This window comes from Pseudomonas sp. AC211, from assembly GCF_979258055.1.
In genome coordinates, this window is record NZ_OZ409830.1 from 4,698,187 (window position 1) to 4,813,529 (window position 115,343).

82 protein-coding genes and 27 pseudogenes (2 of these 109 only partly in view) are annotated in these 115,343 nt (G+C 60.9%); 38 read left to right on the forward strand and 71 right to left on the reverse strand.

Annotated elements, in window-relative coordinates:
• Positions 1-928: pseudogene (locus ACZZZP_RS22055) on the forward strand (TonB-dependent siderophore receptor) (it extends 1,488 nt beyond the left edge of the window).
• 198 nt (positions 929-1,126) lie between these two features.
• On the forward strand, positions 1,127-1,756 hold the full coding sequence (locus ACZZZP_RS22060; RefSeq protein ID WP_463384132.1) for a glutathione S-transferase: 630 nt from the start codon (positions 1,127-1,129) through the stop codon (positions 1,754-1,756).
• A gap of 185 nt (positions 1,757-1,941) precedes the next feature.
• On the opposite strand, the gene ACZZZP_RS22065 is transcribed toward ACZZZP_RS22060, so the two are convergent.
• From ACZZZP_RS22065 to rloA2, 6 genes and pseudogenes are all read right to left on the reverse strand, one after another.
• Positions 1,942-2,244, reverse strand: a complete 303-nt coding sequence (locus tag ACZZZP_RS22065; protein WP_463384133.1) for a hypothetical protein — start codon at positions 2,242-2,244, stop codon at positions 1,942-1,944.
• A 4-nt stretch (positions 2,245-2,248) separates the two neighbouring features.
• A complete protein-coding gene (gene creD / locus ACZZZP_RS22070; protein ID WP_463536848.1) occupies positions 2,249-3,628 on the reverse strand; it encodes a cell envelope integrity protein CreD in 1,380 nt (459 codons plus the stop codon).
• A gap of 356 nt (positions 3,629-3,984) precedes the next feature.
• A pseudogene (locus ACZZZP_RS22075) lies at positions 3,985-4,417 on the reverse strand (CBS domain-containing protein).
• Between the two features lie 141 nt (positions 4,418-4,558).
• Positions 4,559-5,987: pseudogene (creC, locus tag ACZZZP_RS22080) on the reverse strand (two-component system sensor histidine kinase CreC).
• Entirely contained in the window at positions 5,987-6,664 is a 678-nt protein-coding gene (creB, locus tag ACZZZP_RS22085; RefSeq protein WP_463384137.1) for a two-component system response regulator CreB, read from the reverse strand. The pseudogene creC and the gene creB overlap by 1 nt, the downstream one beginning before the upstream one ends.
• Positions 6,665-6,795: 131 nt before the next feature.
• Positions 6,796-7,296 (reverse strand): retropepsin-like aspartic peptidase RloA2, encoded by a 501-nt coding sequence (gene rloA2, locus ACZZZP_RS22090; RefSeq protein WP_463536849.1) that lies wholly within the window; start codon positions 7,294-7,296, stop codon positions 6,796-6,798.
• 190 nt (positions 7,297-7,486) lie between these two features.
• Here rloA2 and ACZZZP_RS22095 point away from each other — a divergent pair.
• Positions 7,487-8,382: pseudogene (locus ACZZZP_RS22095) on the forward strand (acyltransferase).
• On the opposite strand, the gene ACZZZP_RS22100 reads toward ACZZZP_RS22095, so the two are convergent.
• The 8 genes and pseudogenes from ACZZZP_RS22100 to glyA form a co-directional block, all read right to left on the reverse strand.
• Complete coding sequence (locus tag ACZZZP_RS22100) at positions 8,383-8,955, reverse strand: DUF2780 domain-containing protein (RefSeq protein WP_463384139.1); 573 nt, start codon at positions 8,953-8,955, stop codon at positions 8,383-8,385. It abuts the pseudogene before it with no gap.
• A gap of 669 nt (positions 8,956-9,624) precedes the next feature.
• Positions 9,625-10,825: pseudogene (gene fdhA, locus ACZZZP_RS22105) on the reverse strand (formaldehyde dehydrogenase, glutathione-independent).
• Positions 10,826-11,056: 231 nt separating this feature from the next.
• Positions 11,057-11,913, reverse strand: a pseudogene (locus tag ACZZZP_RS22110) (formyltetrahydrofolate deformylase).
• 93 nt (positions 11,914-12,006) lie between these two features.
• Entirely contained in the window at positions 12,007-12,639 is a 633-nt protein-coding gene (locus ACZZZP_RS22115) for a sarcosine oxidase subunit gamma (protein WP_463384141.1), read from the reverse strand.
• 54 nt (positions 12,640-12,693) lie between these two features.
• A pseudogene (locus ACZZZP_RS22120) lies at positions 12,694-15,712 on the reverse strand (sarcosine oxidase subunit alpha).
• A complete protein-coding gene (locus ACZZZP_RS22125; RefSeq protein WP_463536850.1) occupies positions 15,687-16,022 on the reverse strand; it encodes a sarcosine oxidase subunit delta in 336 nt (111 codons plus the stop codon). The pseudogene ACZZZP_RS22120 and the gene ACZZZP_RS22125 overlap by 26 nt, the downstream one beginning before the upstream one ends.
• A gap of 582 nt (positions 16,023-16,604) precedes the next feature.
• A complete protein-coding gene (locus ACZZZP_RS22130) occupies positions 16,605-17,855 on the reverse strand; it encodes a sarcosine oxidase subunit beta family protein (protein WP_122451680.1) in 1,251 nt (416 codons plus the stop codon).
• A 66-nt stretch (positions 17,856-17,921) separates the two neighbouring features.
• Complete coding sequence (gene glyA / locus ACZZZP_RS22135) at positions 17,922-19,175, reverse strand: serine hydroxymethyltransferase (protein WP_122492053.1); 1,254 nt, start codon at positions 19,173-19,175, stop codon at positions 17,922-17,924.
• Positions 19,176-19,469: 294 nt separating this feature from the next.
• Between glyA and ACZZZP_RS22140 the strand changes: the two genes are divergently transcribed.
• Positions 19,470-20,510, forward strand: coding sequence for a threonine aldolase family protein (locus tag ACZZZP_RS22140; RefSeq protein WP_122492054.1), 1,041 nt, complete (start codon positions 19,470-19,472; stop codon positions 20,508-20,510).
• Positions 20,511-20,767: 257 nt separating this feature from the next.
• Here ACZZZP_RS22140 and ACZZZP_RS22145 read toward each other — a convergent pair whose 3' ends face one another.
• Positions 20,768-20,992 (reverse strand): hypothetical protein, encoded by a 225-nt coding sequence (locus ACZZZP_RS22145; RefSeq protein ID WP_463536851.1) that lies wholly within the window; start codon positions 20,990-20,992, stop codon positions 20,768-20,770.
• 121 nt (positions 20,993-21,113) lie between these two features.
• On the opposite strand from ACZZZP_RS22145, the gene ACZZZP_RS22150 reads away from it, so the two are divergent.
• Positions 21,114-22,547, forward strand: a complete 1,434-nt coding sequence (locus ACZZZP_RS22150) for a hypothetical protein (protein ID WP_463536852.1) — start codon at positions 21,114-21,116, stop codon at positions 22,545-22,547.
• 929 nt (positions 22,548-23,476) lie between these two features.
• Here ACZZZP_RS22150 and gbcB read toward each other — a convergent pair.
• Positions 23,477-24,577, reverse strand: a complete 1,101-nt coding sequence (gene gbcB, locus ACZZZP_RS22155) for a glycine-betaine demethylase subunit GbcB (RefSeq protein WP_463384145.1) — start codon at positions 24,575-24,577, stop codon at positions 23,477-23,479.
• 307 nt (positions 24,578-24,884) lie between these two features.
• Here gbcB and gbcA point away from each other — a divergent pair, with 307 nt between their 5' ends.
• Entirely contained in the window at positions 24,885-26,195 is a 1,311-nt protein-coding gene (gene gbcA, locus ACZZZP_RS22160) for a glycine-betaine demethylase subunit GbcA (RefSeq protein ID WP_463536853.1), read from the forward strand.
• Between the two features lie 209 nt (positions 26,196-26,404).
• Here gbcA and ACZZZP_RS22165 read toward each other — a convergent pair whose 3' ends face one another.
• The 13 genes and pseudogenes from ACZZZP_RS22165 to ACZZZP_RS22225 all read right to left on the reverse strand — a co-directional run bounded on the left by ACZZZP_RS22165 (position 26,405) and on the right by ACZZZP_RS22225 (position 43,494).
• Positions 26,405-28,030, reverse strand: a complete 1,626-nt coding sequence (locus ACZZZP_RS22165) for a methyl-accepting chemotaxis protein (protein ID WP_463384147.1) — start codon at positions 28,028-28,030, stop codon at positions 26,405-26,407.
• A gap of 176 nt (positions 28,031-28,206) precedes the next feature.
• Positions 28,207-28,988 (reverse strand): annotated as a pseudogene (gene etfB, locus ACZZZP_RS22170) (electron transfer flavoprotein subunit beta).
• A complete protein-coding gene (etfA, locus tag ACZZZP_RS22175) occupies positions 28,978-30,201 on the reverse strand; it encodes an electron transfer flavoprotein subunit alpha (protein ID WP_463384149.1) in 1,224 nt (407 codons plus the stop codon). The pseudogene etfB and the gene etfA overlap by 11 nt, the downstream one beginning before the upstream one ends.
• Positions 30,202-30,357: 156 nt before the next feature.
• On the reverse strand, positions 30,358-32,292 hold the full coding sequence (gene dgcB / locus ACZZZP_RS22180; RefSeq protein ID WP_463384150.1) for a dimethylglycine demethylation protein DgcB: 1,935 nt from the start codon (positions 32,290-32,292) through the stop codon (positions 30,358-30,360).
• Positions 32,293-32,444: 152 nt separating this feature from the next.
• The gene (dgcA, locus tag ACZZZP_RS22185) at positions 32,445-34,505 is read right to left on the reverse strand and encodes a dimethylglycine demethylation protein DgcA (protein WP_122492061.1); all 2,061 of its coding nucleotides are present in this window, start codon (positions 34,503-34,505) and stop codon (positions 32,445-32,447) included.
• 131 nt (positions 34,506-34,636) lie between these two features.
• On the reverse strand, positions 34,637-35,167 hold the full coding sequence (locus ACZZZP_RS22190) for a DUF5943 domain-containing protein (RefSeq protein WP_122492062.1): 531 nt from the start codon (positions 35,165-35,167) through the stop codon (positions 34,637-34,639).
• Between the two features lie 141 nt (positions 35,168-35,308).
• Positions 35,309-36,286 (reverse strand): dipeptidase, encoded by a 978-nt coding sequence (locus ACZZZP_RS22195; protein ID WP_463384151.1) that lies wholly within the window; start codon positions 36,284-36,286, stop codon positions 35,309-35,311.
• A 277-nt stretch (positions 36,287-36,563) separates the two neighbouring features.
• On the reverse strand, positions 36,564-36,749 hold the full coding sequence (locus ACZZZP_RS22200) for a PA3371 family protein (protein WP_163016479.1): 186 nt from the start codon (positions 36,747-36,749) through the stop codon (positions 36,564-36,566).
• Between the two features lie 94 nt (positions 36,750-36,843).
• Positions 36,844-37,152: a hypothetical protein gene (locus ACZZZP_RS22205; protein ID WP_122492065.1), complete on the reverse strand. Its 309-nt coding sequence runs from the start codon at positions 37,150-37,152 to the stop codon at positions 36,844-36,846.
• Positions 37,153-37,366: 214 nt separating this feature from the next.
• The gene (locus ACZZZP_RS22210) at positions 37,367-38,578 is read right to left on the reverse strand and encodes a hybrid sensor histidine kinase/response regulator (protein WP_463384152.1); all 1,212 of its coding nucleotides are present in this window, start codon (positions 38,576-38,578) and stop codon (positions 37,367-37,369) included.
• Positions 38,572-39,185 (reverse strand): annotated as a pseudogene (locus ACZZZP_RS22215) (chemotaxis protein CheB). The gene ACZZZP_RS22210 and the pseudogene ACZZZP_RS22215 overlap by 7 nt, the downstream one beginning before the upstream one ends.
• Positions 39,182-40,003 carry a CheR family methyltransferase gene (locus ACZZZP_RS22220; RefSeq protein ID WP_122492068.1) on the reverse strand — a complete coding sequence of 274 codons (822 nt, stop codon included), beginning with the start codon at positions 40,001-40,003 and terminating at the stop codon, positions 39,182-39,184. The pseudogene ACZZZP_RS22215 and the gene ACZZZP_RS22220 overlap by 4 nt, the downstream one beginning before the upstream one ends.
• The gene (locus ACZZZP_RS22225) at positions 40,003-43,494 is read right to left on the reverse strand and encodes a response regulator (protein ID WP_463384154.1); all 3,492 of its coding nucleotides are present in this window, start codon (positions 43,492-43,494) and stop codon (positions 40,003-40,005) included. The genes ACZZZP_RS22220 and ACZZZP_RS22225 overlap by 1 nt, the downstream gene beginning before the upstream one ends.
• A gap of 241 nt (positions 43,495-43,735) precedes the next feature.
• Here ACZZZP_RS22225 and ACZZZP_RS22230 point away from each other — a divergent pair, with 241 nt between their 5' ends.
• A complete protein-coding gene (locus tag ACZZZP_RS22230; protein ID WP_463384155.1) occupies positions 43,736-44,119 on the forward strand; it encodes a response regulator in 384 nt (127 codons plus the stop codon).
• 39 nt (positions 44,120-44,158) lie between these two features.
• Entirely contained in the window at positions 44,159-44,575 is a 417-nt protein-coding gene (locus ACZZZP_RS22235; protein WP_463384156.1) for a DUF1330 domain-containing protein, read from the forward strand.
• Between the two features lie 9 nt (positions 44,576-44,584).
• Here ACZZZP_RS22235 and ACZZZP_RS22240 read toward each other — a convergent pair whose 3' ends face one another.
• Positions 44,585-45,370: an N-acetylmuramoyl-L-alanine amidase gene (locus ACZZZP_RS22240; protein WP_463384157.1), complete on the reverse strand. Its 786-nt coding sequence runs from the start codon at positions 45,368-45,370 to the stop codon at positions 44,585-44,587.
• 288 nt (positions 45,371-45,658) lie between these two features.
• Between ACZZZP_RS22240 and ACZZZP_RS22245 the strand changes: the two genes are divergently transcribed.
• Entirely contained in the window at positions 45,659-47,083 is a 1,425-nt protein-coding gene (locus ACZZZP_RS22245) for a DASH family cryptochrome (protein WP_463384158.1), read from the forward strand.
• A gap of 67 nt (positions 47,084-47,150) precedes the next feature.
• On the opposite strand, the gene ACZZZP_RS22250 is transcribed toward ACZZZP_RS22245, so the two are convergent.
• The 3 genes and pseudogenes from ACZZZP_RS22250 to ACZZZP_RS22260 form a co-directional block, all read right to left on the reverse strand.
• Positions 47,151-47,945 carry a thymidylate synthase gene (locus ACZZZP_RS22250; RefSeq protein WP_463384159.1) on the reverse strand — a complete coding sequence of 265 codons (795 nt, stop codon included), beginning with the start codon at positions 47,943-47,945 and terminating at the stop codon, positions 47,151-47,153.
• Positions 47,942-48,751, reverse strand: a complete 810-nt coding sequence (gene lgt, locus ACZZZP_RS22255) for a prolipoprotein diacylglyceryl transferase (protein WP_122492074.1) — start codon at positions 48,749-48,751, stop codon at positions 47,942-47,944. Before lgt ends, ACZZZP_RS22250 begins: the two co-directional genes overlap by 4 nt.
• A 9-nt stretch (positions 48,752-48,760) precedes the next feature.
• Positions 48,761-49,544, reverse strand: a pseudogene (locus ACZZZP_RS22260) (sulfite exporter TauE/SafE family protein).
• A 196-nt stretch (positions 49,545-49,740) separates the two neighbouring features.
• Here ACZZZP_RS22260 and ACZZZP_RS22265 point away from each other — a divergent pair.
• Positions 49,741-50,488 (forward strand): annotated as a pseudogene (locus tag ACZZZP_RS22265) (NRDE family protein).
• Positions 50,489-50,520: 32 nt separating this feature from the next.
• Here ACZZZP_RS22265 and ptsP read toward each other — a convergent pair.
• Both ptsP and ACZZZP_RS22275 read right to left on the reverse strand, forming a co-directional pair.
• Positions 50,521-52,800, reverse strand: a complete 2,280-nt coding sequence (ptsP, locus tag ACZZZP_RS22270; protein ID WP_122492077.1) for a phosphoenolpyruvate--protein phosphotransferase — start codon at positions 52,798-52,800, stop codon at positions 50,521-50,523.
• 42 nt (positions 52,801-52,842) lie between these two features.
• Positions 52,843-53,322 carry an RNA pyrophosphohydrolase gene (locus ACZZZP_RS22275; RefSeq protein WP_122492078.1) on the reverse strand — a complete coding sequence of 160 codons (480 nt, stop codon included), beginning with the start codon at positions 53,320-53,322 and terminating at the stop codon, positions 52,843-52,845.
• 277 nt (positions 53,323-53,599) lie between these two features.
• Between ACZZZP_RS22275 and ACZZZP_RS22280 the strand changes: the two genes are divergently transcribed.
• Entirely contained in the window at positions 53,600-54,256 is a 657-nt protein-coding gene (locus tag ACZZZP_RS22280) for a histidinol-phosphatase (RefSeq protein ID WP_463384161.1), read from the forward strand.
• Positions 54,257-54,340: 84 nt separating this feature from the next.
• Here the strand turns inward: ACZZZP_RS22280 and ACZZZP_RS22285 are convergent, their stop codons facing one another.
• Complete coding sequence (locus tag ACZZZP_RS22285) at positions 54,341-54,781, reverse strand: DUF2269 family protein (RefSeq protein WP_463384162.1); 441 nt, start codon at positions 54,779-54,781, stop codon at positions 54,341-54,343.
• Positions 54,782-54,841: 60 nt separating this feature from the next.
• Positions 54,842-56,356 (reverse strand): threonine ammonia-lyase, biosynthetic, encoded by a 1,515-nt coding sequence (ilvA, locus tag ACZZZP_RS22290; RefSeq protein ID WP_463384163.1) that lies wholly within the window; start codon positions 56,354-56,356, stop codon positions 54,842-54,844.
• 162 nt (positions 56,357-56,518) lie between these two features.
• Here ilvA and rpiA point away from each other — a divergent pair, with 162 nt between their 5' ends.
• Positions 56,519-57,193, forward strand: a complete 675-nt coding sequence (gene rpiA / locus ACZZZP_RS22295; RefSeq protein ID WP_463536854.1) for a ribose-5-phosphate isomerase RpiA — start codon at positions 56,519-56,521, stop codon at positions 57,191-57,193.
• 17 nt (positions 57,194-57,210) lie between these two features.
• Here the strand turns inward: rpiA and ACZZZP_RS22300 are convergent, their stop codons facing one another.
• Positions 57,211-58,161 carry an SDR family oxidoreductase gene (locus ACZZZP_RS22300; RefSeq protein WP_463384164.1) on the reverse strand — a complete coding sequence of 317 codons (951 nt, stop codon included), beginning with the start codon at positions 58,159-58,161 and terminating at the stop codon, positions 57,211-57,213.
• The gene (locus ACZZZP_RS22305; RefSeq protein ID WP_463384165.1) at positions 58,149-59,075 is read right to left on the reverse strand and encodes a bile acid:sodium symporter family protein; all 927 of its coding nucleotides are present in this window, start codon (positions 59,073-59,075) and stop codon (positions 58,149-58,151) included. Before ACZZZP_RS22305 ends, ACZZZP_RS22300 begins: the two co-directional genes overlap by 13 nt.
• Before the next feature lie 233 nt (positions 59,076-59,308).
• On the opposite strand from ACZZZP_RS22305, the gene ACZZZP_RS22310 reads away from it, so the two are divergent.
• Both ACZZZP_RS22310 and ACZZZP_RS22315 read left to right on the forward strand, forming a co-directional pair.
• On the forward strand, positions 59,309-60,322 hold the full coding sequence (locus ACZZZP_RS22310; RefSeq protein WP_463384768.1) for a DUF5924 family protein: 1,014 nt from the start codon (positions 59,309-59,311) through the stop codon (positions 60,320-60,322).
• Positions 60,323-60,654: 332 nt separating this feature from the next.
• A complete protein-coding gene (locus ACZZZP_RS22315) occupies positions 60,655-60,948 on the forward strand; it encodes a GIY-YIG nuclease family protein (protein WP_463384166.1) in 294 nt (97 codons plus the stop codon).
• Here ACZZZP_RS22315 and ACZZZP_RS22320 read toward each other — a convergent pair.
• Positions 60,949-62,560, reverse strand: a pseudogene (locus tag ACZZZP_RS22320) (methyl-accepting chemotaxis protein). It abuts the gene before it with no gap.
• An 81-nt stretch (positions 62,561-62,641) separates the two neighbouring features.
• Positions 62,642-63,874: pseudogene (locus tag ACZZZP_RS22325) on the reverse strand (nucleoside recognition domain-containing protein).
• A 157-nt stretch (positions 63,875-64,031) separates the two neighbouring features.
• On the opposite strand from ACZZZP_RS22325, the gene ACZZZP_RS22330 reads away from it, so the two are divergent.
• Positions 64,032-64,688, forward strand: coding sequence for a DUF3313 domain-containing protein (locus ACZZZP_RS22330; protein ID WP_463384169.1), 657 nt, complete (start codon positions 64,032-64,034; stop codon positions 64,686-64,688).
• A gap of 77 nt (positions 64,689-64,765) precedes the next feature.
• On the opposite strand, the pseudogene ACZZZP_RS22335 reads toward ACZZZP_RS22330, so the two are convergent.
• Positions 64,766-64,932: pseudogene (locus ACZZZP_RS22335) on the reverse strand (DUF1328 domain-containing protein).
• A gap of 255 nt (positions 64,933-65,187) precedes the next feature.
• Complete coding sequence (locus ACZZZP_RS22340) at positions 65,188-65,622, reverse strand: PA2169 family four-helix-bundle protein (RefSeq protein WP_463384170.1); 435 nt, start codon at positions 65,620-65,622, stop codon at positions 65,188-65,190.
• Between the two features lie 232 nt (positions 65,623-65,854).
• Here ACZZZP_RS22340 and ACZZZP_RS22345 point away from each other — a divergent pair.
• The 3 pseudogenes from ACZZZP_RS22345 to ACZZZP_RS22355 all read left to right on the forward strand — a co-directional run.
• Positions 65,855-66,961 (forward strand): annotated as a pseudogene (locus ACZZZP_RS22345) (sigma-54-dependent transcriptional regulator); the annotation flags it as partial.
• A gap of 43 nt (positions 66,962-67,004) precedes the next feature.
• Positions 67,005-67,136 (forward strand): annotated as a pseudogene (locus ACZZZP_RS22350) (hypothetical protein); the annotation flags it as partial.
• A 61-nt stretch (positions 67,137-67,197) separates the two neighbouring features.
• Positions 67,198-68,983, forward strand: a pseudogene (locus ACZZZP_RS22355) (KinB sensor domain-containing domain).
• Positions 68,984-69,076: 93 nt separating this feature from the next.
• On the opposite strand, the gene ACZZZP_RS22360 reads toward ACZZZP_RS22355, so the two are convergent.
• Complete coding sequence (locus ACZZZP_RS22360) at positions 69,077-70,381, reverse strand: OprD family porin (protein WP_463384173.1); 1,305 nt, start codon at positions 70,379-70,381, stop codon at positions 69,077-69,079.
• A gap of 581 nt (positions 70,382-70,962) precedes the next feature.
• Between ACZZZP_RS22360 and ACZZZP_RS22365 the strand changes: the two genes are divergently transcribed.
• Positions 70,963-71,682: a 16S rRNA (uracil(1498)-N(3))-methyltransferase gene (locus tag ACZZZP_RS22365; protein WP_463536974.1), complete on the forward strand. Its 720-nt coding sequence runs from the start codon at positions 70,963-70,965 to the stop codon at positions 71,680-71,682.
• A 135-nt stretch (positions 71,683-71,817) separates the two neighbouring features.
• Here ACZZZP_RS22365 and ACZZZP_RS22370 read toward each other — a convergent pair.
• From ACZZZP_RS22370 to pilG, 9 genes and pseudogenes are all read right to left on the reverse strand, one after another.
• A pseudogene (locus ACZZZP_RS22370) lies at positions 71,818-72,349 on the reverse strand (ferritin-like domain-containing protein).
• Positions 72,350-72,501: 152 nt separating this feature from the next.
• Positions 72,502-72,933: a chemotaxis protein CheW gene (locus ACZZZP_RS22375; protein WP_463536975.1), complete on the reverse strand. Its 432-nt coding sequence runs from the start codon at positions 72,931-72,933 to the stop codon at positions 72,502-72,504.
• A 67-nt stretch (positions 72,934-73,000) separates the two neighbouring features.
• Positions 73,001-73,998 (reverse strand): annotated as a pseudogene (locus tag ACZZZP_RS22380) (chemotaxis protein CheB).
• Positions 73,944-81,775 (reverse strand): annotated as a pseudogene (locus ACZZZP_RS22385) (Hpt domain-containing protein). The pseudogenes ACZZZP_RS22380 and ACZZZP_RS22385 overlap by 55 nt, the downstream one beginning before the upstream one ends.
• A 25-nt stretch (positions 81,776-81,800) precedes the next feature.
• Entirely contained in the window at positions 81,801-82,709 is a 909-nt protein-coding gene (locus ACZZZP_RS22390) for a CheR family methyltransferase (RefSeq protein ID WP_463384174.1), read from the reverse strand.
• 45 nt (positions 82,710-82,754) lie between these two features.
• A complete protein-coding gene (locus tag ACZZZP_RS22395; RefSeq protein ID WP_122452945.1) occupies positions 82,755-84,803 on the reverse strand; it encodes a methyl-accepting chemotaxis protein in 2,049 nt (682 codons plus the stop codon).
• An 85-nt stretch (positions 84,804-84,888) separates the two neighbouring features.
• Positions 84,889-85,425, reverse strand: a complete 537-nt coding sequence (locus ACZZZP_RS22400; RefSeq protein ID WP_122492097.1) for a chemotaxis protein CheW — start codon at positions 85,423-85,425, stop codon at positions 84,889-84,891.
• Positions 85,426-85,467: 42 nt separating this feature from the next.
• Positions 85,468-85,833 carry a twitching motility response regulator PilH gene (pilH, locus tag ACZZZP_RS22405; protein WP_108094980.1) on the reverse strand — a complete coding sequence of 122 codons (366 nt, stop codon included), beginning with the start codon at positions 85,831-85,833 and terminating at the stop codon, positions 85,468-85,470.
• 46 nt (positions 85,834-85,879) lie between these two features.
• Positions 85,880-86,287, reverse strand: coding sequence for a twitching motility response regulator PilG (pilG, locus tag ACZZZP_RS22410; RefSeq protein WP_108094981.1), 408 nt, complete (start codon positions 86,285-86,287; stop codon positions 85,880-85,882).
• Positions 86,288-86,532: 245 nt separating this feature from the next.
• On the opposite strand from pilG, the gene gshB reads away from it, so the two are divergent.
• From gshB to ACZZZP_RS22445, 7 genes are all read left to right on the forward strand, one after another.
• Entirely contained in the window at positions 86,533-87,486 is a 954-nt protein-coding gene (gshB, locus tag ACZZZP_RS22415) for a glutathione synthase (RefSeq protein ID WP_463384175.1), read from the forward strand.
• Positions 87,487-87,681: 195 nt separating this feature from the next.
• Positions 87,682-88,575 (forward strand): energy transducer TonB, encoded by an 894-nt coding sequence (locus tag ACZZZP_RS22420; protein ID WP_463384176.1) that lies wholly within the window; start codon positions 87,682-87,684, stop codon positions 88,573-88,575.
• Positions 88,576-88,661: 86 nt separating this feature from the next.
• Positions 88,662-89,231 (forward strand): YqgE/AlgH family protein, encoded by a 570-nt coding sequence (locus tag ACZZZP_RS22425; protein WP_122492100.1) that lies wholly within the window; start codon positions 88,662-88,664, stop codon positions 89,229-89,231.
• Entirely contained in the window at positions 89,228-89,665 is a 438-nt protein-coding gene (gene ruvX / locus ACZZZP_RS22430) for a Holliday junction resolvase RuvX (RefSeq protein ID WP_122492101.1), read from the forward strand. Before ACZZZP_RS22425 ends, ruvX begins: the two co-directional genes overlap by 4 nt.
• Before the next feature lie 33 nt (positions 89,666-89,698).
• On the forward strand, positions 89,699-90,214 hold the full coding sequence (pyrR, locus tag ACZZZP_RS22435; RefSeq protein WP_463384177.1) for a bifunctional pyr operon transcriptional regulator/uracil phosphoribosyltransferase PyrR: 516 nt from the start codon (positions 89,699-89,701) through the stop codon (positions 90,212-90,214).
• 11 nt (positions 90,215-90,225) lie between these two features.
• Positions 90,226-91,254: an aspartate carbamoyltransferase catalytic subunit gene (locus tag ACZZZP_RS22440; protein ID WP_463384178.1), complete on the forward strand. Its 1,029-nt coding sequence runs from the start codon at positions 90,226-90,228 to the stop codon at positions 91,252-91,254.
• Positions 91,254-92,525 carry a dihydroorotase gene (locus tag ACZZZP_RS22445; RefSeq protein ID WP_463384179.1) on the forward strand — a complete coding sequence of 424 codons (1,272 nt, stop codon included), beginning with the start codon at positions 91,254-91,256 and terminating at the stop codon, positions 92,523-92,525. Before ACZZZP_RS22440 ends, ACZZZP_RS22445 begins: the two co-directional genes overlap by 1 nt.
• A gap of 62 nt (positions 92,526-92,587) precedes the next feature.
• On the opposite strand, the gene ACZZZP_RS22450 is transcribed toward ACZZZP_RS22445, so the two are convergent.
• Positions 92,588-92,992 (reverse strand): NINE protein, encoded by a 405-nt coding sequence (locus ACZZZP_RS22450; protein ID WP_463536855.1) that lies wholly within the window; start codon positions 92,990-92,992, stop codon positions 92,588-92,590.
• A 331-nt stretch (positions 92,993-93,323) separates the two neighbouring features.
• Between ACZZZP_RS22450 and ACZZZP_RS22455 the strand changes: the two genes are divergently transcribed.
• A complete protein-coding gene (locus ACZZZP_RS22455) occupies positions 93,324-93,923 on the forward strand; it encodes a C40 family peptidase (RefSeq protein ID WP_463384180.1) in 600 nt (199 codons plus the stop codon).
• A gap of 39 nt (positions 93,924-93,962) precedes the next feature.
• Here the strand turns inward: ACZZZP_RS22455 and ACZZZP_RS22460 are convergent, their stop codons facing one another.
• Both ACZZZP_RS22460 and ACZZZP_RS22465 read right to left on the reverse strand, forming a co-directional pair.
• A complete protein-coding gene (locus tag ACZZZP_RS22460; RefSeq protein ID WP_122492107.1) occupies positions 93,963-95,108 on the reverse strand; it encodes a PilT/PilU family type 4a pilus ATPase in 1,146 nt (381 codons plus the stop codon).
• 164 nt (positions 95,109-95,272) lie between these two features.
• Positions 95,273-96,307, reverse strand: coding sequence for a type IV pilus twitching motility protein PilT (locus ACZZZP_RS22465; protein ID WP_110615318.1), 1,035 nt, complete (start codon positions 96,305-96,307; stop codon positions 95,273-95,275).
• 92 nt (positions 96,308-96,399) lie between these two features.
• Here ACZZZP_RS22465 and ACZZZP_RS22470 point away from each other — a divergent pair, with 92 nt between their 5' ends.
• The 11 genes and pseudogenes from ACZZZP_RS22470 (at position 96,400) to ACZZZP_RS22520 (ending at position 105,654) form a co-directional block, all read left to right on the forward strand.
• Positions 96,400-97,107, forward strand: coding sequence for a YggS family pyridoxal phosphate-dependent enzyme (locus ACZZZP_RS22470; RefSeq protein WP_463384181.1), 708 nt, complete (start codon positions 96,400-96,402; stop codon positions 97,105-97,107).
• A gap of 52 nt (positions 97,108-97,159) precedes the next feature.
• A complete protein-coding gene (proC, locus tag ACZZZP_RS22475) occupies positions 97,160-97,993 on the forward strand; it encodes a pyrroline-5-carboxylate reductase (protein WP_463384182.1) in 834 nt (277 codons plus the stop codon).
• Positions 97,994-98,003: 10 nt separating this feature from the next.
• Entirely contained in the window at positions 98,004-98,594 is a 591-nt protein-coding gene (locus ACZZZP_RS22480) for a YggT family protein (RefSeq protein WP_463384183.1), read from the forward strand.
• A gap of 268 nt (positions 98,595-98,862) precedes the next feature.
• Positions 98,863-100,846 (forward strand): annotated as a pseudogene (locus ACZZZP_RS22485) (dynamin family protein).
• Between the two features lie 122 nt (positions 100,847-100,968).
• Positions 100,969-102,108 carry a homoserine O-succinyltransferase MetX gene (gene metX / locus ACZZZP_RS22490; protein ID WP_122492113.1) on the forward strand — a complete coding sequence of 380 codons (1,140 nt, stop codon included), beginning with the start codon at positions 100,969-100,971 and terminating at the stop codon, positions 102,106-102,108.
• 8 nt (positions 102,109-102,116) lie between these two features.
• Positions 102,117-102,737 carry a methionine biosynthesis protein MetW gene (gene metW, locus ACZZZP_RS22495; protein WP_122492114.1) on the forward strand — a complete coding sequence of 207 codons (621 nt, stop codon included), beginning with the start codon at positions 102,117-102,119 and terminating at the stop codon, positions 102,735-102,737.
• A 26-nt stretch (positions 102,738-102,763) separates the two neighbouring features.
• Positions 102,764-103,108, forward strand: a pseudogene (locus ACZZZP_RS22500) (DUF4426 domain-containing protein); the annotation flags it as partial.
• A 72-nt stretch (positions 103,109-103,180) separates the two neighbouring features.
• The gene (gene rdgB, locus ACZZZP_RS22505; protein ID WP_463384186.1) at positions 103,181-103,789 is read left to right on the forward strand and encodes an RdgB/HAM1 family non-canonical purine NTP pyrophosphatase; all 609 of its coding nucleotides are present in this window, start codon (positions 103,181-103,183) and stop codon (positions 103,787-103,789) included.
• Positions 103,786-104,994: a radical SAM family heme chaperone HemW gene (gene hemW, locus ACZZZP_RS22510; protein ID WP_463536856.1), complete on the forward strand. Its 1,209-nt coding sequence runs from the start codon at positions 103,786-103,788 to the stop codon at positions 104,992-104,994. Before rdgB ends, hemW begins: the two co-directional genes overlap by 4 nt.
• 31 nt (positions 104,995-105,025) lie before the next feature.
• Positions 105,026-105,349, forward strand: a complete 324-nt coding sequence (locus ACZZZP_RS22515; RefSeq protein WP_122492118.1) for a DUF3392 domain-containing protein — start codon at positions 105,026-105,028, stop codon at positions 105,347-105,349.
• A 51-nt stretch (positions 105,350-105,400) separates the two neighbouring features.
• Positions 105,401-105,654: pseudogene (locus ACZZZP_RS22520) on the forward strand (hypothetical protein).
• 125 nt (positions 105,655-105,779) lie between these two features.
• Here the strand turns inward: ACZZZP_RS22520 and ACZZZP_RS22525 are convergent.
• The 15 genes and pseudogenes from ACZZZP_RS22525 to ACZZZP_RS22595 all read right to left on the reverse strand — a co-directional run.
• Positions 105,780-107,102: a DUF1329 domain-containing protein gene (locus ACZZZP_RS22525; protein ID WP_463536976.1), complete on the reverse strand. Its 1,323-nt coding sequence runs from the start codon at positions 107,100-107,102 to the stop codon at positions 105,780-105,782.
• A 205-nt stretch (positions 107,103-107,307) separates the two neighbouring features.
• The gene (gene trmB, locus ACZZZP_RS22530; protein ID WP_241000495.1) at positions 107,308-107,955 is read right to left on the reverse strand and encodes a tRNA (guanosine(46)-N7)-methyltransferase TrmB; all 648 of its coding nucleotides are present in this window, start codon (positions 107,953-107,955) and stop codon (positions 107,308-107,310) included.
• Between the two features lie 95 nt (positions 107,956-108,050).
• Complete coding sequence (locus ACZZZP_RS22535; RefSeq protein WP_122452972.1) at positions 108,051-108,845, reverse strand: thiazole synthase; 795 nt, start codon at positions 108,843-108,845, stop codon at positions 108,051-108,053.
• 56 nt (positions 108,846-108,901) lie between these two features.
• Complete coding sequence (gene thiS, locus ACZZZP_RS22540) at positions 108,902-109,072, reverse strand: sulfur carrier protein ThiS (protein WP_463536977.1); 171 nt, start codon at positions 109,070-109,072, stop codon at positions 108,902-108,904.
• 154 nt (positions 109,073-109,226) lie between these two features.
• Entirely contained in the window at positions 109,227-109,601 is a 375-nt protein-coding gene (locus ACZZZP_RS22545; RefSeq protein WP_241000487.1) for a DUF423 domain-containing protein, read from the reverse strand.
• A gap of 74 nt (positions 109,602-109,675) precedes the next feature.
• Entirely contained in the window at positions 109,676-110,578 is a 903-nt protein-coding gene (locus ACZZZP_RS22550) for a hypothetical protein (RefSeq protein ID WP_463536857.1), read from the reverse strand.
• A gap of 444 nt (positions 110,579-111,022) precedes the next feature.
• Positions 111,023-111,361 (reverse strand): hypothetical protein, encoded by a 339-nt coding sequence (locus ACZZZP_RS22555; protein ID WP_463536858.1) that lies wholly within the window; start codon positions 111,359-111,361, stop codon positions 111,023-111,025.
• Between the two features lie 172 nt (positions 111,362-111,533).
• Positions 111,534-111,980 (reverse strand): hypothetical protein, encoded by a 447-nt coding sequence (locus ACZZZP_RS22560; protein WP_463536859.1) that lies wholly within the window; start codon positions 111,978-111,980, stop codon positions 111,534-111,536.
• Positions 111,981-112,301: 321 nt separating this feature from the next.
• The gene (locus ACZZZP_RS22565; protein WP_463384771.1) at positions 112,302-112,556 is read right to left on the reverse strand and encodes a FimD/PapC C-terminal domain-containing protein; all 255 of its coding nucleotides are present in this window, start codon (positions 112,554-112,556) and stop codon (positions 112,302-112,304) included.
• A gap of 48 nt (positions 112,557-112,604) precedes the next feature.
• A pseudogene (locus ACZZZP_RS22570) lies at positions 112,605-113,927 on the reverse strand (fimbria/pilus outer membrane usher protein); the annotation flags it as partial.
• Positions 113,924-114,337 (reverse strand): fimbria/pilus outer membrane usher protein, encoded by a 414-nt coding sequence (locus ACZZZP_RS22575; RefSeq protein WP_463536978.1) that lies wholly within the window; start codon positions 114,335-114,337, stop codon positions 113,924-113,926. The gene ACZZZP_RS22575 and the pseudogene ACZZZP_RS22570, both read right to left, overlap by 4 nt.
• Before the next feature lie 45 nt (positions 114,338-114,382).
• Positions 114,383-114,618 (reverse strand): annotated as a pseudogene (locus ACZZZP_RS22580) (FimD/PapC N-terminal domain-containing protein); the annotation flags it as partial.
• Positions 114,554-114,766 (reverse strand): annotated as a pseudogene (locus ACZZZP_RS22585) (FimD/PapC N-terminal domain-containing protein); the annotation flags it as partial. The pseudogenes ACZZZP_RS22585 and ACZZZP_RS22580, both read right to left, overlap by 65 nt.
• 138 nt (positions 114,767-114,904) lie before the next feature.
• Positions 114,905-115,132 (reverse strand): fimbrial biogenesis chaperone, encoded by a 228-nt coding sequence (locus ACZZZP_RS22590; RefSeq protein ID WP_463536860.1) that lies wholly within the window; start codon positions 115,130-115,132, stop codon positions 114,905-114,907.
• 40 nt (positions 115,133-115,172) lie between these two features.
• A pseudogene (locus ACZZZP_RS22595) lies at positions 115,173-115,343 on the reverse strand (fimbria/pilus periplasmic chaperone) (it continues 189 nt past the right edge of the window).

Below are 115,343 nucleotides of genomic sequence, written 5' to 3' on the forward strand. Positions count from 1 at the left end.
CACACCGCCACTGAGTCAAACACCCCAGGTTTCCAAACCGGGCTACAGCATCGGCAATGGCGATCAGCGCCTGGCTTCCACCAGTGAAACCAACAGCGTGCTGATCGGCGACGTAATTACCCTGAACCCGCAATGGTCGACTGTTCTGGGCGTTACTCATTCCAGCATTGAGACCTTTGCCAACGACTTCATTTATGGCGGCGGAATTACCGAATACGACAAGAGCAAGACCTCACCGAACGTCTCCCTTATCTACAAACCGGCGCCGTGGTTGACCACGTACGCGACCTACATTGAAGGTCTCGAAGGCGGTGGCATGGCGCCGAACGGTTCCCAAGGCGTTACGCCGGGCACAGCCCTGCCGCCCGAGGTCAGCGAGCAATATGAAATCGGCGCCAAAGCAACGTGGGGCGACACGTTGTTTACCTTGGCGCTGTTCGATATCGACAAGCCGAACTACATCACCAACTTCGTCTACACGCCAAACGGGCGCCAAAAGAATCGCGGTGTCGAATTTGGTATCACCGGCAAGGTGCTGCCTGAACTGACAGTGGTGGGCGGCGTTACCGTGCTGGACGCTGAGTTAGCCAAGACCAATAACGCCGCCAATGACGGCAACAAACCTACCAACGTCGCTTCCCGCCTTGCGAAGGTGTACGCCGAGTACGATGTCAACGCCATTCCCGGCGTAGCCGTGACTGGCGGTGCTTACTACACCGGCAAGCAATACACCGATGAAGCCAACCGCCACGACATTCCGTCCTTCACCACCTTCGACCTCGGCGCCCGCTACGCCATGCCGGTGGCCGACAACAAGCTGACCCTGCGCGCCAACGTCAGCAACCTGGCCAACAAGGAATACTGGCTGAACAGCTACTACCTGGGCGACCCGCGCACCCTGACGTTCTCGGCTCAGTTGGAGTTCTAAGCCGCTCGCTCAGCCTGCGTACCATTCGCTACCGCTATCGAGGCTAAAGCCTCTCCTACAGGTTTCTCGTTTCCTGTGGGAGAGGCTTTAGCCTCGATGCGTTTGCGGCCAGAACCGACAACTGTCGTGCCTGCGCTTGGCGCCTGGCGGCGTGGCGCTGTAGGGTTAGCGCCTTGCCTTTAACTTGAGAATCGCGCCATGTCCGCTGCCACCATGAAGCTGTTCCACAACCCCGCCTCGCCGTTCGTGCGCAAGGTGCTGGTGGTTCTCCACGAGACCGGCCAGCAGGAGCGTGTCGAGCTGGAAACCGTGTTGCTCACCCCGACCAACCCCAACGCCGCCGTTATCGCCCATAACCCGGCGGGCAAGATTCCGGCGTTGCGTCTGGACGATGGTTCGCTGCTGCACGACAGCCGCGTGATCGTCGATTACCTCGACCATCAGCACGTCGGCGAACCGCTGATTCCCCAAGACGGCGCCAGCCGCTGGCGGCGTCTGACCCTGGCTTCGCTGGCCGATGCGGTAATGGATGCCGCCGTGCTCATTCGCTACGAACTCGCCACCCGCCCGCAAGACAAACACTGGGCTGAATGGCTCGACGCTCAGCAGGCAAAAATCGTCCGCGCCTTGGGTGAGTTCGAGGAAGCGGCAGGCGCCGAGCTGCCGAGTCGTTTCGACGTGGCCGCCATCGGCATCGCCTGCGCCCTCGGTTACCTCGACTTCCGCCAGGCGGAGTTCGACTGGCGCAAGCAATTCCCAACCCTGGCCACCTGGTACGCCGACGTCAGCCAGCGCCCCTCGATGCTGGCGACTCAGCCGCCGGTTTGATCGGCACTATCGCCGTACACAACCGTAGGTTGGGTCGGTCCGCGTTCGGTGAGCGAAGCGAAGCCCAACATCGCGCGGATCGTTGGGCTTCGCCTGCGGCTCAACCCAACCTACGAAAAGCATCGCGATTCTCCGGGCCAACTGGTGCCCAACCTGCGCATCTTCACGCAACCCCACATGCCCGCTCACTTGCTCATGCTCACGCGGTACAACCCGGCGCCGACCAGCAGGGCGACTTGCCCCAGCGCGGCGCACATTTGCAGGAATGAGCGCACGGAGGCGTTTTCGACGGCGTCCGGGGCGCCGGTCAGGCTGATCCAGAAGCCTTCCGGCAACACCACCAGCGCGAGGTGCGCCAGGGGTTTGCCGGTGAGCACGATAAGGCTGATCAGGTCGAAGCGCTGAGCAAACATCAGGCCCACCAGTATCAGCAGAGCTACAAACATACCCAGGGCCAGACAGGCGCCAAATTGCAGGACGATGCGCATGGCGTTATTCCCCCAGCAGGCCAGGTTCAAGGGTCAGGGTCGGCTCGGCCTCGGGCGTTTTGCCCACGCCGTACCAGTCGAGTTTGCGGGTCAGCAGCATCACGCAAGCCAGCAGGCCGAACACCAGCAGTGAGCCCATCAACAGCGCGTAATCCTCGGCGCTGAGCAACACATACAGCACGCCGTAGAGCAGGCCCAACCCCGCCGTAAACCCGGCGCCGCGCAACCAGCTGTGCAGCACGTGGCACACGTAGAAGCCCACCAGCGCCACACAAGCCGCCGCCGATACGGCGTACGCCAAGGCAAAGTCGAGGTGTTCGGACAGCGACAGCAGCAGCAGGTAAAACATCGCCAGGGCCAAGCCCACCAGACCGTACTGCACTGGGTGCACGGCCAGGCGTTTGAGCACCTCCATCAGGAAGAAGCCAGCAAACGTCAGGGCGATAAACAGCATGGCGTATTTGATGGCGCGGTCGGTTTTCAGGTACTGGTCGACCGGGTCGACAAAGCTCACGCCAAAGGTGCGCGGATCAAAGCTGCTGCAATTGGTGGTGGACACACAATCGCGCAGCACTTGCTCCATGTTGGTGGCGAAGAAACTGGTCTGCCAGGTGGCGTTGAAACCCTGCGCGGTGATCTCGCGTTCCACCGGCAGAAACTCGCCCATAAAGCTTGGGTGCGGCCAGTCGGAATGTAGCTGCACCTGGCTGTCGCGGCCGACCGGCACCACGCTGAAGCTGGAGGTGCCTTGCAGTTTCAGGTTGAAGGCGAAGGCCAGGTTCATGTCGACGGTGGTGTCGACTTTGCCCAGCGGCGCATGCACGCCGTTGGCCAGCATGTCGTCGCCGAAGCCCGGTTCGAAGTCGAGCTTCTTGCCGTTGAGGTCGAGCTTCAGTGCGTTGCTGATGCCACGGATGTCGCTGATGCCTACGGCCAGAAAAGGCTCGTCAAACTGATAGTCGGCGAGGTCTTCGGTGATGCCGTAGTTGGCCGGCACTTCAAAATGGCCGCTGATCTGGTTGTCACTTTTGAACAGCCGCGCCTGGTAAATGCCACGCGCGCGCAGCTCGGTGCCGATGTCGCCGTTGAGGCTGAAGGTTTCGGGCAGCACGTACAGACGGCTCGAAATCGTGCGTTCTTCCTGATAGCGCACGCCGGTTTTTTCAGCGGTTTTCCATTCGCGGATTTTCTGCCGATACGGCACTACCAGAATGGGGCCGGTGATTTGCTGGCTGTAGCTGGAGCTGCGGGCAATGTTGTCGAGCACGCCATTGCGCGCCGACTGCCGCTCGCCGATCAGGCCGTCGATCATTAACAGGGGAATTAACAACAACAGAATCAAAAGGCCGATGGCCCCGAGTTTGATGCCCAGGCTGCGGTTCATCGCGGTGCTCTCCATGTGGTTGGGATGGAGAGAGTGTGGGGAGGCGCGGTGGTGGGGTTATGGGGGAATGTGGAGAGTGTGTGGAGAAGCGAGAAGCGGCCCTCTCCCGCCCTTCGGGCACCCTCTCCCCGCGCGCGGGCGAGGGAATTGGGCGACTACCGCGATTAAGCTCCCCTCGCCCGAAAACAAACTCAACTGCTCTGCTCCCCTCGCCCGCCTGCGGAAACAAACTCAACTGCTCTGCTCCCCTCGCCCGCCTGCGGAAACAAACTCAACTGCCCTGCTCCCCTCTTCCCGCCTGCGGGAGAGGGGCCGGGGGTGAGGGCCGGCCGCCCCACTATTCCCGGCTATTCCCCCTATTCCCCGCGAATGTACTGCTCCAAATGATTAATCAAACTCTCCTGCTCGGAGATGATGTCTTTCACCAAGTCACCAATGGACAGCAGCCCGATCAACTTGCCCTCATCCATCACCGGCAGGTGACGCAGGTGGCCGTCGGTCATCAGTTGCATGCAGTGGCGGTTGCCTTCTTTGGGGCTTCACGGTAATGACCTTGGAGGTCATGATTTCGCTGACCGTGGCCGGGGAGGCGCGTTCGAGCATGGCGATTTTGCGTACGTAGTCGCGCTCACTGACGATGCCGACCAATTGCTCGCCTTGCATCACCACCAACGCCCCGATGCCCTTCTCGCCCATGAGCTTCACGGCGTCGAGCACCGAGGTGTCAGGCGTGACACTGAAAATGGTGTTCCGCGTTTTTGACTTGAGGATTTCCGCAACCGTTTTCATACCCTGACTCCTGTGGCGTTCTTGTTGTCGCAGTGGCTTTCACATTTAGTGCCACCTGCAAGGCCGCCGGGCCTTGCGCGCTTGTTTGGACACTATTGAACAGGCTTTGCAGAGCCGTTACAGCGCTGAAAACGGCTTCTGCTAGTGCACCAGCGGCAGGCTCAAGCGAACCTCCACGCCTTCGTCGACGTTGCCAATTGTTATAGCACCACCATGCAGGCTGGCCACTTCCTGCACAAAGTCGAGGCTCCAGGCCGGTGCTCTTGCGCCCGCTCGTTGGGCGCGGCAAGGAATAGAAGCGCTCGGTCAAACGGGCCAGGGCGTAGTCGGGAATCGGCGCGCATTGGTTGAAAACGATCAGGGTCAGGGTGTCGTCGTGCGGCTCGGCGGCGAAGCGCAGCTGGCCGCCGGCTGGGGTGAAGTCCAGGGCGTTGTCGAGCAGATTGGCCAGCGCCTGCTGCAACAGGAAACGCTCGCCGCGCACCTGCACTTCGTCAGGCACCTGGTTTTCCACCTGCAAGCGGGCGCTGACGATGCGCGCCGCCTGCGCCTGTAATTGCTCCTCCACCAGCGCACGTAGCGGCAGCGGCACGCGCTCGTCCAGGCCCTGACGTTGCTCGACCAGTGCCAGGTTGAGCAGCCGTTCGATCAACTGCTGCAAGCGCGCGCTTTCGGTTTGAATGTTGGTGACGAAACGCTCGCGCTGCTGCGCCGGCATGTCACTTTCCAGCAATTCGGCGGCGCCGCGAATCGCCGCCAGCGGGCTTTTCAATTCGTGGGTCAGGGTGTGCACGTAGCGCTCGACGTAGGCCTTGCCCTCCAGCTCGCTGCGCATGTGCTCCAGCGCCTCGGCAAGCTGCTTCAGCTCGCCGCCTTGCAAGGCCGGCAACGGGCTGCGCTCGCCGGCCGACACCGCTTGGGCGTAGTCGGTAAGCCGGCGCAGCGACGCGCTCAGCCACCACGACAGCAGCCCGCCCACCAGCAAGCCCAGCAGAATCAGCCCGGCGCCAAACCAGGCCAGGCGCTTCTGCGACCGCTCGATATACGGCTGCAAGGTGCGGCTCGGTTTGCTCACCGAGACCACGCCAATAATCTTGCCGTCGTCCTTGATCGGCGCGGCCACGTACATCACCGAGGTTTCCGGGTCGCCTTCGACCTCGCGCGTAGAGCGTGCGCCGTACTCGCCGCGCAGGGTGAGGAACACGTCGTTCCAGCGCGAATAATCCTGGCCCACGGCCACGCCCGTGGAGTCGACCAGCACCTTGCCGGTGGCGTCGGTGACGTAGATGCGGTGGCTGACTTCGCGTTTGGTCAGGCCCCAGATCTGCGCGTGCGGTTGGCGCTGCCCGTAGGCCTGAAATTGCGCCTGCCAATATTGTTGATCGAGGCGGCCGTTGTGCAGGTCATCGCGCAATAACTCGGCGAGCAGGTTGGCCGTGTCCACCAGGGTTTCTTCGGTGGTCTGGCGCACGCCGGGGCGAATTTCGTCCATCACCGTGCTCAGCACAAACCAGCCAGACAAGCCGACGAACACGAAGTAGACGAGGAATATCCGGATCCCGAGCGGCATCAGTCCACCTTGATGCTGTAGCCCAGGCCGCGATGGGTCTGGATCGGTTCGGCATCTGCCGTTACCTGGCGCAACTTGGCGCGCAGGCTTTTGATGTGGCTGTCGATATTGCGCTCGTAGCCGGCTTCGGCCGGTACGCCGGCGGCGTCCAGCAACTGCTCGCGGCTGAACACCCGCAGCGGCTGGGCAACCAGCGTCTGCAGCAGGCGAAATTCGTGGCGGGTCAGGCCTAGCAGGTGGCCGTGGTAGTGAATCTGAAAGCGCTCGGCATCGACCGAAAACACGCAGGCGCTGACGGGCGCGGCCGGCGCGCGCGGTTGCACGCGCTTGAGAATGGCCTTGACCCGCGCCGCCACTTCACGGGGGCTGAAAGGTTTGGTGACGTAGTCATCGGCACCGATTTCCAGGCCCACCACGCGATCGATTTCAGCGTTGCGCGCGGTGAGGAAAATCACCGGCACCTCGGAAAAACGGCGCAGCTGTTTGCAGGCTTCGAAGCCCGTCATGTCGGGCAGGCCGACGTCGAGAATTAGCAGGTCGGCGGGGTTAGTTTGCTGATACGCCAACGCTTCGCCGGCCAGGGTCAGCCAATGGGTGCTGTAGCCCTCACTTTGCAAGGCGTATATCAGGGTGTCGGCGATCGAGGCTTCGTCTTCGACCAACAGAATGGTGGGCATGTGCGTCCTGCAGCGGGGAAGGCAAGGCGCTCAATTTAGCATTGAGGGATAGGCGTGACACAGGGCCGCGATGCTTTGGAGCGTCAAAAGCATCGCGGCTAAAGCCCCTCCTACAGATCTCGGTCAGGCCATCAGCATTTCGGTTGGCCCGCCGTAAACCGCTTCGCCGGGTTCACGGCGGCGTCGAATTCACGCAGGGCCTTGGCGCCGATCAGCAGCGGGTAGTTGAAGCTGCTGCGGTCGGTGAGGCTGACCTCGATGATGCGGCTGGTGCCGTCCAGGCACATGCGCATGGCCACCACCGGGCGCTTGACCACTTCGGCGCTTTCTTCGCCTTCGTCTTCGTCGGCGCGGCTTTTGATTTTGCTGATGCGCGCCAGTTTGTGTTCGTACACCTTGTCGCTGGCGTCTTTGGTGGCCAGGCGGAAACGCACCCAGTCGTCACCGTCTTTTTTGAAGGTTTCGATGTCCTTGGCCGACAGCGAGGCGGTCAGCGCGCCGGTGTCCATTTTGGCTTTAAAGGTTTGGTCGATTTCCGGCAGCTTGATGTATTCGTAGCGGCCATACACGGTTGGCTCGGCGGCCATAACCGGCAGCGCCATCAGCGCTAACAGGGCGAGAACAGGTTTCACAGATCAGGTCACTCCAGGCGGTTAATGGGGGCTGCATCAGGGCAGACAACGGCCCTTCATACACCGGTTCAGGTGAAGAAACTGTAGCGGGCGCAGCAAAAAGCACGACGATCCAAACTTCCAATCGGCGTATTGGACGGCGCGCCAGGCCTGATTATCATGGCCCGCTCGCGCTAAGTTAGGAGCCTTCATGCGCCGTTTGCTCACCGGTATGACCGTCGCCTTGCTGCTTTTGCTCAACACGTTGGTGTTGATCGGTCCGTTGACCGTACTTGCCCTGCTCAAACTCATCCTGCCTGGAAAACTGCGCGCCGCCTGCTCGGCCGGGGTGGTTTGGATTGCCGAAACCTGGTCCGACATCGACAAATTCATCTTCGCCCTGTGCCTGCCCACGGTCTGGGACATTCGCGGCGACACCGAGCTGCGCATGGACCGCCTCGTACCTGATGATCAGCAACCACCAGTCCTGGGTCGACATTCCTGCACTGATGCAGGCCTTCAACCGCAAGGCGCCGTTCTTCAAGTTTTTCCTGAAAAAAGGAACTGGTCTGGGTGCCCTTGTTGGGCCTGGCGTGGTGGGCGTTGGACTACCCGTTTATGAAGCGCTACTCCAAGGCCTACCTGGCCAAACACCCGGAGATGGCCGGCAAGGATTTGCTCATCACCCAGCAAGCCTGCGAGAAATTTCGCGACTTGCCGGTGAGCGTGGTGAATTACCTGGAAGGCACGCGCTGCACCCCGGCCAAGCAGGCCGAGCAGCAATCACCTTATCGGCACTTGCTGAAACCCAAAGCGGGTGGCGTCGCCTTCGTGCTGGCGAGCCTGGGTGAGCAACTGGACGCCATTCTCGACATCACCGTGTTCTACCCCGGCGAGCGCATTCCAGGCTTCTGGGACTTGCTGTGCGGGCGTGTGCCCAAGGTGGTGGTCGACATCCAGACCCTGCCCATGGACCCGGCGCTGTGGCAAGGCGACTACCAGAACGACCCGAAATTTCGCGTGTACATGCAGACCTGGATTTCAGAACGCTGGGCCGAAAAAGACGCTCGGCTCAGCGCCATGAAAGCAGAACAGGCCGCCGCGTAATCAGCCAGCCGGTTTCCACAGGTTGCCGAGATTACCCAACAGCGAATTGCCCACGCCCTGCTGGCCGAGGTACTGCAACAACAGCGGCGCGAATTGGCCGATCATGCCGCTGTCCATGCCCAAGGCACCGAATGCGGCGCTGAGGTCTTGCGGGTTATTCACATTGGCCACCGCGGCGGCGGCCTCCGGGCTTACCGGCTTGCTGGCGGATTTACCCAGCAAACTGCTCAACGAACCCAACTGCGCCAGGCCGTTGGCGCCCTCGAACTTTTGCAGGCCCGGCACGGTTTGCGTCAGCTCACCGTACTGATTGCCCGGCAACTGATGCTTGGCCAAACCCAACATCGCCCCGGTGCCACCCACCGCCTGTTCCGGCGAGACCTTCAACTGCTTGAGTGCCGCCAGCAGTTGCAAGTTCTCTGGATTACTCAACAACGACGCCGAGGCATCACCGCCCTTGCCACCCTGACTGGCCGAATACAGCGCCGCCGCGTCATTCAAATTGAACGCAAGCGCCTGGCAACTCAGCACAGACAACGCAGCCAGCAATACCAAACGACGGGGAGCAGACATCGGCAAAACCTCAGCGGGGAATAGAAAGCGGTTGGACTGGAGGGAACCAGTGATGTTCCCGGGGGGGCCGGATTATGCAGCAAAAGCATCGCGGCTAAAGCCGCTCCAACAGACAGCCCACCACCACCACCACCACCACCGCCCCCTGTAGGAGCGGCTTCAGCCGCGAGATTTTGATCTACCGCTTGTGATCTGGCTTGTGATCTACCCGCCCCGTTCATCGCAGGCCGAGTGGAGTCGTCGCGTAGGGGTTGAGCGGCCGGGAGCCGCGAAAGGCGTGTCGGGCCATGGATGGCCCGTCTCGCCGTGCCCCCGGAGTGGCGACGGGAGGGAGGGGACCTGGAGCGCAGCGGAAGGCCAAGGTAGGGGCAGACCTTTTGGTTTCTTTTGTGTCGACTGACAAAAGAAACTCGCGCGTAAGGCGCGAAACAAAACGTTCAGCACCCGCAGTAATGAATGCTGCTGCAAAAATTGAGGCTCGACACAAAACTCTGGATTCCGAATCGTCGGACCGCCGCCTGCGCGGGAATGACGGAGGTTTGCGCCACCACCGCGTTCGACTGGAAACTCTGATCCCCGCGTGCGCGAGGATGACGGAGGTGTGGGCAGATTCACGCGATCTGTAAGCGCCCGAAAACAAAAAAGGCAGCCCTTAGGCTGCCTCATCCTTCACGCCGCACTAAACGTCTTATGCGGATCAATCACAAACTTCTTCGGCACCCCGGCATCGAACTCGCCATACCCACGCGGCGCGTCATCCAGGCTGATTACCTGCACCCCCACCACCTCAGCAATATTGATGCGGTCCCACATAATCGCCTGCATCAACTGCCGGTTGTACTTCATCGTCGGCGTCTGCCCAGTATGGAAACTGTGCGACTTGGCCCAGCCCAGACCAAACCGAATACTCAGGCTGCCCATCTTCGCCGCCTGGTCGATCGCACCCGGATCTTCGGTGACGTACAAGCCAGGAATACCAATCTTGCCCGCCACCCGCACCACCCCCATCAGCGAGTTGAGCACCGTGGCCGGGGCTTCATGTTGTGCACCGGCATGACCATGACCGCGCGCTTCAAAGCCCACGGCATCAACGGCGCAGTCCACTTCCGGCTCGCCCAGCAACGCGGCGATCTGTTCGTGCAGCGGTGTGTCGGTCGACAGGTCGGCAATCTCGAAACCCTGAGCCTTGGCGTGAGCCAGGCGCACCGGGTTGACGTCGCCAATGATGACCACCGCCGCACCCAACAAGCGCGCCGAGGTAGCCGCCGCCAGGCCGACAGGACCGGCACCGGCTACATACACGGTGCTGCCCGGGCCAACGCCGGCGGTGACGGCGCCGTGGTAGCCGGTGGGCAAAATGTCGGAGAGACAGGTCAGGTCGCGGATTTTTTCCATGGCCTTGTCGCGGTCCGGCAGTTTCAACAGGTTGAAGTCGGCATACGGCACCAGCACGTATTCGGCCTGACCACCGACCCAGTCGCCCATGTCCACGTAACCGTAAGCACCGCCGGGGCGCGCCGGGTTCACGGTCAGGCACACGCCGGTGTGCTGTTCTTTGCATGAGCGGCAACGACCGCACGCTACGTTGAACGGCACCGACACCAGATCACCGATTTTCAGGTGCTCGACGTCGCTGCCTTTCTCGATCACTTCGCCGGTAATTTCATGGCCCAGCACCAGGCCGACCTGCGCGGTAGTACGGCCACGGACCATGTGCTGGTCGGAGCCGCAAATGTTGGTGGACACCACTTTGAGAATGACCCCGTGCTCGATCTTGGCGACCACGCGGGTCCTGCATTTTCGGGTAGTCGATTTTCTGCACTTCGACCTTGCCCGCGCCGAGATAAACGACGCCACGATTACCAGACATAGGTGATTCTCCGTTTGTTGTTGTGGTTACAAAGGCGCAGCCAAAACGCACTGCGCGGCCCTGCACTGGAGGTTGTTGGGTGAAGCCAAAGAGGCCGCTATAGGCAGCGCGGAATGCCCCTTCGAGATAACGCGGTCATGTAGGCGAGGCTGGGCGGCACTCCGATTAGCCTCGAGTTTTTGATCGTTAAAAGCATCGCGGCTAAAGCCGCTCCTACAGGTGTTGAGTGGGTTACAAAACCACTGTCCGGCTCGCGTTCAAGAACACGCGCCGTTCGATGTGAAAACCCACGGCCTTGGCCAAGGTCAGGCACTCGATGTCACGGCCCTTGGCGATCAGGTCTTCGGGGTAGTGGCTGTGGTCTACCGGCTCGACGCCCTGGGCGATGATCGGGCCTTCGTCGAGGTCGTTGTTGATGTAGTGCGCCGTTGCGCCGACCAGTTTCACGCCCTTTTCGTAGGCCTGGTGATACGGCTTGGCGCCTTTGAAACCGGGCAGCAATGAGTGGTGAATGTTGATGGCCCAGCCGTCCAGCTTGCGGCACAGTTCGGGCGAAAGCACTTGCATGTAGCGGGCAAGAATCACCAGCTCGGCGCCGGTGTCGGCGATCACTTGCATCACCTTGCGCTCTTGCGCCGGCTTGTCGGCCGGGTCGAGGGGGAAGTGGTGGTAGGGAATGCGTGCCAGCGGGCGAGCGGTTCGAGGTCGGGGTGGTTGGACACCACGGCCACCACGTCCATTGGCAACTGGCCGATGCGTTGGCGATAGAGCAGGTCGTTCAGGCAGTGGTCTGCCTTGGACACCATGATCACCACCTTGCTGCGGTAGTTGGGCGGCGTCAGTTCGAAGTCCATGCCGAAACTACCCACGCGCGCGGCCAGGCCGTCGCGGAAATCCAGCTCGGCGAACACGTCCGGCTGGCGGAATTCAACGCGAATGAAAAACCGCGACGACAGACGATCATCAAAGCTGTGGTGCTCGGTGACGTAGCAGCCCTGCTCGAACAGATAACGCGTCACCGCATCCACCGTGCCGAGAATGCTCGGGCAGGAGGCGGTGAGAATCCAGGTATCGGGGGTGCGGCTCATGCTGTTCTCCGGGAGATACCGACAATCGCGTAGGAGCGGCTTCAGCCGCGATGCTCTTGAAAAGCATCGCGGCTGAAGCCGCTCCTACAGGGACTACGATGCGTTTACCGCTAAGCCAAACTCCTGGCTCGCATCCTGCAACCACAGCCAGAAGTAGTCGCTGAAGCTGCGACGTACCAGCAGCTCCCAGGTGTTTTCGGCGGTGTGGCGGATCACCAGTTGCGACTTGGCGAAGGTGGTGCCCACGGCCTTGCCCACCGGGAAGTTGTTGAGGTGCACGTCGTAGCTGGTGGACTTTTTCAGCAGCTCGCGCACGTGGGTGCCGGTCAGTTCCAGCACGGTCTGGCCGCCGCTGACGTTGACGATTTGGATGTGCTGGCCGTCCAGCGCTTCACGCAGTTTTTTCTCGGCATCGAACTCGGTGCCGCCTGGCACGATGAGTAGCCATTCATCCGGGCCCATCCACTGCAACGAGGTTTCGCCAGCGGTGATCACCGCCAGCGCGCCGGGCAATTCCAGGCCGGTGGCTTTGTGTACGGCGCCAGCAAACGCGGCGTCGTGGCCGTCGCCGCGAAGGGTCAGGTGGCCGAGCAGTTTGCGCTCGCGCAGCTGAATGCCGGCGCTGGCTTTGCCTTTGCCGGCGGCGTCGGCCAGGCCGGCGTGGTGCAGCGGCGACTCGGCTTTGCCAGCTTCGGGGCGCTGCTGGTACACGTTGATAGCTGTCATACAGACCTCGCGAGTAAAACGTCCGGCATTGCGGTAAGGGTGTGATTCAGGGAGTCAAACATTCTGTTGCTCCCCTTTCGGATCGAAGAACACCGAGCTGCAAATTTCCGCTTCCACGAAACGGCCATCGGCCAACGGCGCCCACACCTTCTCGCCCATGCGTTTCAGGCCGCCTTTGACCATCGCCAGGGCAAAGCTGTAGCCGAGGCTGGCGCTGTAGTAGCTGGAGGTGACGTGGCCGACCATGGCCATGGGAATCTCGCTGTTTGGTGTCGAACACCAGTTGCGCGCCTTCGGGCAGCACGAACTTGGGGTCTACCGGTTTCAGGCCAACCAGCTGTTTGCGGTTTTCGCGCACGCAGTCTTCGCGGTTCATGCCACGCCAGCCGATCCAGGAGAACGGTTTGGTACGGCCCACGCACCAGCCCATGTTGAGGTCGTCCGGGGTGACCGAGCCGTCGGTGTCCTGGCCGACGATGATGAAGCCCTTCTCGGCCCGCAGTACGTGCATGGTTTCGGTGCCGTACGGGGTCAGGTTGTACTGCTTGCCGGCGGCGACGATTTTTTCCAGCACGCCCATGGCGTAGTCGGCCTGCACGTTGATTTCGTACGACAGCTCACCGGTAAACGAGATACGGAACACCCGCGCCGGCACACCGCCAACCAGACCTTCTTTCCAGGTCATGAACGGGAAGCCGTCGCGGTCCAGGTCGATGTCCGTCACTTCGCTGAGCAGCTTGCGGCTGTTGGGGCCGGACAAGGTCATGGTGGCCCAGTGGTCGGTCACGGAGGTGAAGTACACCTTGAGGTCCGGCCACTCGGTTTGGTGGTAAATCTCCAGCCACTGCATCACGCGGGCAGCGCCGCCGGTAGTGGTGGTCATCAGGAAATGGTTGTCGGCCAGGCACGCAGTCACGCCGTCGTCGAAGACCATGCCGTCTTCTTTGCACATCAGGCCGTAGCGGGCTTTGCCCACGTCGAGCTTGGTCCAGGCGTTGGTGTACACGCGATTGAGAAATTCGCGGGCATCCGGGCCTTGAATGTCGATTTTGCCGAGGGTGGAGGCGTCCAGCAGGCCGACGCTGTCGCGCACGGCTTTGCATTCACGGGCGACGGCGGCGTGCAGGTCTTCACCGTTTTTCGGGAAATACCACGGGCGTTTCCATTGGCCGACGTCTTCAAACTCGGCACCCTGCGCCAGGTGCCAGGCGTGCAGTGCGGTGTAGCGCACCGGATCGAACAGCGCGCCGCAGTTGCGCCCGGCTACCGAACCGAAGGTCACCGGCGTGTAGTTGGGGCGGAACATCGTGGTGCCCATCTGGGTAATGCTGATGCCCAGCGAACGCGCGGCAATCGCCAGCCCGTTGATGTTGCCGAGCTTGCCCTGATCGGTACCGAAACCCAGGGCGGTGTAGCGCTTAACGTGCTCGACCGACTCGAAGCCTTCACGGGTGGCCAGTTCGATACCGGCGCTGGTGACGTCGTTTTGCAGGTCGACGAATTGTTTCGGGCCACGGGCGGTGGATTTTTCGTGGGGCACTTGGAACAACGCGATGCTCGGCTCTTCACTGCGCGCGGCCACGTCTGGCACTTCGCCGCTGATCGGTGCAAAACCGATTTCGCCAGCCGCTTTTACGCCCGCCTCGAAACCATCGGCCAGCACATCGCCGAGCTGGAACACGCCGTTAACGGCACCGGCACACACGCGCTTTTGGAAGCCTTCGCCAGGCACGAATGCCAGTAGGTCTTCGCGCCAGGTCGGCTTGCCGCCCAAGTGCGAGGCCAGGTGAACGACTGGGCTGTAGCCGCCCGAGGTGGCCACGGTGTCGCAGTCCAGCCACTCGCCGGGGCTGGTGACTTTATGGGCAACCGGGTCGATGGCGGCGATACGTGCCGCACTCACGCGCTTGCTGCCACGGGTTTCGATCACGGCGCTGCCAGTGAGCACGCGCACGCCTTTGGCGCGGGCTTCTTCGACCCAGGCGCCGCGTGGGTTCGGGCGGGCGTCGGCGATGGCGACCACTTTCAGGCCGGCTTCGAGCCAGTCCAGCGCAACGCGGTAGGCGAAGTCGTTGGTGGTCGACAGCACCAGCTGCTTGCCCGGCGCCACGCCGTAACGGCGTACATACGTCGAGATGGCGCCTGCGAGCATGTTGCCGGGCACATCGTTATTGCCATACACCAGCGGCCGCTCGTGGGCGCCGGTGGCCAGCACCACACGTTTGGCGCGCACGCGGTGCATGCGTTGACGCGTCTCACCCATCGGGGCGGTTTCGCCCAAGTGGTCGAAACGGCGCTCGTGAATGGTGAGAAAGTTATGGTCGTGGTAGCCGTTCACAGTGGCGCGCGGCAACAGCAGCACTTCGGGCATGGCTTTCAATTCGGCCACGGCTTTGGCCACCCAGTCGGCAGCCGGACGGCCGTCGAGGCTTTCGCGGCTGTCGAGCAACTGCCCGCCGAACTCTTCCTGCTCATCGGCCAGAATCACCCGCGCACCGGCACGACCAGCCGCCAGCGCAGCGGCCAGACCGGCAGCGCCGCCGCCCACCACCAGCACGTCGCAGTGCTGGTTCATGTGGTCGTAGCGATCGGGATCATTTTCCTTCGGCGCACGGCCCAGGCCAGCGGCTTTGCGGATGTACTTCTCGTAGGTCATCCACATCGACTGCGGGTACATAAAGGTTTTGTAGTAAAAGCCGGGCGCCATCATGTCGCCGCCGACCTTGCCAAGAATGCCCATTACGTCGTTGTTCACGCTCGGCCAGCCGTTGGTGCTGGTGGCGACGAGGCCGCTGTACAGCGCCTGTTGTGTGGCACGCACGTTGGGGATTTGCGTGGCTTCGCGAGAGCCGATTTGCAGCACGGCGTTGGGCTCTTCAGCACCAGCGGCGACGATGCCGCGAGGGCGCGAATATTTGAAGCTGCGGCCGATGATGTCGACGCCATTGGCCAGCAACGCAGCGGCCAGGGTGTCGCCGGCAAAGCCTTGGTAGGTGGTGCCGTTGAAGGTGAAGGTCAGCGGCTGGTTACGGTTGATCCGGCCACCGTTACTCAGGCGGTTGATCTGGCTCATGCCTTTCTCCTGCGGCGCTGGCTTTCGGTTTGGCGGTCACCGAGGGCTTCTCGCCAATTTTGTAGGTTTCGAAAATTTCGTAGCTGATGGTGTCGCGCGTCGCGTTGAAGTACTGGCGGCAACCGGCGGCGTGAATCCACAGCTCGTGGTGAATGCCACGGGGGTTGTCGCGGAAGAACAGGTAATCGCCCCACTCCTGGTCGGTGCAGGCGTTGGGGTCGAGCGGGCGAGGAATGTGCGCCTGGCCGGCCGCGTGAAATTCCTCTTCAGCGCGTAGCTCGCCACAGTGAGGGCAGAAAATTTGCAGCATGGCCGTACCTCCAGAATTCGTGTTTTTCGCTCCCCTCTGCCCGCCTGCGGGAGAGGGGCCGGGGGAGAGGGTTTTTGCGTTCGCCGCTAAAAGCCCCTCTCCCGCCCTTTCGGGCACCCCTCTCCCCGTAAACGGGCGAGGGGATTGTTCTGCTACCGCGTTCCCGCTTGGCTCCCCTCTGCCCGCCTGCGGGAGAGGGGCTGGGGGTGAGGGTTTTTGCGTTCGCCGCTAACAGCCCCTCTCCCGCCCTTTGGGCACCCTCTCCCGTAAACGGGCGAGGGGATTGTTCTGCTACCGCGTTCCGCTTGGCTCCCCTCTGCCCGCTTGCGGGAGAGGGGCTGGGGGTGAGGGGTTTTGCGTCGCCGCTAAAAGCCCCTCTCCCGCCCTTCGGGCACCCTCTCCCCGCAAGCGGGAGAGGGGATTGTTCTGCTACCGCGTTCCCGCTTGGCTCCCCTCTGCCCGCTTGCGGGAGAGGGGCTGGGGGAGAGGGTTTTGCGTTCGTCGCTAAAAGCCCTCTCCCGCCCTTTGGGCACCCTCTCCCGCATGCGGGAGAGGGGCATCAGCCGTCGCTATCGCGACCTTTTAATGGGCTACCGCCGCTGCGCCGTGCTCGTCGATCAAGGCGCCGTTGTGGAAGCGGTCCATCGAGAACGGTTTGGCCAGCGGGTGCATCTCGCCAGTGGCCAGGCTGGCGGCAAATACGTGGCCTGAGCCCGGCGTGGCTTTGAAGCCGCCGGTGCCCCAACCGCAGTTGAAGAACAGGTTGGGCACGGGGGTTTTGCTGATGATTGGGCAGGCGTCCGGCGAGGTATCCACAATGCCGCCCCACTGGCGGTTCATGCGCACGCGGCTGAGCACCGGGAACATCTCGACGATGGCTTGCAGGGTGTGTTCGATGGTCGGGTACGAGCCGCGTTGGCCATAGCCGACGTAGCCGTCGATGCCGGCACCGATCACCAGGTCGCCTTTGTCGGACTGGCTGATGTAGCCGTGCACGGCGTTGGACATGATCACGCTGTCGATAATCGGCTTGATCGGCTCCGACACCAGCGCTTGCAGCGGGTGAGATTCCAGCGGCAGACGAAAGCCGGCGAGTTTGGCCATGTGTCCGGAGTTACCCGCCGTGACCACGCCTACGCGCTTGCCGCCGATAAAGCCTTTGCTGGTTTCAACGCCGATGACCACGCCGTTTTCCTTACGGAAACCGATCACTTCGGTTTGCTGAATCAGGTCCACGCCCAAGGCGTCGGCGGCACGGGCGTAGCCCCAGGCCACGGCGTCGTGACGGGCAACGCCGCCGCGCCGTTGCACGGTGGCGCCCATGACCGGGTAGCGGGTGTTTTTCGAGCAATCGAGGTACGGAATTTCGGCGGCGGTTTGCTTGGCGTCGAGCAATTCACCGTCGATACCGTTAAGGCGGTTGGCGCTCACGCGGCGCTCGGAGTCGCGCATGTCTTGCAGGGTGTGGCACAGGTTGTAAACGCCACGGGGCGAGAACATCACGTTGTAGTTGATGTCTTGCGACAGGCCTTCCCACAGCTTCATGGCGTGTTCGTACAGGTGCGCTGACTCATCCCACAGGTAGTTGGAGCGCACGATGGTGGTGTTGCGCGCGGTGTTGCCGCCGCCCAGCCAACCCTTTTCGACCACCGCGACATTGGTGATGCCATGCACTTTGGCCAGGTAGTAAGCCGTGGCCAGACCGTGGCCGCCACCGCCGACGATGATCACGTCGTACACCGGTTTCGGTGTCGGGTTGCGCCACATGCGCTGCCAGTTTTCGTTGTGGCTGAGCGAGTGCTTGAACAGGCCGAAGCCGGAATAACGTTGCATCAGAGGTGCTCCTCGCTGCGTCCCTCGCCGACCGCTGGCGAGGGCTGGTAAATCAGTCGGGTGAAATCACTTGTAGACCGGGAAATCCGCGCACAGGGCGGCGGCTTGCTTGGCCACCTGCGCCTCGACATCGGCATCGCCGAGGTGGTCGAGGATGTCGCAAATCCAGCCGGCCAGTTCCACGCTCTGCGCCACTTTGAAACCGCGTGTGGTGATCGCTGGCGTGCCGATGCGCAAGCCCGAGGTCACGAACGGCGACTGCGGGTCATTCGGCACGGCGTTCTTGTTCACGGTGATGCCGGCACGGCCGAGGGCGGCGTCGGCGTCTTTGCCGGTGAGGCCCTGGCGAATCAGGCTGACGAGGAACAAGTGGTTGTCTGTGCCGCCGGACACCACGTCGTAGCCGCGTTCGATAAACACCTTGGCCATGGCCTGAGCGTTATCGATCACTTGCTGCTGATACGCCTTGAAGCCGGGCTCCAGCGCTTCCTTGAAGCACACGGCCTTGGCGGCGATCACGTGCATCAGCGGGCCGCCCTGGCCACCGGGGAATACGGCAGCCTGGAATTTCTTCTCCAGGTCCGGGTTGGCCTTGGCCAGAATCAGACCACCACGCGGGCCGCGCAGGGTTTTGTGGGTGGTGGTGGTGACCACGTCGGCATAGGGCAGCGGGTTGGGGTACAAACCAGCGGCCACCAGACCGGCAACGTGGGCCATGTCGACAAAAAAGTAGGCGCCCACTTTGTCGGCGATTTCGCGGAAGCGCGGGAAGTCGAGGGTTTTCGAATAGGCCGAGAAGCCGGCAATGATCATCTTCGGCTTGTGCTCGACGGCCAGGCGCTCGACTTCGTCGTAATCAATCAGGCCGGTGTCGGTGTTGATGCCGTACTGCACCGCGTTATAGAGCTTGCCGGAGAAACTCACCTTGGCGCCGTGGGTCAGGTGGCCGCCGTGGGCCAGGCTCATGCCCAACACGGTGTCGCCGGCTTGCAGCAGCGCGAGGTACACGGCGGCGTTGGCCTGACTGCCCGAGTGCGGTTGCACGTTGGCGTAGTCGGCGCCGAACAGCTCTTTGGCGCGGTCGATGGCCAGTTGCTCGACCTTGTCCACATGCTCGCAGCCGCCGTAGTAACGCTTGCCCGGATAACCTTCGGCGTACTTGTTGGTCAGGCCGCTGCCCTGAGCTTGCATCACGCGTTTGCTGGTGTAGTTCTCCGAGGCGATCAGCTCGATGTGGTGCTCCTGACGGGCTTCTTCGGCATCCATGGCTGCCAGCAGTGCATCGTCATAGCCTTTGATCTGGTCGTTTTTGCTGAACATCTCGGGTCTCCAGCGACAGCGGCTGCCGCATCATTGTTATGGGCGCCCACTCCGGCAGGCGGAGCGGTAGTGCGTGTAGCGATTCTGCGAAATCGCCAGCGACGCCATATGCCTGTTTGCGACGTCAAAATGCTCAAACTGACCAAGCCGGCAAACGACTCCATCGCGGCTAAAGCCGCTCCCACAATGAAATACGTTCCACTGTAGGAGAGGCTTCAGCCTCGATGCTCTTTGAACGACACAAAGACCGGACCCGCGCTAAAGTGTTGCCATCGCCGTCCCAGGAAATCCTCCATGACCGACACCACCCAACAGTTCGCCAGCGACAACTATTCCGGCATTTGCCCCGAAGCCTGGGCCGCCATGGCGCAGGCCAACCACGGCCACGACCGTGCCTATGGCGATGACCAATGGACGGCCCGCGCCTCTGATCACTTTCGCCGGCTGTTCGAAACCGACTGCGAGGTGTACTTCGCCTTCAACGGCACCGCCGCCAACTCGCTGGCGTTGTCGCAGCTGTGCCAGAGCTACCACAGCGTGATTTGCTCGGAGACCGCCCACGTTGAAACCGACGAATGCGGCGCGCCGGAGTTTTTCTCCAACGGCTCGAAACTGCTCACCGCGCGCACTGAAAACGGCAAGCTGACGCCCGCGACCATTCGCGAAATCGCCCTCAAGCGCCAAGACATTCACTACCCCAAACCGCGCGTGGTCACCCTCACCCAAGCCACTGAAATTGGCAGCGTGTACCGCCCCGAAGAACTCAAAGCCATTAGCGCCACCTGCCGCGAGCTGGGCCTGAACCTGCACATGGACGGCGCCCGTTTCGCCAACGCCTGCGCCTTTCTCGACTGCTCGCCTGCCGAGCTGACCTGGAAAGCCGGCATCGACGTGCTGTGCTTTGGCGGCACCAAAAACGGCATGGCCGTAGGCGAGGCGATTCTGTTCTTCAACAAACAACTGGCCGAAGACTTCGACTACCGCTGCAAACAGGCCGGCCAGTTGGCCTCGAAAATGCGCTTTCTTTCCGCGCCGTGGGTCGGCTTGCTGGAAAACGACGCCTGGATGAAATACGCCCGCCACGCCAACAGCTGCGCGCGCCTGCTGGCCGAGCTGGTCAGCGACATTCCGGGCGTAAGCCTGATGTTCCCGGTGGAAGCCAACGGCGTGTTCCTGCAACTCTCGGAACCGGCCATCGAAGCCCTGCGCGCGCGGGACTGGCGCTTCTACACCTTCATCGGTGCCGGCGGCGCGCGGTTTATGTGCTCGTGGGACACCGAAGAAGAACGCGTGCGCGAATTGGCGGCGGATATTCGCCTGGTGATGCAGGCCTAAAGGCCAGCCGCAGACTTACTACGCCACGCGCGCAACCCACGCGCGCAACAAAAACCTCCGTCATCCCCGCGCAGGCGGGGATCCAGAATCTCGAGCCGAACACGTTCATGGACGACCGATCCCTAAAGTCCCTCCCCCGCCTGTTCCTCGAACTGCTCCTCGAACTCGGCTGGATCGCCGTCATCATCGTCATCCCCGTGTTCGCCCCACTCGCCCTGGGGCTTCTCGGCTGGATGGCCTATCTACCCATCGCCTGGCTAACCAACCGCATCCGCGGCGGCGTGCCCTACCGCCTCCAGCAATTCAACTTCTTCTGGACCCTTGGCCTGGCCATCGGCATCGGCCGCGCCATCCCCACGTTCTGGATAGCCTTTTGCGCCGGCGTGCTGGTGATCTTCGGCGGCCTTCTGCTCATCAGCCACCTGGAAAAACGCCTCGCCCTGAACCTGGAAAAACAGGTCGAGCGCCAGAACGACACCCACCCCATGCCGCTGCCCACCCCCTACAGCGCCCGCGGCGCTAGCGCCTGGGGTGGCGGCGAACCGCGCCTGACGCCCGAAGGCGAACCCGTGCGGCTACTGGGCGAAAGCGAAATCGCCATGGGTGGACCTGGTGGTGTGCGACTACCTGCTGCCCGACGGCAGCGTGATCTTCAACGCCAGCCCCTCGGCGCAATTCTCCAGCGACGGCCGCTACTTCGTGTCGCCGGCACCGAGCCGCAACGAATGGAGCCTGCTGATCTACGACCGCCAACAGCGCGTGCTGCACCACTGCGCCATCAGCCACTTCTGGGAACTGGACCACGTCAGCAGCACCGAGGTGATCGGCCGCGTCAGCCCACTGACCTCCGACGCGCCCTACCGCGCCAACATCGACGAGCTGATAGCCGGCGCGAAACGGGTCGAAACCTTCGTCAGCATCCAGGACCTGTGGCTGCCCGACAGCTACTGGCAGTACCTGCAAACCGACCACCAGAACCGCACACTGCCCTCGCCGCCTCAGGCGCCGACGCTTGAACTGCGCACCTGTTTGCCCGAGCGCCTGATGGACCTGGGCGACCCCTTGGAAGCGCTGCGCAACCCGCTGGGCGAACTGATACTCGACGGCCAGGCCACCGGCCTGATGCTGATGCAACCCGACCCGAGCATAGTCTTCAGCCAAGACGGCCACACCTTCGTCTGCGCCGCCAGCCGCGACGACATTAGCGGTTTCTGGCTATGGCAACGCAGCAGCGGCTGGCGCCTGATGAGCAACACCTGGCAGCCCAAAGAACGTGAACCGCTGTGCAGCTCACCGAACTTCATCGGCCTGGAAGCCGACCACCTGCGCCTGCGCATGAACTGGGCGCAACCGTGCCTGGAATACCGCGACCATGGCCCCGTAACCTCGTACACCCACGGCCAAATCGAACTGGTGACCGGCCAAACCCGTCGCGGCAAACCGACACTGGGCTACGCCGAGATGCCGGAAGTGGACCTGCTACTGCCCCTCAACGACGCCCCGTTACTCCTGCAAAGCGCCCCGCTTAAAAGCGGTGAACGCCTAACCTGGCAAGCCCTGCGCGACAGCCGCGATGGCGACTTGCGCGCTTACCGATGCAGCATCGGTGACTGGCAGTTGCCGGGCGAATGGGCGCTGGACCATCGGGTGTCCGACTGCGGCCACTTTATCGCCCTGATCGCCTTCGCCGAAGCGCCCGCCGTGCTCCACCGCGTCGCCATCGCCGAACCGCGCAGCGAGACGCTGCACTGGCTGGAAGACAATGTGCTCGACGTGCACTTCCAAGGCTTTATCGACGGCCAACTGCACCTGCTGCGCTTGCTCGGGCGTAATCGGTACGTGCCGATTACCGGGCCTGGGCAGGGAAACCCCGAGCGCGAAAGCCGGTTTACCGAGGCGGCGCCAGCGGCGGACAAAGCGCATGACTTTTCCCAGCGGGACGGTAAGTGGCGATTGTTTTACCGGCAGCAGGTTGCGGTGGTTGAGGCAGGGGTTTGGCGATTGCAGGCGTTGCCGGAAGTGAAGGTTCAAGAATGAGCAAACCGTACTCCTGCCGCGGCATTTTCGTTTGCAGGAATCGCGGCTAAAGCCGCTCCCACAGAGGACGCACAACCTGTAGGAGCGGCTTCAGCCGCGATGCTTTTGATCTTGCGCTTCCGCTCTTGATCTCCCGCCCTTGATCTACCCCGCCCCGTTTATCGCAGGCCGAGTGGAGTCGTTGCGTAGGGGGATGAGCGGCCGGGAGCCGCGAAAGGCGTGTCGGGCCAAGGATGGCCCGTCTCGCCGGCCCCCGGAGCGGCGACGGAGCGAGGGAAGTCGGAGCGCAGCGTAGACCCAAGGTAGGGGCTAGCGTTTTTGGTTACTTTTGTCGCAATGACAAAAGTGACTCGCGCGTAAGGCGCGAAACAAAAACGTTCAGCACACGCGGTAATGAATACCTACGCCGATCTATCGTGTAAGGCTTGAAATTCTGGATCCCCGCGTTCGCGAGGATGACGGAGGTTTTGATAACGGGCGCGGTAGAGAAGCTCGCGCGTAAGGCGCGAAATAGATCTCTCAGCGGACGCGGTAACGAATAACTGCGCCGTTCTTCAAGCAAGCTCGGATTTGCTCGGTGGTATTCATTACCGCATGCGTTGAACGTTTTGTTTCGCGCCTTACGCGCGAGTTTCTTTTGTCAGTCGACACAAAAGAAACCAAAAAGTCTTGCCCCGACCTTGGGTTTTCACTGCGTGAAAACTACCCTCGCTCCGTCGCCGCTCCGGGGGCCGGCAAGACGGGCCATCCATGGCCCGACATGCCTTTCGCGGCTCCCGGCCGCTCAACCCCCTACACGTCGACTCCACTCGGCCAGCGCTAACGGGGCGGGTAAATCACAAGCAAGATCAAAATCACAAACCAGAGCAACTGTCCGGGACTGCACCTTGCTGCTGTTGACCTAACAGCGAAGCCCCACCGGGCTTCGCTTAATAATCAATCACCACATCCCCCTTCGGCACACTGCAGCACGACAGAATGTACCCCTCCGCCACATCCTCATCCGTAATCCCCCCGTTGTGCTCCATCTCCACCTCACCGGAAGTCTTCATCACCTTGCACGTCCCACAAATCCCCATCCCGCAAGCCTTGGGAATGTGCAGCCCCAGCTTCGCCGCCGCAGCATGCACGGTCTCACCAGGCGCCACGCGGATGCTCTTGCCCGTGGTAGTGAATTCCACCTGATTGAGATCAGCCGCATCCGGCGCCGGCGCTTCGGCGGCTTGTTCGGCGTTTACGATGGCTTCGGCTTTGTCTTCGGCCGGCGTCGCGCCGAACGATTCTTCGTGATAGCGCGTCATGTCGAAACCGTTAGCTTCGAGCAGGCGTTTCACGGCGTTCATGTACGGCGTCGGCCCGCAGCAGAAAATTTCACGCTCACGAAAATCCGGGGCAATCAGTTCCAGCATCGGCTGGTTGAGGTAGCCGCGATAGCCAGCCCACGGCTCACCTTCGCCATGCTTTTCACAAATGATGTGCAAACCGAAATTACGCACACGCGAGGCCATGTGGTCGAGCTCGCGGCGGTAGATCACGTCGCGCGGCGAACGGGCGCTGTGGACGAAGACCATGTCGACATTGGCGTTGGTGTCGAAGAACCAGCGCGCCATCGACATCACTGGCGTAATGCCCACGCCGCCGCTGAGGTAGAGCACTTTGTCGTTGGGGTAATCCATGGCGTTGAACAGGCCGACCGGGCCATGCACGGGGAGTTCGTCGCCTTCTTTCAGGTTGTCGTGCAGCCAGTTCGACACCTTGCCGCCCGGCACGCGCTTGATGGTCAGCGAGAAGCTGTACGGCACCGATGGCGAGCTGGAGATGGTGTACGAACGCATGATCGGCTGGCCGTCGATTTCAAGTTCCAGGGTGACGAACTGCCCCGGCTTGAAGAAGAACATGATCGGCTGGTCGGCCATAAAGCAGAAGGTGCGCACGTCCCAGGTTTCCTGGATCACTTTGACGCAACGCACCAGGTGACGGCCGTTGGCCCAGGTCTGGGTGTTGACCGGATTGAGGAAAGTGTTGGACATGTTCGCTCCCGCTGACGCTTAGGGTTGCCTGGGTCTTGTGCCCGGGACTATGGCGCCGATTGTGGGCATGCGCCTAGTGGCTCACTTACCTATCTGCGACATCGGCATGCTCACCGCGACCAGCCCCCAACCATCGGGGCTGGCGCGTCGGAAACGGATTCGGCCGTGTCGTCCATGGATAAGGCCATCAACGCGCCCGACTCCACACTCCACCTCAATCTAGAGCGCGTCACACAAGCGCCTTGCGTGAACACCAACCGCCAATTTTCGCTGCGCGCACACCGCGATCAGCCATGAGGACAGAGCCATGGATACCACCACCCTGAGTTTGGGCGACCCGCTGGAGCCGGCACGCAAGGCCACCGCCGAAATGCTGCAAAACCGCGAGCGCACCTATTCGCTGCCGCAGCCGTTTTACAGCGACGAGCGCCTGTTCGATATCGATATGCAGGAGATTTTCCACAAGGAATGGTTGATCGCCGGCATGACCTGCGAGATCCCGGCCAAGGGCAATTACCTGACTTTCCAATTGGGCAAAAACCCGATCGTGGTGATTCGCGGCGCCGACGGCGTGGTCAATGCGTTCCACAACGTATGCCGCCACCGTGGCTCGCGCCTGTGTACCGGCGAGAAAGGCAAAGTCGCCAAGCTGGTGTGCCCGTACCACCAGTGGACCTACGAACTCGACGGCCGCCTGCTGTATGCGGGCACCGAAATGGGCGACGACTTCGACATGAAGAAATTCGGCCTCAAGCCGGTGCATGTGAAAGTCGCGGGCGGCTACATCTTCGTGTCGCTGGCCGAGAACCCGCCGGCCATTGATGAATTCCTTTCCACCCTGGCTCATTACATGGAGCCCTACGACATGGAGAACACCAAGGTGGCGGTGCAAACCACCTTGATGGAAAAAGCCAACTGGAAGCTGGTGATCGAAAACAACCGCGAGTGCTACCACTGCAACGGCTCGCACCCTGAGCTGCTGAAAACCTTGCTGGAATGGGACGACGTCACCGACCCGCGCGCCGACCAGGCCTTCAAAGACCACGTCGCCGCTTCCGCTGCCGCCTGGGACGCCGAAAAAATTCCATACGCCCACGCCAGCTTCGGCCTGCGTAACCGCATCGTGCGGATGCCGCTGCTCAAGGGCACCGTGTCGATGACCCTGGACGGCAAACAAGGCTGCAACAAATTGATGGGCCGCATCAAAAACCCCGACCTGGGCTCCATGCGCATCCTGCATTTGCCGCACTCGTGGAACCACTGCATGGGCGACCACATCATCGTGTTTACCGTGTGGCCGATCAGCGCCCAGGAAACCATGGTCACCACCAAGTGGATCGTGCACAAAGACGCCGTTGAAGGCGTGGACTACGACCCGGTGCGCATGCGCCAAGTGTGGGACGCCACCAACGACCAGGACCGTCGCCTGGCCGAAGAAAACCAGCGCGGCATCAACTCCACCGCTTATCAGCCGGGGCCGTATTCGAAGACGTATGAATTTGGCGTGGTGAATTTTATCGACTGGTATAGCGAGCGGTTGCTGAGCAATTTGGGGCTGCGCCGGCGCCGTATTTGTATGGGATCAAGACCCAGTGATGGCCCCAGCCCTCACCCCTAGCTCCTAGCCCCTCTCCCCGTAAACGGGCGAGGGGAACCGATCACCTAACTCGCGGCCTGCTCGGTCAGTCCCCCTCTCCCGTCTGCGGGGAGAGGGCGGGGGTGAGGGCCGGCGCAACGGCTCGAGGATCGCGGCTAAAGCCGCTCCCACAGGTTTTGCAATTTCTGTGGAGCGGCTTTAGCCGCGATGCTTGTCGCCTTAACGCCGATTCACACCCTGAACTTCGCCACCATCCCATTCAACCCCACCGCCAGCCGCGACAACTCCTGGCTGGCCGCCGCCGTTTGATTCGCCCCCGCTGAGGACTGCAACGACAAATCGCGAATGTTGGTCAGGTTGCGGTCAACTTCCCGCGCCACCTGCGCTTGTTCTTCCGAGGCGCTGGCGATTACCAGGTTGCGTTCGTTGATGGCCGAAATGGCCACGGCGATTTCGTCCAACGCGCTACCGGCTCCGCGCGCTACATCGAGCGTGCTGCGCGCGCGCTGGTTGCTGTTCTGCATGGCATTAACGGCCTGATCGGCGCCGTTGCGAATGCCGCCAACCATTTGTTCGATTTCCTGGGTGGACTGTTGCGTGCGGTGCGCCAAGGCGCGCACTTCATCGGCCACCACGGCAAAGCCACGCCCGGCTTCACCGGCGCGCGCGGCTTCAATGGCGGCGTTCAGGGCCAGCAGGTTGGTCTGCTCGGCAATAGAGCGGATCACGTCGAGCACCTGGCTGATGTCGCGCACCTTGCCTGCCAATTGCAGTACCTGGTCGGCGGAGGTGGTGACATCGTCGGCCAGGCTGGAAATCGAGTTCACCGTTTCCAGCACCTGCTCGCGACCACGCTGGGTGGTGCGGTCGGATTCGCGCGAGGCTTCGGAGGTAATAACGGCGTTGCGCGCGACTTCTTCCACGGCCGTGGTCATCTCGTTGACGGCAGTGGCGGCTTGTTCAATTTCGTCGTTTTGCTGATGCAGGCCGCGCGTGGAATTCTCAGTCACAGCGCTCAGCTCTTCGGAAGCAGAAGCCAGCTGGCTGGATGAGTCGGCGATGCCCTGAATGGTGTTGCGCAGGTTTTGCTGCATGGTGCGCAAGGCGCCGAGCAGGCGGGCGGGTTCGTCCGAACCTTCTACCTCGATGCGCTCGGTGAGGTCGCCACCCGCCACCGTTTCCGCCACGCCCAAGGCGCGGGTCAACGGTTGAACGATGCTGCGCGTCAGAAGTATGGCCAGCACGACGGTGGCCAGAGCGGCAAAGACCAAAGTGATAACGACCCACGTGCGCGCGCTGGAAAATGTGGCGCTGGCTTCGTCCGCGGCTTTGTTGGCGCCTTGGGTGTTGTATTCGCCAAGGGCGCGCAGGGCTTTGGCCATGGCGTCGCCTTGCACGCTCATTTCGCCGCTGACGATGCGCACCGCGTCGTCAATATTGTTCTGCCGCGACAATTCCACCACCCGGCCTTGCTCACGCAAATAACCGCTCTGCGCCGTTTTGAACGTTTCATACAAACCCTGCTCATCGCCGCCATCGAGCAAGGCTTCATAGCGCGCCTGCGCGGCGAGCATGTCGGTTTTCATCTGCTCGGCACGGGCTTCGTTGTCTTTGATTGCCTGAGGATCGCGCACCAGCAGCATCCGCAAGGTCAGGGTTCGCAAGCGCAAGGCGCTTTCGCTCATGGTGTTCAGCGCCAGCACGCTCGGCAGCCAGGACTGGTCCACTTCCGCAGACTGCTCACGCATGCTGCTCATTTGCAGCAAGGCAAACCCGCCAAGAAAGAACATCACCAGAGCGATGAGGCCAAAGGAGAGTGAAGCGCGGGGGGTTATGTTCATCGAGCGAAGCGTCATAAAAAGCATCCTTCAGGTACCAGAAACAAAAGCGATAAGCCCTGCTTACCAACTAGCCGAGTATCGGCAGCGCATCTAATAGCCTTAAGCGGAGCGGCCCAAAAAAAAAGCCCAAGTCATTGAAGAACTTGGGCTTTTTCTGATCCTTCCAACCGTAACCATTTGTAAAATCGAACTCAGCGGATAACGCCTTCCTCCAGCAGCAGCTTGAATATGGCTTCGGCGCCTTCCTCTGGACTGACATCCTTGATGACCTGGCCTCCCCCGCCTGCTGCCTTGGCCGTTGCCGCTTTCATGCGCTCGGCACCGGTTTTGGCTTTGATCACTTTCAGCCGTTTGGGCCGCGGCCGTGCCGGTTGAAAGGTGGCGCTGGCGAGCAAGTCATCATCGAGCACTTCCACTTCATCGGCGCTCAAGGTGCCGCGACGGGCTGGGCCGAAGGCGCTTTGCCGGGCGACCGGGGCGGCGTTGTCGACGCTGGCAAGAAACGGCAGGCGCACTTGCAGGCGCCGGCGTTGACCGCGAGGCAGCGCTTGCAGCACCTGCGCTACACCGTTTTCAACCTTCTCCACTTCGGCCAGGCCCACCACCAAGGGCCAGCCCAATTGCTCGGCCAGCAGGTACGGCAACATGCCCGAACCTTCGCCGGTTTCGGCCTGGCTGCCTGTGAGTACCAGTTGCGCCTTGCTGCCTTTGAGGAAGTCGAGCAGCACGGGCAGCGCGTCGGCGCCGTCCGGCTGTTGCAGCACGCTGAGTTCGTTCAGGCCCATGCCCAAGTAGGCGCGCAAGGCGTCTTGCTGGGCGTCGCCGGCGTGCAGCACGCGCAGCTGTTCGCCGGCCAAGCGCAAGCCAAGCTCGACGGCACGGGAATCCTGCTCGGCGCGCGGCGGGCGCGGCCGGAGGTGGGGTGGGCGCCGATGGACACCAGGCACAACACTGAGAGTGGCTTAGGCTGCATCGCGATTGCCTCCGGCGCGGTGCGCGGCCATGCGTTCGATTAGGGCGGCAAGAATGGCCGCCGAGTCGCCGATGACGGACAGGTCGGCGCGTTTGATCATGTCGCAGCCAGCGTCCAGGTTGACCGCCACCACTTTGTCGCAGGCGCCGATGCCTTGCAGGTGTTGGATGGCGCCGGAAATACCGACAGCCAGGTACACCCGCGCCGTCACCCAGGTGCCGGTCGCGCCGACTTGGCGGTTGCGTGCCATATGGCCGTCGTCGACCGCCACGCGTGAAGCGCCTTCGGTGGCGCCGAGGGCGACGGCGGTGCGGTGGAACAGGTCCCAGTCTTTAACGCCGTTGCCGCCGGACAGAATGAATTCCGCCTCGGCCATCGGCGTGGCGGCGGGGTCGACTGCCACGGCGCCGAGGTCTTCGATACGCGGCAGGCAACGGGCGACGTCGTGCTCAAGCGTAATGACCTGCGCTTCGTGACGGGTTTCGCTGACCGGCTCGGCGCATTCGCTGGCGGCCAGAATCAGTCGGGCGAGCGGGCGTTGCAGGTCTTGCTGGCCGGCACCGGCGCGGCCGATGCACTGCGCGTCAGTCACTTGCCACACGCGCGTAGCCGGACGTTCGCCCAACTGCGCCGCCAGGCGACGCCCCAGCTCGCCGCCGCCGGTACGGCTGTCGGGCAGCAGCCAATGACGCGGCTGGAATTGCCGCTCAATGGCGGTGAGGGCTTGCACCTGTTGTTCGGGGGCGTAGCCGCTGTAAAGCGAGCCGTCGAGGTGCAGCAGGCGATCGACGCCAGCGGTGTCGAAACTGTTTTCTTTGTGCTCGCCAAATACCACGGCCAACACGGCGCCTGCGCTGCCGGCGAGCTTGTGGGCCAGGCCTAGAAGGTCGCGGTCGTGGGCGGTCAGGCGGCCGCCGACCATGTCGGGCACCACGACGATGTAAAAGCTCGGCGCCGGCACCGTGTGCAACGGCAGTTGCACCACGGCGCTCTGGCTGGAGCGCTTGGTGGTGCCGCCCTGCTGCACGCCGCTGCGGTCGATGCGCTTGATGCCGTTGGGGCCGATAAAGCCGACCGCATGCGGGTTCTTGCGGATGACGCCGTTGGGGCCCATCCAACTGGTTTCGCTGCGCTGCAAGGTGGCGTGCAACGGGTGCAGGCGGTTGCGTGCGATGCGCTCGGCGTGGGGGTTGCGGCGGATGAGGTCAGACATGGGCGGTGCTCCGGCGGGCGGGAAAGAGCCCAAGGCCCCTCACCCCCAGCCCCTCTCCCGCAAGCGGGCGAGGGGAGTTAATTCGCGCGCGATTCGTCCCCTCGCCCCCCTGGGGGAGAGGGCTAGGGTGAGGGGGTAGCAGCAAACAAAGATCCATCATTCCACTCCCTCCGCCACGCGCTTAACCGCCACCACGGGCGCCTCCACCAACACCTCCGCCACCAGCTCGGCGATGTCTTTGATCTGCGGCCGGGGCTCGACCACACCTTCCAGCATCGCGGTGCATTGCGGGCAACCCACGGCTACCAATTCGGCGCCGGTTTCTTTGATGTCGACCATGCGCATGTCCGGAATCCGCTGCTTGCCCGGAATGTCGGTAATCGGCGCGCCGCCACCGCCGCCGCAGCAGCGTGAGCGAAAACCCGAGCGTTGCATTTCTTTCACTTCAATACCCAGGGCGCGCAGCACGTCGCGTGGCGCTTCATATTCGCCGTTGTAGCGGCCGAGGTAGCACGGGTCGTGATAGGTCACGGAGCCGCCTTTGTGCTGGCCAAGGTTGAGTTTTTTCGCGGCGATCAGTTCGGCGATAAAGGTGCTGTGGTGCAGCACTTGGTAGTGGCCGCCGAGCGCGCCGTATTCGTTTTTCAGCACATGGAAACTGTGCGGGTCGCAGCTGACGATGCGTTTGAAGCTGTATTTCTCCAGGGTGGCGATGTTGCGTTTGGCCAGGCTCTGGAAGGTGGCTTCGTCGCCCAGGCGCCGGGCCACGTCGCCGCTGTCGCGCTCTTCCAGGCCGAGCACGGCGAAGTCGACATTGGCGGCCTTCAGCACTTTCACGAACGCGCGCAGGGTGCGTTGGTTGCGCATATCGAAGGCGCCGTCGCCGACCCAGAACAGCACGTCGGCGGTGTGTTTTTCGCTGAGCAGGTTGAGGTTCAAATCCGCCGCCCAGTTCAGCCGGCCGCCGGGGTTGAAGCCGCCGGGGTTGTCGGTGGCGATCAGGTTGTCGAGCACTTCGGCGCCCTTGTTCGGCGTGGCGCCTTTTTCCAGCGTGAGGTGGCGGCGCATGTCGACGATGGCATCGACGTGCTCGATCATCATCGGGCATTCCTCCACGCACGCGCGGCAGGTAGTGCACGACCACAACGTTTCGGCATCGACCAGGCCGTTGACGATGGGTTGATGCGGGCCGCCTGCATGTTCGCCCACCGGTTTGCCTGGGTATGGGCTGCCCGCAAACTTGGCATCGGTGCCGCCGGCCAGGCCGACGACCATGTCTTGAATAAGTTTTTTCGGATTCAGCGGTTGCCCCGCCGCAAAGGCTGGGCACGCCGCTTCGCATTTACCGCACTGCACGCAGGCGTCGAAACCGAGGAGTTGGTTCCAGGTGAAGTCGGTGGGTTTTTCCACGCCCAAAAGCGCGTTGGGATTGGACAGGTCGAGGGCTTTCAGCCCAGTGGAACGGCCACCGCCAAAACGCTCGGCGCGACGGTGCCAGGCCAGGTGCAGGGCACCGGCGAAGGCGTGCTTCATCGGCCCGCCCCAGGTCATGCCGAAGAACAATTCCGACACGCCCCACGCCACGCCAATCGCCAGCACCATCGCAAGCACCCAGCCGCCAAAGGCCGCAGGCAGAATGCCGGCCACCGGCAAGGTGGCGATAAAGAAGCTGGCAGCAAACATCAGCAGGCTTTTCGGCAGGCGCATCCACGGGCCTTTCGACAGGCGCGAAGGCGGGTTCAGCCGACGCTTGGTCACGAACAGCGCGCCGACAAACATCAGCACGCAGGCGCCGAGCAAGGCGAAACCGAGAACGCGGTTATGCAGGCCGAAACCATGCACCAGCACCGCCAGCACGGCGGCCAGAATAAAGCCGCCGGCGGTGGCTACGTGAGTGTTGGCGATGTATTTGTCGCGGGCCACCACATGGTGCAAATCGACCATGTAGCGCTTGGGCATGGCCAGCAAACCGCCAAGCCAATCGACCTCGGCCGCACGGCCACGGCGCCACATGAAAAAGCGCTTGGCCGCGCCGATCACCGCCAATAGCAGGGCTGCGAACAGGAGGATGGGCAGAAGGGTGTTTAACATCATTGGTCTCCTTCGCGGGACCGGGAAACAGTGCGATTCAATCCCCTCTCCCTCTGGGAGAGGGCTAGGGTGAGGGTTGCAGGCGACATTGATTTCTCGCCCAACAGCCCCTCACCCCCGTCCCTCTCCCAGAGGGAGAGGGGAGACAAACATCAGAAGTCCTTACACAACCGCAACGCGTCATAAATCGCCGCGTGGGTGTTGCGTTGGGCTACGCAGTCGCCGATGCGGAACAGCAAGTAGCCCTCGCCCGCCTCGCTCAGGCACGGTTGCGGCTTGATGGCGAACAGCGCTTCGACGTCGATCTGGCCTTTGTTGCGCGAGCCTTCTTTCAGGGCGTAGTACAAGGTTTCGTCCGGCCGTACGCCGTTTTCCACCACCACCTGATCGACCACGCGCTCTTCCTTGGCGCCGGTGTATTCGTTCTCCAGCACGGCCACCAGCTTGTCGCCTTCGCGGTAGACCTTTTCCAGCATCATGTCGCCGGTCATGACCACGTCTTTGGGGTACATGCTGCGGTAGTAGGTGGGGAACGAGGTGCCGCCCATGGCCACACCGGGTTTGGTGTCGTCGGTAACGATCTCAACCTGCGAGCCTTTGTCGGCCATAAAGTCGGCCACCGACATGCCGGTAAATTCGCAAATGGTGTCGTACACCAGCACGTTTTTGGCCGGCGCCACTTTGCCGTCGAGCACGTCCCAGCTGCTGACCACCAGGCCTTCGGCCGAGCCCCAATGTTCGTTTTGTTCCAGGTACGGATGGCCGCCGTTGGCGAGCACGATCACGTCCGGGCGCAGGTCTTGAATGGTTGCCACGTCGGCGCCGGTGCCTAGGCGCAGGTCGATTTTCAGGCGCGCCAGTTCCAGCTGATACCAGCGGGTGATGCCGGCAATCTGGTCGCGCTGCGGTGCTTTCGAGGCGGTGGTGATCTGCCCGCCCAGTGCGTCTTTCTTCTCGAACAGGGTCACGTCGTGGCCGCGTTCAGCCGCCACGCGAGCCGCTTCCATACCCGCAGGGCCACCACCGACCACCACCACTTTGCGTTTCACGCCGGTGGTTTTTTCGATGATGTGCGGCACGCCCATGTATTCGCGGGACGTGGCGGCGTTCTGGATGCACAGCACGTCCAGGCCTTGGTATTGGCGGTCGATGCAGTAGTTGGCGCCGACGCACTGTTTGATCTGGTCGACCTGGCCCATTTTGATTTTGGCGATGAAGTGCGGGTCGGCGATGTGCGCGCGGGTCATGCCGACCATATCGACGTAACCGCCGTCGAGAATGCGCGTGGCCTGGTTCGGGTCTTTGATGTTCTGCGCGTGCAGCACCGGCACCTTGACCACTTCTTTGATGCCCGCCGCCAGGTGCAGGAATGGCTCCGGCGGGTAGCTCATGTTGGGGATCACGTTGGCCAGGGTGTTGTGGGTGTCGCAGCCCGAGCCGACCACGCCGATGAAGTCGATCATGCCGGTGTCGTCGTAGTATTTGGCGATCTGCTTCATGTCCTCATGGCTGAGGCCGTCGGGGTGGAATTCGTCGCCGCAGATGCGCATGCCGACGCAGAAGTCCGGGCCCACTTCCTGGCGAATGGCCTTGAGCACTTCGAGGCCGAATTTCATCCGCCCTTCGAAGTCGCCGCCCCATTCATCGGTGCGCTTGTTAACGCGCGGGCTCCAGAATTGGTCGACCATGTGTTGGTGCACGGCAGACAGTTCGATGCCGTCGAGGCCGCCTTCCTTCGCCCGGCGGGCCGCTTGTGCGTAGTTGCCGATCACCCGCCAGATTTCTTCCACTTCAATGGTTTTGCAGGTGGCGCGGTGCACCGGTTCACGGATGCCCGACGGCGACATCAGGGTCGGCCAGTTGAAGCCATCCCAACGCGAGCGGCGGCCCATGTGGGTAATCTGGATCATGATCTTGGCGCCGTGCTTGTGCATGGCGTCGGCCAGATTCTGGAAGTGCGGAATGATGCGGTCGGTAGACAGGTTTACCGAACTCCACCACTCCTGTGGGCTGTCGATCGCCACCACCGAAGAACCACCACAAATCGCCAGACCGATACCGCCCTTGGCCTTCTCTTCGTAGTACTTGATATAGCGCTCGGTGGTCATGCCGCCGTCGGTGGCATACACCTCGGCGTGCGCAGTGCTGAGCACGCGGTTGCGGATGGTCAGTTTGCCAATTTGAATTGGCTGGAACATCGATTCAAAAGCCATTACGGCAACCTCACGGAAGGGCGACCAAATATTTTTCTTCTAACTGTGGGAGAGGCTTCAGCCTCGATGGCCTTTACTCGGTGCTTGAGATCAAAAGCATCGAGGCTAAAGCCTCTCCCACAAGGGCAAGCTCAGAGCGGCTTTACGACAAACAACCCATCGTCATGCCCTTCCTCCGACCCGCCATACACCTGCTCGGCGACGGTGCGCAGGCTGCTGCCGCTGGCGGCAAGAATCTGGTCCATGGCACCGGCAAACCAGCCGGTGAACATGTAGTCCACCTTGCGCCCGACCTTGCCGTACACGTAGACAAAAGCAGAGTGTTCGAGCTTGACGCTGGCAGTGCCTTTTTCCAGGTCGATGTCTTGAATTTTGAACAGGCCCCAGCCGCGTTGGCTCAGGCGATTCATGTAGTGCTCGAACACCGCCACGCCTTCAATGCCGTGGCATTCGGCTTCTTTCTCGCACCAGTGCCAGGCCGATTTGTAGCCGGCTTTGTAGAGGATCTCGGCGTAGGCGTCGGCGCCCAGGACCTCTTCGATGCCCATGTGGTTGTTGACGAAAAAGTGCCGTGGCACATACAGCATCGGCAGCGCATCGCTGGTCCAGACACCGGTTTCGCTGTCGACTTCGATGGGCAGTTGCGGGGCGATTTTGGCCATGGGTGGAGCTCCAGAAATTCGGTAAGGTTTTTACCCTCACCCCAGCCCTCTCCCGAAACGGGAGAGGGAGCCGATCGCGATTAAGCTCCCCTCTCCCGCTTGCGGGAGAGGGGCTGGGGGTGAGGGTCGAAGGAAACGGCGTTATTCGCCCCAGACGTCTGCGAGTACATTCACCCAGTTCTCGCCCATCACTTTGCGCACCACACGTTCGCTATGGCCGCGCTTGAGCAGGGTTTCGGTGAGGTTGGGGAATTCGCCCACGGTGCGGATGCCCAGCGGGTTGATGATCTTGCCGAAGCTGGTCAGGCGGCGGGCGTAGCCCTTGTCGTGGGTCAGGTATTCGAAGAAGTCCTGGCCGTGCCCCTGGGTGAAGTCGGTGCCAATGCCGATGGCGTCTTCGCCGACGATGTTCATCACGTATTCGATGGCTTCGGCGTAGTCGTCAATGGTGGAGTCGATGCCCTTGGCCAGGAACGGCGCGAACATGGTCACGCCAACAAAGCCGCCGTGGTCGGCGATGAATTTCAGTTCTTCATCGGATTTGTTGCGCGGGTGTTCTTTAAGGCCCGACGGCAGGCAGTGCGAGTAGCACACCGGCTTTTTCGATTCGAGGATGACTTCTTCAGACGTCTTGGAGCCCACGTGGGAGAGGTCGCACATGATGCCGACGCGGTTCATTTCCGCGACGATTTCGCGACCGAAACCCGAGAGCCCGCCGTCACGCTCGTAGCAGCCGGTGCCCACCAGGTTCTGGGTGTTGTAGCACATCTGCACAATGCCAACGCCGAGCTGTTTGAACACCTCGACGTAGCCAATCTGATCTTCAAATGCGTGGGCATTCTGGAAGCCGAAGAGGATGCCGGTTTTGCCTTGTTCCTTGGCTTTGCGGATGTCGGCGGTGGTGCGCACGGGCATCACCAGGTCGGCGTTTTCGCGCATCAGCTTCTGGCTGGCGGCAATGCTGTTGACGGTTGCCTGGAAACCTTCCCATACCGAGACGGTGCAGTTGGCCATGGTCAGGCCGCCTTTGCGCATGTCTTCGAACAGCTCACGGTTCCATTTGGCGATGATCAGACCGTCGATAACGATGCTGTCGGCGTGTAACTCGGCTGGGCTCATCAGGCTGTCCCCTCTCTAATAACCGGCGCCGAATCGTTTGCCGGCGCTTTGGGGGTCAGCATATTCCTTGGGCATTGGCCGCTATCGCGCAAAAACGACAAGGGAATTGTCGAAAGCGTCAAAGTTGGGCGGGGGAGTGCAACGGACTGTAGGAGCGAGCTTGCTCGCGAAGGGTGTTGAACAGGCGGGAATTACGGCGGCGCGAATACCGCTTCGCGAGCAAGCTCGCTCCTACAAGGTACGCGGGGGTCGGCGGGGGGTGGCGAGGAATCGGTGCTTAACGCAGCACCGGGTCGAACTTGATACGGCGGCCAAATACCAGGGCCAGTACAAACATACCCACCAGCAAGCCGGTTGCCAGTTTCAATACACCGACCAGCATCGCATTGCTCAACGGCGCGTAAAGCACCACAGCGCAGCAAACTAAGGCCAGTACCAGCAAGACCATCGCGGCTTTAGACATGGCCGTCATCCTCAAGCTCATACACACATAACTAACCCGACATTCATGACAACCAGGCGCGTGGCCGGCCGGTCATTTGTCGGCTTTCAGGGAATCAGAATACAAAGCGCTGGTTAGCGGCTTGCGGGGTGTGGCCGGTTTCAACGTCGTCGCTAACGGTCAGCCACTGGGCGCCGCGCAGAACGTCACCTTGCGGTGCGGTCTGGGCCATTTGCGGCTCAGGCTGCATGAACGGGCTTTCAGCCCATTGCGGCTCGGTCAGCGGTTTGTTCAGCAGTTGGGAATGGTTGACCTTGGCAGTCGCCTGAACGGCAACGGTGTCAGGGGCGGAGGTCGTGGCGGAAGCATATGCACCAGTGACAACCACGGCAGCGGCACTCAGCAGGTTCAGTACGGTATTCATGGCGGCGACTCCATCGCAGATCAAGTTTTCTTGAATCTGAAAGTGCAGCCGTCGTGCCAACTAAAAGTGAATTTTTTTCCCTTTAAAATCAATCAGTTAGAAATCAAACTCGTAAGGGCCGGTTGCACATTGCACGACGGCCGTTTTTGCCGGGTTGCAAATTGCACGACCGCTTATCACCGTTTCGCAGGGGCTTAAGCGAAACGGCGTTTTTTCACGCGGCGGGGTCTGGTTCGGTGCGAGATTCCAGCGGCAGGTAAACGCGAAACAGCGAACCCTGGCCCAAGTGGCTTTCCACTTCGATGGTGCCCTGGTGCGAGGCAATGATCTGCTCAGTGATAAACAGGCCCAAGCCCAGCCCCTGGCTCACGCCGTTGGACGACACACGCTCGAATTGCTGGAAGATGCGCGCCAAGTCCGGAGCAGAAATGCCGATGCCGTGGTCTTCCACTTCCAGGCAGGCGCCTTCTGGCGTGGCCAGTACGCGCAGGTCTACCGGCTTCTTGTTGCCGTAGCGCAGCGCGTTGGTGAGCAGGTTAACCACCACCTGCTCGATACGAAATTCATCCCACAGGCCAACCACCGGTTCCGCCGCGCTCAGGGTGACTTCGCAGCCCGCTGCGGCGATTTGCGCGCCGTAGTTTTCCAGCACGCGGCCAACCAGGGCGGAAAGGTCGAAATGGGCCGGGCGGATGGAGAGCTTGCCGGTTCGAATGCGCGACACGTCGAGCATGTCTTCAATCAAGCGCACCAAGCTGTTGATCTGACGTTCGTCGCGCTCGGTCATGGTCTTGAGCTTGTCGGGGGTGAACGCGCTCAGGTCGCCCTTGCTCAGGCGCAGCTTACGCAGCTGGGTTTCCAGCACCAGGCCGTTGAGCGGCGTTCGCAGCTCATGGGAGACGATGGACATAAAGTCGTCGCGCATGCGCACCGCACGTTCGAGGTCGTCCTGGGCGGCACGCAGTTCGCAGAGCAGCACCTCCTGCTCCTTGCGGCTTTTCTCCAGGGCATTCACTTGCTCGTTAATGGCCTGACGCTGGCGGAACAGTTCGACGAACACGGTGACTTTGCTTTGCACCGCCTGGATATCCAGCGGCTTTTGCAGAAAGTCGACGGCACCGCTTTCGTAGCCGGTGAACGCGTAGTTCATCTCGCGCCCGGCGGCGCTGACGAACACGATGGGAATGTGTTTGGTCTTTTCCGTGCCACGCATCAGCTCGGCCAGCTCGAAGCCGTTCATGTCCGGCATCTGCACATCGAGAATGGCCAGGGCGAAGTCGTGTTGCAGCAGCAGCCCCAACGCCTCCTCGCCCGAGGTGGCTTGAAATACCTGACGGCCTTCACCGCGGATCAACGCGTCGAGGGCCAGCAGGTTCTCCGGCAGGTCATCGACGATCAGCAGTTTGGTTTCGATGGTTGTCAGCATGGGCTTCTATTCAACTCTGCGAGCAGCGCCTGTATGCCGGGAACCGGCAGGACGAAATCGGCTGGGTGCAACGCCAGCGCCGCTAGGGCATGGTGGCAACCTGAGCGTCTGCGGGGTCTTGGACCACGGTCAGACCGCCACAGTGTTTTATGGTTGCCATTCCTTTTGCGCCGTCCTCGTTGGCGCCTGTCAGTAATACGCCCATCAATGCCGGGCCGTAGGCATCGGCGGCCGATTCGAACAGCACGTCGATGGAGGGCCGGGAGAAATGCTGCGGTTCTTCGCGGCTGAGGGAAAAGCTGCGGTCGTTTTCAATCAGCAAGTGATACCCGGCCCCGGCGAAATACAGCGTGCCGCCGTGTATGGGCTCTTTGTCTTCGGCTTCTTTTACGCGAATGCCCAGGCGCGCCTGGAACACGTCGGCCAACTGGCTGCGACGGTCGTCGGGCAAATGCAGCACGGTGATGATGGGCAGGCGGTAGTCGGCGCCCAGACCGCTGAAGATGGCCAGCAGCGCTTGTACGCCGCCTGCCGACGCGCCGACCACCACCGCTTCCAGCGCGCGAGCGCGGGTCAGCAGCAAGTCGTCGAGGGCGGCGGTGTTCATGATTTGCGGAAAATCCGTTCGGGCTTCACCAAGGGTTCAAAGCGTTTGGCGTAGCTGGAGAAGTCTAGGCTCTCCTTGCTGCCCAGGCCGAGGAAGCCGCGGTGGCAGAGCGATTCATGGAACAGGCCGAACGCGCGGTCTTGCAGGGTTTTGTTGAAGTAGATGAGCACATTGCGGCAGGAAATGAACTGGGTTTCCGAAAACACGCTGTCGGTGGCCAGGCTGTGGTCGGCGAAGGTCACGTTTTCGCACAGCGACCTGTCGAACAAAGCGCCTTCGTAGGCCGCCGTGTAGTAGTCGGAAAACGAGCGTTGGCCGCCGGCTTTTTGGTAGTTCTCGGTGTAGGTGCGAATGTTGTCGAGGGAAAAGATGCCGCGCTCGGCTTTTTCCAACGAGCGTGGATTGATGTCCGTCGCGTAGATGATCGAGCGTTCCAGCAAGCCTTCTTCTTTGAGCAGAATCGCCAGCGAATAGACTTCTTCGCCCGTGCTGCAACCGGCCACCCACACTTTCACCGATGGGTAGGTTTTCAGCAGCGGCACCACTTGCTGACGCAACGCCAGGTAGTAGGTCGGGTCGCGGAACATTTCGCTGACGGGAATCGTCAGGTACTGCAACAACTGCATGAACGCGCCGGGGTCGTGCAGGATGCGCTCCTGCAACGCCGTGATGGTGTTGCAGTTGAATTGCTGCAACGCATGGCGCACGCGGCGCTTGAACGAAGCGCCGCTGTAGTCACGGAAGTCGTAGTTGTACTTGAGGTAGATGGCCTCGATCAGCAGGCGCAGCTCGATCTCAAGATCACGGTCGGGCGACATCAAATGCGTTCCAGTTTGGGCAGCCATACGCGGATTAAGGAAAACAACCGATCCAGGTCGATGGGCTTGGCCAGGTAGTCATTGGCGCCCGCTTGCAGGCAGCGGTCCTGGTCATCTTTCATCGCCTTGGCGGTCACGGCAATCACCGGCAACTTGCGCCAGCGCGGGTTTTTGCGGATTTCGGCGGTGGCTTCGTAGCCGTCCATTTCCGGCATCATCACGTCCATCAGCACCAGGTCGATGTCTTCGACCTCTTCCAGCTTAGTCAGTGCTTCACGCCCGTTGCGCGCCACTTCGACGATGGCGCCTTTATGTTCCAGGGCGCTGGTGAGGGCGAAGATGTTGCGCACGTCGTCGTCGACCACCAACACGCGCCGACCTTCAAATACCTTGTCGCGGTTGCGCGCGGTTTTCAGCATGTTCTGCCGCTCGCTGGACAGCTTCGACTCGACCTTGTGCAGGAACAGCGTCACTTCATCCAGCAAGCGTTCCGGCGAGCGCGCGCCTTTGATGATGATCGAGCGCGAATACTTCATCAGCTCGATTTCTTCATCGCGGGTCAGATTGCGGCCGGTGTAGACGATCACGGGCGGGAACGAGCAGATGTCTTCTTCAGACATGCGTTTGAGCAGCTCGTTGCCACGCATGTCGGGCAGCTTGAGGTCGATGATCATGCAGTCGAACACCGTGCTGCGCAGCAATTCAAGCGCCTCGCGGCCGAACTCGACGGCGGTGATTTCGATGTCTTCATCGCCGATCAGGCGCGAAATACTGTCGCGCTGCAGGGCATCGTCTTCCACCAGCAATACGCGCTTCACTTGCTGGGCGAGCTTGGCTTCGAGCTTGGCGAATACGTCTTTGAGGTGCTCACGCGTGGTCGGTTTTACCGCATAACCGATGGCGCCCAATTGCAGCGCGGCTTCCATGCGGTCTTCGACGGAAATCACGTGCACCGGAATGTGCCGGGTGCGCGGGTTGTCTTTCAGGCGCTGCAGGGCGGCCAGGCCGGAGATGTCGGGCAGGCGCATATCCAGCAGCACGGCGTCCGGCAGGAACTGCGCGGCCAACTGCAGGCCTTCGTCCGCGCCGTGCGCCACCAGGCAGTCGTATTTCAGCTCGTGAGCAAGGTCGTAGAGGATCCGCGCGAAGTTCGGCTCGTCTTCGATCACCAGAATGCGCCGGCTGCCTTCTTTGAGCTGCTCGCGGTCATCGTTGAAGCGGGGAATGGCCGGTGGCTCGGTGGCTGCTGGCACAGGCGCAGACGGCACTACCAGCGGTGCGGGCGGCGGTGGCGGAACGTCGGCGACCGACTGAATCACCAGCCCTTCTTCGTACGACTGCGGCAACACCAAGGTAAACGTGCTGCCCTTGCCTGGCGCGCTGACCACGCTGATGGCGCCGCCCAGCAAGGTCGCCAGGTCGCGGGAAATCGACAGGCCCAACCCGGTGCCACCGTAGCGGCGGTTGGTGGTGCCATCGGCCTGGCGGAAGGCTTCGAAAATATAGGTTTGCTGGTCTTCGCGAATGCCGATGCCCGAATCTTTCACGGCGAACGCTACGCGGCCGTCTGGCTGGCCGCTGATGCTCAGCGTCACCTGGCCTTTCTCGGTGAACTTCATGGCATTGGAGAGCAGGTTTTTCAAAATCTGCTCCACGCGCTGCTGGTCGGTAAACAACGCCGTCGGCAGGTCCGGGCCCATCTCAATGTCAAAGGCCAGCTGTTTATCCAGCGCAATCGGCTGGAACAAGGTGCGCAGGCTGTCGACCAGGCGGGTCAGCGGCATTTTTTGCGGGCGCACTTCCAGCTTGCCGGCTTCGACTTTGGAAATGTCGAGGATGTCGTTGATCAACAGCAGCAGGTCATTGCCGGCGGCGTAGATCGATTCGGCAAACTTCACCTGCTCGGGCGTCAAGTTGCCGTGCGGGTTGTCGCCCAGCAGCTTGGCCAGAATCAAGGAGCTGTTGAGCGGCGTGCGCAGCTCGTGGCTCATGTTGGCGAGGAATTCGGATTTGTACAGGCTGGCGCGTTGCAGCTCTTGGGCGCGTTCTTCCAGCTCGCGCTGGGCCACGCCAAGGGCGTTGTTCTTTTCGTCCAGCGAGTCGCGCTGGTCTTCCAGGCGCTGCGCCTGGTCGGCCAGTTGCTCGTTGGTTTGCTCAAGCTCGGCTTGCTGGCTTTCCAGGTGCGCCTGGGATTCTTTGAGCACCCGCGACTGCTCTTCAAGCTCTTCGTTGGCGGTGCGCAATTCTTCCTGCTGCACTTGCAACTCTTCGTTGAGCTGCTGGGTTTCGGCCAGAGCCTGCTGCAGGCGCACACGGTAGTTAGCGGCATCGATGGAGGTGCCGATGTTGCCGGCGATGGTTTCCAGAAACTCGATGTCGGTGTCGGTGATCGGGCGCAGAAACGCCAGTTCGAGCACGCCGTTGACGACGTTGTCGCTGATGATCGGCAGCACCACGATATTGAGCTGCGAGGTGGCGCCCAGGCCCGACGCCACGCTGAGGTACGCATGGGGCAGGTTGTCCAGGCGGATCATGCGGCGCTCTTGCAGCGCTTGGCCGACCATCGATTCGTTGCCGGCCACTACTTGCTCCGAGCCATCGTGGTCGACACTGAAACCGTAGGTGGCCACGCGCTTCAACGCGCCGCCCAGCTCGCGCACATAAAACGCGCCCACGGTGGTGCCGATATAACTGGCCAGCTCGCTCAACACGCCCTGCCCCAATTGCGCCAGGGTTTGCTGGCCCAGCGCCCGCTCCGCCAGCAGGCTCTGGCCGTTGCGCAGCCAGGCTTTCTGCTCGATGACTTCGGCGCTGCGCTGTTGCTGCTGCAAGGTTTTGGCGTAACTGTTGGACAAGCCGAGCAATTCGCGACGGCCCATGAACGCCAGAATGCCGCTGACCACCAGACTGAACAGCAGGTACAGCGCGATGGTCAGCACCACCGTGTTGTTGGCTTCTTTGTTGCGCTGGAAGCGCAGCTGCTGCTCGGTGGCGATAACTTCGTCGAAACCTTTGCGGATTTCGTCAGTCAGTTCTTTGCCACGGCCGCTTGAGATGATGAGTTGGTAGTTTTCACCGGCACGGCGGCTATCGATCACCGCATCGGCAAACTTGGCCCACTGCTGCTGTAACGCCTCCAGGCGACGCAGCCGGTCAACCTGAGCCGGGTTGTCTGCCACCAGTTCTTTGAGCGATTGCAGTTCGGAAATAATGCGCGGCCGGGCGATATCGAACGGCGCCAAAAATGATTCATTGCCGGTGATCAAAAACCCGCGCATGCCGGTTTCCTGGTCAACGGTCAGGCGGAACGCCTCGTTGGTATTACCGATGACGCGGTCGGTGTGTTCCACCCACTGCAAGACGTTAAGCAGGTAATACACCAGGCCAATAAAGAAGACCGCACTGAGAACGCCCACGCCCAACGGCAACGCGACGTTGCGGCTGAGAATGCGGCGAAAGCTGTTTTCGTCAATTGCAGTGGTGTCGCTCATTTGCCGTCCCTGCGTAAAAATTCCGGATTCTGCCGTAAAGCCCAGGAAATGTGCATGCTTATTCCTACATACGCTAGAGAAATGACCGGCTGACCGTAGCCGGTTTGTCGACCCTTCGGTAGTCTTGCGCCGCACGGAGGCCGATCGACAAACGCAAGGCCAGAGACTTGGTCAGCAGCACGTTCAAGCAGTTGCACATTTATTTTCGTTGTTTATTTGCCCCCCAATTCGAGACCGTTTCATGCCCGACAGCCTTAGTGAAAACAGCCATAAAACCATTCTGCTGGTCGAGGATGACGACGTGGTGCGCATGCTCACCGTCGAGGTGCTTGAGGAGCTCGGCTACCAGCTGCTGGAAGCCGAGAACGGCCCCGATGCGCTGGCCTTCATTAACAGCGAACAGCCCATCGACCTGCTGATGACTGACATCGGCCTGCCCGGCATGACCGGCCAGCAGCTGATGGCCGCCGCCCATGAACGCCGGCCGAACCTGCCGGTGTTGTTCGCCAGCGGTTACGCCGCGCAGGATTACCAGACGGGCGTGACCACCGCCAAAGTCGCCACCATCACCAAGCCGTTCAGCCTCGACCTGCTGCGCACCACGGTTGCCGACATGCTGGCGTAACGGCTCAAGGCTTCAACCACAACAATAAGAGAGTCCGCCATGAACCCCCTCAGCGCTATCAATCCGACCCGCGAACAACTGGCAGCCTTTGCCGAAAAGCTGCCAGTCGATACGCCGATTCTGATGCTCAACCTGCTGCGCTATAACCCCGAGGCGCAGTACCCCGCCGACAGCGAGCACAGCCCATGCAGCGGCCGCGAAGCGTATGCACGCTACAGCCGCACGGCACTGACCAAAGTGCGCGGCGTGGGCGGTGAAGTGCAGGTAGTGGCGAGCATTGAAGTGGCGTTGATTGCGCCAGCGGGCGAGCAGTGGGACGAACTGCTGCTGGTGCGTTACCCGTCCAAGGACGCGTTTCTGAGCATGATCGGCGACCCCGAGTACAAGGCGGCGACGGTACACCGCACGGCGGCCCTGGCAGATTCGCGGTTGTTGGCGAGTTTGCCCAAGCGTTGAAGCCGGCGATTATTTCGGCCGATTCATCCGATTAAGCACCACCAACAGCGCCGCTGTTTGCGCATCCGGCTGCCCGTCGAAACGGTGCGGCCGGTAGTGCATCTGGAACGCGGCGATCACGTGCCGCGTGGCCACGTCTAACTCACCGTTCTGCGGCGTGGCGTAGCCCAGATGGGCCAGTTGCTGTTGATACCAACCAATTGAAGGCAGGTTTTGCTCGAACGCGGGCAACGCCTCGGCCACCGCGTTGGCATCGGGCCACAAACCAAAACCGGCCTCGGCCAGGCGCTGCCAGGGGAATAGCGGCCCTGGGTCGAGTTTGCGCAGCGGCGCGATGTCGCTGTGGCCGATCACGTGGCGCGGCTCAATGTGGTTGCGCGCGGTGATGTCCTTGAGCAGCGCGATCAGCGCAGTAATTTGCTGCTCGCTGAACGGATACCAGACGCGACCTTGCGGCGTGTCGTCGTAGCCGGCGTTCACCAGCTCAATGCCGATGGAGGTGGAATTGAGCCACGTGCGCCCTTCCCACTCGCTTTCGCCGGCGTGCCAGGCGCGTTTGTCTTCGTCCACAAGCCGGTAGATGGTCGCCGGGCCCGCGCCTATCAAGTAATGGCTGCTCACTTCGCCGCGGGTCAGCAATTGCAGCGAGCGCTCAAGGCTGGCCGAGGTGTAATGCAGGATGACGTACTGAACACGCTCATCCTGATTTTGCGAGGGATGGCGCGTGTCGATGGTCAGGCCGTTGCTGCAGCCAACGAGGGCGATAAGGAAGATGGCTAAAAACAGATTTTTCATCGGATACCGCAAAAGACTCGGGAAAAGCGGCCGGGTTGATCCCGTTCGGCGCTTGGACAAGGCTGACTAGTTGCCACTCACGCGCGGCCCTAGGTATAACGAGCGGTAGTTTAGTGCTTTACGCGCGCCACCGCTGCGCGGATGGACAAAGCGTCAGTTTCCCGGCGAAAAAAGCGCCAGACAAGCGGCGCAATGGAACGCAAACGCCCACCTAAACGCCCACCTATAGTTGCTGAACCCCGCTCCAGCTCTCGATCACCGCTGCCTAGCACTGAAAGGAAATCATGCATGCGCCGCTCACTTCTGTGGTTCAAACACGACCTGCGTCTGGATGACCATCCCGCTTTGCACGCGGCTGCCCGCGCCGAGCGGATGCTGCCGGTGTTTGTGCTCGATCCCAAACTATTGCAACCCGGCCCGCTGGGCGCTCGCCGCCTCGGTGTGCACCGCGCGCGGTTTCTGCTGGAAAGCTTGCTGGCCCTGGACGGCGCCCTGCGCGCGCGCGGCTCGCATTTATTAGTGGTGCAGGGCCAACCCGAACATATTCTGCCGCTGCTGGCCGAGCGCCTGGCCATAGATGAAGTGATTACCCACGAGGAAATCGCCCCCGAGGCGCGCGAAGAACTGGCCCGGGTGCGCGCCAAACTCGGCGCTACGTCGCTGCTGGAAGTCGCGGGCCATGGCCTGCTGCAAGCCAACGAATTGCCCTGCGCCATTGAGCAACTGCCCGCGGTGTACCGCGACTTCTGCGCGTTGATGGAAGAACGCCTGGTGGTGTTTCAACCGCTGGCGGCGCCGGAGCGTTTGCCGGCGATTCCTGAAGCGGCGAATGAATTGCTGATGCCACCGCCGACCTTGTCGCACCTGGGTTTGGGCGAGCCGGTTTACATAGCCGACAGTGCCTTCCCGTTTTCCGGCGGCGAAGTCGCTGCCCAAGCGCGGTTGCGCGATTACCTGTGGGAGAGCCAGGACGTACGGCACTACGCAGCGGCGCGGGACAGCCTGATCGGCAGCGAATTTTCCTCGAAGCTTTCGCCGTGGCTGGCCAATGGCTGCTTGTCGGTTCGCCGTGTGGTCGCCGACCTGCGCCGCCATGAAGCGCAGTACGGGCGCAACGACTCCACACAGGAACTGTGGCGCGCCGTGCTCTGGCGTGAATTCTTTCGCTGGACCCTGGTGCGTCGCGGCGACGCGTTGTTCCAGGCTGGCGGCTTGAAGGCCACGCAACAAGCACCGACCGCCGTGGACGAACGTTTTCTGCAATGGACCCAGGGCCGTACCGGCATGCCGCTGGTGGACGCCTGCATGCGCGAGCTGGCCGCCACCGGTTTTATCAGCAAGCGCGGGCGGCAAGTGGTGGCCAGTTACCTGGTCAACGAACTGCGCCAAGACTGGCGCCACGGCGCCGCCTGGTTCGAAGAGCATTTGCTGGATTACGAAGCGGCGAGCAACTGGGGCAACTGGGCCTATCTCACCGGTATCGCCTGCGACCCGGTGCGCAGCCAGGCGCTAAACCCGCTGCTGCAAGCGCGGCGCTTCGACCCGCAAGCGGCGTATGTCAGCCTTTGGCTGAGCGAGCTTCGCGCCTTGCCCGTGAACATGCGCCACACGCCGTTTGTGTTGTCGCACCTGCAACTGGATGCGTTGAACTACCCGCGGTTGGAGCACGTGCCGGAGAGCTGGCAGCCGTATTTGCCCGGCGTGGCGGCGTAGAAAAACAATCGCGGCTAAAGCCGCTCCCACAGTGAATGTGTGGGAGCGGCTTTAGCCGCGATGCTGTTTACACCGCAACCGGCGCCGAAATATGCGGGTGGGCCTGGTAGTTCTGCAGTTCGAAGTCTTCAAACTTGAAGGCGAACAAGTCTTTCACGTCCGGGTTCAGCTTCATGGTCGGCAGCGGCAGCGGCTCGCGGGTGAGCTGCAGGTCGGCCTGTTCCAGGTGGTTGGCGTACAGGTGGCAGTCGCCGCCAGTCCAGATGAATTCACCCGGCTCCAGGTTGCACACCTGCGCCACCATTAATGTCAGCAACGCGTAGCTGGCGATATTGAATGGCACGCCGAGGAAGATATCCGCCGAGCGCTGGTACAGCTGGCAACTGAGCTTGCCGTCGGCGACATAGAACTGGAACAGCGCGTGGCACGGCGGCAACGCCATCTGGTCGACCAGCGCCGGGTTCCAGGCCGAGACCATCAGACGGCGCGAGTCGGGGTTCTTTTTGATCATCTCGATCAGCTTGCTGATCTGGTCCACCGACTCACCGTTGGGCGCCGGCCAGTTGCGCCATTGGTAGCCGTACACCGGGCCGAGGTCGCCGTTTTCGTCGGCCCATTCGTCCCAGATTCGCACGCCGTTCTCTTTCAGGTACTTGATGTTGGTGTCGCCCTGAAGGAACCACAGCAGCTCGTGAATGATGGATTTGAGGTGGCACTTTTTAGTGGTCACCAACGGAAAACCATCGGCCAGGTTGAAGCGCATCTGGTGAGCAAACAGGCTGTACGTGCCGGTGCCGGTGCGGTCGGCCTTGAAGGTGCCGGTCTCGCGCACCAGGCGCATCATGTCGAGGTATTGCTTCATTGCACGACTCCTTTGGCGACCACGGGCGCGCGGCGGTGGGCCCAAACGACCAGGGCCAAGCCGGCGACAATCATCGGCACGCACAGCACTTGACCCATGGTCAGCCAGCCCCAGGCGAGGTAGCCCAGTTGCGCGTCCGGCACGCGGACGAATTCAACGATGAAACGGAAAATGCCATAGAACAACGCGAACATCCCGGAGATGGCCATGGTTGGCCGTGGCTTGCGCGAGTAGAACCAGAGAATGGCGAACAACGCGACGCCTTCCAGGGCGAACTGGTAAAGCTGCGAGGGGTGACGCGGCAGTTGCGCCGGGTCGGTGGGGAAAATCATGGCCCACGGTACGTCGGTGGCCTTGCCCCAGAGTTCGGCGTTGATGAAGTTGCCGATACGCCCGGCGCCCAGGCCGATCGGCACCAGCGGCGCGATAAAGTCCATCAGTTCAAAGAAGCTTTTGCCGTTGCGCCGACCAAACCAGAGCATCGCCAGCATCACGCCGATAAAGCCGCCATGGAACGACATGCCGCCGCGCCACACTTCCAAAATCAGCAGCGGGTTGGCGATGTAGGCCGGCAAATCGTAGAACAGCACGTAACCCAAACGCCCACCGACGATTACGCCCATCGACGCCCAGAACACCAGGTCGGAGAGTTTTTCTTTGGTCCAGGTGGCGTCGAAACGCTCCAGCCGGCGCGAAGCCAGCCACCAGGCACCGCCGATGCCCACCAGGTACATCAAACCGTACCAGTGGATTTTCAGCGGGCCGATGGCCAGGGCCACCGGGTCGATATTCGGGTAAGCCAGCATGTGGACTCCTTAAATCAAGAAACTCAAACCCACGCTGACAAGCAGCAGGGCGAACAGGCGCTTGAGCAACACCGGCGACAGCCGATGGGCCAGGCGCACGCCGTAACGGGCGAAAAACATACTGGTCAGGGCGATGCCCAACAAAGCCGGCAAAGTAGACGAAGCCCAGGCTCCAACTTGGCAACCGTGGGTCATGCCAGCCCAATAGGATAAAACTCAGCGCGCTGGCCAGGGCGATGGGAAAGCCGCACGCCGACGAAGTGGCCACCGCCTGCTGCATCGGCACGCTGCGCCAGCTCAGGAACGGCACGGTCATGGAGCCGCCGCCCACGCCAAAAATCGCCGACGCCCAACCGATCACCGCACCGGCTGCACCGAGGCCGGCCTTGCCGGGCACGCCACGGGTGGCTTTGGGTTTGAGCGAGAACGCCATTTGAATGGCCACGGCGATGGCAAACACGCCGATGATTTTTTGCAGGTATTCACCGTGAATCGACTTGGCTGTCAGGGCGCCAAGGCCGGCGCCGACGACGATGCCCAGGCCCATCCACCGCACAATCGTCCAGTTCACCGCGCCTTTGCGGTGGTGCTCACGAACGGCGTTGATGGAGGTGAAAATGATGGTCGCCAACGAGGTGCCAACCGCCATCTGCGTGAGGATGGCCGGGTCGAAGCCTTGCGCGGTGAAGCTGAAAACCAGCACGGGAACAATGATGATGCCGCCGCCCACGCCGAACAGCCCGGCCAGCACACCGGCCCCGGCACCCAGCAGCAAATAGAGCAGGAATTCCATCGGCACCCCGAAAACAATGCGGCATGGTAACGGAAGCCACCTTGGCTCTCCAGAGATGCCGCCGGGCTGTAGATTTTTCACCGGCCCGCAATGGAAGCGTCCTACCGGCTTGGGTAAAGTGAGCTAGCCTCCCGGCACGGGAAGTACCTGTACGCAGAGCCACTGCGCCAGTTGTCTGCCGATTAAGGAATGGGTGATGTGCCTGATTGTTTTCGCGTGGCGCCCTGGCCACGACCAGCCGTTGGTGCTGGCTGCCAACCGTGATGAATTCTATGACCGACCTGCCCTGCCGCTAGCCCCCCTGGGAAGATGCACCACACGTACTCGCCGGACGCGACTCGGAAGCGGGCGGCAGTTGGCTGGGCATCGGCAGTGCCGGTCGCTTTGCCGCGCTGACCAATATTCGCGACCCCCGCCAGCCCCCGCTCGGCCGTTCACGCGGCGAATTGGTCGCGGAGTTCTTACGCAGCGACCTGCCGCCGGCTGCGTATCTGGACGACCTGGCGGAACGCGCGGGCAATTATTCGGGCTTCAATCTGCTGCTGGGCGACCGCGACGGCGTGTGGTTTTTCAACTCCCGCGAAGGCCAACCGCGCTTGCTGCCGCCGGGTGTGTACGGCCTGTCAAACGACAGCCTGGACACGCCGTGGCCGAAGCTCGATAGAGCCAAAGCCGCGCTGAACGAGCTACTCGATGCGCCTGAGCCCGAGGCGCTGTTTTCCATTCTCACCGACTCGCAACGCCCACCCGACACGGCACTGCCCGACACCGGGATTGGCCTGGCCACCGAGCAATTGCTGTCGACCGTGTTTATCGCCAGCCGCACCTACGGCACACGCGCCTGCACGGTCCTGATCACGCAAGCAGACGGCAAACGCGTGCTGATCGAGCGCAGCTTTGGGCCCTACGGCGGGCATTTGGGTGAGGTGCGGCTGGAAGACTGAAGACGCTCTCCCGGTTTTCGCCGGGAGAGGCTTTAAGACTGAATGACCGACGCCGGGTTAAGCACGCGGCTCAAGCCAAGATTGCGCAGCGCCAGGTGCAAGGTGCTGTGGATAACCTGTGGATTGTCGATGGTCATGATCTGCGCCAGCAGCTCTTTGGCCTTACCCAGGCTGATCTGACGCAGCAGCCATTTCACCTTCGGCAGGTTGGTGGCGTTCATCGACAGGCCGTCAAAACCCATGGCCATCAGCAACACGGCGGACGACGGGTCGCCGGCCATCTCGCCACAAATGCTCACAGGCTTGCCTTCGGCGTGAGCGCCGTCGACGACCAGCTTCAGCGCCTGCAATACGGCGGGATGGAGGAAATCGTAGAGATCGGCGACCCGCGGGTTGTTGCGGTCGACGGCGAGCAGATATTGGGTCAGGTCGTTGGAGCCCACGGAGAGGAAATCCACCTGCCGCGCCAACTCGCGCACTTGGTAAACGGCGGCCGGCACTTCAATCATCACGCCGACTGGCGGCAGCGGTACGTCGGTGCCTTCGTCGCGCACCTCGCCCCACGCCCTGTGGATAAGGTGCAGCGCTTCTTCCAGTTCGTGGGTGCCGGAAATCATCGGCAGCAGAATGCGCAGGTTATCCAGGCCTTCGCTCGCCTTGAGCATGGCGCGGGTCTGCACCAGGAAAATTTCCGGGTGGTCGAGGGTGACGCGAATGCCGCGCCAGCCCAGGAACGGGTTGTCTTCTTTGATCGGAAAGTACGACAGCGCCTTGTCGCCGCCGATGTCCAGGCTGCGCATGGTCACCGGCAGCGGATGGAAGGCGGCCAACTGCTCGCGGTAGATGGCCAGCTGTTCTTTTTCGCTGGGGAAGCGCTCTTTCATGATGAAAGGCACTTCGGTGCGGTACAGGCCAACGCCTTCGGCGCCGCGCTCCTGCGCGCGCACCACGTCGGCCAGCAGACCGGTGTTCACCCACAGCGGCATGCGGTGGCCGTCGAGGGTCTCGCACGGCAATTCGCGCAGCGCCGCCAAACCCTGGGTGAGCTGGCGTTCTTCTTCCACCACTTCAACGTATTGCTTGCGCAGCACGTCGCTAGGGTTGGTGAACACTTCACCGTGGTAGCCGTCGACGATCAGCTGAATGCCGTCGATTTTCGAATACGGCAGATCGACCGCACCCATCACCGTGGGAATACCCATGGCGCGGGCGAAAATAGCAACGTGAGAGTTACCCGAACCGAGTACCGAGACCAGGCCCACCAGCTTGCCTTCCGGCACTTCGCCGAGCATGGCCGGGGTCAGCTCTTCGCTGACCAGAATGGTGTTGTCGGGGTAAACCAGGTTCTGCTGACGCGCTTGTTGCAGGTAGCTGAGCAGGCGGCGGCCGAGGTCTTTGACGTCGGAGGCGCGCTCGCGCAGGTAGGCGTCGTCCATCAAACCGAAGCGGTTGACGTGCTCGCCCACCACTTGGCGCAACGCGCCCTGCGCCCACTGCCCGGTTTTGATCACGGTGGTTACTTCGCCGCCGAGGGCCGCGTCGTCGAGCATCATCAGGTACACGTCGAACAGCGCGCGCTCTTCCGGCCGCAGTTGCGTGGCGAGCTTGGCAGACAGCGCACGCATGTCGGCGCGCACACGCTCCAGGGCCTGATTGAACAGCAGCAGTTCGGCGGCGATATCGGAAACGGTTTTGTCGGGCACCACCTCAAGGTCAGCAGGCGGCAACACCACCACCGCCGTACCCACGGCAGCGCCCGGCGAGCCCGGCACGCCAGTGAATTTTGCCTCTTGAATGCCTTTGCCCTGACGGCCCAGACCCCGGATGGAACCGGTGGCCTCAGCGTGGGCGATAACGCCGGCGAGCTGGGCGCTCATGGTCACCAGGAAGGCTTCTTCGCCCTCGTCGAACTGGCGACGCTCCTTTTGTTGGATAACCAGAACGCCCATCACCCGACGGTGGTGGATGATCGGCGCGCCGAGAAAGGAGGCGTAACGCTCTTCACCGGTTTCCGCGAAGTAGCGGTAGCGCGGGTGGTCGGCAGCGTTTTCGAGATTCAGCGGTTCTTCGCGCGTGCCCACCAGGCCGACCAGACCTTCGCTGGGCGACATGCTGACTTTGCCGATGGAGCGCTTGTTCAAGCCCTCGGTGGCCATCAGCACGAAGCGATTGGTTTCGGGGTCCAGCAAGTACACCGAGCAGACCTGGCTGCCCATGGCGTCTTTTACCCGCTGCACAATGATCGTCAACGCCGACTTGAGGTCTTTGGCGCTGTTCACTTCCTGGACGATCTTGCGCAGCGTGTTGAGCATGGCTCGAGGTGAACTCCTAGGTCGGTCTTATAGCTTGCATCGTCAATCTCGCGCGAGAAGGCGCGGCGCCAATTCCTTCAATGCGCGGCGGTACACCTCACGCTTGAATGTCACAACCTGGCCCAGCGGGTACCAATAACTTACCCACTTCCAGCCATCGAATTCAGGTTTGTTGGTCAGGTCCATGCGCACCCGCTCTTCGGCGGATTTCAGGCGCAGCAGAAACCACTTCTGCTTTTGCCCGATGCACAACGGCTGACTGTGAGTACGGACCAAGCGCTGCGGCAGACGATACCGCAACCAACCGCGGGTGCAGGCAAGAATCTGCACATCTTCCTGCTCCAACCCGACTTCTTCGTTCAATTCGCGATACAGCGCTTCTTCGGGGGACTCGTTGTCATTGATGCCGCCTTGCGGAAACTGCCAGGCGTCCTGATTGATACGACGAGCCCAGAGCACTTGCCCAACATCATTGGTGAGAATGATGCCGACATTCGGGCGAAAACCATCAGAATCGATCACGGCACAACCTCGTAAACGCATGTTTTTGCATTCTTTCACAAAGGTCGTGATGCCAGCAACGCGCCTGCCAACCTTATGGGCAGGTGCCTTCAAACCCCGTATTCTTCCGACTCGAAGAAAAACTACTGCGCTCGGTTAGGCGGCGTTAAAAACGGATCGCAATGCTCATTGGCTACAGCCAACTGCGCTTGCTCATCCGTTTTTGCCTTGCCTACCCTTCGCTCGCTACGTTTTTTTTCGGTCGGTTTTTCTATTTATATGTAAAGCGAGATTACGTATGCGCCTGGCCTTGTTCGACCTCGATAACACCCTTCTGGCTGGCGACAGCGACCACGCCTGGGGCGATTACCTGTGCGAGCGCGGCATCCTCGATGGTGCCACCTACAAGGCGCGCAACGACGAGTTTTATCAGGATTACCTGGCCGGCAAGCTGAACATCACCGACTACCTGAACTTCAGCCTGGAAATTCTCGGCCGAACCGACATGGCCCAATTGGACCAATGGCACCGCGAGTTCATGCGCGATTGCGTTGAGCCAATCATCCTCGCGCCCGCGTTGGCGTTGCTTGAAAAGCACCGCGCGGCGGGCGACAAGCTGGTGATCATCACCGCCACCAATCGTTTCGTCACCGGCCCGATTGCCGCGCGCCTGGGCGTCGACACGCTGCTGGCCACCGAATGCGAGATGGTCGACGGCCGCTACAGCGGCCGCACCACAGACATACCGTGCTTTAAAGAAGGGAAAGTGACGCGGCTGAATCGCTGGCTGGAAGAAACAGGTTTCAACCTGGACGACAGCTACTTCTACAGCGACTCGATGAACGATTTGCCGCTGCTGGAGAAAGTAGCCCACCCGTTCGCCGTTGACCCGGACCCCACGCTGCGCGCCGAAGCTGAGCGTCGGGGTTGGCCGGTGATTAGTTTGCGCGGCTGATCTCAACGGCATCGAGGCTAAAGCCTCTCCTACAGGGACCAGTCCCATGTGGGAGAGGCTTTAGCCTCGAGTTTTTGCTTTTTCTTACGCCGGCTTAGCGCCCATCAGGCCAAGAATCGCTACCAGCAACACCAGAATCAGCACGCCGTACACCAGCGCAAAGCGCTGCAACCGTTGCGGTGCGGCCACCGGGCCCAGCGCTTCCCACGCGGCCAGTCGCCCCGACAGCAGCAGGCCAACAATAAACAGCACGATAAACAGCACCGAACTGACCAGCAGCCACAACTGGCTCAGCGGCCAGCCGGCGATGTGCACCAGGTAAAAACCACTCACCGGCAGCGTGGCGGCCAGCACGGCGAACACCGGCAGGCTCATCACGCGGGTGCGCCGCACTTTGCGTTGCAGCACGGCCAGGTCGCCCCGCCGCTGGGCTTTCCACAGCATAAAGATATGGGCGATCACGCCCAGCGGCAGCAGCACGGCCACGGCGCTGTGGAGAATTTTGAAGAGCAGATAATGTTCCATGTTGCGTCCCTGTCAGGCGTGCCCATGCCGCCGAATGGCGGCTGCGCATCTGATCATTAATTAACCAAGAAACAGCTTGTAGGCCGGATTGGCGCTTTCATCCCAGTACGGATAGCCAATCTCCTCCAACGCGGCCGGCAGCAGATGACGCTCGTCTTCTGGCACTTGCAGCGCGGCTAACACACGGCCATCGGCAGCGCCGTGGTTGCGGTAGTGGAACATGGTGATGTTCCAACGCCCGCCCAGCTTGGTGAGGAAGTTGAACAGCGCGCCTGGCCGTTCCGGGAATTCGAAACGGAACACGCTTTCGTCTGGCACCGCCGCCGCATGGCCGCCCACAGCGTGGCGAATGTGCAGCTTGGCCAGTTCGTTGTCGGTCAGGTCGAGCACCGGGAAGCCTTGGGCGCGCAGCCCTTCCACCAGCGCCGAACGCGGATCGGTATCCGGGTGCGTCTGCACGCCGACGAAAATGTGCGCTTCTTTGTCGGTGTGGTAGCGGTAGTTGAATTCGGTGATCTGGCGCTTACCGATGGCTTCGCAGAACGCTTTGAAGCTGCCCGGCTTTTCCGGAATGGTCACGGCAATGATCGCCTCGCGGCCCTCGCCCAGTTCGGCGCGCTCGGCCACATGGCGCAGGCGGTCGAAGTTCACGTTGGCGCCAGAGTCGATGCCCACCAGCACCTTGCCAGTCACGCCTTCGCGCTCGACGTACTTCTTGATGCCCGCCACGGCCAAGGCGCCAGACGGCTCGGTGATCGAGCGGGTGTCGTCGTAGATGTCTTTGATCGCCGCGCAGATTTCATCGGTGCTGACGGTGATGACCTCATCGACGTGCTCGCGGCAGATGTCGAAGTTCAGCTTGCCGATCTGCGCCACCGCCACGCCGTCGGCGAACAGGCCCACCTGGCTCAGCACCACCCGCTCGCCCGCCGCCAGAGCGGCTTGCAGGCAGTTGGAGTCGTCCGGCTCGACGCCGATGATTTTGATCTCCGGACGCAGGTATTTCACGTACGCCGCCATACCAGCAATCAGCCCGCCGCCGCCGACCGGGATAAAAATGGCGTCGAGCGCGCCGGGCTGCTGACGAAGAATCTCCATCGCCACCGTGCCCTGGCCAGCGATGACGTACTCGTCGTCGTACGGATGGATATAGACGTAGCCCTTCTCCTCGACCAACTTGAGCGAATGGGCCAGCGCCTCGGGGAATACGTCGCCATGCAGCACCACGCGGCCTCCGCGGCTGCGCACGCCGTTAACCTTCAGCTCGGGCGTGGTGCGCGGCATCACGATGGTGGCTTTGACGCCCAGGTGCTTGGCGGCCAGTGCCAGGCCTTGCGCATGGTTGCCGGCCGAGGCGGTGACCACGCCTCGGGCAAGTTCTTCGGCGCTGAGCTGCGCCAGCTTGTTGTACGCGCCGCGAATTTTGAATGAGTAAACCGGCTGCAAATCTTCGCGCTTGAGCAGAATCTGATTGCCCAAGCGGTCCGACAACTGGCGCGCGGGCTGCAACGGGGTTTCCACCGCGACGTCATACACGCGCGAGGTCAGGGTTTTCTTCACGTACTGTTCAAGCATGGCGGCATCTTTGGCTTACAGGGCGGGTCGGCCAGTCTACTCCAGCGCTCTGGCCTGCGGCCACCGGGGGCTTGTTGTTGGGCGCCTATGTTGGCGCCACCCGACCCGGCGCCAAGGCTATAATCCGCGCCTCCCCGTTTACCTTCAGGCGCAGAACCCGCGATGACTCAGGATCAACTCAAGCAAGCCGTGGCCCAGGCGGCCGTTGACTTCATTCTTCCGAAGCTCAATGACAAGAGCATCGTCGGCGTCGGCACCGGCTCGACGGCTAACTGTTTTATCGACGCGCTGGCCAAGCACAAAGGCGCTTTCGATGGCGCCGTCGCCAGCCTCGAAGCCACCGCCGCGCGCCTCAAAGGCCATGGCATCGCGGTGTATGAACTCAACAGCGTGAGCGACCTGGAGTTCTACATCGACGGCGCCGACGAAAGCGACGAGCACCTGAACCTGATCAAAGGCGGTGGCGCTGCCCTGACCCGCGAGAAAATCGTCGCCGCCGTGGCGCAAACATTTATCTGCATTGCCGACGGCAGCAAGCTGGTGCCGGTGCTGGGCAATTTCCCCTTGCCGGTAGAGGTCATTCCCATGGCCCGCAGCCATGTCGCCCGCGAATTGGTGAAACTGGGCGGCGACCCGGTGTACCGCGAGGGCGTGATTACCGACAACGGCAACATCATTCTGGATGTGATGAACATGCAGATCACCAACCCGGCGGAGCTGGAAACCCAGATAAACGCCATCGTCGGCGTGGTCACCAACGGTTTGTTCGCTGCGCGCGGCGCCGATTTGTTGCTGCTGGGCACCGCCGAAGGCGTCAAAACCCTGAAGCGAGCCTAAGCAAGCGCCGCGAAGCCTTAGCCGTTGCGTGCAGCCAAAAACGCCATAAAGGCTTCGCGGCTGCTGTAACGCGGTTGATAGCCGAACTCTTCTTTCAAACGGCGATTGCTCAGCACCGGCCGGTAGCGCAGAAAATCGAGTTGCTCCGGGCCGTACTGGCTCAGCCCCAACGGTTTAAGAATGCGCAAGGCGTTGCGGATCAGGCCGGCCGGCAACGGCCGATACGGCTTGCCCAGCAGCGCGGCAATCTCGCGCAGGCTCAGGGCGCCGTCGCCGGCCAGGTTAAAAATGCCTTGCGCGTTGGTTTCCAAACCTTTGCGAATGATGCTGACCACGTCCTGATCCCAGATAAAAACAAAGCGGCTGTCACTGCCTTTAATACCGAGCACAGCGCGCTTGCTGAACATGTCGGTGATCTGGTTGTTGACCCGCTTACCCAAGATCGTGCCCGGCCGCAGCACCAGCTGGTGCAGCTGCGGATGATGGCGGCGGGCATTGGCCAGCAACACCTCCACTTCCTGTTTGTGCTTGGCGTAAGCGAAATGCGGGTGGCCGCGCAGCGGATCGTTTTCGTCGATCCACTCGGCGTTTTCCGGGAAATAGCCATACGCCGCGCCGGAGCTGGTGACGATCAACTGCTTCACGCTGTTGGCCACCGCCGCTTCAACAATCGAACGTGTACCGCCGACATCAATGGCGTGCAGCTGCGCGTCGCTCATGCCGCGCGGCGGCGTGACCACCGACGCCAAATGAACAATCGCCTCGGGCTTCCACGCCGCCACGCATTCGCGCACTTGGTTCGGCTGGCTGATGTCGAGCAGCACCGGCTCGACATTCATCTTCAAACCTTGCGTGGTTTGTGAGCGGATGTCCGCGGCGATCAGCGTCCATTTGGGATGCTGCGCCGCCAGGTCGTTAAGCAGTTGCTGGCCGATAAAACCTGCCGCGCCGGTAATCAGGACGCGCATGTCAGCGGCTCCTTGTCTTGGTCAGCTGCCGCCAGCGGACGATTGCGCCAGAACAGCACCAGCAGCAACCCGCTGACCAGATGCCAGGTGCCCCACAGCGCCGCCACGAGGGCCATGTTCGCCTCGCCGCCAAATTGGGAAAAAATCAGCCCCAGGGCAAGCCCGGAGTTGTGCATGGAAATTTCGATCACCATCGCCCGCAAATTGGCGCCGCGTTGGCGCGCCAATTTCGCCATCAACCAACCCAGCACGATGGCGCTGGCGTTGTGCACCACCACCAACACCAGCACCAAGCCGAGCGAGGCAGTGAACATTTTCCAGTTACTCGCCAGCGCGCCAATCACAAAAAACGCGAATGCCAGCAAGGCGAAGCGCTTGAACCACGGCATGATGCGCTCGGCCACGTGGGGCCACAGGTTGCCCACCAACATGCCCAGCGCCAGCGGCAGACCGAGCAGCCACAGCAGGTTGAGGATGATGCTCAGGTGATCGACGTGCAGGCTGCTCAGGCGCTCGGCCAGATAGGCAGACGCTTCGGGATTGCAGGCGCTGGTCAAGGCGAAATTGAGCGGCAACAGCACCAGCGCCAGCAGGCTGGACAGCGCCGTCATGCTCATCGACAGCGCCGTATTGCCGCGCGCCAGGTGGGTCATCACATTCGAGAGATTGCCGCCGGGGCAGCAGGCCACTAACAGCAGGCCGAGTTCCAGCCCAGGGTGCAAGTCGACCAGCAAGGTCACCAGCAGCGTGAGCCAGGGCAGCAGCAGGCATTGACCCAACATGCCGGCGAGCACCGGTTGCGGGTGCCGCACGATGGCGCGAAATTGTGCCACGCCAAGTTCCAGCGACACGCCGAAAATCAGCGCCGCCAGCACCAGGCCGAGGATGAGTTGGGAACTCGCGTCGTAATTCATAAACAGGCCTTTTATTTTTGTTTTAGCCCGCCGCACTGTACGGGCGCAAACGGGCGGGCAACAGTGGCAACGGCGGCCAGCGGCGGTGGCCAATTGCGCCAGCGCCGCCGATGAACAAACAAGCGCAACGTAATTGGCGCGCCACACTCCTACTTAAAGCGCCACCATGGACCCCCGCTGTGTCCGCCCGTATTCTGCGCTCCTGCTTTTCAACCTGCCGGCCTGCCTCCGTGATAGACACCTGGAAAACCCGCGCACTCGCCGTTATTGCCCTGCTGCAACGCTACCCCGGCGTGGTGGCGGCATTCGGTTTTATCTCGGGTGTGTTGAGCTTCGTGCTCGTCGACCGGCAGGCGCGGCTGGCCACGCCCATTGCGGTAATGCTGCTAATCAGCTGGCTATGGCTGACCCTGGAAAGCGTCGTGACCCGCGTGTTTGCCAGGCTCTTTGGCCGCGAACTGCCGCAACCTCTGGTGCGTTACCTGACGCAGATGATTCACCAGGAAAGCCTGTTCTTCGTGCTGCCGTTTTTCATCATCACCACCACCTGGAACAGCGGGCAATTGATGTTCACCGGGTTGCTGGCCTGCGCCGGCCTGGTGAGCATCATCGACCCCATCTACAACAAATGGCTGGCCCCGCGCCGCTGGCTATACCTGGCCATGCACACGCTGACCCTGTTCGCCGCGCTGCTGACGGCGCTGCCCATCATCCTGCACCTGACCACCGCGCAGAGTTATAAGCTGGCGCTGGGCATTGCGGTTGCGCTGTCTTTTCCAAGTTTGCTGGTGACCTTCCCTATTCAACGCTGGTGGCGTGGCTTGGCGCTGATCGGCCTGACGCTGGCACTGGGCGGCGCGGGTTGGTTGCTGCGCTCATGGGTGCCGCCGGCCACGCTGTGGCTGACCGAAGTGGCCGTGACCACCGAATTGGACGACTTCAACCGCGCGCCAGGGGAAAGCCTGAGCACCATGACCGCCAACGACCTGCGCACCAAAGGTCTTTACGCCTATACCGCCATCAATGCGCCGCGTGGTTTGGCTGAACGCATCTACCATGTATGGCGCCACAACGGCGAAGAGATGGACCGCATCGCCCTGGACATCAGCGGCGGGCGGGCGAAGGGGTATCGGTCGTGGACGCACAAACAGAACTTTCCGCAGGAAGTGGAAGGGGATTGGGAGGTGCGGGTGTTGACCGAGGACGGGCAGGTGATTGGGGTGTTGCGGTTTGAGGTGACGCCTTAGGGGTTGGGTTGTCACTTTTTTCTTGCGATGGCACTTCGGTTCAATAGCCTGGATCCCCGCGTTCGCGAGGATGACGGTGGGTTAAAGAAGCCTTGCGCTCATGCCCTTCGCAAACTACCGCGAGCCGGACGCCGCACCCTCCTTCCAAAGACTGGATCCCCGCGTTCGCGAGGATGACGGAGGTGTTTGCCCCTTCACCGTCATCCTCCGCGAAGGCGGCGGTCCGACGATTCGGGATCCAGAATCTTCCGTCGGACAAAGGGACCCAGCCGCTTACCCCCTTCAGCGCCGAGCGACAAACCTAAGCGCCCCCTCAAACACGAACAAACCTCATGGAACGGATTCCGACGGTCTACATACTCGCCAGCCAGAAAAACGGCACGCTTTACATCGGCGTCTCCTCAGATCCAGTCAAACGCATATGGCAGCATCGAACCGCAGCCATTCCCGGTTTCAGCAGCGCCTACAATGCTCACCGTCTGGTGTACTTCGAAGTATATGAAGACATGCTCACTGCCATAGCCCGCGAAAAGCAGCTCAAAAAATGGCGACGCGAGTGGAAAATTGACCTCATCGAATCCACCAACCCAACCTGGTCCGACCTCTGGCCCACCCTCCTCCCTTAGCTACAACCGAAACCGCTGCACCATCCCATTCAAATCACTCGCCAACTTAGCCAACTGATCACTGGCCACCGACGTCTCATGCGCACCCGTGGCGTTCTGCTCGGCGATATCGCGGATGGCCACCAGGTTGCGGTCCACTTCCCGCGCCACGCTCGCTTGCTCCTCAGCCGCGCTGGCGATCACTAGGTTCATGTCGTTGATCTGGTTGACGCGCTCGGCGATCAGTTGCAAAGCGCTATCGGCCTGGCTGGCCATGATCTGGCTGCGGCTGGCGTATTCGCTGCTTTGTTCCATCGCACTCACCGACTGCTGGCTGGCGGTTTGGATGGCGCTGATCATCCGCTCAATTTCCTGCGTACTGGTTTGGGTGCGCTGGGCCAGCGCGCGCACTTCGTCTGCCACCACCGCAAACCCACGGCCCTGATCACCGGCGCGCGCGGCTTCGATGGCAGCGTTCAGGGCCAGCAGGTTGGTTTGTTCGGCAATTGTGCGGATCACTTCCAGCACACGGCCGATGGCTATGGCCTCGTCGGCGAGCGTGGCGATGGTGGTCGAGGTGATGTTCAAGCGGTCTGTCAGTTGCTCGATGGTGTTTCGCGTACTGCTTGACCTGCTCGCGCCCGGCCTGGGCGGTTTCCTGGGCTTCGCGGGAGGAGTCGGAGGTGTGGTTGGCGTTGCGCGCCACTTCGTCGACGGCCGCAGACATCTCGGTCACCGCCGTGGCAGCCATCTGAATTTCGTCGTTTTGCCGGGTGATGCCGCGCGAAGAATCGTCGGTTACTGCATGCAGCTGCTCGGCCGCCGAGGCGAGTTGGGTGGCGGAGTTCTGGATGTTCAGCAGGGTTTCCCGCAGCGTGCCTTGCATGCCGCCGAGCGAGCGCTGCACCTGGGTCACCTCATCGGCGCCTTCAGCCGGCACCGGCTGGCTGAGGTCGCCGGCGGCAATGCGTTCGGCCGACGCCGCCAGAACCGCCAGCGGCCGGGTGATGCTGCGGCTGAGCAGCACGGCGGCAATCACGGTGAAAATAACGCTGGCCAGCAGAATCAGGCTGAAGGTGACGGTGGCGTTGTTGGCACTGGCTTCGGCACGCGACCCCGCTTCCGCCGCGCCCCGGTTGTTCAGGGCGATCAGTGCGTCAAGCGAGGCAATCAAGGCATCGAAGGCTTGCTCGGATTGAGCTGCCACCGCTGGCGTCGCACCGCCACTGGCCATGCCTGCCAGCACGGCGTCGAGGGCGTTTTCGTACGCGTCGCTTTTGGCTTCGTAGACGCCGAACAGGCGCCGGTCTTCATCAAGGATGATCGTGCCTTCGTACTCTTTGTCGTAGCCGTGCACGCGGTCGGTGATAGTGCGGATTTCCGCGCCGAGTGACGTCAACTCGTTGGGCTGAGCGACGATTTCGTTTTCATCCAGGCGCATCAGTTGGCGGTCGGATTTGATCTTGGCCATCAAGTCCAGACCGCCCATCCAGACGTCTTTCACTTCCATCAAGTCGGTACGCAGGCTCGACAACTCGGTGAGCGCGACGCCACCTGTGACCAACAAGCACAGCGTCAACACGCCAAAGCCGATGAAGTTACGCAGACCCACACTGACCGAACGTAGAGACATAACCCACTCCGAAGCGCGTTGGCGATGGGCTGAGTTTAGTCAGCGTGCCGTCGCCTGCATGGCGTCTCGTCGTGCGGCCCGTTAGCCGCCGAAAAACCAGTAGCACACCGAAATGGCCGCCACCACGCCGGCAAATTCCGCCAGCAGCGCACAGCCCACGGCGTGCCGCGCACGCTGGATGCCGACGGCGCCGAAATACACGGCCAGCACATAGAAGGTGGTTTCGGTACTCGCCTTGAACGGTCGCTGCCACCAACGCCGGGAAGCTGTCGACGCCCTGGCTTTGCATGATTTCGATGAGCATGGCGCGCGCCGCGCTGCCGGAGAACGGTTTCACCAGCGCCGTGGGCAGGGCGTCGACAAAGCGGTTGTCCCAGCCCAGCTGTTCGACCACCCAGCGAATGCCGTCGAGGCCGAAATCCAACGCACCCGAGGCGCGCAAAACGCCGACGGCGCAGAGCATGGCGACCAGATACGGCAGCAAACTCCTGGCTACGTCGAAGCCTTCTTTGGCGCCTTCGACGAAGGTTTCGTACACCGGCACTTTGCGCAGCGCGCCGACCAGCACGAACAGCAGAATCAAACCGAACAGGGTCAGGTTGCCCAGCAACGACGACAAGCCGGCCAGCGCCGTGGCCGACAACCCGGCCAACAGCGCCATAAAGCCGCCGAGCAACAAGGCGCCCGGAATCAGGTACGCGAGCACTACAGGGTCCCAGAGGCGCAGGCGTTGCATCACCGCCACCGAGAGCAAACCGACCAGCGTCGAGGCGCTGGTGGCCAACAGAATCGGCAGGAACACCAGGGTCGGGTCGGCGCGCCCTGCTGGGCGCGGTACATAAAAATGGTCACGGGCAGCAGGGTCAGCGACGAGGCGTTGAGTACCAGAAACAGAATCTGCGCATTGCTCGCCGTGGTGCTGCTGGGGTTGAGTTCCTGCAGGGCACGCATGGCTTTAAGGCCAATGGGCGTGGCGGCGTTGTCCAGGCCCAGGGCGTTGGCGGCGAAGTTCATGGTGATCAGCCCGAGTGCCGGATGGCCCGGCGGCACTTCGGGCATCAGGCGGCGGAACAATGGGCCCAGCATGCGGGCCAGCCAATCGACGATGCCGGCCTTCTCAGCGATGCGCAAAAAGCCGAGCCACAGGGTCAGGGTGCCGAACAGCAACACCATCACGTCGACCGAGAGCTTGGCCATGGCGAACAGGCCTTCGACCATGGCCGCAAACACGCCGGCGTTGCCGCCCACCAACCACTGCGATAACGCCGCAATGGCGGCAACAATGAAAAAGCTCAGCCACAAGCCGTTGAGCATGGTTCGTCCTCTTGATGTGCCGCGGATGATAGCGGCGCCCTTTGCTGCATTGCCACCGACACCCGCACCAGCACGGTCATTTTTCTCAGCTAGGCTCACTTCGCCAGCAGCGTCCGCCGGTGCGCACCGGTTCACGTTTCGCTTAGGAGTTTCAAGGATGACTAAACGATTGATCGCCAGTTTTGCCCTGAGCAGCGCTTTGCTCATGGCGGGTTGCTCCAGCTCCACCACCCAGCCTGAGCAGTACTCGGGCTTTTTGTCGGACTATTCCATTCTTAAACCGGCCACGTCGGCCAGTGGCGCGCCCGTGCTGCGCTGGATCAAGCCGGGCCTGGACCTCAACCACTACAGCTCCGTGCTGGTGGAAAAGCCGCAGTTCTACCCGGCGCCCAAGCCCAATGAGCAGGTCAGTCAGAAAGCGCTCAATGACATTGCCAGCTACCTGCAACAGGCCATGAAACGCGAACTGGCAGGCCGTTTGCGCATCGTCAACCAGGCCGACGCCGACACCTTGGTGCTGCGTTCAGCCATCACCGCCGTCGACACCTCGGCCAAAGGTTTGCAGTTCTATGAAGTCATCCCGATCGCGCTCGCAGTCGCGGCGGCCACGGCGGCAGCGGGCACGCGCGATGAAGACACCACCATCTTTGTAGAAATGCAGGCGCTGGATGGCGCGACGGGCAAGCCGGTCGCCGAAGTGGTCCGTAAGGGCACCGGGCTGCGGCTGGAAAACGACACCACGCAACTGACGGTGAAAGACCTCGCCCCGGTGCTGGACGTCTGGGCCAAAGATGCACGCAACTTCAAGCCTTAAACGCAGGGCTGCGCGCTAAAACGCAGGCATAAAAAACGCCCTCTAACGAGGGCGTTTTGGTGTGGCGCTGGATGGCGTCAGACTCGACCGCGACGGCCGAAGATCAGCGAAACAACGAACATCACCAGGAACACGACAAAGAGAATTTTCGCGATGCCGGTTGCGGTGCCCGCAATACCACCACAAAGCCCAATACTGCTGCGACGATGGCGATGATCAGAAAGGTAATGGCCCAACTCAACATGATGTCTCTCCTTACGTTTGGTTCGGGTTCGAAACCCTGTTTGTCAGGAACCCTTACTGGGTTGGAACCACGGCCTTCTGGCTTGGTTCAGGTGTCCTTGTTTCGTATTGCGTTAAAAAATTCGGTACAGCCTGGTTAAAACAAAACCTGCGGTGGCGGGCGGTTGGGCTTCGCTTTGCTCAGCCCACCGTACGAATCAACAAAGGTCGTAGGTTGGGTTGAGCGCAGCGAAGCCCAACGCTCACCGAAGCCGGCTTACTTCAGCGAATGCTTCAATTCACGCATACGGTCGTGGCACGCGCGCACTTTCGGCATTTCTACGGCCAGGGCGGCGCGCAGATCCGGGTCAGCATCTTCCATGGCGTCTTCGAAGGCATGCAGGATGCGGTCTTCGGTGTCTTCCAGTTCAGCGACATAAGCGGCGCCTTCATCTTTGGACATGCTGGCTTTGGTGTCGGCGTAAACCTGACGCAGCTTGCCCATCACGGTGCCGCCCTGAGCGGGGGTTTCGTGGTTGGCGGCAACTTTCACGGCCAGTGCCTGAATCACCTGAATTTTGGCTTGCGACATGTCGCGGAACAGGGCCTGCAGCTGCGGGTCTTTGACCTCGGTACGGGCGTGCTCGTAGAAACGCTGACCGTCACGGGTGATTTCGATCAGTTCGTTCAGTTGGCTAGTGCGACTGCTCATGATGATTTCCTCTCGGTCTAGGGCCGTTCTTGGCCTGTTGCAAGGGATATCGCAAGCGCTGTGCCAGCTTTTTAAAACTTTTTATTTCGTTTAAAAACAACAGCTTAACCAGTCCAAGCGAGACGCTTCGCCATGCAGCTTGCAGGATGGGTTTAAATCCACCGTGCAAGTTGCACGAACTTGCCCGAACTTTCCGTGACTAACGCTCACTGCAACCGATCTGAGAACACACATGGAAGCCTCAAGCCCGAAAAGTGGCCGTATTTTGTTGGTCGATGATGAGTCGGCAATTCTTCGTACTTTCCGCTATTGCCTCGAAGACGAGGGCTACACCGTAGCCACGGCAACCAGCGCCATGCAGGCCGATACCCTGCTGCAACGCCAGGTGTTTGACCTGTGCCTGCTGGACCTGCGCCTGGGTGAGGACAACGGTTTGGAAGTGCTGGCGCAGATGCGCCTGCAAGCGCCGTGGATGCGCGTGATCATCGTCACCGCGCACTCGGCCATCGACACCGCCGTGGACGCCATGCAAGCCGGCGCCAGCGACTACCTGGTGAAACCGTGCAGCCCTGACCAACTGCGCATGGTCGCGGCCAAGCAACTGGAAATCCGCTCCCTGGCCGCGCGCCTTGAGCAGTTGGAAGGCCAGGCGCGCAAGCCCGGCGACGACCTCGACTCCCACAGCCCGGCGATGATGGCCGTACTGGAAACTGCCCGGCAGGTGGCCGGCACCGACGCCAACATTCTGATCCTTGGCGAATCCGGTACCGGCAAGGTGAGTTGGCCCGCGCCATTCACGGCTGGAGCCAACGCTCGAAGAAAGGCTCGGTCACCATCAACTGCCCTTCGCCTCACTGCCGAGCTGATGGAAAGCGAGCTGTTCGGTCACAGCCGTGGCGCGTTTACCGGCGCCAGCGAAAGCACCCTGGGCCGCGTCAGCCAGGCCGACGGCGGCACGTTGTTCCTCGACGAAATCGGCGACTTCCCCCTGAGCCTGCAACCCAAGTTGCTTCGCTTTATTCAGGACAAAGAATACGAACGGGTCGGCGACCCGGTGACCCGTCGCGCCGACGTGCGCATCGTTGCGGCCACCAACCTCGACCTCGACGCCATGGTGCGTGAAGGCAAGTTCCGTGAAGACCTGCTCTATCGCCTGAACGTCATCACCCTCAAGCTGCCGCCGCTGCGCGAGCGCGCCGACGACGTGCTGATGCTGGCCGAGCGGTTCCTCGCCCGCTTCGTCAAAGACTACGCGCGCCCTGCCCGCGCCTTTACCGAAGAAGCGCGCAACGCCCTGCTCGACTACCAATGGCCCGGCAACATTCGCGAATTGCGCAACGTTATCGAGCGGGCGAGCATCATTTGCCCACAAGAGCTGGTCGATGTCAGCCACCTCGGCCTGGTTGCGCCCACCAGCAGCAACGCCCCACGGGTCCGGTGCCGACTTGAGCCTGGAAGACCTGGAAAAAGCTCACATCGCCGCGGTACTGGCCACCAGCGACACCCTGGACCAAGCCGCCAAAACCCTGGGCATCGATGCCTCGACGCTTTACCGCAAACGCAAACAGTACAACCTTGAAGCCAGCCATGACCCTGCGAACGCGGTTCTTCCTGAGCTTCTCAGCGTTGATCACCGTCGCGCTGTTGGGCTTGCTGCTGGGGGTGGTCAGCGTGTTGCGCATGGCCCAAACCCAGGAAGGCCTGATTCAAAACAGCTTTGCCACCATCGACCTCAGCCAACGCCTGCGCACCAGCTTTGGCGATCAACTGACCATCATGCTCAGCGTGAAACCGGACATGCCGGCGCTGCGCGCCTCGCAAGCGCAATTTCGCAGCCTGCTGGAAGAAAGCCTGGACCTGGAAAACCGCAGCGACCGTGAAGGCTTCGAGCGCATCGAAAAGGCCTACAGCGAGTTTCTGGTGATTCTCGACAAGGCTGACCCGGCCAACGGCGGCGTCAACGACGACGATACCGTCAGCCAGGCCTTCAATGACGTGCGCAAGGAAATGCTGCAAGTTCAGCAGGTGGCCATCAATAACGTCAGCATGGCTGAAGCCCAGGCCCGCGACCGGGCGAAGTTGATTGCGCTGTTGCTAAGCCTGTTGGGCGCGGCGGTGCTGCTGATTGGCTTGCTCACCGCGCAAAGCATCGCCCGCCGTTTTGGTGGCCCCATCGAAGCGCTCGCTACCGCCGCCGATAAGATCAGCCAGGGCGATTTCGACGTGGCACTACCGGTGTCCTCGGTCAGCGAAATGGCCCTGCTCAGCCGCCGCTTCGGGTTGATGGCCGATGCGCTTCGCCAGCTCAAGGAAACCAACGTCGAAGCCCTGCTGGCCAGCCAGAAACGCCTGCAAGCGGTGCTCGACAGCATTGACGACGGCCTGGTGATCATCGACGTCAACGGCGCCATCGAGCACGCCAACCCGGTGGCCATCCGCCAGTTGTTCTGGGAGCACGACCTGCTGGGCAAAAGCTTTGGCGCGGTGATCAATCGCCCGGAACTGGATGAGGCCGTAAGCCTGGTGCTTAGCGGCAAACAGCTGGAGCAGGTGCCAGAAGATTTGCTGATCGAAACCGCGGGCGAAAAGCGCCTGTTGGCCTGGGCGCTGACCCCGGTGCATCACATCGACGGCCGCACGGTGGGCGCCGTGATGGTGCTGCGCGACGTTACCGAACAGCGCGCCTTCGAGCGCATTCGCATGGAGTTCGTACTGCGCGCCTCCCATGAATTGCGTACGCCGGTGACGGGCATGCACATGGCCTTCAGCCTGCTGCAAGAACGGCTGAAGTTCGGCGAGGAGTCGCGCGAAGCGGACTTGATCCGCACCGTGGACGAAGAGATGGCGCGCCTGGTGCAGCTCATCACCGACTTGCTGAACTTCTCGCGCTACCAGAACGGCCTGCAAAAGCTGGAACGCGCCCCGTGCGACCTGCACGAGCTGATCGGCCAAACGCAACAACGCTTCGCCGCCAAAGCCAGCGAGCGCGATATCAATATCGTGGTGGAAGTGCTGGAGCCGCTGACGCAGGTGAATATCGATCGCCAGCAGATCGAGCGCGTGCTCGATAACCTCATTGCTAACGCCCTGCGCCACAGCATCAGCGGGAGCGAAATTCAGGTGCAAGCGCGGCGCCATGGTGAACGCCTGATCATCAGCGTGCAAGACTTCGGCGAAGGCATCGACTTCAGCCAGCAAGCGCGCATTTTCGAGCCGTTTGTGCAGATCGGCAAACGCAAAGGCGGCGCCGGGTTGGGCTTGGCCTTGTGCAAGGAAATCGTGCAGTTGCATGGCGGGCGAATCAGCGTGTATTCGCGGCCCGGTAAGGGTTCGCAGTTTTATGATGGCGTTGCCGATTTAGCCGCTTTTCGCCGTGAAAAAGTCGAGGCTGAAGCCTCTCCTACAGAAAACGTAAACCTGTAGGAGAGGCTTCAGCCTTGATGCTTTTCAGCCCTTACAAAATGCTCAACGGATACTCGATGATCAGACGAACCTGATCGGAATCCACATCCGAGGTCCCGGAAATACGGTGCGTGGCTTGCCGCACACGGAAGGACAAATCCTTCGCCGGCCCATCCTGCACCACGTATTTAACCGAAAGATCCCGCTCCCAATGTTTCTCGTTGTCGGCGTAGTAGTTGTACGGACTGCTGGCATCCATGTGGCTGCCGTCCACGTTGTCGCCACGGGTATAGCCGGCGTAGAAGGTCAGGCCCGGCACGCCGTAGGTGGCCATGTTCAGGTTGTAACCCAAACGCCAGGACTCTTCGCGCGGGCCGTTGAAGTCGACCAGTTGCATGGAGTTGGCCAGGTAGATGGAGTCCTGGAAAACGCCGCCGCCCAGTACCAAGTAATCGAACGGCTGGTCGCCGTGGTTTTTCTGGAAGGCCAGCGTCACGGTGTGCGCGCCAAAGGTGTAGCCGGTGGCGAACGACCAGGCGGTAGTGTCGATGGTGCCCGCCAGCGATTTGCCCTCGTCGAGGGTGCGGTAAATGTTGAAGTCGAAGCTCAGCGACTGGTCGTCACTCAGCGCCATCACGTAGTTGGCGTTGCCGTAGTACTGCTTCCACAGGTCTTCATATTCGGAGCCGTAGCCGGTGACGCTGAGGGTGTCGGTGATGCTGTAGGTGGCGCCGAGAAAGGTGACGTCGCCGCCTTCCTTGCCGGCATAGCCCGCATAGAAACCGTCGTGGCTGCCGGACTGGTTGTTGTCTTTGGACGAGGTGAAATGGCCGGCGTCGACTTTCAGGCCTTTGACTTCGGCGCTGTCCAGTTGAAAGCCGGTTGCAGTGGCCGGGACCAAGCGCGCATCGGCCATGGCGATAACCGGGTTGTACGGGCGCAGGTCGCCGTACTTCAGCGTGGTATTGGAGAGGCGAACTTTCACCGCGCCGCCCCGGGACGAGAAGTCGTCTTCGGAATTGCCGTCGGAATCCTGCGGGAACATTTTCGAGCCGGCACGGCCGCCGCCGCTGTCGAGCTTAATGCCGGCGTAGGCGCTCATGTCGACGCCAAAACCCACAGTGCCCTGGGTGAAGCCAGACACGTAATCCAATTGGAAGCCTTGGCCCCACTCGCGGTTATCGCCGGTGCCGCGGTCGTGGCGGTCCATGTTCCAGTAGAGGTTGCGCGAAATCAGGTCGAGCGAGCTGTCTTCCACAAAGCCTTTGGAATCGGCCTGCCCGGCTTGCGCTGCGGACAAGGTGAAAACGCTGGCGCTCGCCGCCGCCAGTGCCAATCCGGTGTGTTTCAGTTTCATCGTGTCGTCCCCATGAAGTGAATGTCGTCGGCATGCACCCGCACCAGCGCCCGGGCGTCATTCAAATGGGTTGAGCGTGGCGGCCACCTGATGCACCCAGCGATGGACGCCCGCTCGCTCAGTCTTTGCGGTGGGAGATGCAATCCGCGCCGCTGGCCGAGTTACCCATGGGCCTAACAAAAGCCCCATTCATTGCCCCATGTTCGCGCGTTACGCCCTGTTCAATTCACGACACATTGACGTGCTATTACGCCAACGCTTGTGGCGCGGAAAGTTGACGACCGAGATGTAATTTGTCGGGTCGGACAAGTCATAAAACGGCACTTTTTAGCGCACCGAAAGCGATCTATACAGCTGATAAACAAGTGTTTTCCTATTAAATCGTGTGCACGCTTTCGACATTCAGTTAATCAACTTTCGTAGACTTCAAAACACTTACATTAGTTAGCGTTATCCGAAGTATTACCGGAGCATCGATGAACTTTTCCCGGCTATTTGAAGCGCGCACCGCGTGCGCGAACGAGAATTTCAAACACGCTCTGGGCTATGCTTGCCGCCCCTATCGCAACTGCCATTTCGCCATGCGCCTCTCTCGATTTTTTATTGACGCCCCCCTCTCCATCGGCCACCACGACCTGCCAGAAACCCAGGCCCACTACATCGGCCGCGTGCTGCGTCATGCCGTTGGCGATGCGGTGCAGCTGTTTGACGGCAGCGGCCAGGAGTTTCTTGGCGAGCTGATTGAAGTAGGCAAAAAGAACGTGCGCGTGGAACTGCGCGAAGCGCTGCCGGGACAAGCGCCATCGCCGCTGCATATTCATCTGGGCCAGGGGCTGTCTCGCGGCGAGCGCATGGACTGGGCGATTCAGAAAGCCACGGAAATGGGCGCCAACGAGATCACGCCCATCGTCAGTGAACGCTGCGAGGTGCGCCTGAAAGGCGAGCGTGAAGACAAACGCCTGGAGCACTGGCGGCAAGTGGCGATCAGTGCGTGCGAGCAGTGTGGGCGTTCGGTGTTGCCGGTGATTCATCCGCCGGTTGTTTTAGCGCAGTGGCTTGAGCAGGCCCAGGCCGACTTGAAACTCGTGCTGCACCCCGTGGCCGAGCCACTGACCGGTCATGACAAGCCGCAGTCGTTGGCGTTTCTGATTGGGCCGGAGGGTGGTTTGTCAGACGCCGAAGTGGCCCAGGCGCAGGGCAGGGGGTTTCAGGCGGCGCGGTTAGGGCCGAGGGTGTTGCGCACGGAGACGGCGCCGGTGGTGGCGTTGAGCGTGGCGCAGCAGCTGTGGGGGGATTTTTAGTTCTGCGTTTGCGTCGGCCCTCACCCCCAGCCCCTCTCCCGAAAGCGGGCGAGGGGAGCTAACCGAGTCGCCGCTCAGTTCCCCTCGCCCTTGGGGAGAGGGGCTAGGGGTGAGGGTGGAGCGAAACGCCTATCCTCAAGAGTCCTTCAACAAATCCGCCAAATCATCCGCATGCTCTTCTTCCTGCGCCAGAATCTCTTCAAACAGGCGGCGCGAGGTCGGGTCGTCGTTGCCGAGGTAGTTGATGATTTCCCGGTAGCTGTCGATGGCGATACGTTCGGCCACCAGGTCCTCGGTAATCATCTCTTTCAGCGTCGCGCCTTCCACGTATTCGGCGTGGGAGCGCTCGGTCAGGCTTGCTGGATTGAAGTCCGGCTCGCCGCCCAGCTGCATGATGCGTTCGGCCAACTGGTCCGAATGCGCCAGCTCTTGTTGGGCGTGCTCAAGGAACTCGGCGGCAGCGGCGCTGGCTTTCCAGGCCGGTGGCCATGAAGTAGTGGCGCTTGTAACGCAGGTAGCACACCAGCTCGGTGGCCAGCGCGGTGTTGAGCAGCTTGATCACTTCTTCGCGGTTGGCCGAGTAGCCCTCGGTAATCGCGCCTTCTTCAATGTGCTGGCGCGCGCGTTGACGCAGCGTGGCCACGTCGGTCATCAGAACAACAGTCATTTTTCACTCTCCATCAGCAGAACGGTCGGTAGCGCAGGCTCTAGCGGCCGGCGTCTCGGTGTACTGAGTGTGAGTGGCGAGGCGGGGAAAAGTTTGAAGTTTTGTGAGGGGCTAGCGTTGGGCTTCGTGGTGCGAAGCCCAACGAGCGGGCATCAGATCAAGCCGGCATCCGCGAGCATCTGCTCCAGGGCCAGCAGGTCGGGAATCTTGGCTACCGCTTCACCGAAGCTCACGGCGTCCAGTTCCAACGGCGCCAGCGGTACGTCGGCGCGGGCCAGTTCGGTGCCCACTTTCAGCGAGCGCGGAATACCTTGCACCAGCAGCGCAAGGAATTTCACGTTGGGCCGGCCGCCCAAGGCGTTGATCACGGCCACGCGGGCGCCGGGGCGAATCTGCGGCTGACCGTCGGAAGCGGCTTCAAACGACAGCAGCGGCAAGCTCAAATCCCGCCAGGCCATTTGCCCGAGGAACCAGGCCGGCATGCCGGGCGTTACCTGCGGCGCGCGATAGGGAATCAGCTCGGCCACGGCCACGTTCGGCAGCAGCAAGGTGCGGTCGGCCAGGGGCACCAGCAACCCGGTGATACTGGTGGCGGTTGAGGCGGTGGTTGGGGGTGACGGCTTGGCTCATGGAGAAATCCTGTCGGCGCTATCAGGCGCACTGCGACGCTAAATGGCTGACCAGCGTTTCCGCCAGTTCGCGCGGGTCGCCACTGTAGGCGCTGTAGCCGCCTTCGCGCAGGCTGTCAGGGCATGCTCGCGCAGGCGCAACTGTCGGCGCGCTGGGTCCAGATGGCGCCGCCCTGACGCCGCACATAGGCTGCTGCGGCGCTGCCGTCGCTGCCCATGCCGCTGAAGGCGATCACTCCGCTCATGGCACCGAAATGCTGGGCGAGGTTGAGCATCATCTGGTCAATAGACGGGCTGTACGGTTCCGGCCAGCCTCGGTCGGCAATCTTCATGGCGCCGTCTTCGGCAAAGCCCAGTTCGTATTGAATGGGCGCCACCACCACTTCACCACAGCGCACCGCGTCGCCTTGGCGTGCGGAATTGACGTGCCATTGGCTGTGACGGCCCACGGCTGCGGCAGGGTGGCTTCGAAACTGGCGTCGATGTGCTGGGCGTAGATAAAGCCAATCGGCAAGCCGCCCGGCAGCGCATCGAGAAAGGCTTTGACCGCCGCCGGACCGCCCAATGAAGCGGCCAGCAGCCACACCTGACGCGCGGGCGCGCCGGCGGCCAGCGGCGTAGTTGGCCAGCGCTGTCGGTAAATCCAACCGCGCGGGGCGCTGCGCTTCGTCAAACAAGGCTTGCAGGCTTGGGCCAACCGCTTGCGTGGGGTCACCTACCAACCGCTTGAGCTTGCCGACCAGACGGCGCTCCCAGCGCGGGTAGTTCTCCGAATGGCGTTCCGGCGCATGGCCTTCGCCAAACAGCACCGGCACGTCGGCATGTTCCAGCAGGGTGTCGATCGAGCGGCGAGTCTTCGGACTGCGCCAAGTCCACCAACCACAAGTCCGCTTCGCAGGCGGCCAGCGCCTCGGCATCGAGCCGCGCGGGGTCGGTGTTGAGCACCACGTTATAGCCGCTGCCCGTCAGCGCCTGTTGCAGCACATGGCGCTGCAACGAGGTGTCGGCGAGCACGGCGATGCGTGCGCTGTTTTTCTCACTCGTGTACGTTTAACCGGGTGTTCGGCGACCAGCTTGGCGATGGTTTCCAGCAGCAACGACTCTTGGTACGGCTTGCCGAGGTAATCGTTAACGCCAACGTTCATCGCCCGCTCACGGTGTTTATCACCGGTACGCGAGGTGATCATGATGATCGGCAGGTCTTGCAGGTTCTGGTCGTGACGCACCAGGTTGGCCACTTCGAAACCGTCCATGCGCGGCATTTCGATGTCCAGCAGCATGATGTCCGGCTTGTGCTCTTGCAGCAGCGAGATGGCGTCCACACCGTCTTTGGCGGTGAGTACGTTCATGCCGTTACGCTCGAGCAGGCGGCTGGTGACCTTACGCACGGTAACCGAGTCGTCGACCACCATAACCAGCGTCGGACGCTCCACTTCCACCTCGGCGGGCAGGGCGGTACGGCTGACAGTGCGGGTTTGCAGCTGGTTGAGCAGGTGCGCGTGACGCACCCGAATGGTCGCCAGCAGGTCGAGAATCACCACCACGCGACCGTCTCCGAGGATGGTCGCACCGGAAATGCCATGCACACCGGCGAACTGCGGGCCGAGGCTCTTCACCACGATCTCGCGCGAACCGGCCAGTGAGTCCACTTGCACGGCTACGGCGTGGTCGCTGGAGCGCACCAGAATCACCGGCAGCGGCAGGCTTTGGCCCACCAGTTTCGGTTGCTGGCCGTTGTTCAACAGGTCGCCCAGGTAACGCAGCTCACTACCGCTTGGCCGGCGTATTCGAAACGCGGCGCGTCCGGTGCGTAATAGGCTTCCAGCTCGTACGGCGACACCCGCACGATACCTTCAATGGTGTTCAACGGAATGGCGTACAGGTCTTCACCGGAGAGCACCATCAACGCGCGGTTTACCGACACGGTGAACGGCAGACGGATGCGGAAGGTGGTGCCCTCGCCCGGTACCGAGTCGATGCTCATGGAGCCGCCGAGTTGTTTCACCTCGGAGTGCACCACGTCCATGCCCACGCCACGGCCGGAGATCTGTGTGACCTTTTCGGCGGTGGAGAAACCGGCTTCCAGAATGAATTGCAGAATTTCGTAATCGGTCAGGTCCGAGGCGCTGTCCATCATGCCGCGCTCAAGCGCTTTACGGCGCACGGCGTCGAGCTTGATGCCGCCACCGTCGTCGGCCAGGGTCAGCACAATGTCGCCACCCTCGCGGCCGAGGCTCAGGCGAATGGTGCCCTGCTCGCTTTTGCCCGCCGCGCGGCGCACATCGCTCGGTTCAATACCGTGGTCGACGGCGTTACGCAGCATGTGTTCCAGCGGCGCAACGATACGTTCGAGAACAGTACGGTCCATCTCGCCGTCGGCGTTACCGACAATAAAGTCGACCTGTTTGCCCAGCTCGCTCGCCACCTGGCGAACGATACGGCGCAGACGTGGCACCAAGCGGTCGAACGGCACCATGCGCGTGCGCATCAGGCCTTCTTGCAGTTCGGTGTTAACGCGCGCCTGTTGCAGCAACAGGGTTTCCGGCATCGCGGTTACGCGCGGCCAGGGTTTCTTTCAGTTCCAGCAAGTCGGAGGCCGACTCGAACAGTGCGCGCGAGAGCTGCTGCAACTGCGAGTGACGGTCCATTTCCAGCGGGTCGAAATCTTCGTAGCCCACGCGCTCGGCTTCGGCCTGGAAGCGGCTGATGATTTGCGACTGGGTTTCGATGTCGAGGCGGCGCAACTGGTCGCGCACCCGGTCAATGGTCGCTTCCATCTCGCCGAGAGTGAAACCGAAGTCACTGACCTGCTGCTCGACGCGACCCCGGAAAATCGAAGTCTCACCGGCCAGGTTCACCAGGCCTTCCAGCAACTCGGCCGGGACTTTCACCAGTTCTTGCGGGGCGCGCCGAGCGGCGGCATCCAGCGCGGCCTCTTGGGCGCGGCGTACAAACGGCAGCACCTTGGAAGCAACCGGCGCCGACGAGAACTCCGCTGGCAGCCACAATCGGATTGGCCAGCGTATGCACGGCCGGCAACGTGCTCGGTGCGGGCGCTGGTGGCTCGGCCGGTTCCTGGCTGGCTTGGGCCAGGTCGGCCGCCATGCTGTCGTTGACGCGCTGACGCAGTTGATCGAGTTCGCCTTGCAGCGCTTCGAAGCCCGATTGCACATCGAGGAACAGACTCTCTGGCCAAGGCGCGCCTTGTTGCTGCGCCTCGGTCAGGTGTTGTTCCAGGTTGTGGGTCAGGTCGCCAAGGGCTTTCTGACCGGCCAGGCGCGCACCGCCTTTAAGGGTGTGCAGAATGCGCAGCATGTCGTCGATGGCATCGCTGTCGTCACGCTTTTCTTCCCAACGGCCAATAGCGCTTTCCATGCTTTCCAGCAGGTCGTCGGCCTCTTCGAGGAAGATATCGAGGATGTCGTCGTCTTCGGCATCGTCCGCGACGGGCTCCTCGACGGCGGCAACCAGGTGCACGCTCGAAGGCATGCTCAGTTGTTCGTCGGGGTTGGCGCGAAAGCGTTTGATGGTCTCGATCAGGTCGTCGCCCTTGGGCACGTGACGCTTGTCGCGCACGGCTTCGAGCATCTCGGCCAGACGGTCGTGGCAGCTTTGCAGCAGCACGAACAACCCTGGGCTGGCGCGCAAACGGCCATCGCCCAAGCCTTCGTAAAGGAATTCCAGTTCGTGGGCCAAGTCGCCAATTTCGCGAATCTCGGCCATGCGCGCACCACCCTTGAGGGTGTGCAGATCACGCTGCAACGATTCCAGCTCAAGGCTGTTATCGAGGTCATCTTTCCAACGCTGCAAGGCGGCGCTGGAGCTGTCGATGATGTCGAAACCTTCCTCAAGGAAGATTTCCACCAGCTCCGGATCGCGCTCGTCATCGAAGGCGGTCGGGGCTGGCGCTTCGTACGCGACAGGCTGCGGCGCGGGGCTCGGGCTCAGGCTCAGGCAGCTCAGCAACGTCGGCAACGTCGGCAACCGGGGCGAGGTCTTCAACGCGGGGCTCGTCGTTCGCCAACTCCGGCGCGTCTAGCTCAAGCTCAGGCTCAGGCAGCACGTCGCGCAGTTCTTCAGCGCTCAGTTCGGCGGTGGCTGTCACGTCGTCGAAGTCGATAGCGTCCGGTTCAAGCTCAGCGTCCACCGGTTCCACCAGCGGCAGCTCTTCCAGCTCGTCTTCGGCGGCAATCAATTGCGCCCGGGCTCGGCACGTCTTCAACCAGGGCCGCGTCGACGTCGGTCAGTTCAACCGGTTCGGCGAGTTCGAGGTCATCGAGCATTACCGCTGCGGCGGAGAGGCTCTGCGCGCCGCCCTGGCGAAAGTTGCGGATGTCCTGAACCAAGTCCGCCGGATCGTGCAGCGGCTGGTTAGCCTGCAACTGATCCAACAGCACGGCGAGTTTGTCGTGACTGCGTTGCAGCAGGCCGCATAGCGCAGGCGAATAGCTATAACGGCGGTCGACCAAGCCTTCGTACAGGGTTTCCAGCTCGTGGGCCAGGTCGCCGATTGGGCGAATGGCCGCCATACGCGCCACCTTTAGGGTGTGCAAGTCGCGCAGCAGGGAAGACAGGGCCAAATTGTTGTCTGGCTCACCGAGCCAACGGTCCAAGGCCTGGCCGAGCCGAGGATGTCCACCGCCTCTTCGAGGAAGATTTCCACCATCTCAGCGTCGAGCGGATCGGCTTCAGCTTCAACCGCTGGCGCTTGCGCCAAGGGCTCCGGCGCGGGCTCGATGGCAGCCAGTTCTTCAACGGCCGGCATCAAATCGTCGGACGGCAGCGGCTCGTCGGCCACCTTTTCCACGTTCGGCAAGGCGTCGAACGCTGACAGGTCGTATTCCTGCACCGGTGGTTCGTCATTGCCGTTGTCGTTGTTCCACTCGGCCATGTGCAGGTCGGCGGTGGCTTCGTCCAGCTCGACGATATTCAGCCCCGCTTCACCGCCGGGGCTCAACAGCGCCAGGGTCTGGGGGTCGAGTGCCTCGCCCAGCAACTGACGCAAGGCTTCGACGCGTTGCGGCTCGGCGCTTACCTGCAGGCCGGCAGCCACCTGATCCATCATGCTGATCAGCGCTTCGTGGGCGCTTTCCGCTTCACTAAAGAAGCGCTCGCTCACCGCCAGGCTGCCTTCTTCGACGGCACCGTAGAGGTCCAACAGGGCCTCGCACAGCTCATCGATTTGCGGCAGTTCGGCCATCTCGGCGCCACGGCCTAGGGTGGTCAGCTCGTCAAGCAGCGCACTCAGTTCCTGACGCTCGGAAGGATGCTCGCGCCATTTGCGCAGCAGGTCCTCGGCGTCCAGCAGAATGTCCATGCCTTCGGAGAGGAAAATGCCGATCAGTTGCGGGTCGCGCTTGTCGCTGCCTTGCAGGTCTTCGCGGGCCGCCTGGGCGGTTTCCAGGCGTTCCTGGTGCAGCTTGGCAACGCGTTCGAGGAACTCGGGAGCCCCTTCGATTGGCGCCAGCGGATGGGTTTCGAGCTGTTCCAGACCCTGACGGAACAGCTGTTCGGCGGTGTGCAGCAATTCCGCTTCGGCCAGGTCCATGGGGATCAGGTTGGTTTTGAATTCTTTGGCCAGCTTTTCCAGCGGCGTGGCAATTTCTGCAATCGGCAGAATGCCAGCCATGTGCGCGCTGCCCTTGAGGGTGTGCAAGGCGCGTTGCAGGTTATCGGTGATTTCCTGCGGCAACTGCTGGGCGCAATCGGCGGAGGAAGCCCACCAACGTGTCGAGGTGGGTTTCCGCTTCATTACGGAAAATCTCGATCAGCTGCGGGTCCAGCGCTTCGATTTCTGGCGAGGTGACAGCCGCCGTTTCGCCCACGGCGTCGGCTGCCTGCACGGGCGCCGGGGCTTCAGGTTTTTGGGCGGCGCTGCCCCCGGGCCAAGGCGTGGGCGGTGGCGGCCAGCGCATCGACGTCGTCGCGCTGGCGCTGGGCCTTGGCGGCAAACTCATCGACCAGCGCGGGCATCAGCGCAACTACGTCGGCAATCACTTGCTGCACGTCTTCGTCGGGCTGAATGCTGCGGTCGAGCACGCGGTTAAGCAGGTTTTCGATGGACCAGCCCAGCTCGCCGATAATCAGCGCACGCACCATGCGACCACTGCCCTTAAGGGTATGGAAGGCGCGGCGCACTTCGGTGAGCGCGGTTTTGTTGTCGGTGTCAGCACGCCACTGCGGCAGGTATTCGGCGATGGTTTCCAGCACCTCGCCGACTTCTTCGATGAAGACTTCGGGCAAGTCTTCATCAATCGGCTCTTCGCCTTCGGGCGGCGGCAGCAGGCTCGGCGGTACGGTCTTGCGCAGGCGGGTTAATCGCCTGCACCGGGGTGGCCATGACGTCGGCCATCGACATCGGCTTCTCAGTCGGTGCCGCAGCGACAGGCGCTTGCGGCTCGGCAACCGGCAGCTCGACTTCGGGCAAGTCCAGTTCAGCCAGTTCGGCTTCGTTCCAGTCGGCCGGATTGTCGTCCAGCGCGTCCAGGCTCAACTCTTCCAGACCGCCATCTTCCAACGAGAACACCGGCGCCTCGGGGGCATCGAGTTCGAGGTCGCGGTGCTCAAGGCTGTCGCTGTTCCATTCGGTCGACACGTCGCCAAGGGTCAGCGGTTCGTCGTTGAGGTCCAGCGTTGGCAGCTCTTCAAACGAACTCAGCTCAACCACTTCGCCCGGCGCGGCGGGAAGGTCTTCGAGGGTCCAGCTGTCTTCAAGCGGCAGCAGGTCCGGCTCGGCGATTTCAAGCTCAGTGCTTTCCAGCTCAACGCTTTGCAGTTCACTGAAGCCCAGGCTCAACTCGTCGTCGGCCAGCTGTGGAGCTGGCTCGGGCGCCTGCAACTCTTCTAGGGAGAATTCGATACCGCCGGCGTCGCCGCTGGCGGGCGCGCTCGCGGTGTCGACAACCGGCAGGTCTTCGAGGCTGAAGCTTTCTTCAATAACGCCAAAATCCGATTCAAACGACGACGGCTCAGCCTCAAACGGCGCAGGCGCCGGCTCGGCTTCGTCAGCCATCTCAGGCGCTTGCTCCAGCACGTCGATGTCGTGCATCGGGTCGGCCAGGGGCGCGAATGTTTCCGGCTCCGGCTCAACGCGATCCAGGATCGACGGCTTTTCTTTAAGCGGATAACCCAGGGCTTCCAGGCTTTCCTCGGCGACGTCGAGAATCAGGTCGCCTTGGGCGGCATGGTCTTCGCTCAAGCGTTCGAGGTAGTACTCGACGCTGGTGATGGCGTCGGCCAGCGTGTCGAGGCTCTGCCAGTTCGGGACGGCTTTGCGCGCCAGCAGTTGCTCCTGGATATAACGGTTGCACGCCTGCAGCAACGCGGCGGCACGCTCCAACGGAATCATGGCCAAGCCGCCACGGGCCTGGGTCAGCAGCTCTGGCACACGGGCCAGGTGCTCGTGGTTCCACTGCGAGGCGATGAATTCGATGATCGCGTCTTTCGCCTGTTCCAGGCCGTTGCGCGCTTCCTTAATCACCAACTGGTGAATCTGGCCAACGTCGGTGGTGGGCAGATGGCTTTCTTCGCGGCGGCCGTCTTCGGCGGGGCCGACCATGCCGGCCAGGGTCGCTTCCACGTACAGCAGTGCCCCGGCGACATCCATCAACACCGCATCGCTAGGTTCACGCTGGCCGAGGGACAGGCCATGCACCACATCGATCTGGTCGAGAATGACTTTGCGCGGCTGGCCGAAACCCAATACAGCCAAGGTGTCGGCGATTTGCTTGAGCGGCGCCAACTGGCCGTCCAGCTCGGCGACCTTGCTGCGGTCGCTGCGCACGAACAGGTCGAGGCTGTCTTTGACCCGCACCAGTTCTTCGCACAGCGCGGCGACCACCGAGCGCATGGCGTCACGGTCCGGGCCGGCGAGGCGGGCGCGCTCTTCGTCGACGATGTCGTCGTCGGGCAGCGCTTCGTCGAGGCGGTACTGTTCTTTGAGCTGGCGGATACGCGGCGATTGCGGGCTGGACTTGGCGACGTAGAACAGCAGGTTCTTGGTCAGCTCGTCCGGGGCCGGCTGGTTGATGCCATCGGCACCTTGCTCCAGCAGACGTTTGAGTTCTTTGTCGACCTGGCGCAACAAGGTGCGCACGGAGCTGCCGTTGAGCACGCTGCCGTTGGACAGACCTTCGACGATGCCCGAGGCGATTTGCCAGAGCGGGCCTAGCGGCGCGTCTTTGCACAGCACTTCGAGGCGGGCGAACACGCGGGCCATATAGCCGAGGTTGGTGCCCAGGTCTTGATTGCGGATCACGCCAATCAGCGCCATTTGCAGCATCTGGCGCAGTTTGCGCAGCAGCACCGGCAAGTCGGCTGTGCGCAGTTGGGCCAGCGAATCAGCCGACAGCGCCGGCTGGCGCACGGTCATGTCAGGGGAGAACAGGCTGGTTTCGGACAGCAGCTTTTCGCCACGGGCCGAGCGCAAATCGTTCAGCAGCGGCAGCACGACCATTGGCAGGTCGCGGCGAGCGGTTTGGATGCGGTCCAGGTAAACAGGCAGTTGCAGGATGGCCTGCATTAGCACTTCCAGGGCTTCACCCTGGTTGCTGACGCGGTTTTCCATCAGGGCCTGGGCGAGGTGCTCCATCTCTTCGGCGAGCAAGGCTGCGCCGTAGAACTCCACCATTTGCAGAGTGCCGTGAACCTGGTGCGCATAGGTCAGGCAGAACCGCATGCGCGTCGAGTCCTCGGGGTTCTCAACGAACGCCTCAAGGGCCTGCCGTGCCTGTTTCAGGGTTTCTGCGATCTCGCCTTTAACCCACTCCAGGGCGACATAATCGTGCCGATCACCCACAGCAACTCCACTCATAAACCGCTCGTTACCCCTTTCGGGTAAAAGCCAGAACTCGCTCGTCGGCCACCGGCTCCAGGTCCGGGTGCTGCCAACCGACCACTTCGCCAACGCCGACTACCAACAGACCACCTGGCGCAAGGCGTTCAGCCAGGCGGTTGAGGATCTCGCGGCGACGCCAGCGACGAAAATAGATCAGCAAGTTCTGACAGAAAATGACATCCATGCCGGTCATCGGCGCTTTCGCCAACTCCAGCACGTTGAGCCTTGCACAACACACGCGTGCGGCCAGGCTCGGTATTACCTTCAAACGACCATCGTCCTGCACGTCGAAGTAGCGCTCGCACAGGTCTATATCCATCTGCTCGAACTTACGCGCGGCGTATTCCCCGTCACGCGCCTTGCTCAAGGCGTTCATGCTGATATCGGTGCCCGTTACGCCAAAGTGGTCGGGCAGCTCGCTATCACGCAGCACTTCCGCGGCACTTATGGCCATGGAGTACGGTTCTTCTCCGCTGGAGCAACCCACGCTCCATAACGCCCAGGGCTGTTGCCCCGGCTGGGCCTGCGCCAGGCGCAACGCCAGGTATTGCTCAAGCACTTCAAACGAAGGGCGATGGCGGAAAAAACGGGTTTCTTGAACGGTCAGGCGGTCCAGCAGGGTTGACCACTCCACGGCGCCACGCGGACCCGCCGTGACTTGCCGGTAGTAGCTGGCGTAGTCCGGCACATCGAGCTCACGCATGCGCGCGCTGAGGTTGGTCTGCAAAAAGGCCTGGCGCTGTTCGTTGATCACCACACCGGTGCGCTCTTCAAGCAGCGCTTGCCAGTCGTGGAATTCGGCAGGCGTCATGTCGACCAGGGGTTTGAGAACCCAGGTTCCACTTGACGCCCCACCCGGCGCCCCGCTCGGTTGCATGCCGTCTCCCTCGCTCATGGCTCCAGTGACGATGACCTTTTCAGGTCATCGCGCTTTCCTCGATCAGGCCTGGTCCGCTGCTTCTGGCAGGGTAAAACCAGAAACCGAACGACGCATCTCACTGGCCATTTTGGCCAAGTTACCAATGCTCTTGGCAGTAGCGGTGGTACCTGAGGACGTCTGCGAGGTGATCTCCTGAATCACGTTCATGGTGTTGGAGATGTGGCCCGCAGAGGACGCTTGCTGACGGGCGGCGTTGGAGATGTTTTGGATCAAGGCCGCGAGGGTCTTGGATACCTTTTCAATCTCTTCCAGTGCCACACCGGCGTCTTGCGCCAGACGCGCACCGCGTACTACTTCGGAAGTGGTTTGCTCCATGGAGATAACCGCTTCGTTGGTGTCGGTCTGAATCGTTTTAACCAGCGCCTCGATCTGCTTGGTTGCAGCAGAGGAACGTTCAGCGAGGCGTTGTACCTCGTCCGCTACCACGGCGAAGCCTCGACCGGCGTCACCGGCCATGGAGGCCTGGATCGCGGCGTTCAGTGCGAGGATGTTGGTTTGGTCGGCAATGTCGTTAATCAGGCTAACGATGTCACCAATCTCCTGGGACGATTCACCCAGACGTTTAATACGTTTGGAGGTGTCCTGGATCTGCTCACGGATGTTATCCATGCCGGTGATGGTGTTATGCACCACCTCGTTGCCTTTGTTGGCGATGGCTACGGACCGTTCCGCTACCGCAGACGATTCCGAGGCGTTCGCCGATACCTGGTCAATGGACACGGCCATTTCGTTGATCGCCGCCGATGCACCGGCAATTTCTTGCGCTTGGTGCTCGGATGCTTCGGCCAGATGCATCGCCGTTGCCTGGGTTTCCTGGGCGGCGGCGGCCACCTGTACGGCTGTCAGGTTGATCGTGGCAACGAGGTCGCGCAGCTGGTCGATCGAGTAGTTGATCGAGTCTGCGATGGCGCCGGTGAAGTCTTCGGTTACGGTCGCCGCTACGGTCAAGTCACCGTCCGCGAGGTCGGCGATTTCATCGAGCAGTCGCAGAATCGCCGCCTGGTTACGTTCGTTTTTCTCGGCGGTTTCAGCCAGTCGGCTGCGGGTGCTCTGAACCATTACCAGACCGATCAACACGATCGAGGCGATGGCCAGCAGACCCAGCACATAGCCGGCCAGGGTGTTCATGGAACGCGCGCCCACCAGGTTTTCAAAGCCACCGGCGAGTTTCGAGGCTTTGTCCAACAGGGTTTGCGACACGGTAAAGATGCTGCTCGCCGACTCACGAACCTGGAACAGTTCAGGCGAGGTTTCGAGAATTTCGTCTACCGAACCGGATACGAACTCGAACAGCTCGGAAATCTCGGACAGACGCTCCAGGGCTTCCTGGTCGCTGACCTTGGTGATCTTCATGGCGGCGTTGCCTTCGATCATCGCCTTGAGTACGCGACCGAACAGGCTGGCGTCGCGACCGAACATGTCGGCGGCTTGTACCGAGTCTTCGTCACCGGCCAGTACCTTGTTCACCGAACCAAGGATACGTTCGGCCAACAGCGACTGACGCTGGGCAACCGATACCTGGGCAGCGGTCGCGCCGCTTTCCAGCAGAATGTCGACCACTTCTTCGTACTCGACCTGCAGCTGCGGAATGGTTTCGGCCAAGGTGGCAGCAACCTGGTGCAGAGACAGTACGGTTTGTTCGCTGGCGAGAATGGCGTCGGCGTTTTTACGCAGGCTGTCCCAGTCTTGCTGCACCGCGTCCATCTCTGGCTTCACGATGGCAGGCGCTGGCGGCAGGCCGGTGTTGTTGTCACCGGAAACCAGGAAGCTCCAGCGCTTTTCGAAGTCGTTGCGCGCGTCTTTCAACAGGGCGAACGCCTCTGTCTTACCGGCCGCAGCTTCCGTGGCGTTTTTCGCGATACGTTGGGAAAGCACACGCAGCTCACCGGAGTGGCTGATGTATTCCTTGTCGTAGTTCGACTGGGTGTTGATGTAGGCGAAGTTGGCGAAGAGCAGCACGATCGACACGATCAGGACGATAAACAGTCCCGCGATCAACGAGCTACTACGCACTCCAGCCAATAGATTGCCTGCGTTAAGTTTTTTCATTGTATGGCCCCCGCCTGGACCCACCGCACTACGTTTTCCCGTGTAACGCCAAAGGGCCGGCAAACGCCGACCCAACCTGATTTATTCAATACGCAACGTCGAGAAAGCCCGGATGCTGTGCCAGCGCGTGAGGGCTGAACACAAGCCATGGCTGTTCGCGTTGAAAAACCCCATGTATGAAGGGCTCAATAGCCGCTTCGAGCGCTGGCAACTGCTCGGTAAAGCTGTCCACCGGGAAGTGCTGCATACCAAACACTTCATCGACGGTCAGGCCAGCGAAAACATCTTGGTGGTCTACGACCAGCACCCGGCGTTGCTTGCGCAGCGCAGAGAGCTCGGTACCGAAGTAGCCACACATATCCATTACCGGCAGCAGGCGTCCACGCACGTTGGCCACACCTTTCACCCAACTTTTAACGCCGGGCAACAAGGTGAACCGTGGCTCGTGAAGCACTTCGCCGATTTCGCCCATCGGTGCTACGAACAGGCGGTCGCCCATGCGAAAGCCGATTCCACTCCAGGTCTGCACCACGGCCCGCTGCGACGGCAAACCGGCAGCCAGCAGTCGACAACGCTGGTCGATTTCGAGGAGAAGTTGAAAGGGAGTCTGCACGTCCGACATGTCGGCCTTAACCTTCTAGTTTTTATAGGTGTGGTGGCGGTGTTAGCCCGCCAGCACCGCATTCAAGGTTTTCAGCAGCGTGTCTTCGTCCACCGGTTTGGTCAGGTAGTCACGCGCGCCTTGGCGCTTGCCCCAGACCTTATCGGTTTCCTGGTCTTTGGTGGTGACGATAATTACCGGAATGTGATTGGTATCAGCATCTTTGGTCAGTTGACGGGTGGCCTGGAAGCCATTGAGGCCCGGCATCACGATATCCATCAACACGGCGTCGGGCTTTTCCTGACGGGCAAGCGCCACGCCATCAGCACCGTTTTCCGCCTTGAGTACCTGGTGACCGTGCTTTTCAAGCATGGCGGTCAGCTTGTACATCTCGGTGGGAGAGTCATCAACAATCAGAATTCGAGCCATGGTGTTTCCCTATGGAAGGTTGCGTCACCGCCCTAGCGGTCGAACGTCAAGATGCTTGTTCCACCGGGGTGAAATCTGGGACATGTGCCTTGATGGCGCCGAGCAACTCTTCCTTACTGAAAGGCTTGGTGAGGTACTGATCGGAACCCACGATTCGGCCTTTAGCCTTATCGAACAGACCGTCCTTGGAGGACAACATGATTACCGGGGTGGACTTGAAAGCACTGTTATTTTTGATCAGGGCGCAGGTCTGATAGCCATCTAACCGCGGCATCATGATGTCGACAAAAATGATATTGGGGTGTGTGTCAGCGATTTTGGCCAACGCATCGAAACCATCGACGGCGGTAATCACCTCACAACCCACTTTTTTCAGCAGGGTCTCAGCGGTGCGACGAATCGTTTTCGAATCGTCGATGACCATGACCCTTAATCCTTCGGAATGCTGTTCCATGTTCGCCCTACCATCGCCTCGATGAGTCGTTATTTTTCTACGTTTTCAGTGCGCCTGAGGCCTACCAGCTACGGGCTGCGACCCAATCGTAGGCCTTTTTAGCACACTCTCTAGAAGCAATCTATAAGCCCCAGAAGCGTAAGGTTTTTCCTTGACCGAAGTGGTCGCCATCGCCACTCTGGCGCCACACAGTCTAGTCGCGACACATTTCAACTGTCGCATTCGTTTCGCGGAGGATTCACCCCATGAGCGTTCGCCTCGGCATAGTCATGGATCCAATTTCGGGCATCTCCTATAAGAAGGACAGCTCGCTGGCCATGCTACTGGCCGCTCAGGGCCGTGGTTGGTCATTGTTCTATATGGAACAGCACGACCTGTATCAGGTTGCCGGAGAAGCCAAGGCGCGCATGCGTGCCCTTAAAGTCTTCGCCGATCCTCAGCATTGGTTCGAGCTGGGCGATGAAACCGACGCGCCTCTGAGTGAGCTGGATGTGATCCTGATGCGCAAGGATCCGCCCTTCGACATGGAGTTCGTCTACAGCACCTACCTGCTGGAGCAAGCCGAGCGGGCCGGGGTGCTGGTGGTTAACCGCCCTCAGAGCCTGCGCGACTGCAACGAAAAGTTGTTCGCCACGCAATTCCCACACTGCACGCCACCGACACTGGTCAGCCGCCGCGCCGACATTCTGCGCGAGTTTGCCGTTGAGCACCGTGACATCATTCTCAAACCCTTGGATGGCATGGGTGGCGCCTCGATCTTTCGCCACCGCGAAGGCGACCCGAATCTGTCGGTGATTCTCGAGACCCTGACCCAGCACGGCCAGCAACAGATCATGGCGCAGGCGTACCTGCCGGCAATCAAGGACGGCGACAAACGCATCCTGATGATCAACGGCGAGCCGGTGCCTTACTGCCTGGCGCGTATTCCGGCAGCGGGTGAAACCCGCGGCAACCTTGCCGCTGGCGGCCGGGGCGAAGCGCGACCGCTGAGTGAGCGCGACCGCTGGATTGCCGCCCAGGTGGGCCCGACGCTTCGGGAGAAGGGCTTGCTGTTCGTGGGCCTGGACGTGATCGGCGACTACCTCACCGAAATCAACGTCACCAGCCCGACCTGCATCCGCGAAATCGACAACGCCTTCAACACCGGCATTGGCGAGCAGTTGATGGCCGCCATTCAGGCTCAACTGGACGCCCGCTAACGGCTCGCGAAAGGAAAGTGCCACCGCGCGTCGATTTGTCCTCAGCACATAGAGGAACAGAGCGACGCGTGGGTGCGACACGAGACCCACAGCGCAGAAATGCCCAGTGCTTCACCAAGCCGCGCAGTGCTTCATGGACTTTTCACCGAGCCCTCGGCGAGACTGCGCGGCAACCTGAATTGACCCCGTTGCGCGATGAAATCACCCGCCCTCCTGCCCGAACTTCCTGACTACGGCGTCCGCCCTGCGGACCGGCTGGGCTTTACCCTGTTTCTCGCGGTGGCATTGCACGCGGCGCTGATCCTCGGCGTCAGCTTCACCCTCGTGCCGCCGAGCCAAATCAGCAAAACCTTGGAAATCACCCTGTCCACCTTCAAAAGCCAGGAAAAGCCCAAAGAGGCCGACTACCTCGCCCAGGACAATCAACAGGGCAGCGGCACGCTGGATAAAAAAGCAGCGCCCAAGACCACTGAACAAGCGCTGTTCCAAGACAAAGAAATCAAACGCATCACCCTGCCCACCGCGCCAGCACCGGCCACCAAGCAGCAAGCGCCGAAAGCCGCCGTGGCCACCACCGCGCCCAAGCAAGAGAAAACCCCGGTCAAGCGTGAAGAGGCCAAGCCACAGCCCGACGCGCGCAAAGCCCCCGCTTTTGACACCGAGCAGCTGTCTGCCGAAATCGCCGGGCTGGAAGCGGAGCTGGCCAAAGAACAACAGCTGTATGCCAAACGCCCGAAAATCCATCGCCTGAACGCCGCATCGACCATGCGTGACAAGGGCGCTTGGTATAAGGATGACTGGCGCAAAAAGGTCGAACGCGTCGGCAACCTCAACTATCCCGAAGAAGCCCGCAAGCAACGGGTTTACGGCAGCCTCCGGCTGCTGGTGTCAATCAACCGGGACGGCAGCCTCTACGAAGTTCAGGTGCTGGAATCGTCGGGCCAGCCACTGCTGGACCAGGCCGCGCTGCGCATCGTGCGGCTGTCGGCACCCTTCGCACCCTTCACCGGAGATCTGGCTGACATCGACCGCCTGGAAATCATCCGCACCTGGCGCTTCGAGCGCGGCGACAAGCTGTCCAGCAAATAACAGCGCCGACCAGCGACGACTCGTCGCCCGAGCAAATCGCCCCCTCAGCTTGTCATCGCCACCAGCCAACGGCGACACTACGCGCCATGAAAGCAGCCAACCCCAGCTACCTCAAAAATCATCTTCTGATCGCCATGCCGCACATGGCCGATCCGAATTTCGCGCACACCGTCACCTACTTGGTGGAACACAACGAACAGGGCGCCATGGGCTTGGTGATCAACCGCCCCAACGGCCTGAACCTCGCCGACGTGCTCGAACAATTGCGCCCCGAAACCCTGCCGCCAGCCATTTGCCAGAGCCTGCCGATTTTTTCCGGCGGCCCGGTGCAGACCGACCGTGGTTTTGTGTTGCACCCCAGCGGCCCGCAATTTCAGGCCACCGCCGAATTGGGTGAACTGGCGCTGACCACCTCGCAAGATGTGCTGTTCGCCATCGCCGACGGCTTCGGGCCAGACAAACACATCATCGTGCTCGGTTACGCGGGCTGGGAAGCCGGGCAACTGGAAAGCGAGCTGATCGGCAATACCTGGCTGACCTGTGCGGCCGATCCGAACATCCTGTTTGACGTGCCCTACGACAAACGCCTGGAAGCCGCAGCCGCTCGTTTGGGCATCAACCTGAACCTCCTCACTTCTCAAGCCGGGCACGCCTGATGGCCGACAAGCCCCTACGCCTGCTGCTCGGATTCGACTACGGTACAAAGCAGATCGGCGTCGCCGTCGGCCAGGTGATTACCGGCCAGGCGCGCGAACTCTGCGTACTGAAAGCCCAAAACGGTGTGCCGGACTGGCAGAAAGTCGAGGCGTTGGTGCGCGAATGGCAGCCAGACGCCATTGTGGTTGGCCTGCCCCTGAACATGGACGGCACACCGAGCGAAATGAGCGAGCGCGCCGAGAAGTTCGCCCGCCGCCTCAATGGCCGTTTCAATTTGCCGGTGCACACCCACGACGAGCGCCTGACCACCTACGCCGCCAAAGGCGAGCGACTTCAACAGGGCCAGCGCGGCGGTTATCGCGACAACCCGGTCGACGCCCTCGCCGCCGCCTTGCTGCTTGAGGGCTGGCTGGCCGAACACAGCGGCGCCTGAAGCTCTGCGTTTTTTGCGATTCAAGGAGAGACCATGAAGCTACCCAACCCCGCCGAGCTGCTGCCGCAAATGGCCAGCGCGCTCACCGATCACCTGCGCAAGCGAAACATCACCGAGCCGCGCTTTATCGGCATTCACACCGGTGGCGTGTGGGTGGCGCAGGCGCTGCTGCAAGCCATGGGGCGCGACACCGAGCTGGGCATTCTCGACGTGTCGTTCTACCGCGATGACTTCACCCAGAATGGCCTGCATCCGCAGGTGCGCCCCTCGGCGCTGCCGTTCGAAATTGAAGGTCAGCACCTGGTTCTGGTGGACGACGTATTGATGAGCGGACGCACCATTCGTGCGGCGCTCAACGAGCTGTTCGACTACGGCCGCCCGGCCAGCGTAACGCTGGTTAACCTGCTGGACCTCAACTCCCGCGAACTGCCGATTCGCCCGGACGTGGTCGGCGCCACCTTGTCGCTGGCACCCAACGAGCGCGTAAAAGTGCTCGGCCCCGCCCCGCTCACCCTTGAGCATCAGGCTCCCGCCTCCGCCGCCCACTGAGACTTCTCCCGATGACGCCAACAGACGCCAAGCGCCCGCTGCAGCTCAACGACCTGGGCCAGCTGCGCCACTTCCTCTCGCTCGACGGCTTGCCTCGCGAGTTGCTAACCGAAATTCTCGACACCGCCGACTCCTTCCTCGAAGTCGGCGCACGCGCGGTCAAGAAGGTGCCGCTGTTACGCGGCAAGACCGTGTGCAACGTGTTCTTCGAAAACTCCACCCGCACGCGCACCACCTTTGAGCTGGCGGCGCAGCGATTGTCGGCAGATGTGATCACCCTGAACGTGTCGACATCGTCGACCAGCAAGGGCGAAACCCTGCTCGATACCCTGCGCAACCTTGAAGCCATGGCGGCCGATATCTTTGTAGTGCGCCACGCCGACTCGGGCGCCGCGCACTTTATTGCCGAGCACGTGTGCCCGGACATGGCGATCATCAACGGTGGCGACGGCCGCCATTCGCACCCGACCCAGGGCATGCTCGACATGCTCACCATTCGCCGGCACAAGGGCAGCTTTGAAAACCTGTCCGTGGCCATCGTCGGCGACATCCTGCACTCGCGCGTCGCCCGCTCGAACATGTTGGCTTTGAAGACGTTGGGCTGCCCGGACATCCGCGTCATCGGCCCGAAAACCTTGCTGCCCGTTGGCATCGAACAGTACGGCGTGAATATTTACACCGACCTGGCCGAAGGCCTGAAAGACGTCGACGTGGTGATCATGTTGCGCCTGCAGCGCGAGCGCATGACCGGCGGCCTGCTGCCCAGCGAAGGCGAGTTTTACCGCCTGTACGGCCTGACCAGTGAGCGCCTGAAGTTGGCCAAACCCGACGCGCTGGTCATGCACCCCGGCCCCATCAACCGAGGCGTTGAAATCGAATCGGCGGTGGCCGACGGCCCGCAATCAGTGATCCTCAACCAGGTGACATACGGCATCGCCATCCGCATGGCCGTGCTTTCCATGGCCATGAGCGGACAAACCACGCAGCGACTGCTCAATCAGGAAGCCCAAGCCAACCCAGCAACTGAGGAGCACAACTGATGCGTATAGAAATCCTCGGTGCTCGCGTAATCGATCCGAACAGCGGTCTGGATAAAGTCGCCGACCTGTTTATTGCCGACGGCAAGGTTGCCGGCATCGGCGCTCAGCCGGCCGGTTTCAAAGCGGATAAAAGCATCGACGCCACGGGCCTGATCGCCAGCCCCGGACTGGTTGATCTGAACGTCGCCCTCCGCGAGCCTGGCTACAGCCGCAAAGGCAGCATCGCCAGCGAAACCCTCGCGGCGGCGGCCGGCGGTGTCACCAGCCTGTGCTGCCCGCCGTTCACCAAACCGATTCTCGACACCCCGGCAGTGGCCGAGCTGATCCTCGATCGCGCCCGCAGTGCCGGGCACACCAAAGTGTTTCCAATCGGCGCCTTGAGTAAAGGCCTGGCGGGCGAGCAGTTGGCCGAACTGGTTGCCCTGCGCGATGCAGGCTGCGTCGCGTTCGGCAACGGCCTGGATAGCTTTCGCAACAACCGCACGCTGCGCCGTGCGCTGGAATATGCGGCCACGTTCGATTTGACTGTCGTGTTCCATTCGCAAGATCACGACTTGGCCGAAGGCGGCCTCGCCCACGAAGGCGCCACGGCCAGCTTTCTCGGCCTGCCGGGTATTCCGGAAACGGCGGAAACCGTCGCGCTGGCGCGGGACCTGTTGCTGGTGGAGCAGACTGGCGTGCGCGCGCACTTCAGCCAGCTCACCAGCGCCCGCGGCGCTCAACTGATCGCCGATGCCCAGGCACGCGGCCTGCCCGTGACGGCGGACGTGGCGCTGTATCAGTTGATTCTCACCGACGAGGCGCTGATCGACTTCTCCAGCCTTTACCACGTGCAACCGCCGCTGCGCACCAGCGCCGACCGCGACGGCCTGCGTGCCGCCGTGAAGGCCGGCGTGATCCAAGCGATCGCCAGCCACCACCAACCACACGAAGCAGACGCAAAGCTGGCGCCGTTCGGCGCGACCGAACCGGGCATCAGCAGCGTTGAGTTGCTGCTGCCGCTGGCGATGAGCTTGGTGCAAGACGGCCTGTTGGATGTGCCAACCTTGCTTGCGCGCCTGAGCGCTGGCCCTGCTGCGGCACTGCGACTGCCTGCCGGTGGGCTGGCAGTGGGCAGCCCGGCCGACGTGCTGCTGTTTGACCCGCAAGCCTCGACCGTTGCAGGCGAGCGCTGGTTTTCCAAAGGTCAGAACAGTCCGTTCATGGGCCATTGCCTGCCTGGCGCCGTGCGGTACACGCTAGTGGATGGGCATATCAGCTATCAGGCCTAACGGGTTCGCCCAACAAAACAAAAAGCCCGCCAATTTGGCGGGCTTTTTTGTGCGCGGTCCGGCTAGAGGCGCTGCGCCACATTACGCACCGACACCTGGTCGTTAAGCGTCCAGAAGTCGTACAGCACGCCCACAAAAAACAAACCGCCGGTGCACAGGTAGATCAGCCCGGTAATCCATTTGCCTTGGTACATGCGGTGCACGCCGAACACACCGAGAAACGTCAGCAGAATCCAGGCGACGTTGTAGTCCAGCCCGCCCGCGTTGAAACGCAGGTCCGCTTCCCGGTCCATCGAGGGAATCAGAAAAAAATCGATGATCCAGCCAATGAAAAACAAACCGAAGGTGAAAAACCAGATCGTGCCGGTGACCGGCTTGCCGTAATAAAAGCGGTGGGCGCCGAGAAAGCCAAAAATCCACAGCAGATAGCCAATAACTTTGCTGTGGGTGTCTCGCTGCATGTTCATGTATGGGTTCCTCAAGTGAGTCGCGACGTTGGACCTAGGCTACGGCAAAGGGTTGCGGATTCAACTGCTGCGCTCGCGTGTATACGAAGAACGAGGTGCCCGGGATGTTTCCAGCAGTTTCTGGATCCCCGCTTTCGCAAGGATGACGGTGCGTGCATAGGGATATGGACCTGGTGAGAGGTCCAGGATTTGTCCCTAGAAACTAAAAAAAAGCAGGGTTTAATCACTACCTTTCGCGCGAAGGACCAGAGTTCCAATCGACCAATGGTTAAAAAATGAGCAAAAAAGCTGTTATAAAGTTGCGCTTCCGTGAAACCAAGAGCTTTGCCGTATGCGTTTTTTCCATCAAACCTGGCTATCTGTCTGCCTGTGTTTCCCGCTTGCTGCTGCCCTGAACCCTGCCGAGGCCAGCAACCGGTATCAACCGTTACCCGCCCATTCCACCGGGCACACCGCGACGACTTCTTCACCGTCCACCCAGACCACCAGCACCTCTCCTGCCGCCACTGAGGCCGCTAAAAACAGCAGCTCGGTATTGGGGCGCGCAGTAAACACGCTGGGCGTTCGTTATCGCTGGGGCGGCAGTTCTCCGGAGAAAGGTTTCGATTGCAGCGGCCTGGTGCGCTATGCCTTTAACGATATCGACTCGGTAGACCTGCCCCGAACCTCCAACGCCATGGCCCGCTCCGAAGGCAAGAAAGTGGCGCGCAATGACCTGAAACCTGGCGACCTGCTGTTTTTCAATCTGCGCGGCGCTCGGGTCAATCACGTCGCCATCTACTTGGGCAACGACCGCTTTATCCATGCGCCACGACGCGGCAAGGCCGTCACCATCGACACCTTGAACAAACCGTATTGGAAGAATCGCTACGCCCTGGCTAAGCGCGTGCTGCCGAGCAGCGAGCCGCAGCTGCGGGTTACGTCGAGGTAAAAAGCGAAGCCCCGGATGGGGCTTCGCTACATGCGGCAATCAGCGGAAGCGGCGCCCGCTGTCTTCATCGCTGGTTTCCAGCGACAGGCCTTGCGACATGGTGGTCAGGTGATCGCCATCGGTTTCCGAGCCCAGCTTGATCATCAAGCGCAGGTCGTTCGCCGAGTCGGCATAGGCCAACGCGTCTTCGTAGGTAATTTCGCCCTGGCTGTAGAGCTGATACAGCGCCTGGTCGAACGTCTGCATGCCCTGCTCGGTCGAGCGCTTCATCAGCGCTTTGAGCTCGTGCACTTCCCCTTTTCGAATCAAGTCTGCGGCGAGCGGGGTGTTGATCAACACCTCGATCACCGCGCGACGACCTTTGCCGTCCGGCGTTGGGATCAGTTGCTGCGCGACAATGGCCTTGAGGTTCAAGGACAAGTCCATCCACACCTGTTGCTGACGGTCGGCGGGGAAGAAGTTGATGATGCGGTCCAGCGCCTGGTTGGCGTTGTTGGCGTGCAGTGTGGCCAGGCACAAGTGGCCAGTCTCAGCGAAGGCCACGGCGTGGTCCATGGTTTCGCGGGTTCGCACCTCACCAATCAGGATCACGTCCGGCGCCTGGCGCAGGGTGTTTTTCAGGGCCACCTCGAACGACTCGGTATCGATGCCCACTTCGCGCTGCGTGACGATGCAGCTCTGGTGCTGGTGGATGTATTCGATGGGGTCTTCGATGGAAATGATGTGGCCGCTGCTGTTCTTGTTGCGGTAGCCAATCATGGCCGCCAGCGACGTCGACTTACCGGTACCAGTGGCGCCCACGAACAGCACCAGCCCACGCTTGGTCAGCGCCAACTTCTTCAGCACTTCAGGAAGCTTGAGGTCTTCAAGCGTCGGAATATTGGTCTCGATGCGACGCAGCACCATGCCCGCCAGGTTGCGCTGGTAGAAGGCGCTGACGCGGAAACGGCCGATGCCCCGGGCGCTGATGGCGAAGTTGCATTCGTGGTTTTCGGCGAAATCGCGGCGCTGCTGCTCGTTCATCACCGCGTGCACGGTTTCGCGCGCCTGCTCAGGCGACATGGGCGTCTTGGTGATCGGCATGATCTTGCCGTTGACCTTCATCGACGGCGGCACGCCGGCGGTAATAAAGAGGTCCGAACCGCCCTTTTCGACCATCAAACGCAGCAGCTTTTCAAATTCCATCGAGGTTCTCGCCTATCACGCAGCTGGGCGACGGCGAGTGCCGTCAGCCAATAGGACGAATCGGCAGCGCGCGTGTACCGCCACCGAGACAAATAAAGATCCACGCATAGTCTGCTGTCTGGCCCACAGTTCCAAGACAGCAGTGACGCAGGATGGGATATGCGTCAGAAATTTTCCGGGGTTTTCGCTTTTTCTTTTGCTGCATCGCGGGAAACCAGGCCTTTGGCGACCAGGCCTTTGAGGCACGAGTCGAGGGTCTGCATGCCCAGCGCGCCGCCGGTCTGAATGGCCGAATACATCTGCGCCACTTTGTCTTCACGGATCAGGTTTCGGATCGCCGGGGTGCCGATCATGATTTCGTGTGCGGCTACCCGACCGCCGCCGATTTTCTTCAGCAGAGTTTGCGAGATAACCGATTGCAGCGATTCGGACAGCATCGAACGCACCATCGACTTCTCTTCCGCCGGGAACACGTCGACCACGCGGTCGATGGTTTTTGCCGCGGAGGTGGTGTGCAGCGTACCGAATACCAAGTGACCAGTTTCCGCAGCGGTCAGCGCCAGGCGGATGGTTTCAAGGTCGCGCATCTCGCCGACCAGAATGATGTCCGGGTCTTCCCGCAAAGCCGAGCGCAATGCTTCGCTGAAGCCGAGGGTATCGCGGTGCACTTCACGCTGGTTGATCAGGCATTTCTTCGACTCGTGAACGAATTCGATCGGGTCTTCAACGGTCAGGATGTGGTGATATTTGTTGCTGTTGATGTAGTCGAGCATGGCCGCCAAGGTGGTGGATTTGCCCGAGCCGGTCGGTCCGGTCACCAGCACGAGGCCGCGCGGCACGTCGGAAATCTTCTTGAAGATTTCGCCCATGCCCAGGTCTTCCATCGACAGAACCTTGGAAGGAATGGTCCGAAATACCGCACCGGCACCCCGGTTCTGGTTAAAGGCGTTTACCCGGAAACGCGCGACGCCCGGCACTTCGAACGAGAAGTCGGTCTCCAGGAATTCTTCGAAATCTTTGCGCTGCTTGTCGTTCATGATGTCGTAAATCAGCGCATGCACTTGCTTGTGGTCCAGCGCCGGCAAATTGATGCGGCGGACATCGCCGTCAACCCGGATCATCGGCGGCAAACCCGCCGAGAGGTGCAGGTCCGAAGCGCCCTGTTTCGCGCTGAAGGCGAGCAGCTCAGTGATATCCATGGAATTCCCTAATTAAGTGCGTCTAATGACGAGCATCAAATGACAAGCAAGCAGGTAGAATGCCGCTGAACCACTGGCGGCTGGTGTAGGTAATGTCCACGATAGCAGAGAATATTGCAAAGCTCGGTGAGCGTATCCGTGAGGCGGCGCAAGCCTCGCAGCGAGATTTTTCACAGGTCGGCCTGCTGGCCGTGAGCAAAACCAAACCCGCAGACGCCATTCGCGAAGCACACGCCGCCGGCCTTCGCGATTTCGGCGAAAACTACCTGCAAGAAGCCCTGAGCAAACAGGCCGAGTTGACCGATTTGCCCTTGATTTGGCACTTCATCGGCCCCATCCAGTCGAACAAGACCAAAGCCATAGCCGAGCATTTCGACTGGGTACATTCGGTGGACCGCCTGAAAATCGCTCAACGCCTCTCTGAACAACGCCCTGCGCACCTGCCGCCGCTGAATATCTGCCTACAGGTAAATGTCAGCGGCGAAGCGAGCAAGTCGGGCTGCACGCCGCAAGACCTCCCCGCCCTCGCCGCCGCCGTCGCGCAATTGCCGCGATTGAAACTGCGCGGGCTGATGGCCATCCCCGAGCCGACCGACGACTACTGCGCCCAGCACGAAGCCTTCGCCACGGTGCGCACCTTGCAAGCCGCCTTGAACATGCCCGCGCTGGACACCTTGTCGATGGGCATGAGCCACGACCTGGAAGCCGCCGTGGCCGAAGGCGCCACCTGGGTGCGTATCGGCACCGCGCTGTTTGGCGCGCGCGACTACGGCCAGGCCGCCGGCGCCCCCACTCAATGAATCTGACCTGCATAAACGGTCACAACCCATGCCTCTATAAAGGAAGCGTTTTATGAGCAACCCCCGTATTGCCTTTATTGGTGCCGGCAACATGGCCGCCAGTTTGATTGGCGGCCTGCGCGCCCAGGGCATGGACAGCAAGCAGCTCTGTGCCAGCGATCCGGGCGCCGAGCAGCGCAGCAAAATTGCCGGCGAGCACGGCATTGATGTGTTCGCCGACAACGCCGACGCGGTGAATGGCGCCGATGTGGTGGTGTTGTCGATCAAGCCGCAAGCGATGAAAAGCGTGTGCCTGGCCTTGGCGCCTCACCTGAAAAGTAACCAGCTAGTCGTTTCGATTGCCGCCGGCATCACCTGCGCGAGCATGCAAACCTGGTTGAGCACGCCGACAATCCCGACGCGACCCATCGTGCGCTGCATGCCCAACACCCCCGCATTGCTGCGCCAAGGCGTGAGCGGCCTGTTCGCCAACCCCGACGTTTCCGGCGACCAACGCGCCCAGGCCGAGCAACTGCTGTCGGCAGTCGGCGTAGCGTTGTGGCTGGATGAAGAGCACCTGATCGACGCCGTGACCGCCGTGTCGGGCAGCGGCCCCGCCTATTTCTTCCTGCTGATCGAAGCGATGACCGCCGCCGGTGAAAAACTCGGCCTGCCCGCCGCGACTGCCGCTCAACTGACGCTACAAACTGCGTTGGGCGCCGCGCGCATGGCAGTGGCCAGCGACGTGGACGCCGCCGAACTGCGCCGCCGCGTGACCTCGCCCGCCGGCACCACCGAAGCGGCGATCAAAAGTTTCCAGGCCGGCGGCTTTGAAGCGCTGGTCGAGCAAGCACTCAACGCCGCGGCGCATCGCTCGGCGGAACTGGCCGAGCAATTGGGCCAATAAGGAGCTGACGATGATTGGATTGAACACCGCTGCCGTTTACATCCTGCAAACGCTGGGCAGCCTGTACCTGTTGATCGTGCTGTTGCGCTTCATTCTGCAACTGGTGCGCGCCAACTTTTATAACCCGCTGTGCCAGTTCATTGTTCGCGCCACCCAGCCGCTGCTTAAACCGCTGCGTAAGATCATTCCAGGCTTCGGCGGGCTCGATGTCGCCTCGCTGGTGCTGGCAATCGTGCTGCAGTTCATCCTGATCGCGCTGACCTTGCTGCTGACCTACGGCATCATCGCCAACCCGCTGCAAATGCTGATCTGGTCGTTGATTGGCATCACCGCGCTGTTCCTCAAAGTGTTCTTCTTCGCCCTGATTATCAGCGTGATTCTGTCGTGGGTCGCCCAAGGCAGCCACAACCCAGGCGTGGAGCTGGTGAACCAGATTTGCGAGCCGGTGCTGTCGCCGATCCGCCGCATCATGCCGAACCTGGGCGGTCTGGATATTTCGCCCATCTTTGCGTTCCTGGCGTTGAAGCTGCTCGACATGCTGGTCATTCAAAACCTGATGATCATGAGCGGCATGCCGGACGTGCTGCGCATGTTGCTGTAATGCGTACGTGGGCGCTGGGTGGCAAACCCAGCGCCCATCCACCCCGGCCGGCACGACCGCTCGGTCACGCTCGTCGACCTTAAGGCGGGCTGCCATCCAAGGCCGATTGACGCGTAGGATGCTTCCCGCATAATGCCCCGCAGTGGCAACCTGCCACTCTAGCGTGCGCCCGTCACAGCGTGCCGCCTGGGCGCTTGCCGCCACTGCTGACCACGCCGATCATCGCTAAAAACCAGTCGCAGGATGCGTTGCCCACAGGAGTGCAGGAATGAGCATGGAACGTCTCAGCCAACAAGTCAGTGCATACGTAGGCTGGAAGCGCGAACTGGTTCGGGAAATCACCCGCTACCGCAGTTGGCTCGCCACTAACCGCCTCATCACCGACGCCGTTGAAGCCAAGCTCGACCGCGCCCTGCGCACACTGCGCACCGATCACATCACCCTGGCCTTTGTCGGCGAGTTTTCGCGCGGCAAAACCGAGCTGATCAACAGCCTGTTTTTTCTCCGAATACGGCCAGCGCATGCTGCCGTCTCACGCCGGGCGCACCACCATGTGCCCGACCGAGTTGTTCTTTGACCCACGCTCGGAGCGTTCTTACATCCGCCTGCTGCCGATTGAAACGCGCATGACGGATGCCAGCGTCGCGCAGTTCAAGCGCATCCCACGGCATTGGGTAAATATTCCGCTAGACATCACCGACCCCGACAACATGGTGCAAGCCTTCACCCAAGTGGCGAAGACCAAACCCATGGCGGTCGAGCAGGCCATTCAGTTGGGCTTCCACCCGGACATGCTCGAAAGCGCCGGCAAACCCGGCCAGGTTCTGGTGCCGGCCTGGCGCCATGCCATCGTCAACTTCGACCATCCGCTGCTGCGCCAGGGCTTGCGCATTCTCGATACGCCCGGCCTCAACGCCCTGGGCAGCGAGCCCGAACTGACCCTGTCGATGCTGCCGAGCGCGCAGGCGATCATTTTCCTGCTCTCGGCAGATACCGGCGTCACCGCCAGCGACATGGCCGTGTGGCAAACCCACATCCGCCAGCTCGACGAAGAAACCCAAAGCAGCCTGTTCGCCGTGCTGAACAAAATTGATGTGCTGTGGGATGACCTCGCCGGTGAGGCGTTTGTGCAAAACGCCATCAGCCAGATTCAGAGCGCCACGGCCAAGCAACTCGGCATCGGCATAGAAGACGTGCTGCCGCTGTCCGCCAAGCAGGCGCTGCTGGCCAAAGTGCGCAAAGACCAGCCGCTGCTGGAACGCAGCCAGTTGGGCCACTTGGAAAACCTGCTGTGCGAACGCATCGTGGCGCAGAAAGAGCGGCTGCTTGAAGACCGCGTGGTCAACCAGGTGCTGGCCCTGCTGCAAAACAGCCAACACGTGCTCAACCTGCGTTTGGAGAAAGTGCGCGAGCAGCAAGCGCTGCTGGCCAACCATCAGCACGACAACGGCCAATTGCTGTTCGAACTGACTGCCAAAACCAAAGACGACCACAGCCAACATCACCGTCGCCTGCTGGGTTTAAAAACCAACCAACGCTTGCTTAAGCGCCAGGGTGATCTGCTGCGCAACGCCGCCCGCTCCGAGCGCCTGGAAGAGCACCTGAATAAGGTGCGCACCAACCTCACCGGAAGCTGGACCACGCTGGGCATCAACCAGGCGATTCTGCATTTCTTCCGCTCCGTGGACCACGACCTCGCTAACCTCGGCCAGGAAGTTGAGATGGCCAACAAAATGGTCTCGGCCATTTACCGTCGCCATAACGAAGAGAACCCGCTGAACGGCGTGGACGCCCCGCAGTTCAACGTGAAGCGTTACCAACGCGAGCTCAAAGGACTACAAGGCAAAGCCGACCAGTTCCGCCTTCACCTGCGCACCCTGCTCACCGAACAACGCACCCTGACCCGCCGCTTCTTCGCTACCTTGGTACAGGAAGTGATCGGCCTGCACCAACGCCTGCGCCGCGAAGTGGAACAGTGGGCCGCCGATGCACTGATGCCGCTGATGCAGCACACGCTGGAACACAAACAGCTGCTGGAAACCCACATGCTGCGGCTTAAATCGTTGGCCCAGAACACGCAACAGGCCCGCGCCCGCAGCCAGCAAATGCTGGGCTATATGAAAGGGCTTGAGCTGCAACTGAGCCAGGCCAACGAAATGCTGCGCACCCTGCGCCGCCCCGCGCCGATTTCGCGCCAAGGCAAAGTGGTGACGCTGCCCTCCTCGGCTCGTCAGGCGCAGACGAGCGAGTAATCACCGGCGCTCAGCCGCCGGTTTTGCCATGACAATTCAGGGGCTTAGCCGGCCGCCACGCTGCTTGCCGCACGGGACGGTGCTCTTTAGACTGGCGCCTCCTTTTTGCGAGAGCAGGGTCGATGCCCACCGCCTTTCCCGAAGACTCCGTTGGTTTGGTTACGCCGCAAGTCGAGCACTTTGCCGAGCCCTTGGCCTTGGCGTGCGGCCGCAGCCTGGGTCAGTACCAATTGGTGTACGAGACCTACGGCGAACTGAACGCAGCCCGCAGCAATGCCGTCCTCATTTGTCATGCCTTGTCGGGGCATCACCACGCCGCCGGCTTCCACAGCGCCGATGAGCGCAAGCCCGGTTGGTGGGACAGCTGCATCGGCCCGGGCAAGGCCATCGACACCAACCGTTTTTTTGTCGTCAGCCTCAACAACCTTGGCGGCTGTAACGGCTCTACCGGGCCCTCAAGCATCAACCCGGCGACCGGCAAACCCTACGGCGCGGACTTCCCGGTGCTAACCGTGGAAGACTGGGTCAACAGCCAGGCGCTGTTGGCAGATCGGCTCGACATCGGGCAGTGGGCGGCGGTGGTCGGGGGTAGCCTCGGCGGCATGCAGGCGATGCAATGGGCGATCAGTTACCCGGATCGCATTCGTCACTGCTTGGCCATTGCCTCGGCGCCCAAGCTCTCGGCACAAAACATCGCCTTCAACGAAGTGGCGCGTCAGGCCATTTTGTCCGACCCGGAATTCCACGGCGGCCATTTCCAGGAGCACAGCGTCATCCCCAAACGCGGGCTGATGCTGGCACGCATGGTCGGGCACATCACCTACCTGTCCGATGACGCCATGGGCGAAAAATTCGGTCGCGGGCTCAAAAGCGAAAAGCTCAATTACGATTTCCACAGCGTCGAGTTTCAAGTGGAAAGCTACCTGCGCTATCAGGGCGAAGAGTTCTCTGGCCGCTTCGACGCCAACACGTATTTGTTGATGACCAAGGCGCTGGACTATTTCGACCCTGCCGCCGTACACGATGGTGATCTGGCGAAAACCCTGGCCGGCGTCAAAGCAGACTTCTGCGTGATTTCCTTCACCACCGACTGGCGTTTCTCACCAGCGCGCTCGCGAGAAATCGTCGATGCGCTGATGGCGGCACGCAAAAACGTTTGCTACCTGGAAGTGGACGCGCCGCAAGGTCATGACGCCTTCCTGATGCCCATCCCGCGTTACCTGCAAGCATTCAGCGGTTACATGAACCGCATCAGCCTCTGAGGATTGTCGTGAGAGCCGATCTTGAAATCATCCAGGACTGGATACCCGCCGGTAGCCGCGTGCTCGACCTGGGCTGCGGTAACGGTGAATTGCTGGCCTGGCTGCGCGACCATAAACAGGTAACCGGCTACGGTCTGGAAATTGACCCGGACAACATCGCGCAATGCGTAACCAAGGGCGTGAACGTCATTGAGCAAAACCTCGACCTGGGGCTGGGTAACTTCGCCAGCAACAGCTTCGATGTGGTGGTCATGACCCAGGCGCTGCAAGCGGTGCAGTACCCGGACAAAATTCTGGAAGAAATGCTGCGCGTCGGGCGCCAGTGCATCATTACCTTCCCGAACTTCGGCCACTGGCGCTGCCGCTATTACCTGGCGCGCAACGGTCGCATGCCGGTGTCGGACTTCATGCCGTACACCTGGTACAACACGCCGAACATTCACTTCTGCACGTTTAAAGACTTTGAAGCGTTGTGCCTTGAGCGCAGCGTCAAGGTGCTCGACCGCCTCGCTGTCGACCACTTGCATCGACACAGTTGGGCCAGCCGTATGTGGCCTAATCTATTGGGTGAAATCGGCATCTATCGCGTCAGCGGGCCTGGCGTTCAGGAACACCGCATCGCTGTTTGATCCGCCCTCGTTTCAGGAGAATTCCCATGCGTCGCCTCGCCCTTTTCCTTCTCAGTATTTGCCTGGCCTTGCCGGTGCTGGCCGAGCGTAAAGTCAGCTTTGGTGAGCTGGATGTGCACTACAACGCCTTCAACTCCGGCTTTTTGCAGCCCGACATCGCCGCCGCCGCTGGCCTGACCCGCAGCAAAACCCTGGGCGTGCTCAACGTCGCCGTATTGAAGGCCGGCAAAGCCAGCGCCGCCAACGTCACCGGCACGGTCACCGACCTGCTGGGCAAAGCTCGGCCGCTGGAATTCAAGCAAGTCACCGAGAGCGGCGCGATTTATTACCTGGCGCAATTCCCTTTTGAACAACGTGAAGTGCTGCGTTTCAAACTGACCGTACAAGTCGGCGAAGGCGCGGCGAACAGCCTCGATTTCAACCAAAATTTTCCCGGACGACAAATGAGCAACGCCACGTTTGACCTCAGCCAACTGGTTCTGGCCAGCCACAACGCCGGCAAGCTGAAGGAACTGCAAGCCATGCTCGGCGACGCCGTGCAGGTGCGTTCGGTGGGCGAATTCAGTGAAATCGAGCCGGAAGAAACCGGCTTGTCGTTTATCGAGAACGCCATTCTCAAAGCGCGTAATGCAGCGCGGGTTTCCGGCCTGCCAGCACTGGCCGACGACTCGGGCCTGGCGGTGGATGCCCTGGGCGGTGCGCCGGGCATTTATTCGGCACGCTATGCCGATGGCCAGGGCGATGCGGCGAACAACGCCAAATTGCTGCTCGCCCTTCAAGGCCTGCCGGCCGAAAAACGCACCGCGCAGTTCGTGTGCTGCCTGGCGCTGGTGCGCCATGCCGACGACCCGTTGCCAATCATCTGCGAAGGACTCTGGCACGGGCGCATTCTTGAGCAAGCCGAGGGCGAACATGGCTTCGGCTATGACCCGCTGTTCTGGGTGCCGGAGCGCAACTGCTCCAGCGCCGTGCTGAGCCCTGCCGAGAAAAACCAGTTGAGCCACCGCGCCCGTGCCATGACGTTGCTGCGTGAGCGTTTGGGCCTGGCATGAACGACACCACAGGCGGGCTGATCTTTCCGCGCGCGGCTGATCAAGGTTCGTTAGATGACGGCAACCTCCTGCAATTGCCGCCCTTGGCGTTGTACATCCACATTCCCTGGTGCGTGCGCAAATGCCCGTACTGCGACTTCAACTCTCACACGGCGAGCCCGGAGTTGCCGGAAGTCGCCTACGTCGACGCTCTGCTGGCGGATCTGGAGCGTGATTTACCGCTGGCCCATGGCCGTGAGCTGACCTCGATTTTCTTCGGCGGCGGAACGCCCAGCTTGTTTAGCGCCGAGGCGTTGGGGCGATTGTTGGAAGGCGTCGAGCGACGCATCCGCTTTGCCAGCGACATCGAAATCACCCTGGAAGCCAACCCCGGCACGTTCGAACAGACCAAGTTTCGCGCCTACCGACAGCTCGGCATCAATCGGCTCTCCATCGGCGTGCAAAGCTTCCAGCAGACCAAGCTGCAAGCACTCGGCCGTATCCACAACGGCGATGAAGCCATGCGCGCGGCCGATATGGCGCGTAACGCCGGCTTCGATAACTTCAACCTCGACTTGATGCACGGCTTGCCCGATCAGTCGCTGGACGATGCCTTGGGCGACCTGCGCCAGGCCATTGCGCTGTCGCCGACGCATTTGTCTTGGTACCAGCTGACGCTGGAGCCGAACACGGTGTTTTGGAATCAGCCGCCGACGCTGCCCGAAGACGACACGCTATGGGATATCCAGGAGGCCGGCCTGGCGCTGCTGGCCGAGCATGGCTTCGCGCAGTACGAAGTGTCGGCGTATGCCCGAGACGGCAAGCGCGCGCGGCACAATCTGAACTACTGGAGCTTTGGTGATTTCCTGGGCATCGGTGCGGGCGCCCACGCCAAACTGAGCAGCCCGGACGGGCAGATACTGCGCACCTGGAAAACGCGGTTGCCCAAGGATTACCTCGACCCGACAAAAAATTTCCAGGCCGGTGCCAAGGCGCTAACCGCCGAGGAACTGCCGTTCGAGTTCTTGATGAACGCACTGCGCCTGACTGATGGCGTAGCGGCAGAGCTGTTCAGCCAGCGCACAGGTTTGCCCCTGGCAGCGTTAGCTAAAGCCCGTGACCAAGCACAACAGCGAGGCCTGCTCGTCGCCGACGAAAACCGGCTGGTGGCGACGCCTGAAGGTCAGTTGTTTCTCAACGACCTGCTGCAGTATTTTTTGCCCTGACTTCGACGCCCCGCTGGGCTAAGGACACCAGATGGACCTGATTCTCGACCTGATCGCCACCGTCTCGCGCTGGACTCGTGGCCATCTTTACGACATTTCGCTGGCGATTATGGCCACCGTCTTGGTGCTGTTTGGTCCAGGGATCAACACCTGGATTCAACAACGTATCGGCGGCCTGAATTTTATTTTCCGTACGTTGCTGTTCGTGCTCATCTGCGCGGTCGGTTACGGCCTGGCGATGATCTTCCTCACACCGTGGGTGGCCAAGGGTCTTGGCTACTTCAATAACTACACCCTGGCGCCGGTTCTGCTACTAGTCTTCTTCCTCATCGGCGTGATCGCCGACCGCAACTAAGCCGCGGCTTCCGCCTGGCGGCCATGCGGCAGCCAGCAGAGGAGCAGGGCTATGAAAGCGCTCAAACATCTTTATCTGTACTTCCAGGACGGGCAGCGCTTGATCATGCGCTTCCCCGAACAAAGCGAGGACCCGGTGGTGATTGCGCGCGCGTTGCGTAAACAGCTTGAATCACCGTTTCTGAGCATCGCCGTTAACGGCGACCTTCTGATGATTCCGCGTGAGGCATCAAGTACCTGCAAATCAGCCCGGCGCCGTCGTCGCTGCCGGAGCCAACCCTCGTGGGCGCGGTGCTGGTGGATTAACGGTCGCCCATAAAAAATCGCGGCTGACCCCGCCCCCACACAATCCAGCCTCGGTGGGAGCGGTTTCAGCCGCGATTCTTTTCAACGTCACGCTATTTCAGAGCGGGCTGCGAGCAGCCCATCAATCAATTCCCTTCGCGGCGCAGCGCCTGCGGCGTGAAGTCACCTGAGCCCAGCTTGGCGTTGAAGTCGTACATGATTTCGTTGTTATCCAGACCATCGGCGAAGTAGCGCTTGCCGGCGAAGTCGTAGATGGTTTCCAACGTGCTGCCGAACATTGGCACATCGTAATAGCTGATGGGGTGGCTTTCCTGCAGGCCGACCAACTTGTCGTCCTTGTCGTACAGGTCTACCGCCAGGATCTGCCAGCTATCTTCATCGAGGTAGAAGCGACGTTTGGCGTACGGGTGGCTGAAGCCTTTGCGCAGCGACGCTTCGACGATCCACACGCGGTGTAGCTCGTAGCGCAACAGCTCAGGGTTCACGCTCTTGGCTTGCAGAATGGTGTCGTACGGAATGCCCTTTTGGTGCACGGCATAGCTGTTGTACGGCACGAGCATTTCTTTCTTGCCCACCAGCGTCCAGTCGTAGCGGTCCGGCGCGCCGTTGTAGGAGTCGACCATGTCGGCGGTGGCCATGCCGTTGGTGTCTGGCTGCAACGTGTCGAAGGCCAGCATCGGCAGACGACGCACGCGGCGCTCGCCCCGGTTGAAACGCCACGCTTTACGGATGGACAACACCTGATCAAGGGTTTCCTGCACTACCAGCGCCGAACCGGCGAGCTTGGCCAGGGCGACCACGCTGTATTTGTAGAAGAACAACGTGTTGTCCAGGTCCGACGGGGTCACGCCTTCACGACCGTAGCGGAAGTAGATGTCACGGTCGAGCTTGAGCAGGTTGTACGCACCGTTGGACAGCACCGCTGCCTGGTTGGTGACGAAGTGGATTTGCTCGCCCCGGTAACGCATCACGTGGTTCCAGATCGCTTCCTGGCCGGTTTGTGGCAACGGGAAAGGGATGCCAGAGGCCGCGCCTTGAACGCCGTTACCGCCAGAGATCAGGTCGGCGTTTGTAGCGTTATAGCGAGTGGCGTCGTAGATGCGTTGCGGCGCCGCAGCACTGCGGTGGGTCGGGAAAACGCGCAGGTAATAATCCGGATTGGTTTCCAGCAACGTCTTCAGGCCGATTGGCAGTTGCGCCTGGTATTGCGCGACGTTTTTGCTGTTAACCGTGTATTGCACGGACTCATTGGCATACGGGTCGGGGTGATGCATGCCGGGCTTATAGCCAGGAATCGGCTGCGCCAGACCACCGTCCCACTCGGGGATCGTGCCAGCGGCATTACCTTTGCGTTCGCCGCCCAGCGGGGTGAGGTCGCCGTTCAGCCGGTTGGCCTGAACCGCGTCGACTTTGGCGTATGCATTTACTGCACACATCGCGAGCAGCATTACTCCAATACTTCTCAACACAGACTTTCTCCTTGGGACGAGTCGGTAACGCGCCACCTTTATTATTTATCCAGCTAGTCATGCGTATTGCTGTGGTGAGGTAGCCGGCTTGGGCCGGTCTGATGTAGCTAACGGTGCAGCACGCTTTCACTATGTTCCAGGCTGTCGGACGAGGTTAACCGCCAAAGGCCCCGGGCATAATCGATCAGTCTAGACGCTCAAATTTAAGATCCCACACGCCGTGGCCCAAACGCTCGCCGCGGCGCTCGAACTTGGTGATTGGTCTCTCTTCGGGACGCGGCACGTACGTGCCGTCTGCCGCCTGGTTGCGGTAACCGGGGGCGGCTTGCATCACTTCCAGCATCACTTCGGCGTAAGGCTGCCAGTCGGTGGCCATATGCAGCACACCGCCGACCTTCAGCTTCTGCCGCACCAACTCAGCGAATTCAGGCTGCACGATGCGACGCTTATGGTGACGCGCCTTGTGCCAGGGGTCGGGGAAGAACAACAGAAGGCGGTCCAGGCTGGCATCGGCGACACAGCGCTTGAGCACCTCGATAGCATCGCAGTCATACACGCGCAAATTTTTCAGGTCCTGGGTCAACACGCCATTGAGCAACGCGCCGACACCGGGACGGTGCACTTCGACGCCGATGAAGTCTTGCTCGGGCGCAGCGGCGGCCATTTCCAGCAGCGAATGCCCCATACCGAAACCGATTTCCAGCGTGCGCGGCGCCGAGCGGCCGAACACCTGATCGAAATCCACAAAGTCGTCCGCCAGCGGCAGCACGAACAGCGGCTTGCCGATGTCCAGGCCACGCTGCTGTCCTTCGGTCATGCGACCAGCGCGCATCACGAAGCTCTTGATTGCGCGGTGCTTGCGCGTATCGGCTGGGGCTTCGTTCTGGACGTCAGCCTGGGTATCTAACGGTTCAGTCATGTTGGCTCTTACTTGATCAGACCATCCAGCGGCGAAGATGCGCTGGCATAGAGTTTTTTCGGCATGCGCCCGGCGAGATACGCCATACGCCCAGCCACAATGGCGTGCTTCATGGCTTCGGCCATCAGCACCGGGTTTTGCGCGTGGGCGATGGCGCTGTTCATGAGCACGGCTTCACAACCGAGTTCCATGGCGATGGTAGCGTCGGAGGCCGTACCGACGCCGGCATCTACAAGCACCGGTACCTTCGCCTCTTCAAGAATGATGCGCAGGTTGTAGGGGTTGCAGATGCCTAGCCCCGTACCAATCAGCCCCGCCAGCGGCATGACAGCAATGCAGCCCATCTCGGCCAGCTGGCGCGCAATGATCGGGTCGTCGCTGGTGTAAACCATCACGTCGAAGCCATCTTTAACCAGCACTTCGGCGGCCTTGAGGGTTTCGATGACGTTGGGAAACAGGGTTTTCTGATCAGCCAATACTTCCAGCTTCACCAGTTTGTGACCGTCCAACAGCTCACGCGCCAGACGGCAGGTGCGCACGGCTTCGGCGGCGTCGTAGCAGCCGGCGGTGTTGGGCAGAATGGTGTAACGATCTGGCGGAATGACATCGAGCAGATTCGGCTCATCCGGATTCTGGCCGATGTTGGTGCGGCGCACAGCCACCGTCACGATCTCGGCGCCTGAAGCTTCGATGGCGCGACGGGTTTCGTCGAGGTCTTGATACTTGCCAGTGCCCACCAGCAGGCGAGACTGATAAGTGCGTCCGGCCAGGGTAAACGGCTTATCGGTGCGAGATTGGCTCATCGAAAATCCTCATGCAGTAACGCTAATCGGGTGGGCGACAGTCGGAAGCGAACGTGTTAACCGCCGCCTATGGCGTGCACAACTTCCAGCGCGTCGCCTTCGTGCAAAACAGTTTCGCCAAGGTGTTGACTACGGGGCACGATGTCGAGGTTGAGCTCGACCGCAACGCGCCGACCGGTGAGATCCAAGCGTACCAGCAGGTCCGCAACGGTCTGGCCGTCAGCCATTTCGAAAGGTTCACCATTCAACTGAATGCGGCATAACAGGCAATCACAAAAGTGAGGGGGGCCGGCATTCTAGCCCCAACGCAAGCGCCGACCAAGGCAAAAGGCACGCCATTCGTCTCACAATTGACGCCGCGGTCAGGTTGTCTCGTTTCGCTCATCGGCCCGGTTTGCGCCAGGCCGCGAGCCCGAGGCAAAACCAGCCACCGAGAAAAGCCACGCCGCCAAACGGCGTAACAATGCCCAGCTTCGTCATCCCGGTCAGGGTCAATAAGTAGAGGCTCCCGGAAAACAATACGTTGCCGATTGCAAATAACCAGCCTGCCGCACTCAGCGAGCGACTCGGCAGATGCGGCGCCAAAAGGGCCACTGCCAATAACCCGAGGGCATGCAGCATTTGATAATGGGTGCCCGTCTGGAAGATCGCCAAGTACTCGGGCGACAGCGTGGCCTTGAGACCGTGCGCTGCAAAGGCTCCTAACGCGACGCCCGTGAAACCAAAAAATGCCCCCAGCAATAAAAATCGACGCAACGTAAACCTCCGGAGTGGGTGAGCGCAGAAGACTTCAAAACGTGCGTTGCGCCGAACAGGAACGGCTGGGCTCATTAATGCACGTCGAGGCTGATAGTAAACGGTACGGAAAACTGTTGCGCAGCCGGGGTGTCGGCGGTGGTTTGGTAGTACCTGAACGTTAATAACGCGCCGCCGACCCCACGATTACTTCCCGAAGCAGGTCCACCGTCGAACCAGTTCGAACCGGCCATATGGTCCCCGCAATCCGCTCGGCAATAATGACCATGTGAAGAAGAGACGGTGCCCGAAGCCGGGTCGACGTAGCCTCGGCCCTGTGCGTCATAGCTGACAGGAGACCAAGGCAATGCAGGCGAATCTTGTTCGAACACCACTGGCGAATCGTTGAGCAGGATCTGCACGCCGACATCACTCGCTGCGGACGGCATGCCTACACCGTCGACCCCATTGTTCAGTGGAAAGGCGGCGTTAAACGATACAGAAACCACGCTATTCAAAGCGGCTTCGCAACTGAATAAGAGCGGCTGACGGTGCAGCGCCAACTCAGTTGCGCCGGGACCAACGAAGGAAGTTGTTGGGAGCGACGCCAACCGAATAGTGGACAGAGCGTTCATGCCTGTTCCGCTTGAATCGTGAGCTTGGCATGCAGGACTTCTAGCGTTGGCGAGACGGCTAGCGTCGTTTGCAACAGCGGGATTCAGCAACCCCGAAACGACGAGTTGGTTATCAGCCGCTGACGTATCCACCTGGCCGGCGGCGAAATATTTAATGAAACCGACGCCCTCAGGAAAATGGATCACGGCATTAGCTGTATCGCCGGAAAACGCTCCCGTCTTCACCAAGCTCAGCCGCATAGGAACTGGAGGGATGCCTGTTCGATTCAGCAACAGCTGTCCACCCGGACGAACCGTTTCACTGCTGGTCGCCAGCACGACGGCACCGGCTCGGACGCTTCCGGATGGAAATTCGACAAACATCGAAACGCCATCGGCACTGCTTGGCACCATAAACCCCAAGCCCCGGGGACTGGAATTCGAAGGAGGATAGTAAATAACATCGAGAAGTTTGCCGCTTAGCTCGTACAGGTCGCTGCACATTCGGGCACTAAGCGTTAGCGTTTCTAGCGCTAATAAGGAGCCAGCAGGAAAGCGAGAATCCTCACGCCACGAACGATTGAATAACATTCGATAACTGGGCGCCTCTAACACGATCTGCCGAGAGGGCTACAGAACTACTGACACCAGCGCTTGCGCTCGACCAATCGCAGCCGGCAAACGAGCTAGGAGAATGTGAAATAAAACAAATAAAAAAGAAAGCCGGACAATAAACCGGCCGAACTACATGATGTGCCAAGATCCATCTTCGCCACTCCCGCAAATCCATTTGCAAAATAAACCTAAAAATGTAAATAAAACACCGAGCTAAAGCACATCTAACGTTACGGTAAACGGGACCGAGATAGTGCGTGGCTCAGGCGCAGCCGTGGTCGTTTGATAATATTTAAACGTAACCGTCGCACCCAAACCGTCATTGTTACCCAAAGCAGCGCCGCTATTCTCCCAGTTAGGGCCAATCATATCTGCGTCACAATTTTTCTCACAAATCCAACCCTGTTGTTTAAGAAGACCGTGAAACTGGTCTGCAACATCGTTATTGAGAGCGGTCAGGTTCCGATGTAACGCTTTCGATGCAACGCCAAACTTTACGGGCACGTCATCCAGAAGCAGCTGTATGCCGATATCGCTGTCGGCTTCAGGCATACCGACCCCCTCCGCCCCTTTATTAAGTGGGTACGTTGCGCTAAAGGAAATGGCAGGTCTGGTATCAGCGACCCCTTTGCAGGAAAACCTAAATTGATGAGACTTGGACGACGCTTCGACCGGTCCAATGCCCTGAAACGCAGATGTACTCACCGGCGACATAGAAATAATCTTAAGCCCCGAGTTCAGGGGGGATTTTGTCAAACCCCAATATTTCGCAGCTCGGTGCGCTGGCTAATCCGAGATAAGTGAGGTTATTCCCCCCACCGTTATAACGGGCAGGCATCAACAGTTGATCTTGAGCCGCTGAAACTAAGGTAGGATCTTGAACTCCGCGATAGGTGAACCAACCCAGTCCGCCTGCAACGGTTATCTCGCCTTTACTGGAGTCGCCAGAAGTATTGGCAAATAAGCCGGTTTTAACCACCGACAGTTTTACAGGGATAGGCGCGAATTTGGCTGTGGATTGCGTGAGAGCGCCAGAGGCAGCGACATTCCCTGCGCTGGCAGTAAGATAGATGCCTCCGGCCTGGAATGTCCCGTTCGGAAACTCTATTTCAATGGCGACGCCCCGCAGCATTAGTCGGTATTCGAAATCCGGATCCAGTCTGTATTGCATTCAATGGGGGCACGTAAACAACGGCCGCTTTCTGCCCTTTAAGCTCTCGAAGGTTGGTACATACACTTCCTGTTAGGGTTGTCAAAGACATTCCCATATACGTTCCGACGGGATGACGGGAATCGTTATACCAGCGTTTGTTCGCCAACATCTTAAAACCTGCGGTTTGGAAAACGATGGGTGTAGTAATGGCATTCGGTAACGACGCTCCGCCCCAAGAGCAGGCAGCCGACGCCATCAACGACCAGAACAAAGCGCCCCCCGCACACGTGACAACGATTACCCGTCGGATAAAGAGCCTAGCTAACGCAAGCATGGTGATTACTCATATTTACATGTCGTGTAATTTCTGTCCTTACCTGAAGCGCGCATATCCAAGTTCGCAGCGCTATCCTGCTTGTTAAACTGATAATCCATCATGCAATTGCGTCCACCCACCTTCACGAGAAGTTTTCCTTGCGCGTCCACACCCCGAGCAAAAATACTTCCTGCCTGCCCTACATATCCCACAACGTTGCCCGACGTGTTGTTGAACACTTCCGCTCCAAATGGCAACGCACTGCCATCTTCGAACATACCATTTATAACAATGGTGTTTTCGCGCAGCGTTTCAAACGTAACTTTAACGATTGATCCCGCGACAGGGACTGACTCACTGCTTGTATCGGCAATTGAAATATCTGACGACAATCCCTCCGAGTCAATTTCGACCCGATTACGCGAATAGGCTGAAAGATATGGAACGACTCCGTAGCCCTGGCCATCCACCACCGCGCCGCTGGAATTGGTGATACGAGCGCCATCGGCATCTTTGGCTTCTATTAATGCAACGGTTTCGCCCAAAGTTTGACCTAACGTCACGCCCCCATCATGGACCAGCACCGATCCAGACACACCTAAAGAAGCCTGCTGATAGTCGTCCCCTTTGGTATAACCACTAGTGACAAATCCTTTGGAGCCTTGATAGGTGCCATTGAGCCCGTAGCTGGCGGACGCATTCTGGCTGTCAAGACCTTGGGTGGTTGAGATGCCGTAAGTGTACTCTTGGTCATTGCCTGCTATACCACCCAGTTGCATCTGCCCGTAACTGCCCGACTCCGAATTACGCGTCGTACTTCTGCCGAAACATAGTTTCGGCCACTAATTAGAAGCGAAAATCGGGATGCTAAAGTTCAGCCGAAATTCGTTATATCTCCTGTCATCCTTATCTTTGACCCGTGATAGAGCGACGTCATAATTTAGGTCTCGGAAACGATTTGCATACGAGAGCTGAAACTGTGTATCTGACCCTTCGCGATTCCAGAAATTGCGCGTAGAGCCGCTGACAGATGCAGCGCCAAGATCGTAAGGGAGTCTTTGGCGCAAGCTCATATCAAAACGCCCTTTCTGCTTCGCCCGGTAACCGTATCCCAGACCGTCCTCGGTGGGTCCGTTCTGAAACTTTGAATCCTGGCTCGTAACAAACTCACTAAATGACCAGAAGCCGCGACTGGAGAACCTGTAACTGGATAGCGTGACGTTAGTGCCAGTTGGCTCATAAAGCGTTGAATAGACAAATCGGATGCTATCGCCATTAATAGCATCCGATCCTCCCAGACTCGCACTTGAGTAGGTGTAGTCAGCCGATATACCACCTAAATACGTACTAACGGCACTGCCTAGGGCCACAGCCTGGTAGGCTTCGCTTCCGACAAATCCACCGAACGCTGTAACGTAGTTGTTTACGCCGTGCTGAAAGTTAACCTGCCCAACCACGGGTTTAAAACTGCTGTAAGACGGCGCCCAAGCTTCCCCGAGACTCGCCGAGTATTTAGACTGACCAGGACGGAGCAATTGCACTAAAGACGAGTACGGCACAGTAAAGCTTTTACTCGAGCCATCCGCCTCCGTGACGGTAACGTCCAAATCATTACCGTAACCACTCAGCATTAAATTTTTGAATTTCAAAAGCGGCCCGGCGGCACGGCTCGTTCATAGATAATTGCGCCCCCCTGTTTGATCGTCAACTTAGCGTTCGAGTCCGCCGTTCCGGTTACCACCGGCGCATAACTTCTCAGCGAGGCAGGCAACATCCGCGTATCTGTTGAAACAAACGCGCCTTGCAAGCCATAGGAGTCGAACAGTTGGCCATCGGTATAATTCTGCCCAACCGTAAGGGTGCTGCTCAACCGCTCTATATCAGTCTGCGCATAGGTACGCTGATTTTGATATGAACGGTTTTCACCGTCAGCCGCTACAGAGGAAATGTTCCGAATCCGCCACCCCTCGACATTAATTCCGCTTTCAAAATACGCGAAGGCTTGTGTCGAAGCGTTACCATAACTGCTTGAATTAAATGCATCTATGGAATAGTTCAACCGCGCGGCGTTGATGCCTCTATCCCATTCAAGCGGACTAATATAATCCTTGGGCCGCTCTATTAAATAGGCCTGAGGAACGTAAGCTTCAAGACGTTGCTCGGAAAATCGAAGTTCACCGAGGCGCCAGGTACGACGTTTCCTATCTGACGGCATTTACCAGTGGCTGCGCCTTCCGAAATCCACTTCGAGTCTTCTTCAGGCAACCTGGAGATGTCAATACCAAGCAAGGAAAAATCCTTTGCAGTAAAACAGGCTATTGCAGACTTTTTGTCTGCCACAGAAATAAATTTTATCCGAAGTTGACCCTTGCAGATCGTCGTTCAGATATAAATCTACTTTAAAGCTTCCAGGAGGCGCTGGATTACCGTCAGTAAACCTCGATAAATCTGCACCGTGCTTCTCGCCAGGCGCGCCCCACAACATACGATTGTCGAACTCGACGGCGGCGTATTTTTTCTGGTGTGGCTAACGCTGGAGCAGCGAAGATCAACACAAAATGCGCGCACATGAGTGAAAACGCTGTCAGGTTCCGGCTTCGATTTTTCATATTATAACCAGAAGGTATTAGAACGTAGCGGCGGGCTTATTCCAAACAGGGGACCCGCCATAATCATTGACTGACTTATAGGTAACTGATGGCGAATGCTGAGAGCTACGCACTCTTTTTAATTCAAATATTTTTGTCGTATAAGGCGCTATCATTTCCGCTTCTACAACGCCGCCATCAGCGTTAGATCCGACGCCTAACGTGCTGATATTCACGTGATAGGGAGTAGGGTTTTCTAACTTCACTCTCCCAGGCTGGTATTTAACAACCAACTTTTCCGGAGCATCATTCGCGACCCCATTCAACCCTTTTAGGCCGCAGGAATATTTTTATGCGGGTTCGAAAGCGAAACTGTAGATAGTTATCATCATCAGCGTTTAAGGTTGGCTTGCTGGGAATTTCCAGAACGTTCAACCAATACACTGACTCTCGGTCCGACGGCCCCGGAAGATTACG

Bases quoted from the DNA above. Each gene is read 5' to 3' on its own strand.
- ACZZZP_RS22140 (WP_122492054.1), top strand. From the start codon at position 19,470: ATGACCGACACCACCCAACAGTTCGCCAGCGACAACTATTCCGGCATT.
- ACZZZP_RS22280 (WP_463384161.1), top strand. From the start codon at position 53,600: ATGCGCCTGGCCTTGTTCGACCTCGATAACACCCTTCTGGCTGGCGAC.
- ACZZZP_RS22315 (WP_463384166.1), top strand. From the start codon at position 60,655: ATGGAACGGATTCCGACGGTCTACATACTCGCCAGCCAGAAAAACGGC.
- ACZZZP_RS22565 (WP_463384771.1), bottom strand. From the start codon at position 112,556: ATGTTCGAAGATGGCAGTGCGTTGCCATTTGGAGCGGAAGTGTTCAAC.
- rdgB (WP_463384186.1), top strand. From the start codon at position 103,181: ATGAGCAACGCCACGTTTGACCTCAGCCAACTGGTTCTGGCCAGCCAC.
- ACZZZP_RS22235 (WP_463384156.1), top strand. From the start codon at position 44,159: ATGAACCCCCTCAGCGCTATCAATCCGACCCGCGAACAACTGGCAGCC.
- creD (WP_463536848.1), bottom strand. From the start codon at position 3,628: ATGAACCGCAGCCTGGGCATCAAACTCGGGGCCATCGGCCTTTTGATT.
- ACZZZP_RS22330 (WP_463384169.1), top strand. From the start codon at position 64,032: ATGACTAAACGATTGATCGCCAGTTTTGCCCTGAGCAGCGCTTTGCTC.
- ACZZZP_RS22425 (WP_122492100.1), top strand. From the start codon at position 88,662: ATGAAAGCAGCCAACCCCAGCTACCTCAAAAATCATCTTCTGATCGCC.
- ACZZZP_RS22065 (WP_463384133.1), bottom strand. From the start codon at position 2,244: ATGCGCATCGTCCTGCAATTTGGCGCCTGTCTGGCCCTGGGTATGTTT.
- pilG (WP_108094981.1), bottom strand. From the start codon at position 86,287: ATGGAACAGCATTCCGAAGGATTAAGGGTCATGGTCATCGACGATTCG.
- ACZZZP_RS22125 (WP_463536850.1), bottom strand. From the start codon at position 16,022: ATGCTGCAAATTTTCTGCCCTCACTGTGGCGAGCTACGCGCTGAAGAG.
- metX (WP_122492113.1), top strand. From the start codon at position 100,969: ATGCCCACCGCCTTTCCCGAAGACTCCGTTGGTTTGGTTACGCCGCAA.
- ACZZZP_RS22240 (WP_463384157.1), bottom strand. From the start codon at position 45,370: ATGAAAAATCTGTTTTTAGCCATCTTCCTTATCGCCCTCGTTGGCTGC.
- ACZZZP_RS22515 (WP_122492118.1), top strand. From the start codon at position 105,026: ATGGACCTGATTCTCGACCTGATCGCCACCGTCTCGCGCTGGACTCGT.
- hemW (WP_463536856.1), top strand. From the start codon at position 103,786: ATGAACGACACCACAGGCGGGCTGATCTTTCCGCGCGCGGCTGATCAA.
- ACZZZP_RS22130 (WP_122451680.1), bottom strand. From the start codon at position 17,855: ATGCAACGTTATTCCGGCTTCGGCCTGTTCAAGCACTCGCTCAGCCAC.
- ACZZZP_RS22450 (WP_463536855.1), bottom strand. From the start codon at position 92,992: ATGAACATGCAGCGAGACACCCACAGCAAAGTTATTGGCTATCTGCTG.
- ACZZZP_RS22250 (WP_463384159.1), bottom strand. From the start codon at position 47,945: ATGAAGCAATACCTCGACATGATGCGCCTGGTGCGCGAGACCGGCACC.
- gshB (WP_463384175.1), top strand. From the start codon at position 86,533: ATGAGCGTTCGCCTCGGCATAGTCATGGATCCAATTTCGGGCATCTCC.
- proC (WP_463384182.1), top strand. From the start codon at position 97,160: ATGAGCAACCCCCGTATTGCCTTTATTGGTGCCGGCAACATGGCCGCC.
- creB (WP_463384137.1), bottom strand. From the start codon at position 6,664: ATGCCCACCATTCTGTTGGTCGAAGACGAAGCCTCGATCGCCGACACC.
- glyA (WP_122492053.1), bottom strand. From the start codon at position 19,175: ATGTTCAGCAAAAACGACCAGATCAAAGGCTATGACGATGCACTGCTG.
- pyrR (WP_463384177.1), top strand. From the start codon at position 89,699: ATGAAGCTACCCAACCCCGCCGAGCTGCTGCCGCAAATGGCCAGCGCG.
- ilvA (WP_463384163.1), bottom strand. From the start codon at position 56,356: ATGCTTGAACAGTACGTGAAGAAAACCCTGACCTCGCGCGTGTATGAC.
- rpiA (WP_463536854.1), top strand. From the start codon at position 56,519: ATGACTCAGGATCAACTCAAGCAAGCCGTGGCCCAGGCGGCCGTTGAC.
- trmB (WP_241000495.1), bottom strand. From the start codon at position 107,955: ATGCGCGCTGGTCGCATGACCGAAGGACAGCAGCGTGGCCTGGACATC.
- ACZZZP_RS22460 (WP_122492107.1), bottom strand. From the start codon at position 95,108: ATGGAATTTGAAAAGCTGCTGCGTTTGATGGTCGAAAAGGGCGGTTCG.
- ACZZZP_RS22305 (WP_463384165.1), bottom strand. From the start codon at position 59,075: ATGAATTACGACGCGAGTTCCCAACTCATCCTCGGCCTGGTGCTGGCG.
- ACZZZP_RS22115 (WP_463384141.1), bottom strand. From the start codon at position 12,639: ATGACAGCTATCAACGTGTACCAGCAGCGCCCCGAAGCTGGCAAAGCC.
- pilH (WP_108094980.1), bottom strand. From the start codon at position 85,833: ATGGCTCGAATTCTGATTGTTGATGACTCTCCCACCGAGATGTACAAG.
- ACZZZP_RS22465 (WP_110615318.1), bottom strand. From the start codon at position 96,307: ATGGATATCACTGAGCTGCTCGCCTTCAGCGCGAAACAGGGCGCTTCG.
- ACZZZP_RS22560 (WP_463536859.1), bottom strand. From the start codon at position 111,980: ATGCAATACAGACTGGATCCGGATTTCGAATACCGACTAATGCTGCGG.
- ACZZZP_RS22395 (WP_122452945.1), bottom strand. From the start codon at position 84,803: ATGAAAAAACTTAACGCAGGCAATCTATTGGCTGGAGTGCGTAGTAGC.
- ACZZZP_RS22230 (WP_463384155.1), top strand. From the start codon at position 43,736: ATGCCCGACAGCCTTAGTGAAAACAGCCATAAAACCATTCTGCTGGTC.
- ptsP (WP_122492077.1), bottom strand. From the start codon at position 52,800: ATGCTCAACACGCTGCGCAAGATCGTCCAGGAAGTGAACAGCGCCAAA.
- ACZZZP_RS22525 (WP_463536976.1), bottom strand. From the start codon at position 107,102: ATGCTGCTCGCGATGTGTGCAGTAAATGCATACGCCAAAGTCGACGCG.
- ACZZZP_RS22165 (WP_463384147.1), bottom strand. From the start codon at position 28,030: ATGACGCTTCGCTCGATGAACATAACCCCCCGCGCTTCACTCTCCTTT.
- ACZZZP_RS22195 (WP_463384151.1), bottom strand. From the start codon at position 36,286: ATGAGCCCAGCCGAGTTACACGCCGACAGCATCGTTATCGACGGTCTG.
- etfA (WP_463384149.1), bottom strand. From the start codon at position 30,201: ATGTCTGACCTCATCCGCCGCAACCCCCACGCCGAGCGCATCGCACGC.
- ACZZZP_RS22455 (WP_463384180.1), top strand. From the start codon at position 93,324: ATGCGTTTTTTCCATCAAACCTGGCTATCTGTCTGCCTGTGTTTCCCG.
- ACZZZP_RS22225 (WP_463384154.1), bottom strand. From the start codon at position 43,494: ATGAGCGACACCACTGCAATTGACGAAAACAGCTTTCGCCGCATTCTC.
- ACZZZP_RS22445 (WP_463384179.1), top strand. From the start codon at position 91,254: ATGCGTATAGAAATCCTCGGTGCTCGCGTAATCGATCCGAACAGCGGT.
- thiS (WP_463536977.1), bottom strand. From the start codon at position 109,072: ATGGCTGACGGCCAGACCGTTGCGGACCTGCTGGTACGCTTGGATCTC.
- ACZZZP_RS22205 (WP_122492065.1), bottom strand. From the start codon at position 37,152: ATGAATACCGTACTGAACCTGCTGAGTGCCGCTGCCGTGGTTGTCACT.
- ACZZZP_RS22420 (WP_463384176.1), top strand. From the start codon at position 87,682: ATGAAATCACCCGCCCTCCTGCCCGAACTTCCTGACTACGGCGTCCGC.
- ACZZZP_RS22470 (WP_463384181.1), top strand. From the start codon at position 96,400: ATGTCCACGATAGCAGAGAATATTGCAAAGCTCGGTGAGCGTATCCGT.
- ACZZZP_RS22060 (WP_463384132.1), top strand. From the start codon at position 1,127: ATGTCCGCTGCCACCATGAAGCTGTTCCACAACCCCGCCTCGCCGTTC.
- dgcB (WP_463384150.1), bottom strand. From the start codon at position 32,292: ATGTTAAACACCCTTCTGCCCATCCTCCTGTTCGCAGCCCTGCTATTG.
- ACZZZP_RS22285 (WP_463384162.1), bottom strand. From the start codon at position 54,781: ATGGAACATTATCTGCTCTTCAAAATTCTCCACAGCGCCGTGGCCGTG.
- ACZZZP_RS22245 (WP_463384158.1), top strand. From the start codon at position 45,659: ATGCGCCGCTCACTTCTGTGGTTCAAACACGACCTGCGTCTGGATGAC.
- ACZZZP_RS22190 (WP_122492062.1), bottom strand. From the start codon at position 35,167: ATGGCCAAAATCGCCCCGCAACTGCCCATCGAAGTCGACAGCGAAACC.
- ACZZZP_RS22210 (WP_463384152.1), bottom strand. From the start codon at position 38,578: ATGCTGACAACCATCGAAACCAAACTGCTGATCGTCGATGACCTGCCG.
- ACZZZP_RS22480 (WP_463384183.1), top strand. From the start codon at position 98,004: ATGATTGGATTGAACACCGCTGCCGTTTACATCCTGCAAACGCTGGGC.
- ACZZZP_RS22555 (WP_463536858.1), bottom strand. From the start codon at position 111,361: ATGCCTGAAGCCGACAGCGATATCGGCATACAGCTGCTTCTGGATGAC.
- dgcA (WP_122492061.1), bottom strand. From the start codon at position 34,505: ATGGCTTTTGAATCGATGTTCCAGCCAATTCAAATTGGCAAACTGACC.
- lgt (WP_122492074.1), bottom strand. From the start codon at position 48,751: ATGCTGGCTTACCCGAATATCGACCCGGTGGCCCTGGCCATCGGCCCG.
- ACZZZP_RS22300 (WP_463384164.1), bottom strand. From the start codon at position 58,161: ATGCGCGTCCTGATTACCGGCGCGGCAGGTTTTATCGGCCAGCAACTG.
- ACZZZP_RS22390 (WP_463384174.1), bottom strand. From the start codon at position 82,709: ATGAGCGAGGGAGACGGCATGCAACCGAGCGGGGCGCCGGGTGGGGCG.
- ACZZZP_RS22535 (WP_122452972.1), bottom strand. From the start codon at position 108,845: ATGAGCCAATCTCGCACCGATAAGCCGTTTACCCTGGCCGGACGCACT.
- ACZZZP_RS22360 (WP_463384173.1), bottom strand. From the start codon at position 70,381: ATGAAACTGAAACACACCGGATTGGCACTGGCGGCGGCGAGCGCCAGC.
- ACZZZP_RS22550 (WP_463536857.1), bottom strand. From the start codon at position 110,578: ATGTTTGTCGAATTTCCATCCGGAAGCGTCCGAGCCGGTGCCGTCGTG.
- ACZZZP_RS22365 (WP_463536974.1), top strand. From the start codon at position 70,963: ATGCGCCTCTCTCGATTTTTTATTGACGCCCCCCTCTCCATCGGCCAC.
- ACZZZP_RS22340 (WP_463384170.1), bottom strand. From the start codon at position 65,622: ATGAGCAGTCGCACTAGCCAACTGAACGAACTGATCGAAATCACCCGT.
- ACZZZP_RS22440 (WP_463384178.1), top strand. From the start codon at position 90,226: ATGACGCCAACAGACGCCAAGCGCCCGCTGCAGCTCAACGACCTGGGC.
- ACZZZP_RS22200 (WP_163016479.1), bottom strand. From the start codon at position 36,749: ATGTCTAAAGCCGCGATGGTCTTGCTGGTACTGGCCTTAGTTTGCTGC.
- ACZZZP_RS22220 (WP_122492068.1), bottom strand. From the start codon at position 40,003: ATGTCGCCCGACCGTGATCTTGAGATCGAGCTGCGCCTGCTGATCGAG.
- gbcB (WP_463384145.1), bottom strand. From the start codon at position 24,577: ATGTCCAACACTTTCCTCAATCCGGTCAACACCCAGACCTGGGCCAAC.
- ACZZZP_RS22100 (WP_463384139.1), bottom strand. From the start codon at position 8,955: ATGTCTGCTCCCCGTCGTTTGGTATTGCTGGCTGCGTTGTCTGTGCTG.
- ACZZZP_RS22400 (WP_122492097.1), bottom strand. From the start codon at position 85,425: ATGTCGGACGTGCAGACTCCCTTTCAACTTCTCCTCGAAATCGACCAG.
- gbcA (WP_463536853.1), top strand. From the start codon at position 24,885: ATGGATACCACCACCCTGAGTTTGGGCGACCCGCTGGAGCCGGCACGC.